General features: G+C 47.5%; 98 protein-coding genes and 1 riboswitch (1 of these 99 cut by a window edge). Of the genes, 48 read left to right on the top strand and 50 right to left on the bottom strand.

Translation table 11 applies throughout. The annotated features are described in order from the left end of the window. Positions 1-136 precede the first annotated feature (136 nt). On the top strand, positions 137-1,051 hold the full coding sequence (locus tag BLR64_RS02665) for a DMT family transporter (protein WP_208607120.1): 915 nt from the start codon (positions 137-139) through the stop codon (positions 1,049-1,051). Between the two features lie 48 nt (positions 1,052-1,099). After that, positions 1,100-1,936, top strand: coding sequence for a class I SAM-dependent methyltransferase (locus BLR64_RS02660; protein WP_090711942.1), 837 nt, complete (start codon positions 1,100-1,102; stop codon positions 1,934-1,936). A gap of 103 nt (positions 1,937-2,039) precedes the next feature. Here BLR64_RS02660 and BLR64_RS02655 read toward each other — a convergent pair whose 3' ends face one another. After that, the gene (locus tag BLR64_RS02655) at positions 2,040-2,936 is read right to left on the bottom strand and encodes a LysR family transcriptional regulator (protein ID WP_090711940.1); all 897 of its coding nucleotides are present in this window, start codon (positions 2,934-2,936) and stop codon (positions 2,040-2,042) included. Positions 2,937-3,183: 247 nt separating this feature from the next. Here BLR64_RS02655 and BLR64_RS02650 point away from each other — a divergent pair, with 247 nt between their 5' ends. From BLR64_RS02650 to BLR64_RS02620, 7 genes are all read left to right on the top strand, one after another. Further along, a complete protein-coding gene (locus BLR64_RS02650; RefSeq protein ID WP_090711938.1) occupies positions 3,184-4,125 on the top strand; it encodes a phosphate ABC transporter substrate-binding protein PstS family protein in 942 nt (313 codons plus the stop codon). Between the two features lie 144 nt (positions 4,126-4,269). Further along, entirely contained in the window at positions 4,270-5,121 is an 852-nt protein-coding gene (gene pstC / locus BLR64_RS02645) for a phosphate ABC transporter permease subunit PstC (protein ID WP_260509840.1), read from the top strand. Beyond that, positions 5,118-6,014, top strand: coding sequence for a phosphate ABC transporter permease PstA (gene pstA, locus BLR64_RS02640; protein WP_090711934.1), 897 nt, complete (start codon positions 5,118-5,120; stop codon positions 6,012-6,014). Before pstC ends, pstA begins: the two co-directional genes overlap by 4 nt. Positions 6,015-6,036: 22 nt before the next feature. Continuing rightward, positions 6,037-6,810 carry a phosphate ABC transporter ATP-binding protein PstB gene (gene pstB / locus BLR64_RS02635; protein WP_090711932.1) on the top strand — a complete coding sequence of 258 codons (774 nt, stop codon included), beginning with the start codon at positions 6,037-6,039 and terminating at the stop codon, positions 6,808-6,810. Positions 6,811-6,936: 126 nt separating this feature from the next. Continuing rightward, positions 6,937-7,656, top strand: coding sequence for an MBL fold metallo-hydrolase (locus tag BLR64_RS02630; RefSeq protein ID WP_090711930.1), 720 nt, complete (start codon positions 6,937-6,939; stop codon positions 7,654-7,656). Continuing rightward, entirely contained in the window at positions 7,657-8,232 is a 576-nt protein-coding gene (locus BLR64_RS02625) for a TetR/AcrR family transcriptional regulator (RefSeq protein WP_090711928.1), read from the top strand. 50 nt (positions 8,233-8,282) lie between these two features. After that, on the top strand, positions 8,283-8,963 hold the full coding sequence (locus tag BLR64_RS02620; RefSeq protein WP_244157591.1) for an AlkZ-related protein: 681 nt from the start codon (positions 8,283-8,285) through the stop codon (positions 8,961-8,963). Positions 8,964-9,050: 87 nt separating this feature from the next. Here BLR64_RS02620 and BLR64_RS30185 read toward each other — a convergent pair whose 3' ends face one another. The 3 genes from BLR64_RS30185 to BLR64_RS02610 all read right to left on the bottom strand — a co-directional run bounded on the left by BLR64_RS30185 (position 9,051) and on the right by BLR64_RS02610 (position 11,902). Further along, complete coding sequence (locus BLR64_RS30185; protein ID WP_167360575.1) at positions 9,051-9,224, bottom strand: hypothetical protein; 174 nt, start codon at positions 9,222-9,224, stop codon at positions 9,051-9,053. Positions 9,225-9,406: 182 nt separating this feature from the next. After that, on the bottom strand, positions 9,407-10,636 hold the full coding sequence (locus BLR64_RS02615; protein ID WP_090711924.1) for an aminopeptidase: 1,230 nt from the start codon (positions 10,634-10,636) through the stop codon (positions 9,407-9,409). A 33-nt stretch (positions 10,637-10,669) separates the two neighbouring features. Beyond that, a complete protein-coding gene (locus BLR64_RS02610) occupies positions 10,670-11,902 on the bottom strand; it encodes an aminopeptidase (RefSeq protein WP_090711922.1) in 1,233 nt (410 codons plus the stop codon). A gap of 167 nt (positions 11,903-12,069) precedes the next feature. Here BLR64_RS02610 and BLR64_RS02605 point away from each other — a divergent pair, with 167 nt between their 5' ends. Next, a complete protein-coding gene (locus tag BLR64_RS02605; RefSeq protein WP_068725205.1) occupies positions 12,070-12,345 on the top strand; it encodes a hypothetical protein in 276 nt (91 codons plus the stop codon). A gap of 58 nt (positions 12,346-12,403) precedes the next feature. Here BLR64_RS02605 and BLR64_RS02600 read toward each other — a convergent pair whose 3' ends face one another. Continuing rightward, a complete protein-coding gene (locus tag BLR64_RS02600) occupies positions 12,404-13,750 on the bottom strand; it encodes a TrkH family potassium uptake protein (RefSeq protein WP_090711920.1) in 1,347 nt (448 codons plus the stop codon). Positions 13,751-13,903: 153 nt separating this feature from the next. Here BLR64_RS02600 and BLR64_RS02595 point away from each other — a divergent pair, with 153 nt between their 5' ends. From BLR64_RS02595 to BLR64_RS02585, 3 genes are read left to right on the top strand one after another with little or no spacing between them, the layout of a single operon-like run. Next, on the top strand, positions 13,904-14,257 hold the full coding sequence (locus BLR64_RS02595) for a VOC family protein (RefSeq protein WP_090712223.1): 354 nt from the start codon (positions 13,904-13,906) through the stop codon (positions 14,255-14,257). 44 nt (positions 14,258-14,301) lie between these two features. After that, positions 14,302-14,745: a GNAT family N-acetyltransferase gene (locus BLR64_RS02590; RefSeq protein WP_090711919.1), complete on the top strand. Its 444-nt coding sequence runs from the start codon at positions 14,302-14,304 to the stop codon at positions 14,743-14,745. Between the two features lie 24 nt (positions 14,746-14,769). After that, entirely contained in the window at positions 14,770-15,276 is a 507-nt protein-coding gene (locus BLR64_RS02585) for a GNAT family N-acetyltransferase (protein WP_090711917.1), read from the top strand. 93 nt (positions 15,277-15,369) lie between these two features. Here BLR64_RS02585 and BLR64_RS02580 read toward each other — a convergent pair whose 3' ends face one another. Beyond that, a complete protein-coding gene (locus BLR64_RS02580; RefSeq protein ID WP_090711915.1) occupies positions 15,370-16,686 on the bottom strand; it encodes a hemolysin family protein in 1,317 nt (438 codons plus the stop codon). 115 nt (positions 16,687-16,801) lie between these two features. On the opposite strand from BLR64_RS02580, the gene BLR64_RS02575 reads away from it, so the two are divergent. The 7 genes from BLR64_RS02575 to BLR64_RS02545 all read left to right on the top strand — a co-directional run bounded on the left by BLR64_RS02575 (position 16,802) and on the right by BLR64_RS02545 (position 25,773). After that, positions 16,802-17,569 carry a DUF1836 domain-containing protein gene (locus BLR64_RS02575; protein ID WP_090711913.1) on the top strand — a complete coding sequence of 256 codons (768 nt, stop codon included), beginning with the start codon at positions 16,802-16,804 and terminating at the stop codon, positions 17,567-17,569. A gap of 81 nt (positions 17,570-17,650) precedes the next feature. Further along, positions 17,651-18,865, top strand: coding sequence for an MFS transporter (locus BLR64_RS02570; RefSeq protein WP_090711912.1), 1,215 nt, complete (start codon positions 17,651-17,653; stop codon positions 18,863-18,865). Positions 18,866-19,029: 164 nt separating this feature from the next. Further along, positions 19,030-20,373, top strand: coding sequence for an ABC transporter substrate-binding protein (locus BLR64_RS02565; RefSeq protein WP_090711909.1), 1,344 nt, complete (start codon positions 19,030-19,032; stop codon positions 20,371-20,373). A 132-nt stretch (positions 20,374-20,505) separates the two neighbouring features. Continuing rightward, positions 20,506-21,399, top strand: a complete 894-nt coding sequence (locus BLR64_RS02560; protein WP_208607124.1) for a carbohydrate ABC transporter permease — start codon at positions 20,506-20,508, stop codon at positions 21,397-21,399. A gap of 3 nt (positions 21,400-21,402) precedes the next feature. Next, on the top strand, positions 21,403-22,251 hold the full coding sequence (locus BLR64_RS02555) for a carbohydrate ABC transporter permease (RefSeq protein WP_090711907.1): 849 nt from the start codon (positions 21,403-21,405) through the stop codon (positions 22,249-22,251). Between the two features lie 100 nt (positions 22,252-22,351). Further along, positions 22,352-24,157 (top strand): sensor histidine kinase, encoded by a 1,806-nt coding sequence (locus BLR64_RS02550; protein ID WP_167360581.1) that lies wholly within the window; start codon positions 22,352-22,354, stop codon positions 24,155-24,157. Beyond that, positions 24,154-25,773, top strand: coding sequence for a response regulator (locus BLR64_RS02545; protein WP_090711903.1), 1,620 nt, complete (start codon positions 24,154-24,156; stop codon positions 25,771-25,773). Before BLR64_RS02550 ends, BLR64_RS02545 begins: the two co-directional genes overlap by 4 nt. Before the next feature lie 94 nt (positions 25,774-25,867). On the opposite strand, the gene BLR64_RS02540 is transcribed toward BLR64_RS02545, so the two are convergent. Continuing rightward, on the bottom strand, positions 25,868-26,302 hold the full coding sequence (locus BLR64_RS02540; RefSeq protein ID WP_244157590.1) for a hypothetical protein: 435 nt from the start codon (positions 26,300-26,302) through the stop codon (positions 25,868-25,870). A 290-nt stretch (positions 26,303-26,592) separates the two neighbouring features. Between BLR64_RS02540 and BLR64_RS02535 the strand changes: the two genes are divergently transcribed. The 8 genes from BLR64_RS02535 (at position 26,593) to BLR64_RS02500 (ending at position 38,901) form a co-directional block, all read left to right on the top strand. Beyond that, entirely contained in the window at positions 26,593-28,383 is a 1,791-nt protein-coding gene (locus tag BLR64_RS02535; RefSeq protein ID WP_090711901.1) for a TerB N-terminal domain-containing protein, read from the top strand. Then, complete coding sequence (locus tag BLR64_RS02530; RefSeq protein ID WP_090711899.1) at positions 28,384-29,703, top strand: ATP-binding protein; 1,320 nt, start codon at positions 28,384-28,386, stop codon at positions 29,701-29,703. Continuing rightward, entirely contained in the window at positions 29,700-31,898 is a 2,199-nt protein-coding gene (locus BLR64_RS02525; RefSeq protein ID WP_090711897.1) for a DEAD/DEAH box helicase, read from the top strand. The genes BLR64_RS02530 and BLR64_RS02525 overlap by 4 nt, the downstream gene beginning before the upstream one ends. A gap of 666 nt (positions 31,899-32,564) precedes the next feature. Continuing rightward, positions 32,565-33,950, top strand: a complete 1,386-nt coding sequence (locus BLR64_RS02520; protein ID WP_208607119.1) for an extracellular solute-binding protein — start codon at positions 32,565-32,567, stop codon at positions 33,948-33,950. A 159-nt stretch (positions 33,951-34,109) separates the two neighbouring features. After that, positions 34,110-35,000, top strand: coding sequence for a carbohydrate ABC transporter permease (locus BLR64_RS02515; RefSeq protein ID WP_090711895.1), 891 nt, complete (start codon positions 34,110-34,112; stop codon positions 34,998-35,000). Between the two features lie 17 nt (positions 35,001-35,017). Further along, positions 35,018-35,842, top strand: coding sequence for a carbohydrate ABC transporter permease (locus tag BLR64_RS02510; protein WP_090711893.1), 825 nt, complete (start codon positions 35,018-35,020; stop codon positions 35,840-35,842). A gap of 87 nt (positions 35,843-35,929) precedes the next feature. Beyond that, on the top strand, positions 35,930-37,696 hold the full coding sequence (locus BLR64_RS02505; protein WP_090711891.1) for a cache domain-containing sensor histidine kinase: 1,767 nt from the start codon (positions 35,930-35,932) through the stop codon (positions 37,694-37,696). Beyond that, entirely contained in the window at positions 37,693-38,901 is a 1,209-nt protein-coding gene (locus BLR64_RS02500) for a response regulator (RefSeq protein WP_090711889.1), read from the top strand. The genes BLR64_RS02505 and BLR64_RS02500 overlap by 4 nt, the downstream gene beginning before the upstream one ends. Before the next feature lie 89 nt (positions 38,902-38,990). On the opposite strand, the gene BLR64_RS02495 is transcribed toward BLR64_RS02500, so the two are convergent. The 5 genes from BLR64_RS02495 to BLR64_RS30180 form a co-directional block, all read right to left on the bottom strand. Beyond that, positions 38,991-39,347 (bottom strand): DUF4190 domain-containing protein, encoded by a 357-nt coding sequence (locus BLR64_RS02495; RefSeq protein ID WP_090711887.1) that lies wholly within the window; start codon positions 39,345-39,347, stop codon positions 38,991-38,993. Positions 39,348-39,449: 102 nt separating this feature from the next. Then, entirely contained in the window at positions 39,450-40,235 is a 786-nt protein-coding gene (locus BLR64_RS02490; RefSeq protein WP_090711885.1) for a GNAT family N-acetyltransferase, read from the bottom strand. A 79-nt stretch (positions 40,236-40,314) separates the two neighbouring features. Continuing rightward, positions 40,315-41,580 carry an MFS transporter gene (locus tag BLR64_RS02485; RefSeq protein ID WP_090711883.1) on the bottom strand — a complete coding sequence of 422 codons (1,266 nt, stop codon included), beginning with the start codon at positions 41,578-41,580 and terminating at the stop codon, positions 40,315-40,317. 88 nt (positions 41,581-41,668) lie between these two features. Continuing rightward, positions 41,669-42,604 carry a LacI family DNA-binding transcriptional regulator gene (locus tag BLR64_RS02480; RefSeq protein WP_167360580.1) on the bottom strand — a complete coding sequence of 312 codons (936 nt, stop codon included), beginning with the start codon at positions 42,602-42,604 and terminating at the stop codon, positions 41,669-41,671. A 158-nt stretch (positions 42,605-42,762) separates the two neighbouring features. Further along, positions 42,763-42,933 carry a hypothetical protein gene (locus tag BLR64_RS30180; protein ID WP_167360579.1) on the bottom strand — a complete coding sequence of 57 codons (171 nt, stop codon included), beginning with the start codon at positions 42,931-42,933 and terminating at the stop codon, positions 42,763-42,765. Positions 42,934-43,088: 155 nt separating this feature from the next. Between BLR64_RS30180 and BLR64_RS02475 the strand changes: the two genes are divergently transcribed. The 3 genes from BLR64_RS02475 (at position 43,089) to BLR64_RS02460 (ending at position 45,809) form a co-directional block, all read left to right on the top strand. Beyond that, positions 43,089-44,303, top strand: a complete 1,215-nt coding sequence (locus tag BLR64_RS02475) for an MFS transporter (RefSeq protein ID WP_090711879.1) — start codon at positions 43,089-43,091, stop codon at positions 44,301-44,303. 179 nt (positions 44,304-44,482) lie between these two features. Then, complete coding sequence (locus tag BLR64_RS02470; protein ID WP_090711877.1) at positions 44,483-45,163, top strand: M14 family metallopeptidase; 681 nt, start codon at positions 44,483-44,485, stop codon at positions 45,161-45,163. A 301-nt stretch (positions 45,164-45,464) separates the two neighbouring features. After that, positions 45,465-45,809: a hypothetical protein gene (locus tag BLR64_RS02460; protein ID WP_090711875.1), complete on the top strand. Its 345-nt coding sequence runs from the start codon at positions 45,465-45,467 to the stop codon at positions 45,807-45,809. A gap of 116 nt (positions 45,810-45,925) precedes the next feature. On the opposite strand, the gene BLR64_RS02455 is transcribed toward BLR64_RS02460, so the two are convergent. Continuing rightward, positions 45,926-47,644: a methyl-accepting chemotaxis protein gene (locus BLR64_RS02455; protein ID WP_090711873.1), complete on the bottom strand. Its 1,719-nt coding sequence runs from the start codon at positions 47,642-47,644 to the stop codon at positions 45,926-45,928. A gap of 290 nt (positions 47,645-47,934) precedes the next feature. Between BLR64_RS02455 and BLR64_RS02450 the strand changes: the two genes are divergently transcribed. From BLR64_RS02450 to BLR64_RS02415, 8 genes are all read left to right on the top strand, one after another. After that, positions 47,935-51,834 (top strand): discoidin domain-containing protein, encoded by a 3,900-nt coding sequence (locus tag BLR64_RS02450; RefSeq protein ID WP_090711872.1) that lies wholly within the window; start codon positions 47,935-47,937, stop codon positions 51,832-51,834. Between the two features lie 484 nt (positions 51,835-52,318). Beyond that, positions 52,319-55,864, top strand: a complete 3,546-nt coding sequence (locus BLR64_RS02445) for an alpha-amylase family glycosyl hydrolase (RefSeq protein ID WP_090711870.1) — start codon at positions 52,319-52,321, stop codon at positions 55,862-55,864. 121 nt (positions 55,865-55,985) lie between these two features. Then, on the top strand, positions 55,986-56,453 hold the full coding sequence (locus BLR64_RS02440) for a DinB family protein (protein WP_090711868.1): 468 nt from the start codon (positions 55,986-55,988) through the stop codon (positions 56,451-56,453). Between the two features lie 177 nt (positions 56,454-56,630). Further along, positions 56,631-57,407 carry a glutamate racemase gene (murI, locus tag BLR64_RS02435; protein ID WP_090711866.1) on the top strand — a complete coding sequence of 259 codons (777 nt, stop codon included), beginning with the start codon at positions 56,631-56,633 and terminating at the stop codon, positions 57,405-57,407. Between the two features lie 258 nt (positions 57,408-57,665). Further along, on the top strand, positions 57,666-58,316 hold the full coding sequence (locus tag BLR64_RS02430; RefSeq protein WP_090711864.1) for a FusB/FusC family EF-G-binding protein: 651 nt from the start codon (positions 57,666-57,668) through the stop codon (positions 58,314-58,316). 135 nt (positions 58,317-58,451) lie between these two features. Then, positions 58,452-59,372, top strand: a complete 921-nt coding sequence (locus BLR64_RS02425) for a 1-phosphofructokinase family hexose kinase (protein ID WP_090711862.1) — start codon at positions 58,452-58,454, stop codon at positions 59,370-59,372. Positions 59,373-59,615: 243 nt separating this feature from the next. Continuing rightward, positions 59,616-60,887, top strand: coding sequence for a BNR-4 repeat-containing protein (locus BLR64_RS02420; RefSeq protein WP_208607118.1), 1,272 nt, complete (start codon positions 59,616-59,618; stop codon positions 60,885-60,887). Positions 60,888-61,253: 366 nt separating this feature from the next. Continuing rightward, positions 61,254-61,703 carry a YdeI/OmpD-associated family protein gene (locus BLR64_RS02415; RefSeq protein WP_090711860.1) on the top strand — a complete coding sequence of 150 codons (450 nt, stop codon included), beginning with the start codon at positions 61,254-61,256 and terminating at the stop codon, positions 61,701-61,703. Positions 61,704-62,197: 494 nt separating this feature from the next. Here BLR64_RS02415 and BLR64_RS02410 read toward each other — a convergent pair whose 3' ends face one another. The 4 genes from BLR64_RS02410 to BLR64_RS02395 are packed head-to-tail and all read right to left on the bottom strand — an operon-like array spanning position 62,198 to position 67,341. Further along, positions 62,198-63,691 carry a TniQ family protein gene (locus BLR64_RS02410; protein WP_090711858.1) on the bottom strand — a complete coding sequence of 498 codons (1,494 nt, stop codon included), beginning with the start codon at positions 63,689-63,691 and terminating at the stop codon, positions 62,198-62,200. Between the two features lie 20 nt (positions 63,692-63,711). Next, on the bottom strand, positions 63,712-64,680 hold the full coding sequence (locus BLR64_RS02405) for an ATP-binding protein (RefSeq protein WP_054940748.1): 969 nt from the start codon (positions 64,678-64,680) through the stop codon (positions 63,712-63,714). Positions 64,681-64,694: 14 nt separating this feature from the next. Further along, on the bottom strand, positions 64,695-66,677 hold the full coding sequence (locus BLR64_RS02400; RefSeq protein WP_090711856.1) for a hypothetical protein: 1,983 nt from the start codon (positions 66,675-66,677) through the stop codon (positions 64,695-64,697). After that, entirely contained in the window at positions 66,655-67,341 is a 687-nt protein-coding gene (locus BLR64_RS02395) for a TnsA endonuclease N-terminal domain-containing protein (protein WP_090711854.1), read from the bottom strand. Before BLR64_RS02395 ends, BLR64_RS02400 begins: the two co-directional genes overlap by 23 nt. 155 nt (positions 67,342-67,496) lie before the next feature. Here BLR64_RS02395 and BLR64_RS02390 point away from each other — a divergent pair, with 155 nt between their 5' ends. After that, the gene (locus tag BLR64_RS02390) at positions 67,497-67,709 is read left to right on the top strand and encodes a helix-turn-helix domain-containing protein (RefSeq protein ID WP_082708048.1); all 213 of its coding nucleotides are present in this window, start codon (positions 67,497-67,499) and stop codon (positions 67,707-67,709) included. A gap of 11 nt (positions 67,710-67,720) precedes the next feature. Here BLR64_RS02390 and BLR64_RS02385 read toward each other — a convergent pair whose 3' ends face one another. Beyond that, positions 67,721-68,041: a Mu transposase C-terminal domain-containing protein gene (locus BLR64_RS02385; RefSeq protein WP_167360578.1), complete on the bottom strand. Its 321-nt coding sequence runs from the start codon at positions 68,039-68,041 to the stop codon at positions 67,721-67,723. 135 nt (positions 68,042-68,176) lie between these two features. Between BLR64_RS02385 and BLR64_RS02380 the strand changes: the two genes are divergently transcribed. Both BLR64_RS02380 and ku read left to right on the top strand, forming a co-directional pair. After that, positions 68,177-68,518, top strand: a complete 342-nt coding sequence (locus tag BLR64_RS02380) for a helix-turn-helix domain-containing protein (RefSeq protein ID WP_090711850.1) — start codon at positions 68,177-68,179, stop codon at positions 68,516-68,518. Between the two features lie 96 nt (positions 68,519-68,614). Beyond that, entirely contained in the window at positions 68,615-69,436 is an 822-nt protein-coding gene (gene ku / locus BLR64_RS02375) for a non-homologous end joining protein Ku (RefSeq protein ID WP_090711848.1), read from the top strand. 38 nt (positions 69,437-69,474) lie between these two features. Here ku and BLR64_RS02370 read toward each other — a convergent pair whose 3' ends face one another. The 3 genes from BLR64_RS02370 to BLR64_RS02360 form a co-directional block, all read right to left on the bottom strand. Next, on the bottom strand, positions 69,475-70,608 hold the full coding sequence (locus BLR64_RS02370) for an SIR2 family protein (RefSeq protein WP_090711846.1): 1,134 nt from the start codon (positions 70,606-70,608) through the stop codon (positions 69,475-69,477). Positions 70,609-70,696: 88 nt separating this feature from the next. Further along, the gene (locus BLR64_RS02365) at positions 70,697-71,443 is read right to left on the bottom strand and encodes a sigma-70 family RNA polymerase sigma factor (protein ID WP_090711844.1); all 747 of its coding nucleotides are present in this window, start codon (positions 71,441-71,443) and stop codon (positions 70,697-70,699) included. Between the two features lie 33 nt (positions 71,444-71,476). Beyond that, complete coding sequence (locus tag BLR64_RS02360) at positions 71,477-72,334, bottom strand: endonuclease/exonuclease/phosphatase family protein (protein WP_090711842.1); 858 nt, start codon at positions 72,332-72,334, stop codon at positions 71,477-71,479. Between the two features lie 544 nt (positions 72,335-72,878). On the opposite strand from BLR64_RS02360, the gene BLR64_RS31190 reads away from it, so the two are divergent. Continuing rightward, positions 72,879-73,319: a CBO0543 family protein gene (locus BLR64_RS31190; RefSeq protein WP_425262165.1), complete on the top strand. Its 441-nt coding sequence runs from the start codon at positions 72,879-72,881 to the stop codon at positions 73,317-73,319. A 14-nt stretch (positions 73,320-73,333) separates the two neighbouring features. On the opposite strand, the gene BLR64_RS31105 is transcribed toward BLR64_RS31190, so the two are convergent. Next, positions 73,334-73,444, bottom strand: a complete 111-nt coding sequence (locus tag BLR64_RS31105; RefSeq protein ID WP_341833370.1) for a hypothetical protein — start codon at positions 73,442-73,444, stop codon at positions 73,334-73,336. Between the two features lie 523 nt (positions 73,445-73,967). Here BLR64_RS31105 and BLR64_RS31185 point away from each other — a divergent pair. Next, entirely contained in the window at positions 73,968-74,618 is a 651-nt protein-coding gene (locus BLR64_RS31185) for an AAA family ATPase (RefSeq protein WP_090711839.1), read from the top strand. Positions 74,619-74,623: 5 nt separating this feature from the next. Continuing rightward, positions 74,624-75,421: an ABC transporter permease subunit gene (locus tag BLR64_RS02340; protein WP_090711837.1), complete on the top strand. Its 798-nt coding sequence runs from the start codon at positions 74,624-74,626 to the stop codon at positions 75,419-75,421. Positions 75,422-75,562: 141 nt separating this feature from the next. Here the strand turns inward: BLR64_RS02340 and BLR64_RS02335 are convergent, their stop codons facing one another. From BLR64_RS02335 to qoxA, 20 genes are all read right to left on the bottom strand, one after another. Next, positions 75,563-76,408: an alpha/beta fold hydrolase gene (locus BLR64_RS02335; protein ID WP_090711835.1), complete on the bottom strand. Its 846-nt coding sequence runs from the start codon at positions 76,406-76,408 to the stop codon at positions 75,563-75,565. A 59-nt stretch (positions 76,409-76,467) separates the two neighbouring features. Beyond that, positions 76,468-76,953: a Na+/H+ antiporter subunit E gene (locus BLR64_RS02330; protein ID WP_090711834.1), complete on the bottom strand. Its 486-nt coding sequence runs from the start codon at positions 76,951-76,953 to the stop codon at positions 76,468-76,470. A 279-nt stretch (positions 76,954-77,232) separates the two neighbouring features. Beyond that, entirely contained in the window at positions 77,233-78,450 is a 1,218-nt protein-coding gene (locus BLR64_RS02325; RefSeq protein WP_090711832.1) for a mannitol-1-phosphate 5-dehydrogenase, read from the bottom strand. 43 nt (positions 78,451-78,493) lie between these two features. After that, complete coding sequence (locus tag BLR64_RS02320) at positions 78,494-79,159, bottom strand: HAD family hydrolase (RefSeq protein ID WP_090711830.1); 666 nt, start codon at positions 79,157-79,159, stop codon at positions 78,494-78,496. Between the two features lie 451 nt (positions 79,160-79,610). After that, positions 79,611-79,750: riboswitch (cyclic di-AMP (ydaO/yuaA leader) on the top strand. 68 nt (positions 79,751-79,818) lie between these two features. Further along, complete coding sequence (locus tag BLR64_RS02315; RefSeq protein ID WP_090711827.1) at positions 79,819-81,399, bottom strand: ClC family H(+)/Cl(-) exchange transporter; 1,581 nt, start codon at positions 81,397-81,399, stop codon at positions 79,819-79,821. 332 nt (positions 81,400-81,731) lie between these two features. Beyond that, positions 81,732-82,811: a GerAB/ArcD/ProY family transporter gene (locus BLR64_RS02310; protein ID WP_139171898.1), complete on the bottom strand. Its 1,080-nt coding sequence runs from the start codon at positions 82,809-82,811 to the stop codon at positions 81,732-81,734. A gap of 247 nt (positions 82,812-83,058) precedes the next feature. Then, positions 83,059-84,255, bottom strand: a complete 1,197-nt coding sequence (locus BLR64_RS02305; protein ID WP_090711824.1) for a Ger(x)C family spore germination protein — start codon at positions 84,253-84,255, stop codon at positions 83,059-83,061. Further along, positions 84,252-85,778 carry a spore germination protein gene (locus BLR64_RS02300; protein WP_244157589.1) on the bottom strand — a complete coding sequence of 509 codons (1,527 nt, stop codon included), beginning with the start codon at positions 85,776-85,778 and terminating at the stop codon, positions 84,252-84,254. Before BLR64_RS02300 ends, BLR64_RS02305 begins: the two co-directional genes overlap by 4 nt. Positions 85,779-86,331: 553 nt before the next feature. Further along, positions 86,332-86,721, bottom strand: a complete 390-nt coding sequence (locus BLR64_RS02295; protein ID WP_244157599.1) for an ArsR/SmtB family transcription factor — start codon at positions 86,719-86,721, stop codon at positions 86,332-86,334. 158 nt (positions 86,722-86,879) lie between these two features. Continuing rightward, positions 86,880-89,174, bottom strand: a complete 2,295-nt coding sequence (locus BLR64_RS02290) for a heavy metal translocating P-type ATPase (protein WP_090711820.1) — start codon at positions 89,172-89,174, stop codon at positions 86,880-86,882. 168 nt (positions 89,175-89,342) lie between these two features. Then, the gene (locus BLR64_RS02285; RefSeq protein ID WP_208607117.1) at positions 89,343-91,331 is read right to left on the bottom strand and encodes a heavy metal translocating P-type ATPase; all 1,989 of its coding nucleotides are present in this window, start codon (positions 91,329-91,331) and stop codon (positions 89,343-89,345) included. A gap of 125 nt (positions 91,332-91,456) precedes the next feature. After that, positions 91,457-92,329: a M56 family metallopeptidase gene (locus tag BLR64_RS02280; RefSeq protein WP_090711817.1), complete on the bottom strand. Its 873-nt coding sequence runs from the start codon at positions 92,327-92,329 to the stop codon at positions 91,457-91,459. Continuing rightward, entirely contained in the window at positions 92,326-92,745 is a 420-nt protein-coding gene (locus BLR64_RS02275) for a BlaI/MecI/CopY family transcriptional regulator (protein ID WP_341833372.1), read from the bottom strand. The genes BLR64_RS02280 and BLR64_RS02275 overlap by 4 nt, the downstream gene beginning before the upstream one ends. Before the next feature lie 89 nt (positions 92,746-92,834). Then, positions 92,835-93,308, bottom strand: a complete 474-nt coding sequence (locus BLR64_RS02270; RefSeq protein ID WP_090711813.1) for a C40 family peptidase — start codon at positions 93,306-93,308, stop codon at positions 92,835-92,837. Positions 93,309-93,428: 120 nt separating this feature from the next. Continuing rightward, the gene (locus BLR64_RS02265) at positions 93,429-94,631 is read right to left on the bottom strand and encodes a murein hydrolase activator EnvC family protein (protein ID WP_090711811.1); all 1,203 of its coding nucleotides are present in this window, start codon (positions 94,629-94,631) and stop codon (positions 93,429-93,431) included. A gap of 109 nt (positions 94,632-94,740) precedes the next feature. Beyond that, on the bottom strand, positions 94,741-95,631 hold the full coding sequence (locus tag BLR64_RS02260) for an alpha/beta hydrolase (RefSeq protein ID WP_090711809.1): 891 nt from the start codon (positions 95,629-95,631) through the stop codon (positions 94,741-94,743). Between the two features lie 183 nt (positions 95,632-95,814). Continuing rightward, positions 95,815-96,099, bottom strand: coding sequence for a cytochrome aa3 quinol oxidase subunit IV (gene qoxD / locus BLR64_RS02255; RefSeq protein ID WP_090711806.1), 285 nt, complete (start codon positions 96,097-96,099; stop codon positions 95,815-95,817). Positions 96,100-96,101: 2 nt separating this feature from the next. Next, positions 96,102-96,698 carry a cytochrome c oxidase subunit 3 gene (locus BLR64_RS02250; protein WP_090711804.1) on the bottom strand — a complete coding sequence of 199 codons (597 nt, stop codon included), beginning with the start codon at positions 96,696-96,698 and terminating at the stop codon, positions 96,102-96,104. Next, the gene (qoxB, locus tag BLR64_RS02245) at positions 96,695-98,638 is read right to left on the bottom strand and encodes a cytochrome aa3 quinol oxidase subunit I (protein ID WP_090711802.1); all 1,944 of its coding nucleotides are present in this window, start codon (positions 98,636-98,638) and stop codon (positions 96,695-96,697) included. Before qoxB ends, BLR64_RS02250 begins: the two co-directional genes overlap by 4 nt. A gap of 36 nt (positions 98,639-98,674) precedes the next feature. Further along, complete coding sequence (gene qoxA / locus BLR64_RS02240; RefSeq protein WP_090711800.1) at positions 98,675-99,595, bottom strand: cytochrome aa3 quinol oxidase subunit II; 921 nt, start codon at positions 99,593-99,595, stop codon at positions 98,675-98,677. Between the two features lie 322 nt (positions 99,596-99,917). Here qoxA and BLR64_RS30175 point away from each other — a divergent pair, with 322 nt between their 5' ends. Then, on the top strand, positions 99,918-100,355 hold the full coding sequence (locus BLR64_RS30175) for a ZIP family metal transporter (RefSeq protein WP_167360574.1): 438 nt from the start codon (positions 99,918-99,920) through the stop codon (positions 100,353-100,355). Here the strand turns inward: BLR64_RS30175 and BLR64_RS31180 are convergent. Next, positions 100,259-100,567: a class I SAM-dependent methyltransferase gene (locus BLR64_RS31180; protein ID WP_425262164.1), complete on the bottom strand. Its 309-nt coding sequence runs from the start codon at positions 100,565-100,567 to the stop codon at positions 100,259-100,261. The genes BLR64_RS30175 and BLR64_RS31180 overlap by 97 nt on opposite strands. Before the next feature lie 391 nt (positions 100,568-100,958). Between BLR64_RS31180 and BLR64_RS02230 the strand changes: the two genes are divergently transcribed. Continuing rightward, the gene (locus tag BLR64_RS02230; RefSeq protein ID WP_090711796.1) at positions 100,959-101,540 is read left to right on the top strand and encodes a copper resistance CopC family protein; all 582 of its coding nucleotides are present in this window, start codon (positions 100,959-100,961) and stop codon (positions 101,538-101,540) included. Further along, on the top strand, positions 101,537-102,628 hold the full coding sequence (locus BLR64_RS02225; RefSeq protein WP_090711793.1) for a copper resistance D family protein: 1,092 nt from the start codon (positions 101,537-101,539) through the stop codon (positions 102,626-102,628). The genes BLR64_RS02230 and BLR64_RS02225 overlap by 4 nt, the downstream gene beginning before the upstream one ends. A 712-nt stretch (positions 102,629-103,340) precedes the next feature. On the opposite strand, the gene BLR64_RS02220 is transcribed toward BLR64_RS02225, so the two are convergent. The 7 genes from BLR64_RS02220 to BLR64_RS02190 form a co-directional block, all read right to left on the bottom strand. Then, positions 103,341-108,923, bottom strand: a complete 5,583-nt coding sequence (locus BLR64_RS02220) for a sugar-binding protein (protein WP_090711791.1) — start codon at positions 108,921-108,923, stop codon at positions 103,341-103,343. A 366-nt stretch (positions 108,924-109,289) separates the two neighbouring features. Further along, positions 109,290-109,916 (bottom strand): polysaccharide deacetylase family protein, encoded by a 627-nt coding sequence (locus BLR64_RS02215; protein ID WP_244157588.1) that lies wholly within the window; start codon positions 109,914-109,916, stop codon positions 109,290-109,292. Between the two features lie 67 nt (positions 109,917-109,983). After that, entirely contained in the window at positions 109,984-110,841 is an 858-nt protein-coding gene (locus tag BLR64_RS02210; RefSeq protein ID WP_090711787.1) for a carbohydrate ABC transporter permease, read from the bottom strand. Positions 110,842-110,852: 11 nt separating this feature from the next. Then, entirely contained in the window at positions 110,853-111,722 is an 870-nt protein-coding gene (locus BLR64_RS02205; protein WP_090711785.1) for a carbohydrate ABC transporter permease, read from the bottom strand. Between the two features lie 71 nt (positions 111,723-111,793). Then, positions 111,794-113,107 carry an extracellular solute-binding protein gene (locus BLR64_RS02200; protein ID WP_090711782.1) on the bottom strand — a complete coding sequence of 438 codons (1,314 nt, stop codon included), beginning with the start codon at positions 113,105-113,107 and terminating at the stop codon, positions 111,794-111,796. Between the two features lie 98 nt (positions 113,108-113,205). Next, complete coding sequence (locus BLR64_RS02195) at positions 113,206-114,792, bottom strand: response regulator (protein ID WP_090711780.1); 1,587 nt, start codon at positions 114,790-114,792, stop codon at positions 113,206-113,208. Continuing rightward, positions 114,780-115,343, bottom strand: the end of a protein-coding gene (locus tag BLR64_RS02190) for a sensor histidine kinase (RefSeq protein WP_244157587.1). It continues 1,284 nt past the right edge of the window; the window shows 564 of its 1,848 coding nt (coding positions 1,285-1,848); its start codon lies beyond the right edge, outside the window; its stop codon occupies positions 114,780-114,782. Before BLR64_RS02190 ends, BLR64_RS02195 begins: the two co-directional genes overlap by 13 nt.

The following is a 115,343-nucleotide window of genomic DNA, read 5'->3' as shown; positions in this document are numbered from 1 at the left end:
CTATTTCTCGCAGAAACGGATACCGTCCCTCAAAGGACGGCAAAGCCGTTTCTTCTTGTTGACTGAAAGGGCAACCAGGATATAAGCTCTAATATGGCTTGAAATTTTGTCTTTAGACCTGAAAGGAAGCTGCCCTTTGAATATCAAAAAACCTCCGGTTCCGGTTCCGCTGCTGATGCTGGTCGGAATTGTGGCCATCTCGTTCTCCGCCATTTTTATCAAATGGTCCTCTGCCCCGGCCTCCGTACAGGGGATGTACCGGCTGCTGTTCACCTCACTGCTGATGCTGCCCTTTGCCCGGCCATACAGCGCAGCGGCCTTCGCGCTTAAAAAGAAAGACTGGCTTCTGCTCGGTTTCTCCGGTTTCATGCTGGCACTGCATTTTCTGCTGTGGATGGGCTCACTCAAGTTCACCTCTGTAGCAAGTTCAACTATGATTATGGCGCTGGAGCCGGTGTTCATCATGATCGGTTCTTATGTACTGTATAAGGAAAAAAGCACAAAATCAGCGATTCTTGGCCTGGGAATTGCCATATTCGGAACGGTATTCATCGGCTGGGGCGATATTGGCCTGTCAGCTGATAATATAAAAGGTGATCTGCTGTCGGTCGGCGGTACGGTTGCTGTCTCGGTACATATGATGGTTGGCCAGCGTCTGGTGTCCCGTATGCCGTCTTATTTGTACAGTCTGATCGTTTTTATTTCGGCGTCCTTTGTTTTTGCCGTTTATAATCTGGCTGCCGGAATACCTTTCTTTGATTATCCGCCGAAGGAGTGGGGCATTTTTGTTCTTCTGGCTATAGTGCCTACCGTATTCGGCCATATCCTGTTTAACTGGCTGCTGCAGTACGTATCGGCTACAACAGTCTCCATGAATATTCTCGGCGAGCCGGTTGGCGCCAGTATTCTGGCCTTTCTGCTGCTTGGGGAGAAGCTTAACGGCCTGCAGTGGGCCGGAGGGATTCTTGTCATGGGGGGGCTGGCAGTCTATTTATATGCCGGGCGTAAAAAAACAACGCCGGCTGCGGAAGCTCTGCAAACGGCATCGTAATGATACACGGACAACCCAATTTATTTGATCAAAGGGGTATTTAATGTAATGAATGACCATAATTCGAATGAAAATCAAGTTCCGCAGACTGTGATTGCGTCCAGTGAAGAGACATGGAACGAGGATACTTATGCTGCCTGGACAAGCAGGTTCGGGAACCCGGCTGAAGCAGCAGCCAAGCTGGCGAAAAATCCACAGGCCAGGCTGTTTCCGCTTCAACCTTATCTGGGTGAGGTTGCCGGTAAAAAAATCATGAATCTGATGGGCTCCAACGGAATGAAAGGTGTAGCGCTGGGACTGCTTGGAGCAGAGGTTAGTATAGCCGACTTCTCAGAGGCAAATGCCAGATATGCAGCCGAACTGGCGGAAGCAGCAGGCGTGGAGCTGAATTATATTGTGTCCGATGTGCTGAAGCTGCCAGAAGAAGTGCTGAACAGCTCATACGACATTGTGTTTGCCGAAATGGGGATTGTCCATTATTTCACCGATCTTGGACCGTTTATGGATACGGTCAACAGGCTGCTTGCTTCTGGAGGCCGGTTTATACTGCGTGATTTTCATCCCGTCACAACCAAGCTTATTTCCTCAAAAGGCTCCACCGCCAAAGTGCGCAAGCATAAGGTGGACGGAGATTATTTCGACACCACACTGGAGGAGAAGAAGGTATCCTACTCCAAATACCTGCCGTCTGCCGGCTATGAGCCCGGAAGTGAGGTCAAGCATAGCGTTGTCTATTGGCGCCGCTGGACATTGGGTGAGCTGGTAACAGCAGCAGCACGCAGCGGACTCGTCATTTGCGAACTGGTCGAAGAGCCTAATCTATCTTCTGACGTATATGACAAAGGCATTCCCAAAACCTTTACCCTGGTGGCCGAAAAAAGATAGCATGAAAAAAAGGAACAAGCAGACAGTGCTTCGAAAGTGCTGCCTGCTTGTTCCTTTTTTGTTGCAATTAAGTTAATGGTATTAATTATAATGGTTAATGCGATTAATTATTCTGTAAATCCTTGCCTGCAGCCGTATCCATAAAAGCTTGCTGCAATGGGGTCGGTGTATGATCCTTACGCCAGGCAAAAGCAAACCGTGCTGCCGGCACAATGCCCGGAAGCGGTGCCCAGCACAGGCTGCCAAGCGCCAGCTCTGAACGGATTCCCGCCAAGGAGAACACGCCTACCGACCCGCCCTCAATAATCATCCTTTTATATGCTTCCGGATTATTCACAACCGCATGATTCCACAGACGAACAGCATTGGATTGTGCCCAGCTGTCAGCAGCTTTGGACAGATAGGAAGCCGGTTCATGCTGAATCCATGGTTCAAGGGCTATGCCCTCCGGGGTAAGCTGGGCTTCCCGGGCGAAGGGATGGTCTGGGGCAAAAATAAGTACAGTGTCATCCCCGTTAATATCCTGCGTCTGAAAGGACTCATCTTCATTCTCCGCCATATGAAGCACCGCCAGCTGGATATCCCGGCTGCGCAGCCGTTCCCTGACTGTACTATCGTTATGTACGCTGAGTGCAGCATCAATACCCGGATGCAGATTTATGAATTGGGACACTAATTTTGGTAAAACATATGTACCGGGTATATAGGAAGCTTCCAGCTCCAAATTGCCTGAATTGAGGGAAGAGAACTGCTTCAGGCTGCGTTCCGCTTCCACGGCCAACGACACGATACGTACGGCATACTGATAAAGCGCCCGGCCTGCCTCTGTCAGGAGAACGCGTCCGCTGCGGTATTGGAAAAGGGAGGTGCCAAGCTCAGACTCCAGGCTTTTCATATGAAAGGAGACGGTCGGCTGCTTCAAGCCGAGTTCGGCGGCCACATCTGTAACCTTTTTATATTTTTCAATCAGGACTACAATTTGCAGTTTCGTTATATTCATGATTTCCTCCGGCTGTATGGTGTTCAAATGTTAGTTTATCTCTCTAATATAGATTATATCTATAACAATATACATTTTCTATTAGTATTTTTATCTTTCGTTTTACAAAACGAAGACTTTTCTCTAACGAACGAGCCCTAGAATAAGAAGAGTAAAGCGGAGAGAAAACATAGAGGAAGCTTCCAAAGTGAGTTTTGTAAGAAGCAGATTCAATGGACACAAACAACCTTTAGGAGGAACAAAATCAATGCAATTCAGAAAATCGTGGATCATGGCTCTGGCACTAACAAGCGTAGTAGCACTTTCGGCATGCGGCAACAGCAACAACGGGGGCAATAACGCAGCTGCGACAAACACACCTACAGAAAACAGCGGCAGCGGTGCAGAATTAAGCGGATCGATCCTGGCCTCAGGTTCCACAGCATTACAACCACTGGTTGAACAAGCGGCTGAAAGCTTCATGGATGCTAACAGCGGCGTTGATATTCAAGTACAAGGCGGCGGCAGCGGTACTGGTCTTACCCAGGTTGCTGAAGGCCAGGTAGATATCGGTAACTCCGACGTATTTGCAGAAGAAAAATTGAAGGATGCCGATGCTGAAAAAGCAGCTGCACTCGTTGACCACCAGGTAGCGGTTGTTGCTATTGCAGCAGTATCTAACCCGGACGCAGGTGTAGACAACCTGACCAAACAGCAGCTGGTTGATATTTTCACCGGTAAAATCACGAACTGGAGCGAAGTTGGCGGTGCTGACCAGGCGATCCAGATCATCAACCGTCCTAGCAGCTCCGGTACACGTGCTACCTTCGAAGCTTTTGCACTGGGAACTAAGACAGAAGACCTTCAAGGTTCCGTACAAGAGGATTCTTCCGGTACTGTTAAGAAAATGATCGGCGAAACTCCGGGAGCGATTGGTTACCTGGCGCTATCCTACCTCGACGACACTGTAAAAACACTGAACTACGACGGTGTTGAGCCATCTGTAGACAACGTTGTGAGCGGAGACTATCCGGTATGGGCTTACCAGCACATGTACACTAACGGTGAACCGAATGAAGTAGTAAAAGCATTCCTCGATTACATGCTGACTGATGAAGTACAGAACGGTGATGTGGTTGAGCTGGGATACATTCCTGCCTCTGCAATGCAGGTTTCCCGCGACGTTGACGGCAACGTAACAAAGAAATAAATAAAGCTTTAACACAGGATAAGATCCATTAGATCAAGTGATTAGAGGCGGAACTCTTCTGCCTCTCTTTTCACTTTAGAAAGAGGGAGCATCTTGCGGGGAAAAACAAATACAAAAAAGATCGAAAAACATCATATTGAGGACATGGTTGGGCGTATATATATGTCCCTTTGCGTACTGCTCCTGATCGTGATCATTGTTTCAATGGTCTATTTCGTAGCGTCCAAGGGTATTGCCAACTTCATCAGCGGTGAGGTGAAATTAACCGATTTCCTGTTCGGCACCAAATGGGCGCCTGAAGCAGACACACCGTCTTACGGAGCTTTGCCATTTATCTCAGGTTCCTTTCTGGTTACTTTACTTGCTGCACTGATCGCCAGTCCTCTCAGCATCTGCGCTGCGCTGTTCATGACTGAAATTGTTCCAGGCTGGGGAAAAAAGCTGCTGCAGCCGGTAATCGAGCTGCTGTCCGGTATTCCGTCAGTTGTATACGGCTTTGTAGGTCTTAGCGTTATCGTTCCATTCCTGCGTGACACATTTCCCGGCCAGGGCATCGGGGTTGCTGCAGGCGCGCTTGTACTTTCGGTTATGATTCTGCCGACGATTACTAGCGTGGCTGCAGACGCGCTTGCTTCTTTGCCGCAAAACTTGAAAGAATCCTCATTTGCGCTCGGTGCCACCCGTTGGCAGACGATCTCGCGTGTCATCCTCCCGACTACAATGCCGGCTATCATGACCGGGGTAGTACTGGGGATGGCCCGTGCGTTCGGTGAAGCTCTTGCTGTTCAGATGGTTATCGGTAACGCGCCTTTCGTACCGCGCTCGCTCTTTGAATCGGCCTCCACGCTGACCAGTGTCATTACACTCAGTATGGGGAACACAACGATGGGCTCGACGATTAATAACGCGCTGTGGAGTATGGCGCTGGTTCTTATGCTGATGACGTTCGTATTCGTCCTCCTCGTAAGAATGCTCGAAAGGAGAAATAAGATTTGAAGCCGAAGACAGCAGACAAAATTGCCACGACCCTTATCGTATTTTTCGCACTATTGATTGTAGCGATCCTGATCGGACTATTGGGATACATCCTTGTACGCGGGCTTAATCATATCAGCTGGGATTTCCTGACCTCGGCTCCGCAGAAGATCCGCGCAGGGGGCGGGGTAGGCCCGCAGTTGTTTAACTCTCTCTACCTGCTGGTACTGACCTTGCTCATTACCATTCCGCTTGGCCTTGGCGCCGGTATTTTCATGGCGGAATATGCCCGTCCCGGCAAGCTTACGAACTTCATCCGTCTGATTGTGGAAGTACTGTCGTCCTTCCCGTCGATCATTGTCGGCCTGTTCGGCCTGTTGCTGATTGTCAACTATTTTGATCTCGGATTCTCCTTGCTGTCCGGTGCCATCGCGCTGACGTTCTTCAATCTGCCGCTGATGGTGCGGATTACCGAGCAGGCTTTCCGTACAGTACCAAAGGCACAGAAAGAAGCCGGATTTGCCCTTGGATTGTCCAAGTGGAAGATTGTAACCTCTGTGTTACTTCCGGTAGCCCTGCCTACCATCATTACCGGAACGATCCTGTCCGCAGGCCGCGTCTTCGGTGAAGCGGCAGCGCTGATGTTCACAGCGGGGATGAGCAGTCCGCGTCTGAACTTCTCGGACTGGAATCCGCTGCACACAAGCTCACCGCTCAATCCGTTCCGTCCGGCTGAAACGCTGGCGGTCCACATCTGGAAAATCAACAGTGAGGGTCTGGCGCCGGATGCTATCCAAATCGCAGCCGGAGCTTCAGCCGTTCTCGTAATCATGGTATTGCTGTTCAACCTGCTGGCCCGTTATTTCGGCAGATTTATTTACCGCAAGCTGACAGCATCCAAAAGAATAAATTAGGGATAAACAGGAGGAGTAAGAGATGGGAACAGCAGCAGCGGTGCGTGAATCATTTCAAACAGAGAACCTTAGTATTTTTTACGGGACTTACGAAGCGGTTAAGGGAATTAGCCTTCCTTTTGCCCAGAAAACAGTTACAGCACTGATTGGCCCGTCGGGCTGCGGTAAATCAACCTTCCTCCGTTCGCTGAACCGGATGAATGACGATATCTCCGGCTCAACGACCAAAGGCAGCATCTGGATTGACGGTGTGGACATTAACGCACAGGGGACGGATGTAATCAAGCTTCGCCAGAAAATCGGTATGGTCTGGCAGAAGCCGAACCCGTTCTATAAGTCCATTTACGAAAACATTGCGTTCGGCCCGAAATATCACGGCGTTAAGGGGAAAGCAGCTCTGGATGAAATTGTGGAGAGCAGCCTGCGCCGTGCCGCCCTGTGGGATGAGGTCAAGGATCGGCTGAAGGATTCCGCACTTGCCCTGTCAGGCGGACAGCAGCAGCGTCTGTGCATTGCCCGTGCGTTGTCTGTTAACCCGCAAATTCTTCTGCTGGATGAGCCGGCTTCCGCGCTTGACCCTGTATCAACAGGTAAGGTTGAGGAGCTGATTAAAGAATTGAAGGAAGACCTGCGGATCGTTATTGTTACTCATAACATGCAGCAGGCAGCCCGCATTTCGGATTACACTGCTTATTTCTACCTTGGTTCGCTCGTTGAATATGACAAGACGGAGAAGGTATTCAGTAATCCGGAGAACCAGATGACCCAGGAGTACATTATGGGCCGTTTCGGCTGATAGTGAATAAGCATGAAAGCATCCTTCGGGATGCTTTTTTTATTTGCAGCATGATTACACTTGAAAAACTAATACTATTAGTTTATATTATAACTAATATCATTAGTTTTATCGGGGGCGATTCGCATGAGAGTTATTCAAACAGGAAATTTACTGCAGCTTACCTGGTTTCCGAAGCTTTTTCCCGTTAATTGTTATATTGTTATTGAGGACAACGAGCTGACCCTTATTGATGCGGCGATGCCATTCAGTTACAAAGGAATTATGAGTGCTGCTGCCGGGCTGCAGAAGCCGATTACACGTATAGTGCTGACTCATGCCCATGGTGATCATGTGGGTGCGCTGGATGAGCTGAAGAAGCAGCTTCCGGCGGCCAAAGTCTACATCTCAGAGCGGGACGCTGATCTGTTAAGAGGGAATCGGACATTAAGGGCGGATGAGCCGCAGATGCCCCTGAAAGGTTCAGTACCCAAGAATATTACGACAGTGCCTGATGTCCTGCTGCAGGAAGGTGACCTCATTGGCTCCCTGCAGGCCTATAGCACACCTGGACATACACCGGGATCAATGTCCTTTTTGGACCAGCGCAGCAAAGCTCTGTTTGCGGGAGATGCGTATCAGACTTTCCGCGCTACAGCTGTAGCGGGAACGATAGTTCCGTCGTTTCCTTTTCCGGCCATGGCTACCTGGCATAAAGAATTGGCACTGGCAAGCGCCATTGAGCTTGCAGAGCTATCCCCGGCTGTGCTCGCGGCAGGTCATGGCAATCTGCTGACAGAACCTGTACAGGCGATGAAGCAGGCGATCCGGCAAGCGCAGCAATCATTGAATAAAGGAGGCCGTTAAATGTCACCCAGAGCCGGTTTAGATAAACAGACCCTGGTGCTTGCAGCTGCAGAACTAGCTGATGAGCTCGGGATGGAGGGGGTGACTCTCGCCCAGCTGGCCGCCAGGCTGGGCGTGCGTTCCCCGTCCCTGTATAATCATGTTAACGGGCTCAAGGAGCTGCGTACACTGCTGGCTGTATTCGGGCTGGAGCAGCTCTATGCTGTAATGTCAGCCTCATTAGTGGGAGTCAGCGGGGAGGCGGCAGTGCATGCTATTAGCAGAGCGTACGTTACGTTTGCGCAGCAGCACCCCGGTCTGTATGATACGACGCTGCAGGCTCCGGAGCAGGGGAATGCAGAGCTTGAAGAAGCCGGTGCGAGGACCTTGCAGTTAATTATCAGTGTACTGTCCGGCTACGAGCTGGGTAGAACTGGCGAACTGCACGCAGTCAGGGGCTTAAGAAGCATTCTGCATGGCTTCGCCGCACTCAGGAACAAGGGCGGCTTCGGGATGCCGCTGGATCTGGAGGACAGCCTGACCCGGCTGATTGATTCTTATATTGCCGGAATCGGCTGCATGCGGACCGGGGATTAAGCTGTACGTGACTGGTGGATGAAATCTAACCTAAGGGAGAGATGGGCAGGATGGAGGAGCAAGGTATTGTAACAACCTATGAAGAAATGGCAAAGGTAGTGGACAGGCTGGGAATATTGCCGTTGGCCCAGCTGATTCCCGGACATCCTTCGGTAAACGGATTAACCAAGGCCGAGAACTGGCATACCGGATCAGAGCTTGATCCCTGGTCATGGCGGGCCAGGTTCCCCGGGGAGGGGTTGGCCGGATATGGCAAGTTTATCCGCAAAAAAGCCGTCCTGGTCTCGCGGGATTGGTTCCCGGCCTTTGTCAGGGCTGTAGGCAGCTCAATGGAGCTTGAAGAACGGTACAAGAATGGCCTAACCAGCAGGGAGGCGGTAGTCCTGCTTCAGATTATCCGCAGCAATGAGGGTATTGAAACTCGTGAATTGCGTTCACTGGCCCAGATGAAGGCAAAGGAGCAGAAGACGGCTTTTGACAATGCGCTTAATGAGCTGCAGGGTACAGCAGATATAATGATCTCCGGTGTCAAGGCGCGGCTGAATGCAGACGGGGAAGTTAACGGCTGGAACAGCACCTCCTTCGAAACGACCAGTCACTGGCTGCAGGAGAATGATCTGCACAGGTTTGAGGGATCACGTGAGGAAGCATCAGGCTGGCTGCATAAGGCAATGGACAACGCATGGGCGACAGAAGCGAAAGCCTGGATCAGCAAAGTATTGTCAATCTAAAAAACGAAGGATGCTCCTGATGGCCGGTTACGGCCGGGGGAACATCCCGGTAAGCGCTTTCTAATTCGGTTATATAAGGAATCAGCTCTACAGCATTGGTGCCAGGTAGGCAATCAGGAAATAAAGGAAGCCGAATAGAAGCATGATGTAGGCTGTGTATTTGATGGCGTTGGAGGCTACGATGCTTGCGTCCGTCGGTGGCTGAACCTTGGTGCGCCCGTTTTCCACGCGCTCCGGTTCCTGGGACATTGACTCTTTCATAGTGTTCCCTCCTAATATGGTTAAATCTAAGAATTGGCAATACAATCCTTATTTGTATTGTGACATATTTGTGAATAAAATTCAACAATATTGTGAATGAATATTGAACTAAAGTTAAAATTTAAGCAAAAAGCCCCCTGACCATTCAAAAATGGCAGGGGGCTTTTTAGATCGTTTAAGTTTTAGGCCCAGTTTCCGGCACGGAAAATCGGTTCGGTCTGGCCGTCATCCGTAATCCCGTCGATATTCATCTCCGGTGAACCCATCATAAAGTCCACATGGGTAAGGCTGTGGTTCATTCCATGCTCGGCAAGCTGTTCTTTGGTCATGTTGATGCCGTCCTGAAGGGTGAAGGCATATGCCGCCCCCAGCGCCAGATGACAGGAAGCATTCTCGTCATACAAGGTTGTGAAATAGAGTATACCGCTCTCGGAGATCGGCGAATGATATGGAACCAGTGCCACTTCACCGAAGTAAGCGGCACCCTCATCCATAGCGAGGAGCGAAGCCAGCGCTTCATAGCCGACTTCTGCGGTAAAGTCAGTCACTTTACCATTCTCCAGGGTCAGAGTGAAGCGGTCGATAATATTTCCGCCGTAGCTAAGCGGCTTGGTGCTGCTGACGGTTCCGTTCGCGCCGGTCTTGAGCGGTGCGGTGAAGACTTCCTCTGTGGGGATGTTGGCAAGGAAAGGAACACCGCGTCCGTTGACCGCACCGGCCTGACACCAGATATGCCCTTCTGGCAGCTCCAGGGTCAGATCCGTGCCGGGAGCTGTGTAATGCAGCTTACGGTATCTGCGCTCATTGAGAATATCGCAGCGCTGCTTCAAGCCGCCCAGATGCTTGCTCCAGGCTTCCACCGGGTTTTCCTGATCCGCACGGACTGCTTTGAAGATGGCGTCCCACAGCAGGTCTACCTGCTCCTCGGGTGCGGCATCCGGGAATACCTTGGCTGCCCAGGAGACTGACGGATAGGCTACGATGCTCCAGCTGATCTGGTTGGACATCAGCATCTCACGGTAAGGGGCCATGGCTATACCTGCTGTGCGCTGATTGTCAGCAATCCGGCTGGCTTCAATGCCGTTCAGCAGATCCGGATTGGTGGACACCACGTTCAGGAAGGCTGCACCATTGCGGCCAAGGTCCTCCAGCTCGTCTGCATGCCATTTTGGCGGCTCGAGAAAGCTCTCGGAAGGCGCGAGCTCATAACGGGTCCGCGTAACAAATTCATCGCTGTAATTGACTTTGACCAGCTTGGCACCAGCTTCATATGCCTTGCGGACGATCAGACGCACCAGCTCCGCAGATACGATATCCGCGTTGATGACCAGGGTTTGTCCGGGTTGGACATTGACCCCGATTTTCACCGCAAGCAGTGCATAATTTTCCAGCTTTTGTTTGAAATCCAGCATAGCTTCAGCTCCCCCTTAAATGTCTCTGTAATATTAGAACGCCCAGTTGCCCTTGAGGAAGACAGGCTCCTGTGATCCGTCCTCATTAATCCCGTATATATCCATCTCACCGGAGCCGATCATGAAGTCAACATGGGTAACACTTGTGTTCAGGCCGTTCTCAACCAGCTCATCCTCGGTCATTTCTTTGCCGCCTTCCAGACAGAAGGCATAGGCTGTGCCAATCGCCAGGTGGTTGGAGGCATTTTCGTCAAACAAGGTGTTGAAGTACAGGATATTAGACTCGGAAATCGGCGACTTATGCGGTACGAGCGCAACCTCACCCAGGTACTTGGCTCCTTCATCAAGGCCGATCAGATATTCCAGGGAATCCTGGCCCTTCTCGGCACTTACACTGACAATCCGCCCGTTCTCAAAGGTAATGGAGAAGCCGTCGATAATGTTACCGCCGTAGCTGAGCGGCTTGGTCGCTCTAACGGTCCCGTTGACACCGGTTTTGAGCGGTGCGGTAAAGACTTCCTCAGTCGGCATATTGGCGACGAACGAATGTCCCTTGGCGTTAATGCTGTCGCCCTGGGCCCACAGATGGCCTTTAGGAAGCTCGATGGTCAGGTCGGTGCCTGGTGCTATGTAATGCAGGCTCTTGTATTTTTTGGCGTTGAGGACATCAGCCTTCTGCTCCAGGGTATCAAGGTGCTCCTGCCAGGCGGCAACAGGATCTTCCCGGTCCAGGCGTACCGTGTGGAAAATGGCCTCCCACAGCTTATCAACGCGCTCCTCAGCGGGTGCATCAGGGAATACCTTATCTGCCCAAGCCTGCGACGGAATCGCCACGATGCTCCAGCTGACTTTGTCCGACATCTGCAGCTCACGGTATTTTTTAAGCGCTGCTCCGCGTGTCTTCTGGAAGTTCGCAATCCGCTCCGGATCAATGCCTTTCAGCGCATCCGGATTCTCGGCGATTACATTCAGGAAGGCTGCTCCGTTCTCGGCGAATTCAGTCATTTCACCGGCAAACCAGGTCGGTGCTTTGGTGAACACCTCAGGCGCGGCATGCTCGAACTGCTGGCGGGTGATGAATTCATCGCTCCAGTTCACTTTTACCAGGCTGGCTCCCAAAGCATAGGCTTTGGCAGTAATCAGACGGACGAATTCCGCTCCGGCAATCGGCGCATTGACAACCAGAGTCTGGCCCGGCTGGACATTGACTCCGACTGTGGCGGCGAGGTCCGCATATTTACTGAGCTTTGCTGCAAAATCAGTCATTGGTTTTCCTCCAGTTTATTCTTTTTTTTAGTGCTGGAAAGCATTGTACTAAATTATTAACCGCCGGATGAAAAAAGTCAATTACTGCGGTAAAGAGAGGAAATATAATGGTTATAAATGCTATACTATGGTGGTGTGATTCATCAGAAGAAAGGCAGGAAAACAGCATGAACGTAGAAATTATCAAAGCCGAGCTGAAACAGGAGGAAGATAAGAGCTTCGTGGGAAGAACGGTATTCACGGTGGAGCAGCATAAGCACCCGTATGAAATTACCTTTTTCAGCAAAAAGGGCAGTGAATGGGATTACAGCCTCAGCTTTGCCGGTGAACCGGGAAGTGAGGAGCAGTTCCTTGAGGTGGACGGGCTGCTGGAGAACGATGATGATTTCTTCAATCAGCTGCTGGACGCCGCTCTGGATACTCAAGAAGATACCGAAGAATAGTACAACACAAAAATGCGACCGCTTAGGGCAGAAGCTGCCTCCCAAGCGTCGCGTTTTTTCATCCTATTGTAATATTGCCTTCCGGATAACGGAACAGCTCTTTGTTCTTCTTCGGTTTGATGGCATAAGCCAGAGTCAGCGGTCCGGTACGGCCGACGAACATCAGAATGATGACCAGGATTTTGCCGGGGGTGGTCAGCTCCGGAGTCAGGCCCATCGTAATGCCAGAGGTACCGAATGCCGATACAGCCTCAAACAGCACAGTCAGAAAATCTGCACTTTCGGTAACGGACAGCAGCATTGTAGCTATAAGGACAAGCATGAGCGACAGCAGGGTCATTGTAATAGCTCTGTATACGTTATCCTTGGAGATCCGGTGCCGGAACATTACGATGTCCTCCTTGCCCCGGATTTTGCTGTAGGCGGTGACGACCAGGATGGCAAAGGTGGTAATTTTGATCCCTCCGCCGGTCGATCCGGGTGCTGCCCCGATAAACATTAGCAAAATCATTAGGAACTGGGTTGATTCACGCAGCAGCGGGATTTCAATCGTTGTTACTCCCCCGGAGCGCGGTGTAATGGCCTGTAAAAAGGAAGCCATAAGCTTGCCGCCGGCGTGCAGCGGTTTAAGGGTTGTATTCAGCTCCAGCCAGAAAAAGACAGCCGCTCCGATCAGAATCAATACCGCCGAGGTGGAGAGGACAACCTTGGAATGCAGGGTCAGGCGCTTGCGTTTGCGAAAATCCACAATATCTGACAATACAATAAACCCGATACCGCCGAGGAAGATCAGCAGCATTGAAGTAATGTTGACGATCGGGTCTTCCGCATACCGGGTAAGCCCGCTGAACGGCCCGTGAACATCACCGAACAGGTCAAAGCCGGCATTGTTGAAGATAGACACACTATGAAAGAGTCCGTAATAAATCGCTTTGCCGGCCGGCATATCCATAATAAATCTTACAGTAAACAGCATGGCTCCGATTAGTTGAATAACGAGTGAGTAGATAAGCACCCGGCGGATCAGCTTCACTATTCCCTGCATGGAATTCTGATTCATCGACTCCTGCAGCAGCAGCCGTTCCTTCAGGGAAATCCGTTTGTTCAGCACCAGCGTAATCAGCGTTGCCATCGTAACAAAGCCGAGGCCGCCGAACTGGAAGAGCACCAGCAGCACAATCTGGCCGAACACGGTCAGCTGGGTGCCGGTATCAATCACGGCAAGCCCGGTTACACAGGTTGCAGAGGTGGCCATGAACAGGGCATCTATAAAGGAAATCCGCCCGCTTGTTGAAGCAGCAGGCAGGCAGAGCAGCAGGGTTCCGACTGCAATCAGCAGTACGAAGCCGAGTGATAATATTTTGGGCGGTGTCAGTCTTAAATGCCCCAGCGATATATTAGCCAAACCATCAATCCTCCGAAGTCTAGTAATGATCCTCCAAGATTATAGCATAAGTTGCTGCCGCTTCACTAAAGGGGGCAGGGAATTGGCAGATTGTATCGAATAAGTAAGGCTGTGAAACCAATTCTGCAGATAATAGAGGAGGCTATGCTTGCTGTGACAAGTCCGATTATGAATCAGATTGGTGCCGTTTTTATCCCGGTAAGTGACATTGAAAGATCGAGAAACTGGTATTGCAGCTTATTGGGAATTCCGGCAGACGAGGAAGTGCTGTTCGGGCATTTGTATGTGATCCCGATGCAGGGGCCTGGTATTGTTCTGGACAGCAAAATTTATACGCCCGAATCTATACTAAAGGTGCCAGCCTTTCATTTAAACACAGAGGACATTGATGCCGCCTATGATTTCGTCAAAGCAAGCGGCGCAGAGCTTCTGACTGATATCGAGAATGACCATTGGTTCAATTTCAAGGATCCTGACGGAAACGTCCTGATGATCTGCCGCTGCTGACAGCCGCTTTCCGCTTACAGATAGCTGAAAAGGAGCCTGATGTAATGATTAGAGAAGCATTGCCGCAGGATGCCAGCGCACTTGAAGCCCTATACCGCCAGCTGCTGCCGGACCATCCTGACATCCGGGTAACTCCGGACAGAGTAAACGCCATCCGCACAAATCCGGACAGCTTTTTGTTTGTCTATGTCAGCAACGGGGAGGTGGCGGGGACAGTGCACCTGCATCTGTGCATGGATGCGCTCAGCGGCGACCGCCCGTTCGCCGTTATTGAACGTGTCGTAACCGCCTCCCATGTGCGCGGACAGGGCTTCGGAGCCGCCCTTATGCACCATGCTGAAGAAACAGCCATGAGCCGGGGAGCCCTGAAAGTAATGCTCTCCAGCAACGCGCGCAGGGAAGATGCCCATCGTTTTTATGAACGGCTGGGCTATGACGGCGAGGGTAGCCGGCTGTTCAAGAAATATCTGGATGAAGGAAACAGATGACATGAATGAACGGAGGACACCTTTATGAAGGTATCATTCAGAAAGCTTGTCCCGGAGGATGCCTGCAGGCTGCTCAGCCTGCAGCATTTCCTGGACGAGGAGACTGCTTTTATGCTGCTGGAGCCGGATGAACGGCAGACAAGTGTACAGCAGGTCAGGGAGATGATAGAAACCAAGGGGAGGTCTGTTCATTCCATTCTGATCGGTGCCGAAGCCGATGGTGAGCTGGCGGGATACATATCGGTGAGCGGCGGGGAGCTAAAGCGGATCAGGCACAGCGCCTATATTGTGATCGGCATCCGCAAAGCCTTCCAGGGTCTGGGGATCGGCAGCGGATTGTTCCGGGAGATGGAGGCTTGGGCACGTACAAGCGGAATTGTCAGACTTGAACTGACCGTGATGGCCCATAATGAACGCGGAATTGCACTGTACAGGAAATGCGGCTTCGAAATTGAGGGGATGAAGAAGAAATCCCTGTACATAGACGGAGAATGGATTGATGAGTATTATATGGGCAAAATTCTGGACTGAAATCTAGTGCAGCGGCGGCCCGACGTCCTGATCTCAATAAACAAGAGGCGCCCCTTGGCAGGGGCGCCTCTTGTTATTTATATATAAACTGAATTATTCCGCTGGTTGTCCATCTGCGTCTTTCTCGCCAATAAACACTTCAACTTTGCGAATCCGGTTCTTGTTCATCTCACGGACGGTAAGTGTAATATGCTCATGCTCCATACTCTTGCCGATCGCAGGTTCTACCATGTGACTGTAAAGCCAGCCGCCGATTGTAGTGACTTCGTCGTCATGCAGATCAATGCCGGCCCGTTGCTTAAGCTCGATCAATGATACCTTGCCGTCGAACAGGTAGCGGGATTCATCAAGCTGTTCCACGTTTTTGCTCTCGTCACCGTCGAACTCGTCACGGATTTCGCCGACAATCTCCTCCAGAATATCCTCAATTGTGATAAGTCCGGAAGTACCGCCGTATTCATCAAGCAGCAGAGCAATATGTACACGCTCTACCTGCATGCGGGTCAGCAGTGTCTTAACCGGGGTTACCTCGGATACAGTCAGCAGCGGCAGAATCAATTTTTTGAAATCAAAATCAGGGTCGTTATCATACTGCAGATAAAGCTGCTTCGTATTGATCATCCCGATAATATTGTCTTTGCTGCCGTCAGCCACCGGGAACCGGGTATACTGCTCTTTACGGATGATATCAAAGTTTTCCTTCAGTGTGTTATCGGTGAACAGACAAATCATATCGGTCCGCGGTACCATAATTTCCTTTGCCAGCATTTCGTCGAAATTAAAGATACGGTTCACATAGCCGTATTCGGCTTTGTTGATCTTGCCGTTCTCATAGCTCTCGGACAAAATAAGGCGAATCTCTTCTTCGGAGTGCGCATCACCGTGCTCACTGGCCGGCTTCATGCCGAACAGGCTGACCAGCAGATTAGCCGAGCCGTTCATCAGCCAAATTAAAGGGTAAAGAATTCTGTAGAACCAAATGATCAGCGGTGAAGTAAATTGACCGATTTTTTCCGGAATGTTAATCGCAGCTGTCTTCGGAGCAAGCTCACCCACGACAACGTGCAGGAATGTGGCGATAATAAAGGCCAGGAAGAAGGCGATGGGCTCACTTACGCTGTGGCTGACATTTGCCATATCAAACAGCGGAATCAGCAGCTGCTCAAAGGCCGGTTCGGCAAGCGCCCCGATCCCGAGTGCTGTAATCGTAATCCCGAGCTGACAGGCGGACAGATAACCGTCAAGGTTGGCAGCCACCCGCTGCACAGCTAATGCATTCTTCTTGCCGTCGAGGACCATCTGGCTTACCTGGCTGCCTCTAAGCCGTACCACTGCAAATTCCGTCGCTACAAAAAAAGCGGTTAATACAATCAAAATAGCCACCAACGTCAAACTAAGTCCTATACCCATAAAATCTTTACCATCCCTCTCGTCGTTAAAATAGGTTATACTCATATTATGAGTTCATATGAACTCATTGTACGAACTTTCGGTTGAAAAATCAAATGGCGGAGGGGTGCCATCAATGCAAGCTTTCACATTAAGCCGTAAGGAAATGTCTGCTCTCCTGCTCTCCCTGACGGATAAAAGTGAACAGAAGCCGCTACATATCCTGCAGGAAGCGTGGGCGAAATTCCATCAGGAGGAAGTGCGGAAGGGGAGGTCTCTCACTGCTTTTTTGTCTACCGATGTCCCGCCGGTTCTGCAAAAAATCATTAAAGGCAACACAATTAACGGACTCTCGCTCGCAGATATTGCCGCCCTTGGCAAACTCATTGAATATTCAACATTATCGGCTACTGCGATGCAGAACTGGGTCAAACGCGATTTCAAGGAATATCTCGGCTCGCCCAGACTGGGCAGGAAATACTCCGTTAATCAGGCTGCGCTTCTATTTATAATAGACGATTTGAAGGCCTCGCTGGATTTCGAAAGCATCCGGCAGCTCTTCCGGATACTGTTTCTGCAGCCCGAGCGTGACGACGACGATCTGGTTGAACCGGCAGAGCTGTATTACGGCTACGCGGAGCTCTTTGAGGACATTAAGCGCAGTCCCGCGCTGCAGGCACAGGGAGCAGCCGAGCGAAGCGCCAGCAATGAATATTCGTGGAAAACAGACAGTACCCTGAGGGGGGCGATGGAGAAAATGATGGACAGGCTGACCCATCTTACCCGGTCCCAGAAGGATGCGGTGCGCAACATGCTGATGATTGCGGCGATTTCAGTGCAGACCTGTTATTTTCAGGCGCTGGCAAGACAATACTGCAATGCCGCATTATTCCTTGATTTTTGACTGCTGCAAATTTAGAATGTACTGGAGTAAACAATGGTAACAGGCTGCATAGCCGATAGACGAGAAGAGGTGCATGGGTAGATGAGTCAAATGACGCTGCTGCGCAACCCGAAGCAGCGCAAGCTGCTGCTGAGCGCAGGCTTAAGCTGGATGTTCGACGCGATGGATGTCGGGATGATTTCCTTTGTCGTTGCGGCGCTGGCTAAAGAGTGGTCGCTGGGCCCGGAAAAGATCGGGCTTTTAACCAGTATAAATTCAGTGGGGATGGCTGTCGGGGCCGCAGCAGCAGGTATTCTGGCCGACCGGTTCGGCCGCAAGTCGGTGCTGCTGTGGACGCTGCTGATCTTCTCGGCGGCGAGCGGATTATCGGCATTTGCCACAGGGTTTGCCATACTGTGTGTTCTGCGCTTTGTAGCCGGCTTCGGTCTTGGCGGAGAGCTGCCGGTCGCTTCGACGCTGGTGTCCGAGAGCATGCCTGCAGCAGAGAGGGGACGGGCTGTCGTCCTGCTGGAGAGCTTCTGGGCGTTAGGCTGGATTGCTTCAGCCTTAATTGCGTTTTTCATTATTCCGGATTATGGCTGGCGTGTCGCTTTTGCCATAGGTGCTGTACCGGCGCTGTACGCCCTGTACTTACGCAAGGCGATTGATGATTCACCGCGGTTCACCGAGATGAAGAAGCAGAAGCCAGTACCGCTGGGCCAGCGGATTGCAGCGGTATGGTCTTCGGAATACCGCCGCTCAACCATCATGCTGTGGATTCTCTGGTTCACCGTTGTATTCTCATATTATGGAATGTTCCTCTGGCTGCCGACCGTAATGGTGCTGAAGGGCTTCAGCCTGGTCAAGAGCTTCGAATATGTGCTGATTATGACGCTAGCCCAGCTTCCGGGCTACTTCACTGCAGCATACTTTATTGAGAAGTTCGGCCGCAAGTTCGTGCTTGTAATCTATCTGCTGCTCACTGCTGTCAGTGCCGCCTGGTTCGGCAATGCGACAACAGAAGGCATGCTGATGGCAGCCGGGATCTGCCTCTCCTTCTTCAATCTGGGTGCCTGGGGCGGCATGTATGCCTACAGTCCTGAGCTCTACCCGACAGCAGTCCGTTCAACCGGTGTGGGGCTGGCAACCTCCTTCGGGCGGATCGGCGGGATTCTGGCGCCGCTGCTGGTTGGAGTGCTTGTAGGGAAGGATGTAAATATCAGCACCATCTTCATGCTGTTCTTCGTAACCATTGTCATCGGGGCACTCGCCGTGCTGGTGCTTGGCAAAGAAACAAAGGGAACGGAATTGACCTAGAACATTTAACGTTTATCTAGCCCGCCGGGTGCTTCCGGCGGGCTATTATTTTTTGCATCTTGCTTACCTATTTAATAAAACCCCTTACTTTTGTAGATGTACCCTGAGCAGGGGCGCAAGTATAATTACTTTTGTAATCGCTTACTTATTAAAGGAGGCAGCAGATGAAAACCAAAAAGACCAAGGGGTTATTGCTGATTGTAAGTTCGGTATTGCTGATGGCTACAGCCGCATGTTCATCGGGCGGAGGAAATACTCCGGAAGGGGCTGCAGCAACGGCCGGGAGTGAACCTTCAGCAGAAACAATTGAGCTGCGTATGACCTGGTGGGGCTCGCAGACCCGCCATGACCTGACAACGAAGATGATTGCACTGTTTGAAGAGAAGTATCCGAATATCACAATTAAACCTGAATATTCCGGCTGGGACGGCTACTTTGACAAGCTGTCTACTCAAGTGGCAGGCTCGAATGCGCCTGATATTATCCAGATGGACTACGCGTTTCTGTCTGACTATGCCAAACGCGGCACGCTGCTTGATCTGACACCTTACAGCAGTGACGGGACGCTGCGGACAGAGGAGCATGACAAGAGCATGATTGATGCCGGCAGCATCGACGGCAAGCTGTATGCTGTCACACTTGGCGTGAATGCCCCCGGTGTAGTCTACAACGCTACCGTGCTGCAGGAGCTGGGTATTGCGGAACCTGAAGAATCATGGACCTGGAAGGATTTTGCGGAGATGTCCAACCAGATTGCCGAGAAAAAGGGCAGCGGCTACTACGGTACACCGGATATTTCAGGCACAACCAATATGTTCGAAATCTATGCCCGCCAATATGGTACAGGCCTGTTTGCTGACAACCAGCTGGGCCCGTCACAGGAAGTGATTACGAACTGGTTCAATTACTGGCAGGAGCTGCGTGATTCCGGCGGTGCAACGACTCCGGAGATTACTGCAGCGATGACCAACGCACTGGAGACACGACCGCTTTCTGTGGGACAGTCGGCGTTCGACTTTGCCTGGTCCAATCAGCTGCTCACTTATCTGAACGTCCAGAAAGACCAGAGTCATAAGCTGAAGATGCAGGTGATTCCGCACGGTGAGAACGAAACGAAGATCGGCGAATATCTGAAGCCCGGCCAGTTCATCTCCGGTAATGCCAAGACGGAACATCCAAAAGAAGTGGCCATGCTGATCGACTTCATGGTCAATGATCCGGAAGCAACAGCCATTCTGGGCTCCGAGCGCGGCGTACCGGTCAATGCCAGCATCCGTGAGCAGCTTAAGCCGACGCTGACAGAATCTGAGCAGCTGGTCTTTGACTTTATCGACCTCGTATCCCAGCATTCCAGCAACATTGATCCTCCATATCCGCAAGGCTTTTCGGAAATCGACAAAAACTTCAAGAGCGCCAGCGAGCAGATTGCTTTCGGCCAAGGCAGCATAGAGCAAGTCACAGAGCAATTTATCACAGGCTCCAATCAGATCCTGGGCAAATCCAAATAAAGCTGAGGGAAGCGGTGTCCGGTACCTTCATGTGCAGAACACCGCCTCTCCCGCAGGGGAGCGAGGGAAACCACATTGAGTACAGAGCTTTTAGCCGTTAAACGGCGGCAGTCCAAAACACAGCGGCGCAGATTGGGCGCACGCTATAATCAGAACGGCGTCGCCCTTCTGTTCCTGGCACCTTGGCTGATCGGGCTGGTGTGTCTGACGCTGGGTCCGATGGCCGCATCGCTTTATTATTCTTTTACCGATTACAGTATCCTTGAAAGCTCCAGATGGATCGGCGCCGATAACTTTGTCACGATGTTTACGGCAGATCCGCTGTTTACCCAATCACTAAAAGTGACCTTCATCTTCGTATTTGTATCGGTGCCGCTCAAGCTGATGTTTGCTCTTGCGGTAGCCCTGCTGCTGAACAAAGGCATTCGCGGACTGGGCATTTACCGTACGGTGTATTATATTCCTACCCTGCTGGGAGGAAGTGTGGCTATCGCGATGCTGTGGCGGAAGATGCTTGGAGGGGACGGTCTGCTTAACCAGCTGCTGGCTATGACCGGCATCCATGCACCGGATTGGGTATCGAACCCGAAATATTCGCTGTATTCGATAGTTCTTTTGTCAGTCTGGCAGTTCGGCTCCTCCATGATCATTTTCCTGTCAGGGCTGAAGCAGGTGCCGCCGGAATATTATGATGCCTCCTCGGTGGACGGTGCGGGTAAAATCGGACAATTTCTTCATATCACACTGCCGGTTCTCTCCCCGGTTATCTTCTTCAATGTCATCATGCAGACCATTACGGCCTTCCAGTCCTTCACTCAGGCGTTCATTATCAGCAACGGCAGCGGCGGCCCGGTGAACTCCACCCTGATGTATTCGCTGTATCTGTACAAAAAGGGCTTTTCCTTCTTCCAGATGGGATATGCCTCGGCGATGGCCTGGATACTGGTGCTGCTGATCGGTATCTTTACTTTACTGGTGTTCGGCAGCAGCAAATACTGGGTCCACTATGAGGATGGGGGGAAATAAGAGATGGATACAAGCAGTGCTTTTAAAGGAACCGTTATAGTCAAACATATCTTTATCTGTCTGATCGCCTTCGTCATGCTGTACCCGGTACTCTGGATGCTGGGCAGCTCGTTTAAGCCGGCTAATCAGATTTTTACCGAAATCTGGTTCTGGCCGAAGGAATGGAATTTCCAGAATTACGTGAGCGGCTGGTCGGGCTTTCAGGGCAGCTCCTTTGCCCGGTTTCTGGTCAACTCAAGTCTGGTGTCCGCCGGTGCGGTGCTCGGCAATGTAATTACCTGCTCCATGGCGGCTTACGCGTTTGCCCGGCTGAATTTCCGCTTCAAGGCGGTATGCTTCGCACTGATGCTGATGACGATCATGCTTCCGCTGCATGTAACACTGATTCCACGCTACATCCTGTTTAACAATCTGGGCTGGGTGAACACGTTCGCTCCGCTGATTGCTCCAAAATGGGTGGCAACAGACGGTTTTTTTATCTTCCTGACGGTCCAGTTTATCCGCGGCTTGCCAAGAGAACTGGATGAGGCGGCGACGATCGACGGCTGCGGGTCGGTGCAGATTTTCTGGCGGATTATCATTCCGCTTGCGCTGCCCGCACTGATTACCACGATGATCTTTACCTTTATGTGGACGTGGGATGATTTCTTCAGCCAGCTGATCTTCCTGAGCGATGTCACCAAGTATACAGTTCCGCTGGGGCTGCGCCTGTTCCTGGACTCCAGCTCCCAGTCCGATTGGGGGCCGATGTTCGCGATGTCGGTATTGTCGCTGGTTCCTTGCTTCATTCTGTTTATCACTTTGCAAAAGTACTTTGTCGAAGGAATTGCCACTTCCGGCCTGAAAGGTTAAACTCTTGGGTAAAGGATCCCGGCCGATAGCAGGAACGGTGTACCGCCTTTTGAAAGCGGTTTAACTGGTTCTGCTTATTTGGCAAAAAAGGATGGGGCACATGAGACAACGGGTATTCGGCAAATGGCTGCTGCGGATCAGGCGGAGCAAGCTGTCCAGGCTGATGGCGGCAAGCATCATCTTTTTTAATCTGGTTTTTCTTGGAATCGTCGTGCTGCTCGCCTACCGGACCTTTTCAGCGGTGACCTTTAATGAGATCAGCAAATCCAGGCTGGCGCTGCTTAATGAGAGCACGAAGCGGGGCTTTGACTTTATGGCCAATGTGTCGGGGACAGCCTACTCCATTGCCGCCAACAAGACTGTCATTGAGCATCTGGAGACGGAGCCGGTTACCAAATATCTGATGATCTCCAGAAAGCGGGAAATTACGGAAATTCTGCAGCATACGGTGGTACTGAATGAAGGGGTAAGCTCAATTGAAATCTATTCCGATCTGTTCAATGACGTGCAGCAAAGCTCGACGGATCTGGTCTTTCCGGTTGATACGATTGCCGGCGAGGGCTGGTTTGATAAGCTGAAGCAGGCGGATGCACTGTGGGTGCCGCTCGGCGGCAGCGGTAATGAGCCATACCTGATCGGCCATATCCAGCATTTGTTCGGCAGCGAGGGCAAAACGATCGGTTATCTCTACATCAGGCTGACTGCAGATGATGTTCTGAAGCAGTTCAAGGATATTCCGGCCGTGCTGGACGGCCAGATACATCTGGTGGATACAAGCGGCAATCTGCTGCTGCTGGTGAACGGCGGGAGCGCAGTCCCCCAGAAAGCCGTTCTTGAGCCGGAGTGGCTCAACCAGCATACCTATGAGGGCAATGACGGCTATGAGCTGCTGAAAAAGGACGGCCGGACGTATCTGGTAATGTTCTCCAGGCCAAGCACAATCTCCTGGCGTCTGGTGCAGGTTATCCCGACGAAGGTGCTGCTGCAGGAGGTCCGCAAGGCGGACAGGCAGATTATTCTGATCGGTCTGCTCAGCCTGCTGCTGTCGGCGCTGCTGGCCTATTTCTTCATCCATAATATGATCCGTCCGGTACGCCGGCTGATTCAGGAGATGCGCAAGCTGGAGCGGGGAGATTTCCGGGCGAGCATGAGCGAGTCGCTGACGGAAGAATACTCACAGATGTCCTATGGGTTCAATCACATGGTTAACCGGCTGCAGGAGCTGATGCAGAGTGAACGGGAAGCCAGCGCGGCCAAGCGGGAGGCTCAGGTCGGGCTGCTGGAGGCCCAGATCAAACCGCATTTCTTGTACAATACGCTTGATATGATCCACTGGAAAGCGATGGACTACAATGCACAGGACATCAGCTTCATGATTACTCAATTAGGCAAAATGCTGCGGATCGGCCTCAGCGGCGGCAAAATGATGATCCGTCTGCGTGACGAGCTGGAGCATGCCCGCTGTTATGTGAGTATCCAGCAGGAGCGCCTGCCATTTTCCATTGAGTATACAGAAGCGATAGCGGACCCTGCTGTAAGAAGCTATTACATCCCCAAGGTGATTTTACAGCCGCTGATTGAAAATGCCATTATTCATGGCTATCACGGCCAGGACTCAGGCCCGCTGATTCTCCGCCTGGAGATCCGGGAGATCAAGCTGCAGGGGAGCCCGCCTTTTTTGCAGATTTGCCTGCTGGATAACGGACAGGGCCTGCCAGAAGGATGGTCAATGGAGCAGGTAAACGGAATCGGGACCCGGAACGTAATGAGCCGGATTCAGCTGTATTGCGGGGAACCATACGGACTATATCTGGCCAACCGGCCGGAGAAAGGGGTTGCGGCGATGATCACACTGCCGGTTATTGAGACGGAGGCACAGCTTGAGCGGCTGCTGCGCGACCTATGATGCGTTCCATTCTGCTGGTGGACGATGATCCTCATATCCTGAAAGCGCTGACCCGGCATGTCGGCTGGGACAACCTTGAGCTGACGATTGCCGGCTCGGCGGTTAACGGTACGGAAGCACTGGAGCTGTTCCGGGAGCTGTCACCGGATCTGGTCATGACGGATGTCTACATGCCGGGTATGAGCGGGCTGGAGCTGACAGAAACGCTGAGGGAGCAAAATCCGGAGCTGCCGATTATTATCCTAAGCGGTTATGAGGAATTCGAGAATGCCCGCCAGGCGATGCGCTGGGGGGTCAGCCATTTTCTGCTGAAGCCGGCTAGAGTCGAGGAAATTGAAGGGGTACTAAGGGAAGTACTGCTGGAGCTTGATGTGCAGGAGCAGAAGCGGCGGCTGGAGGAGCGCTATAAGCTGGAGATCGGCCGTACGCTGCCCTATCTGCGGGAGCGCCTGCTGATGGAGCTGCTGACGACACGCTACAGTGCAGAGGAATTGCCGGAAGAAAGGCTCGGCTATCTGCAGATTGCTATTCCGCAGCAGCTGGCGGCGGCCAGCATCCAGCTTAACCGTCCTCCACGGGCCAAAAAGCTTAAAGAACGGGAATGGCAGCTGCTGAGGTTCGGAGCCGGTAATATCTGCCGGGAGACGATTCACAGCAGGCTTGCAGGGTACCCCTCCATACAGGGGCATGTGCTGGACTATTCGGAAGATATGCTGGTTATACTGCTGCTGGACAGTGAAGCGGAGGAGCTGTCCGCGCTGCTCACAGAGGCGGTTCAGGAGGCCGCGGATAAGATTATGAATTACATCCAGCTTCAGGCTTATGCGGGCATTGGCGCTGTCAAGCAGGCCATGCATGAGCTGATTGATTCCTATCTCGAAAGCCGGGAAGCGCTTTTGTCCGCTGAATATCAGGGAACCGGACTCGTCTACACCTATGAGCAATACGGGGGCAAAAACCAATGGACACTGGAAGACTATTCGCGGCTGCTGCAGCAGTGGAATGAAGCCCTGCTCGGCAAGGACCCGGGAGCCATCTGGGAGATTTGGGAGGTTATTCACACAAGGCTGCAGGAGGATGAGCAGAATGCCATTCAGGATATTCAGACGGTCTGTGTGGGACTTTTCACCGCACTGATGTATTTCTGGAACGCCTGCTGCCCCGTGCGCACTCCGCCTATGACGATGCCGCAGTTCCTGCAGACGGTGTCGGATTTTCCCACCTGGAAAAGTCTGACGGAGTGGATGGGCCAGATTTTTCCGGCATATCTGAAGGCTGCTTTCTCTGAAATGGGTGTTAAAAGGAACCGGCTTGTCGACAGCGTCAGAAGGTATGTGGAGGCCAATTATAATCAGGAGATCAGCTTTATGGGCATTGCCCAGGAGCTGCATGTGCATCCGAAATATTTAAGCCAGCTGTTTAAAAGAATCACCGGCGAGAACTTCGTCAGCTACCTGAACCATTACCGGATCGAGCGGGCGATCGAGTATCTACAATCCGGACAGCATATGGTGTATGAAATAAGCGAAATGGTCGGCTTCAACAATCCCGCTTATTTCAGCCAGGTGTTCAAAATGATTACCGGGCGCAGCCCGTCGGAGTATTTGAATGCCTGAGGAATGCACTGGGGGATTAAAGGTTTAGATCGACCACGGGAATGGAAGCAGCGGCAGCCGGGAGGGGAGCTCCTGACTGCCGCTGTTTCATTGCTCACCTTCTTTTTCTCACAACAATAAAAAGGACAGCGGCGAGCAGCAGCAGACCTGCCGCAGACCATAGAATGGACCAGCTGAATGAAGCTCCGCCGGCGTATTCTCCATTATAGTCCGCTCTAATAAACGTTCCATTCCCCGTTTTGACCGCAATCGCCTCATTGAGGTTAACGCCTTTAATACTGAAATATTGGGTGCCCTTTGGATAGTAGTTCGAAAAATTACCGGAGTAAGTACCTTCTTCATCCGAATATTTAGTAACCTTGCCGATCATCGAATCCACTTCTTCGGCTTCTACCCGTTTGTCCGAAATGACATAAGACTTTCCTTCATTTACAACAAAACTGTACGCCCAATCGGCATGCACAGACCTTACTGCCAATAAAGTGCCTGCAAGACAGAACGCAATCAGCAGAAACAGAGACTTCTTCAAATGACCACTCCTTTCACGCATAACATTAGACGGCTATATTTCAGTATTGTTGCGCTTTTGCAGCTATTGCGGACTAAGCAGTACTATAGTATATTCTTTGTTGGATACACAAACGAACGTTCTCATTGTCCGGCTTTGCGCGTGACAGATGCTAATCATAAGATCTTGAGGCGCAGCGCGCTCAGGGTCTTATTTTATAGGGGGCAGCGAGCCGTTAACCGCTGCATCTGGCAGGCACGCATATGATATAATGTTGAAATGACTATGGGATACGAGTGGGGAGATTACCGATGGCAAGAGACAGGCAGGGCCTGCATTTTTCGGAGCTGGTCTGGGAGAGCACAGAACAGGATATGGCGGTTCCTCCGCGGGAATCCGGACACAACCCGTCTGAAGAGCATAGCTCTGTCCTGAAAAAGACGGCCAAAAGCGGACAGGCTGACGGAACCGCTCCACAGCAGCTGCAGCTGTGGGATCTGGAGCAGGGCAGCCCGCCGGCTTCTACGGGACCGTCTGTGCAGAAGGCGGAACAGCCCAAAGAGTGGAATGTGCCGCCCAAAGAACCCCGGATGAAGTCTGCGCCTCCGCTGCCGCGTACAGCGCATTCCGCTTCGCCCGCCAAGAAGGAGACAGAGAGCGAGTTCGTACAGCGTGCGGCTGAGCTGGAGGATATGACTGGTGATGAAGCAAAGCTTGTCCCGTTTAAAAGCTACTGGCCGACCTACAGCCATATGACCACCGAGCAGAGCCGCTGGTACTTCTACTGGCGGAATGAAGTGAGACAGGGGCGGTATCCGAAGACGGATCTGTCGTACATTTTCTTGCATGTATATGAGCTGATTAACGGTATCGGCTGGCGTGATCCGAATGACGGCTACCGGCAGCTGGGCCTGATCTGGGAAGCTTACCGGGCGCAATATAAACGGCTGGATCAATATCTGGGCAGCTGGATGGCGGACTTTTCATTTGTACACAAGCTTGAGGTTCCCCTGTCGCTGATCGTTGAGCGTACACGCGGATTATCCGGCGATCTGGCGGAGATCGAACTGCTGCGCTGTCTCAGCACCGCCCCGGAGCAGCTGACCTTCGAGGTTCTGACGGTGATGTCTGACTATGACATCAGCAAATCCAAGTTCTATGCCGGTGACGGAAAAGAAGCGGCTGAACGCTACATCCCGCAGGTGGTAGCCTTAATCGATGCGTATGTCGCGAGGAAGCACGGGGCACGGCTGATCGAAAAGTTCCCTCCGGGACCTCCGGTGATGCGGGAGCGTTATCTGTTCCGCAGCGCGGTATATGACATTTCACGTTACGGCTATTCTGTACTTGTACCTGTCGTGAGAATCAGCAAGCTGCTGCCGCTGCGCAGCCTGATTACCCGCCTGTTCCGGCTGACCGAGAACAAGCTGCGGGAGCTTATGGGCTTTCGCGGACGGCTGAAGGATATCCGGATAGACCCGGATATGGACGAGCTGATCACCAAATATCTGCAGCGGGAATTCCGCAAAGCGGAGCAGGAGGCCAAAGGCCCGGCGGTTGTGATCGACAGGGCGAGGCTGGAGCAGCTGCAGAGCGATTCCGAGGTTGTACGCAGCCTGCTGACAGTAGAGGTATATGATGAGCCGTTGACGGAGCAGGAGTATGAACCGGAAATGGATCAGGACAAGCGCCGGAATCAGGATTCGGAGCAGTTACCGGCGGTAAAATTGGAGCCTGAACAGATTTTAAAAGAAGCCGGGAACAGCTCGGAACAGGATTACAGCCAGCCGTTTGAGGACAATACTGCTGCTGAAGCAGAAACTGCCGCTCTACAGAATTCTGCTGGTATTCCTCCGGAATGGGAGGAGCTGAACGCAGAATTGCTGCCATTGCACCGGAAGGTGCTGCTGGCGCTGGCCGCGGATAACGGCCCTGCCCAGGCTGACAGAATTGCCGCAGCTGCCGGAACGATGGCAGAGCTGCTGTATGATGAAATCAATGAGCTTGCGGTGAATATAATCGGTGATCTGCTGATCGACAGCGGGGAGCTGGCTGAGGAATGGAAGCCGATGCTGGATTTATTTAATGAGGTGAATGATTAAATGGGTGAATTAAAAATACCAAAGCGGATGACAACGGCACTGGTCAATTCCCTGACTGCCGGAGTCGTGCCGCGGATCGGGCTGGAGCATATCGCTGTCGGCCGCCGGCCTGAGGTGGAGGCGATCCTCCGGGACATGGAGAACATTGCGGACGGCGGCGCAGCCTTCAAGCTGATAACCGGCAAGTTCGGCAGCGGCAAAAGCTTTTTGCTGCAGATTATCCGCAACTATGCGATGGACCGTGACTTTGTGGTCGCCGATGCCGATCTGTCGCCTGAGCGCAGGCTGGTCGGTACGAAAGGGCAGGGGCTGGCAACCTACCGGGAGCTGATGAGCCACCTGTCAACCCGCACCCGTCCGGACGGGGGAGCACTGGAGATCATGCTGCAGAAATGGATCATGGGGCTTCAGCAGGGTGTAATGCAGGAGAAGGGGCTTACAGCCGATGCCCCGCAGCTTGCGGAAGAGGTAGAGCAGCAAATTTACAGTGTCGCTTCCGGGATGCGCGGGCTGGTGCACGGCTTTGATTTTGCCAAGGTGCTGGCCTCTTACTGGAACGGCCATAAGCTGGCCGAGGATGAGCTGAAGCAGGATGCGCTGCGCTGGCTGCGGGGCGAATTCGCCACCCGGACAGAGGCGCGCAAGGCGCTTGGTGTCGGCGTCATCATTGACGACGATAACTGGTACGATTATATGAAGCTCTGGGCGGAGTTTACAGGTGCGATCGGCTATAAAGGTCTGCTGCTGTTCATTGACGAGGGTGTGAATCTCTACAAAATAACCAACAGCGTCTCCCGGCAGAGCAATTATGAGAAGCTGCTGACCATGTTCAATGATACGATGCAGGGCAAGGCGGAGCGCCTGGGTATTTTTATCGGCGGTACACCGCAGTTTGTCGAGGACGGACGGAGAGGCCTGTTCAGCTATGAAGCCCTTCGTTCACGGCTTGTGGCAGGGCGTTACGGTGCAGCGGGGCTAAGCAACTTTACCGGGCCGATCATTGCGCTGGAGATGCTCTCGCATGAAGAAATTCTGGTGCTGCTGCAAAAGCTGCGGGATATTCACGCCCTGCACTACGGCTATGAAGCCAGGCTGACCCAGGAGCAGCTCGTGCATTTCATGGAAGAGGCTGTGGGCAGGCTGGGGGCGGACGAGCTGCTGACCCCGCGCGAAATCGTGCGTGACTTTATGGATCTGCTGCACACGCTGAGCCAGCATCCTGAGCTGTCCTTTGAGAAGCTTGTCGGTGAGCGGACGATTAAACCGGATGCAACCGATGAAAATGATCTGGACGGCCTGCTGGCGGAGTTTGACCTATGAGCAGCAACCCGTTCTACAGGCTTGCTCCGTTTATTAAAGAGTTCATATACAAGAACCGCTGGGAGACATTGCGAGAGGCCCAGGTGGATGCCTGCCGCGTGCTGTTTGACTCCCCGCATCATCTGCTGATCGCCTCCGGGACTGCTTCGGGGAAGACGGAGGCGGCTTTTTTTCCGGCGCTGACCGAGCTGTATGAGCGGCCGTCCGACTCCGTGGGCATCCTCTATATCGCACCGCTCAAGGCGCTGATCAATGATCAGTTCACACGGTTAAATGATTTGCTGCGCGAAGGCAATATCCCGGTCTGGCACTGGCACGGCGACGTGCCGCAGGCGGACAAGACCAGGCTGATGCAGAAGCCTTCCGGTGTGCTCCAGATTACGCCGGAGTCGCTGGAAGGCCTGCTGATGAACCGGCCGAATGCCATTCCGGCCCTGTTCCATGATCTGCGCTTCATCATCGTCGATGAAGTGCATGCGTTTATGGGCGCGGACCGCGGCATCCAGGTGCTCAGCCAGCTGGCGCGGATCTCGCGGATGGCCGGCTGCCATCCGCGGCGGATCGGGCTCTCCGCTACGCTGAGCGACTATGCCTCCGTGACGGAGTGGCTGGCCGCCGGCACGCGCGAGAGCGTAGAGGTGTCCGCGCCGCAGGGCGGGCGCAAGCTCCGGCTGAGGGTGGAGCACTTCTCGTTCCCGGATGCGCGGGACGAGGTACAGGCCGAACGGCTGGAGCAGGCGCGCCAGGCGTATTACGGGTTCATCTACGACCATACGCATCTGAAGAAGGCGCTGGTCTTCACGAACAGCCGCACAGATGCGGAGGAGACCATCCTCGAGATGCGGCGGGTGGCCGCGAAGCGCGGGGAGCGCGACGTGTTCCATGTGCACCACGGCAGCATATCGGCGATGCTGCGCGAGGAGACGGAGGCCGCGCTCCGCGAGGGCTCCGGCCCGGCCGTTGCCGCAGCGACGCTGACGCTGGAGCTGGGCATTGACCTTGGCGAGCTGGAGCGCGTGCTGCAGCTCGGCGCGCCTTACAGCTGCGCGAGCTTTGTGCAGCGGCTGGGGCGGTCCGGACGGCGCGGCGATGCCGCGTCTGAGATGATTTTCGTCACGCCCGAGGAGGAGGACGAGGAGGCGCAGCTTCCCGCGCGGATGCCGTGGACGCTGCTGCGGGCCATCGCCGTCATCGAGCTGTATGTGCGCGAGAAATGGGTGGAGCCGCTGAATGTGCGGCAGCTGCCGGTAGGGCTGCTCTATCATCAGACGATGAGCATCCTCAAGAGCATGGGCGAAGTCGAGCCGGAGGAGCTGAAGGAGGCGGTATTGACGCTGCCATCCTTCCGCGGGATTGATCCGGCGGATTATGATGCTTTTATGGAATATATGATCGCGATGGGGCATATCGAGAGAATGGATGAGGGCACGGTGCTGATCGGGCTGGCCGGCGAGAAGATCGTGAACAACTTCCGTTTCTACGCGGTGTTCAAGGACGATGAGGAGCATGTCGTGTACAATGGCACCGAGGAGATCGGCTCCATTACCACCGTGCCGCCGCAGGGCTACTGCTTCACGCTGGCAGGCAAGCTCTGGAAGATCGAGGAGGTCGACAACCGCCACAAAGCGGTCTACGTCAAAAGCTCGCGCGGAAAGGTAGACACTCTATGGCTTGGCGCAGGCGGAGATGTGCATACCCGTATCATGACCAAGATCCGCGAGGTGCTGGGTTCAACAGCGATATATCCATATCTTGCACCAAGCGCCGCCGCCAGGCTGGAGCGGGCACGCCGGCTGGCGAAGGAGAGCGGGCTGCTGACCCGCGAGGTGCTGCCGGCCGGCGGCGATTCGATCTTTATCCTGCCATGGGCGGGAAGCCGGCAGTTCCGCACACTCGAGCGCCTGCTGAAGAACAACCTCAAAGGTCCGCTCGGTCTGCGCTCCGTCGTGCCGATGGAGCCTTACTACATGGTCGTCGCCGGCAAGGCGGACGCTGAGACTCTGGAGGCGGCGATTCTGGCGGAGGCAGCGGCAGCTTCCGACCCGCTGTCTTTGCTCAGCAAAGATGAGGCGCCATACCTCGGAAAATACGATGAATTCATCCCGCATGATCTGTTGCGCAAAGCCTTTTCCCTGGACGGGCTGGATGTTCCGGGACTGCAGGTCGTGCTGGATCAATGGCAGCGGGGGCAGTGAGAAGAGGAAGAAACCTCTGCGGGTTCACCGCAAGGCTGCACTTGATGAGCCGGAATGTACGTTGTGATTGCATTTTGTGCAACAGATTGCCTCTTCCTGCGGGACAAAATACAATCTGTTGTATGAAATACAATAGAAACGGTTATCGAACAGATTAACCCGGGATATGCTGTACAAACTACAACTGATTATATGGGCAGCGTTACGTGTTACTGTAGAACGCTGACCCTCAGAAAAGGAGCGGCTGCGGCTGCTCTTTTTGTTGTTCACTTTTGTGATTAGAGGCTGTTGATTATTAAACGCAGTGGAAAATCACCACCTATTTTGTGAGAATCCCACCCGAATTGAATTCTAGTTGGAAAATCGCCACTTAATTTTACCGTTTTCGCACTCAAAGCGGAGTTCCGGCCTCATTAGGTGGCGATTTTCCACTTAATGATCACAAAATCAGATAAACACCAGAATTAAGCGGCGAAAATCAAACTAAATCTAGGACCTAACAATCTGCAGCCTCAAACGCAGATATCAGTGGCAGTAAGTTCCGTTATCCTTTTAAAGCCCTTGTCAATATAGAAAAAACAAACCTTTATTCTGCAGTTCGCACCTTGTTGGAAGCGCTTAATGAGATGATAATTAGCCTATCACGAGTAAGGGGGCATAACATACATGGTCAAAAGAAACATGCAGAAATCACTTGCAATCGGATTCAGTGCATTAATGGCACTTAGCTTGGCCGCTTGCGGCAACTCGGGCAATAATGCTAACGACTCCGCAGCCACCAATGCACCCAAGAGCACAAACAGTACCAACAGCGGCGGAAATGCAGCAGAACCAGCAACGGACAGCGGCAAAAAAGTAACCATTACCTTCCAGAACATTTATCCTGACCCGGCAACGCCTTCGCACAAGATGATCAACGAGCTGACGGAGCAGTATATGAAGGACCATCCGAATGTCACGATTGAGCTGGATACGCTGAATACAGACCAGCAAAAGGTTAAGCTGAAAACACAGGCCGCTTCCAAGGAAGTGCCTGATATTACGATTGTGAACCCGGCTGCGCAGATGAAGCCGTTCGTGGATGCCGGGCTGTTCGCCCCGCTGAACGATGTGCTGGACCAGAACGGCCTGAAGGATACCTATCAGGAAGGTCTGCTGGACTATTACAGCTTCGACGGCAATGTGTACGCACTCCCGGACGGCAATAACATTGAGGTTGTGTACTACAACAAAGAGCTGTTCGAGCAGGCCGGTATTGCAAATACGCCTACCACATTCGAGGAGATGCTGCAGGACGTCAAGATCCTGAAGGAGAAGGGCATCACGCCGCTGGCGATCGGGGAAAAAGACTCCTGGACCGGTTCCTTCCTGTTCATGAATATCCTCCTGCGCACGAACGGCGGCCCCGGCTTCCTTCAGGATGTCCTTAGCGGCAAGAAAACGTTCGAAGATCCGGCGTTCATTGAAGCGGTAGATGCATTCCAGCAGCTGGTGCAGGCCGGGGCCTTCCCGGATGGGGCAACCTCGATTGATGCCAATGCCGGCGGTAATATTTTCAAATCCGGCAAAGCCGCGATGTGGGTCATCGGCTCCTGGGAGACCGGCGCGATCGACGCTTCCTCTGTAGCCGGCAAGGTAGGCGCCTTCCAGTTCCCTACAGTTAACGGCAAAGGCAATCCAAACGAATTCATGCTGGCCCCGGGCAGTGCCTTCGCGATCTCCGCGAACAGCGAGCATCTGGCCGAAACCAAGGACTTCCTGAATTTCTTTGCCTCTAATCTGCCGAAAAAACAGTTCGAGCTGAAGAATGCCGTAGGACTCGGCCAGAAGGTGGACGGTGACCTGAAGGCGGCAGGATACTCTGATCTTGCTGTCAACATTGCCGGATTGTTTAACCAGGTACAAGGCGGGGACCTCGCTTTTGACAATACGATGAATCCGGCCACCGCACAGGTTCACCTGAGCAGCATCCAGAATCTGTTCGTGCAGAAGGTGGATTCCGCAGCAGTGGCCAAAGAGCATCAGCAGGCTTTTGAAGCCAACAAGGAATAAGCATTTACAAGCATTAACGGTTTCGTTTTCAGCGGCTCCGGCCGAACATCATAACACACTCCCCATCTCCGGTGCGGACAGCAGCCAAATGGAGGCTGCTCCGCACCGGATTGTAATGGGCCTAGATAAAAGAATCTGTTTGATAGGGAGGCGGGAAAGATGAAAGTACTTAAGGTGCCAGCGCGTACAATAGCCGTCTTCGTATTGCCGTGTCTGCTCTTATATGTGTGCCTTGTGTTCATACCCATACTTGTTTCTGTATATACAGGTCTGCTGAAATGGGACGGCTTGTCGGCTGCAACGTTTATTGGGCTTGGCAATTTCAAGGATATGTTTGTGAATGACCCTGTGTTCTGGCCTTCGGTAAAAAGAACCTTGCTCTACGCCGTTGCATCCATGGTGGAAATTCCGCTGTGTCTGCTCATGGCGATTCTGCTGAACCGTTATTTGCGCAGAGGCAATACGCTGGTGTCGATCTATTTTACACCGGTTATTCTGTCTGTCGTTATCATTGGACAACTGTGGAAGACTGTCTACAATCCTACCTCCATGGGCGGTATGCTGAACGGTGTACTGGTCTCTCTGGGGCTGGAGAGCTGGACGCATAACTGGCTGACAGAGCCGCAAATCGCGATGTATGCACTGTATTTCGTATCCCTTTGGCAATACTTCGGCTATCATCTGCTGATTCAATATACAGGTGTGCAAAATATTCCCGATGAGCTCTATGAAGCAGCCAAAATCGACGGGGCAGACGGCTTCAAGGCCGACCGTTACATCACCCTTCCGCTGATCGTCCCGATTTTCAAAATATCGATTGTGCTTGCTTTTATCGGCTCGCTGCAGGCCTTTGATCTGGTTATGGTCATGACTGCCGGAGGCCCGGCTCATGCCACTGACGTCATTTCCACGCATATGTACAACAGCTCGTTTGGCTCCTTTAAATACGGCTACGGCAGTGCGATTGCGACCTTCCTCGTGGTGGTGTGTCTGGTTTTCACCGGCGTTATCAATATGATTTTTAACCGAATCGACCGCAAATTCAATTAGACAAGGGGTGCACGGTGATGCAAACATTCAAAAAAGGAATCGTGTATCTGCTGTTCGCTATTCCGGTAGTAACCCAGCTGTATCCGCTGCTGTGGCTGCTGCTGTATTCACTTAAGACAAATGAAGAGATTATGGACGGCAGCTTTTTTTCCTTTCCCAAATCCTTTCAATGGCATAATTACAGCGAGGCATATACCTCGGGTAACTATCTGAAGTACCTGGGCAATAGTGTGTTTGTGACGGGGATCACGATGGTGTGTGTTATTGTGCTGTCGTCCATGGTGGCTTACGCCATCTCCCGGTTCCGTTGGAAGTACGGCGGTGTGGTGATGACTATTTTTCTGATGGGGATGATGATCCCGATGCAGGCCACGCTGCTGCCGCTGATGATTATTTTCAAAAATATCCACGTCCTCAACACGCACTGGTCGCTGATTCTCCCCTACATCGCTTTTTCCACACCGATTGCCGTCTTTATCCTGTCGGGCTTTATGCGCGACATTCCTCATGAGATTGAAGAATCGGCGTTTATCGACGGAGCGAGCGTGTACCGGATTTTTACCAGCATCATTCTCCCGGTGTCAATTCCGCCCGTTATGACGGTGTGCATTCTGACCTTTATCAATATCTGGAATGAGTATATTCTGGCCGCTACGTTCATCTCCTCCGAGAAGCTGAAGACGCTGCCGTTCGGGGTATACACCTTTGTCAGCCAGTATTCGGTCAACTACGGGAATATCGGCGCTTTTCTCGTCATGGGCGCATTGCCGGTGATCCTGATCTACTTCTTTCTCTCGAACAGGATTACGAAAGGAATGGTCGCGGGGGCGGTCAAAGGCTAAAGGGAAAAGCCGTTGCTTTCCTAAAAGGGTTGGAATTATAATAGGGAACGGCAGGACAGATCAGGTGGGGCGAGGGAGGAGAGTCTTATGCGAAACGGCTTTCATTCCATCCATTACCGGTTGTTTCTGCTGTTTCTTTTTTGCATGTCCAGTATTCTGTTAAGCGTCAGTCTGCTGTACTATAACCGGACTACCGAGCAGCTGCATGAAAAAATCAGCGATTTGTCGCAGAAGAATGTCGCCCAGACGGCCGGGCTGTTCACTCTGCTCTATAAGGGATATGACGCGCTGTCGAAGTCACTCAGCAATAACTTTGAAATGATCCGCCTGCTCAATGAAACAACCGATGAACCGGCGGTGGCCTATATTAACGAACAGACGATTACGAATATAATCGGCTCTATTTTTTATTCGCGTGATGATCTCGTAGGCATTCATGTCATTACGGACAAGGGCAAAATCTATAATTACGGCAACTATATGAATGTGGTCGATCCGCATTATAAAACAACAGACTGGTACAAGCAATTGCAGGCTTCCTCCGGTAAAATGGTCTGGCTCGGCGTCTATGAGCATTCGCTGATCGACCAGGTGGAGGACAGTCCTGTATTCGCTTTCGGACGGCAGATTTTTGACCTCAATGAGCATAAGCCGATCGGCATTGTCCTGTATGAGACCAATCCCGAGCCGGTGCTGGATGCCCTTGATAACCTGAAACTCGGTGCACACAGCCAGGTGTATCTGATGTCGCAGGACGGCCGTTTTGTCTCCTCGGCTACTGATCCTACACCGGCAGTAGAGAATCTCCCCGCCCTGCCGGACTATGAGGATGTGATGGTGAAGCAGGAGACGGACAGGCTGATTGTGGCCTCGAAGCTCTCTTTTTCAGGCTGGTGGGTCATGTCGATTACACCGGATAAGGATCTCAATGTGGAGCTGGTTGAGATGAAGCGGTATCTGCTGATCGTTATTTCGATTCTAATCCTGGTATCCACGCTGATTGCGTTCATTGTCTCCAGGACCATTTCTTCCCCGCTGAAGAAGGTTATCCGCGAAATGCGGCAGGTGGAGGTCGGAAATTTCCGCGGAATGGTCAATGTGTCGTCCTATCAGGAGATTAACATTCTTGTTGCAGCCTTTAACCGGATGGTCCGGCGGATCGAAGAGCTGATTGAACGGGTGAAGCTCTCGTCCGTCAGTGAAAAGAACGCCGAGCTCCAAGCGCTGCAGTCCCAGGTGAATCCGCATTTTCTGTACAACACGCTCGATATGATCTACTGGATGCTGGATGAGGAGGGCAATGAACAGCTTGGTGAGCTGGTGCTCTCCCTGTCGTCGATGTTCCGTTACAGCAGCCACTGGGAAGACGGGGCAGAGGTGACACTTGCGGAGGAGCTGGAGCAGACCGGCCATTACCTGGCCATTATCTCGATCCGCCTGGAAGGCCGGCTGCAGATCGTAACGGATATCGGCGAGCGCTGGCTGGACATCAAGGTGCCGAAGATGACAGTGCAGCCGGTTATTGAGAATGCTGTGAAGCATGGTCTGGAGCCGCTGGACCGTCAGGGGATTCTCAAGGTGTATACCTGCGAGGAAGACAATATACTTAAACTGGTGGTAGAAGATAACGGCAACGGCATGACGGAAACGGAGCTTGCGCACCTGCTGAATTCTCTGGATGGAAGAGGTCCCAGAGAATCCGGCAAAAGCGGAATCGGACTGCAAAATCTGCACCGCCGCCTGCAGCATATGTTTGGGGAGAGCTACGGGCTGCAGATTCAGAGCTATCCGGGGACCGGGACCAGAGTTTCGATCCTGCTGCCGCTGACCGGGGAAGGAGACCTGATTACGTGAACATACTCATTGCCGACGATGAACGGGTTATCCGCGAAGGCATCATGCGCACCATCAAGCATCTCTACCCTAAGTATGAGGTATATGTTGCGGAACGGGCCGAGGATGCGGTCAGGCTGATGGAGGAGCAGCATATTCACATTGTCCTGACTGATATTCTGATGCCCGGGATGAGCGGACTGGAATTCATGAAGATCACAAGGCGCAGATTTCCCTATGTGAAATGGGTGGTCATCTCGGCCCACAGCGAATTTGCCTACGCCCAGGAGGCCGTCCGGCTGGGTGCCCGGGATTATCTGCTCAAGCCGATCGGCAAAAGCAAGCTGCAGGAGATTATCGGCAATCTGACCGAAGAGATTCAGCAGGACAGCGATTTATCTAGGCAGGGGGAGCGGCTGCGGGCCAGCCTCCGCTTCCTACGGGAAGGGGTATTTCAGCGTCTGGCATCGGGCCTGGATATCGGCAATCTGGATTTGAGCCCTTTTATCGCGGACTACAGCAGCTATTATCTGGTGATGGTGCAGCTTGAACCTGGTGAAGGCGGGGTCAGGCTGGAGCATTTTATCGTGGAAAATGTGCTGTCGGAGCTGGTGGAGCGGCACGGGCGCGGTTTTGTGGTCAGCTATGACCGGCGTAGCCTGCTGGGTCTGATCACATTGGAAGAACATGCGCGAATCGGACAGTTTCAGGCGGAGGTGCAGGAGCATCTTAGCCATTATCTGAAAATCCCCTTCCAGCTGCTGTATTCCGGATTGAGCCATGACTTCAGCTCCGTACCGCAAGTGGTGAAGCGGATGCGGGAGGCCTCGGCTTCGCAGGCCTTTGAGCTGGAGCCGGTCAAGGGCAGCGGGGAGAAGGCGGTTGAAGTGGCGCTGCACTATATCCGGGAGCATTATGCCGAAGACCTTTCCCTGGAGCGGATGGCTTCGGTCGTTTTTCTCAATCCGGCTTATTTCAGCCAGCTGTTCAAGCAGAAGACCGGACAGGGCTATAAGGAATATGTAACCTCGCTCCGGCTGGAGCAGGCCAAGCTGCTGCTGCTGAATCCGAAGCTGAAGCTGGCCGAAATTGCTGAGCGGGTCGGCTACCAGGACATGAAGCATTTTACCCAAATGTTCCGTAAAAGGACCGGGCTTACGCCGACCGAATACCGCCAGCAGGCGAATATCAACATTCAGCTGTCGAAAGGGACCCCTCCGCAGTAAAAAAGCAGCAGATTCCGGTATCGAAACCGGTGTCTGCTGCTTCTTTTTGATTTGGAATGCGTTTCTCTCTTTATATTCCGTTTCACTGTTTAGATATTATTGGTGTTGAAATAGAAGTTGCTGATGCTGTCCTCTGCTCCGGCTGCAAACAGAATAATTACAACGAACAACAGGATAAGCAGGGCGTAAATAATCGTGCCGACAATCCCGCAGACCAGTCCGGCTATGGCCAGGCCCCGGCCGCCCTCATAACGGTTGCGGATCTCCTTCAGGGATAACGCGGACAGAATAATCGCCACGATTCCGAAGAGAAGGCCGATATAAGGGGTTACGATGGAGAGAATCCCCAGTACCAGAGAGGCAATGGATTTGCCGTTAGTGTGTGCCGGCGGAGGCGGCGGGGGTGAATAATAATCCTGTTGCTGACCATACGGTTGATAATTCATGAATAAACTCCTTCTAAAAAGTAATGGTTGCTTCGTCTTTATTAAAAGCTCATACGTCCATTATATTACATTCGTTTCGGGTATAGCAGACCCCAGTTTCACTTATTTATGCTCCGGGGTGTAATTGATCCAGTGCTCCAGCTTGACTGCCAGTGTAAGCCCGGCTGCTTCAGCAAGCCGGATGGACGCTATATTGGTATCCTGCACCTGATATCTCGGTATGTAACCACGCGCCATGGTGTGATAAAGCGCCGTACTGACTACACGGGCAGCCAACCCCTGTCTCCGCCCGGAATCTGCCGTATGTACTGCCCCGATCTCCCAGATCTGCTCCCCGTTGCGGAAAACGATACAGGTACTGAATGGGGTCGTATCTTTGTAAATAGCTACCGAAAACGCTCCGTCCTCAAAATAGTGTACAAGCTCCTCCGGTGTATAGCCGTTCTTCATCCACAGCGGCAGCAGGCGCTCATCTATCTGTTCGCTAACGACAGCTTCCTTATCCGGTTTGAATATTTGGCCGGGGGTGGTGCTGAAGGAATAGAAGCTGCGGACCTGTGTAAGCGGGAAATAAGGGGTGACAGCTAGCCTCGCTTCCTGCTGGAGCTTGAACACCAGTTTGGCATCAGCGGGTATCCTGTTTATGAGGTCAGGAACCGTCTCGAGACTGCTGTAGTCCATAAGCACAATGTAATCTGCTTCAGGATATGCCTCCCGGTCGTAATAATAGGCTTCTGCCGGCAATAGCAGCAGAATCCCCCAATGCTCTGCTTGTTCCACCAAATAACTGTCCATAACCTGATGATAGGCAGTCATCATTTTTAGCGGTGTCACATTTTTCAGCGGATTTCTCCGCAGGTAACGCATGATATCATCATAGTTGCTCATATCTTTTTCACCTCTTTTTCGTCAAACGCTATTTGTTTATGATTCTCCACATTTTACTATAAAACAGTCCTGACTGGCTCTACTTATATCTGCGGATCTGCTTAAGCATCAGCACTGCCGAGGTACCGAACAGGCTGAGCAATACTCCTGCAGCGCCCATGACTATGGAGACTCCGAAAACATCCGCACCTGCTGAGAACACCGCCAACCCGAGCGGAGGGGCAACACTCATCAGTGAGCCCAGTACGCCGAACATGCGGCCCTGCAGCTCTCCGGGCACCTCCAGCCTGAGGATGATATTGATCAGCAGGGTACTGAAGGAGAAGGTGAAGCCGATCAGCAGAATGACGGGAAGAGCCGTGTTCATCGCTGAGGTGACGGACAGAAGGATATAGAGCGGACCGAGCAGCATCAGGCTTGCAGACACTATGATGCCGCGGTGCTTAAGTCGTTTTCCTGCCAGAATAATCATTCCTGAACCCAGCATATAGCCGAGCGGAATACTGCTCTCGAGCAGTCCGAACTGAAAAGGCGTCGCTTTCCAGATCTGAACGGCCATTACCTGGGTAAGCATCAGGCAGGACAGGAAGAACATGGTGAGCACCGGCAGCAGAATCGTAATGGATCTGGCAAAAGCATGGCCCCAGATGTAGCGGAAGCCTCCGGCCACATCCTGTTTAAAGGAGCGGGCCGAATGATCAGCGGCAGGGAAATTACCTGCAAAAGAGCCCGCGGCTGCAACCAGCAGGCACGCGAGCATAAACGTCATCCCGTCTACGAATACGGCCCAGGCTCCGCCGACGGCTGCGACAAATATACCGCCCAAGGCATAGCCAAGCGTCCGGGAGATATTCTCGGACAGGGTCATCCAGCCCGCCGCCTGCTGTATGTAATCTTTACCGACGACCGGGAGCAGCGAAGCCTGGAAGGCAGGGGCCTGGAACTGGCCGGCTGCGGTCACAATGCCGGTCAGGCAAATGATAAGGATGTAGGACGGGGAAATCAGGGTGAGCGTGAAGGCTATTGCCAGCACGGCTATGCTCTGGACCAGATAGGAGCACATAATCAGTGTTCTGCGGTTCATCCGGTCGGCAAGCGTACCTGTAACACTGCCCAGCAGGGAGCAGAGGAGAAGATTGCTGATTGTCAGGATGCTCATCATTCTTGCGCTGCCTGTTTCCTGCAGCACCCACAGGCTGAGCGCCAGCGCATGAAAGGCATTCCCCAGAACCGATAAGGTACTGGCACTAAAAAGCAAAAGAAAGGTCCGGTTCCTGTACAAAGCCGGGTACTGGCCGGACGCTTCAGGTACCGTTTGGCCGGAGCCGGCAGCAGATGGAATCATGGCATAGCCTCCTATTATAACTTGGCTTAAGAAGCAGTCAAGTTTAGACTGAACGCTCAACTTAAACGTTTAAGTTATTATAAAGAAATTAAGGAGAGATATCAACCAGAAATTGGTTCCCGGCGGCAATTGCCGGATCATCCGGAGCGGATTTCAGGGTCACCATCAGTTCAAACGCAGTCTGTGCCCGGTCATTCTGAAACCGGATGATCTGTGTATCCGGCTGGACAATTTCCGGAAAGCCGCAGGTGCACAGCGCCGTAACCGAGGAAGCGAGCCCGGTGCGTTCGACCGCTTTTGCCAGAAACTCATTAATGACGATGATATGCTTACCGCGGCTCCGCAGCAAAAAGGCTTCAAGTTCCTTCTGCCCCTGATCCTCTCCAGCGGCTATGTAAATGTCCTCCCTGGCAAGACCGGAGCTGTCCATAATCCAGCCTGCAAGCGCTGCGTTGTGGTGGTTCTCCATAATTAAGCATGACGGAGCATCTGCAGCGGATACAGCTGTCTCCAGCGCCTTGGGGTAATTATAATTCACCTGATTAAACATCCGGTCATTGATCAGACTCCCGATCAGAATCAGGGGTACACCATCCACGAAATTAGCAGAAATCCGGTAAAACATCTCATCCATTACATCCAGCACAAAAACGGCATCCAGCTTGCGTTCCCGGATGACATCCATCGCCGGGTTAAGCGGATCGAGGCTGATTACCAGTGTATGGTAACCGGCAGAGGTAAGCTTTGACTCCAGACTGTCGGTAAGGGACAAATAGCTTTGGCGCTTCCAGTAGGGAAGACCCGGGGATTTGTTGATGAGGATGCCGACCATGCCTGTCCGCTGAACAACTAGCGAGCGTGCAGCCAGATTGGGGACGTAATTCAGCTCTTTGGCGATTTGCAGGATGCTCTGGCGGGTGGGATCGGGAATGGTCTGGTTTTTGACATTATTCAATACATAGCTGACCGTGGCCACCGATACATTAGCCAGCCGCGCGATATCCTTCATCGTTGCTTTCTTCATCCTGCATTCTCCTTTATCTGCAACAGCCTTAGAAGAAAAGACTATCACCCGCAGCATGGGGAAGTCAACGTGTGAAGGGGGGTTAATAGAAATAGTGAGCCAGCAAAAAAGCCGCCCAAGTCATGTATCGACATTGAGCAGCCTAAAGAACAAGTAGGCTAGGTTTCGTTTTTGGTCACTCCGTTTAGACTCGGCACATAATCTTCCTGTTTATCCGGGTCTGTCATTTGCGGAATCTCCCTGATAGATGCGTGATTCTGCTGGTTGTGTTTGCTGTCGGCCTTGTTATTGGCGCGGCTGTATTTGGCATCGGCATTGTTTTTTGGCATAAATGTCACCTCCGTTTGCTAAAAGATAGTATGAGTCAGCCGCTGGCATTTTATGCCGGATCATCAAGACCATTGACAGGCGCTGCTATACTATTGTTAGTTAATTCATTTTTGCTGCCTGCTGCAGCACCCTTAGATCGGAGGAAACCTTACTTATGTCCCAAACTGCTTCAACTGGAATTGCCCCTTCCGGTAAGGGAGCTTCCAGGGGATTAATTCTGCTTCTGGCAACTACTTCTGGCCTTGCTGTAGCTAATCTGTATTACAATCAGCCGCTGCTTGCGGAGATCGGCCGCACGTTTGGCGCATCGTCCAATGCGGTAGGCTATGTCTCCATGTTCACGCAGATTGGTTATGCACTGGGCATGCTGCTGTTTGTACCGCTCGGAGACATCCGGGAACGGCGGACGCTGATTTCGCTGCTGCTGATAGCAGTGGCTCTCTCGCTGGTTGGCTTTGCTGTTTCGCCGTCCCTGCTGTGGATGTATATTGCCAGCTTTGCTGTCGGCATTACGACCGTGGTTCCGCAGATTATCGTACCGTTCTCGGCACAGCTTGCCCGGCCGGAAGAACGCGGCAAGGTCATCGGAACGGTCATGAGCGGGCTGCTGTTCGGCATTCTGCTTGCCCGCACCGTCTCCGGCATTGTTGGCGATTTCTTCGGCTGGCGGGCAATGTATTGGATTGCCGCTGCTTTAATGCTCCTGCTGTCGGTGATTCTGTACCGTCTGCTTCCGCTGACCAAACCGGAAACTTCCGCCTCCTATAAGGAGCTGCTTGGTTCTATGGTCCAGCTAGTCCGGAATTACTCCACCCTGCGTGAAGCCTCACTGATCGGTGCCTGCATGTTCGGCTCTTTCAGTGTGTTCTGGACTTCTCTCGCTTTTTATCTGGAGGGGCCGCCATACCATTACAGCAGTGCAATCGCCGGCTTGTTTGGACTGATCGGTGTAGCTGGCGCGGCAGGGGCACCGGTAGTCGGACGCTTGGCAGACAAGGTTGCGCCTAAACGGATCATCGGTTTGCTGATTCTGCTGACCCTGCTGTCCTTCGGGCTGTTCGGCTTATCCGGCCTGACCATCTGGAGCCTGGTTGCCGGAGTCATCGTGCTTGATCTTGGTGTTCAGGGAACGCAGGTCAGCAACCAGGCCCGGATTTACGCGCTGGAACCGGCTGCACGTAGCAGGATTAATACCGTGTTTATGGTCAGCACCTTTGCCGGCGGCGCGCTTGGTTCCACGCTGGGCAGCTATGCCTGGCAGCACTGGGGCTGGAGCGGTGTCTGCTGGATTGGCGGCGGCCTGGTAACTGCAGCACTGGCCATATGGGCTGTGCACCGGATTATATACAGAGGAGCAGGGCTTGCGTAGGTTGATTGACAACTGCGTGATGTTCTGCTTTTTTTGCCCATAGCAGAATGGATCAATGGATAGTGAAATTCTGAAATCCCCTGATCCGGCCCGCAACAGCAAATGTCCAAACCCGTTCCGGCAGGCTGCATACATTATAAGGAGATATCTACGAAATACAGGACAGGAGGCGTAGCCCAGTGTCTGTTAGACAGCATACTCTTGCACCGAATACGGCGTTCGCCACGCCCTATTATGTGATAAACAGCCATAGGAGCGGTCCGGTCTTCATGATTGTATCCGGTATTCACGGCAATGAGCCTGCCAGCATCGCTGCAGCCCAAGCGCTGGCAGGAAAATTTCAGCGCAGTGAGCTGACACTGGGCCGGGGGAAGCTGATCATTGTACCGCTGGTGAACCAGCGGGCATACCGCAGGAAGAGCAGGGGGGTGCCGGATTTGAACCGCACTTTTCCGCATACTGCCAAATACCGCGCCGGACATCCGCTTTCTGACGCCCTTTTTGCACTGGCCAAACGCCACCGTCCGGTCTGGTATCTTGATCTGCATGAGGCGAACGGATTGTCACAGCATAATCCCCGGCGTGTCGGCCAGACCCTGATGGTCAGCCGTGGCACAAGAGCGGCTTCGGCAGCGAGGCGGATTATAAGCATAATGAACCGTTCCGTCAGCGTTCCCTCCTACCGCTTCAATATCAAGCACCGTGAACGTGCCGGCACCTCGCGTATGGCTGTCCAGCAGCTGCTGGGGGCCAAAGCGGTTACGGTGGAAACCTGCTGGAGTCTCGATTTTGCACTGCGCGTGAAATACCAGCAGAGGATTGTCCGCCATTTTCTGAAGGCAGCAGGTATGATGAATTGACATGTAAATGCTGAGTACGCATTGTTTGCGAGCTCAGCTTTTTCTTTAAGGACGGCAAAGCCGTTTCTCTTGGAGAACTGTGTAGTCAAAGCCGTCCATCACGGCAACCAGGAGAAGGTGCTGGAGGATCTCAACAAAGCCCTTGATAACTATATCCGTTAAGCGACAGGCCGGAAGAGCTGATCTTCCGGTTTTTTCTTGCGGATAACCTTCCATGAGGTGGAATGCCCAATGTCATAGAAGGACTGTCCCGGAATATGATATTTTCAAGGCAAATTTCATGCCAAGGAGGCAGACTCTATTGATTACTCCGGATAATCTTGAGACGTATTATGTGAGAATAGGCAGGCTGAAGCAGCGTTATCTGCCGGAACGGTTTGAACAGGAACTGCCGGTGTTCGGCTCCCATACGGAGGCAGCAGACTGGTTCCGCTCGTTATTCAGCGGAGATTTTATTTTTGTCGAGGTTATGGAGGCGGCAGGCGCGCAGCAATATTACCAATATGACATTATACATGACCGGGAAATCTGGGAACGCAGACAGAGAGATCTTAAGGAAAAGGGGACAGCAAGCGGGCCGGGGATGCTTCTGTGCGCCCAGCGTGTGGATATTTACGAGGACGGCTCGGTGCATCTGGCAGTATAAGCCGAATAAGATAAAAGCGGCCGTCCGGACGATTGATCTGTCCGGGCGGCCGCTTTGATTACCGGGGCATTAAGTCAGTGTCAGTACGATACGACGTACGGCTCATGAATCACAGCTCAGATTTTGAACCGGGCGGACAATTCCTGCAGCTCCTCAGCCATTACACTCAGTGATTTGACGGCGCCTTCGACGTCCTTCATGGTTGCCGTCTGCTGCTCGGAGGCAGCTGCAACGTTCTGTGTCTTGTTGAAGGAGGAATCCGCGATCTCTTCGGTTACGATCAGGGAGGCGCTGACCTCCTCGGAGCTGGCCGAGATCTGCTGGGCGGCGGCAGAGACATCCTCCAGCTGCAGGTTCACCTCCTGGATGAAGCTGACAATCTGTTCAAAGGTCTCTTTCGCTTCATGCATGCCGGCAAGACCAAGACGGATCTCGCTGCCCTCCTTGTCCATCATGGAGGCGGCCTCCTCGGTCAGCGTCTGGACTTCCGAGAGGATGGAAGCGATCTGCTCGGAAGACTGGTTGGACTGCTCGGCAAGCTTGCGGACCTCCTGGGCCACGACCGCAAAGCCCCGTCCGTGCTCACCAGCGCGTGCAGCCTCAATCGAAGCATTAAGAGCCAGCAGATTGGTCTGTTGGGCAATCCCTCTGATCAGGTCTACAATAGCGCCGATCTCCTGCGAGTCATTATGCAGCTTGCGGATGACCGCTGCTGATGCCTGGGAGGTGGAGAGTATCGTATCCAGCTGACGGCTGACTGTAGTGATCTTCGCGCCGCCGTGTACCGCCTGCTCGGTTGTGTAGCTGGTTACGCCGGAGATATCAGTCACCGACTCGGCAACCTTCTGGATGCCGGTGGATACCTCATCCATGGCCCGGCTGCATTCCCGGGAGCTGCTGAGCTGGGTAGCGGACCCGTCCGCTACTGCCTGAATCTCTTCGGCAATGTGGCTGCTGGCCTCAGCAGTCTGGATGGAGCTGGCCAGCAGCTCTTCAGAGCTTACCGACAGCATCTGGGAGTGCTCGCCGATCTTGGAGATAATGCCCCGCAGACCGGCAATCATCTCATTAAACCCTGCAGTCAGCACACCGATTTCATCCTTCGAGCTGTAGCTGCCTTTAACGGAGAGATCGCCGTTCTGGGCGTCATGCATCAGCGACTTCAGATTATTCAGCGGCCGGGTTATCATGCGGGAGAGCAGGAGACTTACGGTACCGCACACAAGCAGCGAAGCTGCCAGCAACAGAATCAAGTCCAGCATGCTGCTTGAGGCGTCTTTTTTATTGCTGCTATTCAGCTCGGCGGCCGCATTCTGGTTCAGCTCTTTGATGGATTCAAGTATATTCATAATTTCAGTGCGGACCGGTGTCAGCTCGTTTTCAAAAAGAGTATAAGCTTCAGCCGGCTGGTTGGCTTCGAGTCTGCCGAGCATCAGATCGCGGGCTTCGTTGCTTACCGGAATCAGCTCCTTAAACGAAGCGTACAGCTGCTTCACATCCTCCGGCATCCCGATCGACTCGATTTCTTTCTGGGCGGCAATGTTACCCGTGATGATCGCAGCGATAGAGTCATTGATTTCCTTTTGCCGTGCAGCTGTCTGGTTGGAAGGGATCATCAGCTGCAGCTGCAGCGTATTGATCTGGGCGTTGCCCATGATAATCCCGCTGATCAGCTCGTTGGGAACCATGTATTGATGGTACATCTGCTTGGCGTTTGCATTAATCTTGCTAAGGTAATGGTACCCTGTGAAGCCGACGAGCATCATGAACACAATGGATAGCCCGACTAACCCCGTAATTTTTACCGAAACCTTTTGATTGACCAAAAACCTCATCACGACAACAACTCTCTCTCATCTCTAGATGTAATAAATATTAAAATCCATGTTATTAATATCGTAAAAAACAGCTCCAATCTAAAGAGCAGGAATTACTTTTTGTACCAGCTTCCCGGGCAACGGTATGTATGAGCAGCAAGTTATCTGCATAAAGACAAGGATGGGGTTTTATTGCAAAATAGCGTGGAAATGCCTATCTTTCCCGTAGAATTACCTCTTATTGCCAGCCTGGCCGGGTCTCTATAATGGGGGTGTATACCAACATATTTTAGCTAAGGAGGATTATCATGCGTAACAAGTATGCCATCTGGTCACTTGTAGCGGCGATGCTGGTTTCGACCCTGTATCTGGCTGCCGGTTCCTTCGGAGTCGTAGCTGCCGCCGGTGGACAGAATCTGACCCCGGGTAAAACAGTCACCGCAAGCGGCCAATCCCAGACGTACTCACCTGACAATGTAAAAGACAGCAATCCGGGCACCTACTGGGAAAGTACGAACAGCTCATTTCCGCAATGGATTCAAGTTGATCTCGGGACAAGCACCAGCATTGACCAGGTCGTGCTGAAGCTGCCGCCTGCCTGGGAGACGCGCACCCAGACCTTGTCTGTTCAAGGCAGTCCGGACGGAGCTTCATTCAGCACCCTTGCCGGCAGCGCCGCTTATGTATTCAACCCTGCATCAGGCAACGCAGTGACCGTTGACTTCAGCGCTTCCAGCACCCGCTACGTCCGGATCACTGTGACGGCCAACACCGGCTGGCCGGCCGCACAGTTCTCGGAGGTTGAAATTTATGGCGCGGCCGGTGCAACGCCGACACCTGCACCGACAGCTACACCGGCCGCCGGTACGTATCAGGCTGAATCCGCAGTACTCTCCGGCGGTGCAAAGGTGAATACCGATCACACCGGGTTTTCGGGTACAGGCTTTGTTGACGGCTACTGGACGCAAGGGGCGGCCACTACCTTTACGGTTAACGTGCCGGCTGCCGGTACACGCAATGTCACTCTACGGTATGGTAACGGGAATACCTCGGCACAGACCTTGAGCCTCTATGTGAATGGGGTCAAAATCCGCCAGACCTCGCTGCCGAACCTCTCCGGATGGGATACATGGGGGACAAAAACCGAGGCGCTGAATTTGAATGCCGGGAACAACACGGTCGCCTACAAATATGATGCCGGTGACAGCGCCAACGTGAATCTTGATCAGATCACAGTGGCGGACACCGTTACAGCTACACCTACTCCAGTTGTGACTCCAACCGTTACACCAGCTCCTACGGCGGCGCCCACACCTACGGTTGCACCTACACCTGTGCCAACCCAGTCCATAGCGCCTTCACCAACCGCAACCCCTGCAGCAACCGCTCCGCCGGGCAGCAATATCGCAATCGGCAAAACGATCACAGCCTCCTCTGTAACCCAGAACTTTACAGCAGCAAATGCTAACGACAATAACACCGCAACGTATTGGGAAGGCGGCAGCAGCCCGAGTAATCTGACTCTGGATTTCGGGGCCAATCAAAATATTACCTCTATTGTCCTGAAGCTGAACCCGGCCGCTGAATGGGGAACACGGGCCCAGACCATTCAGGTGCTCGGACATAATCAGACTACGACCACCTTCAGTAACCTGGTCTCTACCCAGAGCTATACCTTTAACCCGGCTACCGGCAACACCGTTACTATTCCTGTAACAGCAACGGTCAAGCGCCTGCAGCTGAATATCACAGCCAACAGCGGTGCACCGGCAGGACAGATAGCTGAATTTCAGGTATTCGGCTCACCGGCTGCCAATCCCGACCTGACCATTACCGGTATGTCCTGGACACCGGCAGCTCCGGATGAAGCTGCTGCAATTACGCTGAATGCCACCGTAAAAAATAACGGCAATTCAGCATCTGCTGCAACCACGGTTAACTTTTACCTCAATAATGAGCTTGCCGGTTCCGCTGCCGTCGGTGCGCTTGCCGCCGGTGCATCCTCTACAGTATCGGTTAACGCCGGAACACGCGCTGCAGCCAGCTACACTTTAAGCGCAAAAGTGGATGAAAGTAACCTGGTCATTGAGCAGAATGAAACGAATAACAGCTACAGTCATAGTTCTGCACTTGCCGTCAATCCCATTTCCAGCTCTGACCTAACCGGAACCGTCTCATGGAGCCCGGGTACACCGGCAGCGGGCAGCAGTGTATCCTTTACGGTCAATCTCCGTAACCAGGGCATCATCGCCTCAGCCGGCGGAACCCATCCGGTAACAGTGGTGCTTAAAAATGCCGCCGGTGCCACTGTACAGAGCTTTAATGGCACTTATAACGGCGTGATCGCCGCAGGGCAGGCCGTTCAAGTGTCCGTTCCGGGAACATGGACAGCCGTGAACGGCAATTATACAGTAACGGCTACAGTAGCGGCAGATGGAAATGAAGCCGCTTCCAAGCAGAATAACAATACCAGCACCTCAAATCTGGTAGTCTACGCCCTGCGCGGAGCAAGCATGCCATACAGCAAATACGACACAGAGGATGCAGTGAGAGGCGGGGCAGCGGTAATCAGAACAGCCCCGACCTTCGACCAGTCTCTTACTGCATCGGAAGCTTCCGGGCAGAAGTACATTGCCCTTCCGTCGAACGGCTCTTATGCCGAATGGACCGTAAGATCCGGGCAGGGCGGAGCAGGGGTAACGATGCGCTTTACGATGCCAGATTCCCCGGACGGCATGGGACTTAACGGTTCACTGGATGTCTATGTCAACGGCAGCAAGGTCAAGACGGTTGCCCTAACCTCTTATTACAGTTGGCAGTATTTCTCCGGTGATATGCCGTCAGACGCACCAGGCGGCGGACGTCCGCTGTTCCGCTTCGATGAAGTACACTGGAAGCTGGATACGGCACTCAAGGCCGGAGACACCATCCGCATCCAGAAAAATAACGGAGATGCCTATGAATACGGCGTGGACTTTCTGGAGATTGAACCGGTTCCTGCAGCCATTGCCCGTCCTGCAAATTCGGTAGCCGTTACAGACCACGGCGCAGTGGCCAATGACGGCCAGGATGATCTGCCCGCCTTCAAAGCAGCCGTTACGGCAGCAGTCGCTGCGGGCAAAACGCTGTATATCCCGGAAGGAACCTTTAACTTAGGCAGCATGTGGGAGATCGGCTCGGTCAGCAGCAAGATCAACAACATCACCATAACCGGCGCCGGCTTCTGGCATACCAATATGCAGTTCACCAATCCGAATGCAGCCGGGGGAGGTATCTCCCTGCGTGTCACCGGAAAGCTTGATTTCAGCAATGTCTACATGAATTCCAACCTGCGTTCACGTTATGGCCAGAATGCCATCTATAAAGGCTTTATGGACAATTTCGGCACCAACTCGGTGATTCATGATGTGTGGGTGGAGCATTTTGAATGTGGAATGTGGGTTGGGGATTATGCGCATACCCCGGCAATCTATGCAACCGGACTGGTTGTTGAGAACAGCCGGATCCGCAACAATCTCGCAGACGGCATCAACTTTTCCCAGGGCACCAGCTATTCTACCGTGCGCAACAGCAGCATCCGCAATAACGGGGATGACGGGCTCGCCGTCTGGACCAGCAACACTAACGGGGCCCCGGCCGGAGTAAATAATACGTTCTCGTACAATACGATTGAAAATAACTGGCGGGCAGCAGCGATTGCTTTCTTCGGAGGAAGCGGACATAAGGCGGATCATAACTACATTATTGATACAGTAGGCGGCTCAGGCATCCGGATGAATACCGTGTTCCCTGGCTACCATTTCCAGAATAATACCGGCATTGTGTTCTCGGATACAACGATCATTAACAGCGGTACCAGCCAGGATCTTTACAACGGGGAAAGGGGGGCCATCGACCTGGAAGCCTCCAATGATGCCGTCAAAAATGTCACCTTTACCAATATTGATATCATCAATACCCAGCGTGATGCGATCCAGTTCGGCTATGGCGGCGGATTCGAAAACATAGTATTTAACAACATTAATATTAATGGTACAGGTCTCGACGGAATTACAACCTCACGCTTCTCGGGACCGCATAAAGGTGCTGCCATTTATACCTATACAGGCAATGGATCGGCAACCTTCAACAATCTCGTCACAAGCAATATTGCTTATCCGAATCTCAACTACATCCAGTCCGGTTTTAATTTGACCATTAACAATTGATAGTGCCTGCCGGCAGGGAGGAGGGGGTCTTCAGACCCTCTCTTTTTTGAGAATAAAATTAAAGTAATTAATTATTAATGGAGTAAATTGAACTAGAATATCAGGCAGAAAGCGTTATTTAAGCGAAAAATCAGGAAACCGGTTTCTGATTGTCTAATCAGTAGTAATAAGGAGTATTAACCAGATAAAGTTCCGGATATTAGCTCGAAAGATCCATTGACCGCGCTCAGCTGTCGATACTATAATCAGAATCAGGAAAAATTCATTGGAGCAGAAGCGGCGGATACCGCTTTATTTCATCTCATTTATGCAAGCGCATACAATGGAGCTTTTCCGCTCAATCCATGGGGGTGATGGATGGTTTATGTTTAGCACAGGCAATGATGGCCAATAGCCGGAAGTTCTTTTATTACCTTTTTTGCAAACGTTTGCGCATTAAAGATGTTGGCTTCAATATCAAACATTCGATCAGGAGGTTGTCTATTTGGTAAGAAATAAAACGAGGCGTTTTCTATCCTGGCTGGTTATTTTTGCGATATGCTTCAGCTTGTTCGGTGCGTCAGGCGGTGCGTCCGCCAGCAATACCAATTATACCGTTACTTACACTAACAGCACGGCAACGGCTGTAACCCTCCACTGGACAACAAATAACTGGTCTAGCGTTACAGACACCGCAATGTTGAGGAACGGAACGACCTTCACGGCCAATTTGGCAGTCGCTGAAGGAGCAACCTTGACGTACTGCTATCACATCACCGCTCCAACCGACAGCTGGGACAATAACGGCGGCAAAAACTGGACCGTAACCATTCCCTCTGCCGGCAGATATGAAGCGGAGAATGCAGCATTAACAGGCGGGGCAAAAGTAAACACCAATCATACCGGCTACTCGGGAGCAGGCTTTGTGGACGGGTACACGGCCAGCGGCGCAGCTACAGCTTTTACAGTGCAGGCTTCAGCTGCAGGCGCATACAACGCAACTCTGCGTTATGCGAACGCGACTGGCAGTGCCAAGACGGTATCTGTCTATGTGAACGGGACCAAAGTCAAGCAAACTACACTTGCAAGTCTAAGCAGTTGGGACACCTGGGGCGAACAGACCGAATCACTCAGCCTGCAGGCGGGCAGCAACACCATCACCTACAAATACGATTCAACTGACAGCGGTAATATCAATATCGATTATTTAACGGTTCTGCCCGGAACAACACCAACACCAACGGCAACTCCGGTGCCGACAGTCCAGCCAACAGCAATTCCATCTGCTACTCCTTCACCTACTCCAGTAGTTACGCCATCACCAACTCCAGTACCAACCGCAACACCAACACCATCACCAACGAATACACCTACAGCAACTCCAACAGCCAGCGTAACCCCATCACCAACAGCAACGGCAGCCGGCATTACGGTCCATGTGAAAAAGCCGTCAGGCTGGAATTCGGCAATGCGTATCCATTACTGGAACCTGGGTCCGTCCACAGTACCGGTCAGCGGAGCCTGGCCAGGCATTCTGATGAAATCCGACGGTAATGACTGGTACAGCTACACCATTCCCGGTGCGGCAAGCACCAGCCTGATTTTTAACGACAGCAACGGCAAACAGACAGGCGATTTAACCCGCAATGTAAAAGAGAGCTGGTACTACACAGACAACGTCTGGTATACCGCTAATCCCGAGGCGCTGAAGACACCGGTCATCACAGTCTCGCCGGCTCCAAAAACCTACGATGCGGCACAAACGGTTGCACTATCTAGCAGCAATACCGGTGATAAAATTTACTATACAACTAACGGCTCTACACCTACGATAGCCTCAGCCTTGTATACGGCTCCAATCCAGGTATCGTCCTCGATGACGATCAAAGCGTTTGGCGTGAACGCGGACGGCGTTGCAGGAAGTGTGTCCTCTTTTGCCTATGTGATTGACCTGAATGCCGATCTGCAGCCACCGGCCATTACGCCGAATCTGCCGGTAGGGCAGTCGGCTACAGCGGTAAATGTCTCTTTTAACATTAAAGACAACAAAGCTGCAGCAGTAACCGCCTATTATACGGATGACGGAACAGAGCCTACTACCAGCTCAAAGCTGTACCTCACAGGTAATGCGCTTGCCGGGCTGACCGGGCCGCAGATTCTGATCTCCAAAACAACGACTCTGAAATTACTGGTGATTGACGCCGCCGGTAACCGGACGACCCAAAGCTTTGTCTACAGCATCGGCAGCAAAGGGGATTTCCGTGAAGACTCCATATACTTTGTGATTACCTCCCGCTTCTATGACGGCGATACCAGCAACAATGCCCATGCCTGGGATGATGCCAAGGCCGGCAACCCGGATTCCGACCCTGCCTGGAGAGGGGATTTCAAGGGACTGATCCAAAAGCTGGATTACATCAAAGCGCTCGGCTTTAGCGCCATCTGGATTACACCTGTTGTTCAGAATGCCAGCGGTTACGATTACCACGGCTATCACGCGATTAATTTTGCCAAAGTCGATCCGAGATACGAGTCCGCAGGCGCCTCCTACCAGGATCTGATCAACGCCGCCCATGCCAAGGGCATCAAGGTCATTCAGGATATCGTCGTCAATCATACCGGCAACTTCGGCGAGGAGAACCTGTTCCCGATGTTCAAAAAGGATGCGACCAAACCGGATACCATCGCGAATCTGCTCAAAATAACCAACAAGCTGCCTGCCAACTACGACTCCATGACCCCGGATCAGCAGTATCAGGCCAGACTGGCCCTGATGAAGACTGCCGAGACCAATGACAATATCTATCACACGGAAAAAAGCCTTTCCTGGGAGTCATATACTGTCCAGACCGGGCAGATCGCCGGGGATTGTGTGGACCTCAACACCGAGAATCCGGTGGTCAACCAGTATCTGATCGACAGCTACAACCAGTATATCGATATGGGCGTTGACGCTTTCCGGGTGGATACGGTGAAGCATGTCAGCCGGTATATTTTTAACAAATACTTTGTTCCGGCGTGGAAGGAAAGAGGCGGCTCGGGCTTCTTCATCTTCGGTGAGGTCGCTACCCGCTACAGAGATGTCTGGAACAGCGGCATTCCGGCGATTTCGACGCCGTTCTATACCTGGAAGTCGGCAAAGTCCTACCCCGGCGATGGTCAAAATGACTACGCTTCCAACAAGCTGTCCGTTGAACAGGAATGGGCGGATAACGCCACAACTGCGGGCCAGCCGACGTCAAATAATGCTTTTCTGATCGGCAACAATTATCATACTCCGGACTACTCCATGAAATCGGGCATGGACGTCATCGACTTCCCGATGCACTGGGCGTTCAAAACAGCGCAGGAAGCGTTCAGTATGCGCAGCGGAGACCAGTTCTACAATGATGCTACCTGGAACGTGACTTACGTGGATTCCCATGACTACGCACCAGACCAGGCGCCGGAAAACCAGCGTTTTGCCGGAACTCAGGATACCTGGGCGGAGAACCTGGCATTGATGTTTACCTTCCGCGGCATCCCGGCCATCTATTACGGCTCGGAAATCGAGTTCCAGAAGGGTAAAGCGATTGACGTTGGCCCGAATGCGCCGCTTAGCACAACAGGACGCGCTTATTTCGGCGATAATATTGAAGGCAGCGTCACCGTACAGGATTTTGGAAGATATACGAACGCTACGGGTACTCTCGCTGAATCACTGAACCATCCGCTGGCCAAGCACATCCGGCAGCTCAATCTGATCAGAAGAGCCGTACCTGCGCTGCAAAAGGGCCAATACTCCACAGAGAACGTCAGTGGTAATCTGGCCTTTAAAAGAAGATATACCGACGCCTCTAAAGGCATCGACAGCTTTGCACTGGTCACCATCTCCGGCAACGCTACCTTCACAGGCATTCCTAATGGCACCTATGTGGATGCTGTGACGGGAGACATCAAAAGTGTAACGAATGGCACCATCACACTGAACTGCTCCGGCAAAGGCAATGCCAGAGTCTACGTGCTGAACGGCAGCGGCGGGATCGGTGAGAGCGGCACCTATTTAAAGTAGAAGCGGTTATCAAATAAAGGAACATATAGCACCCCTTGCCATAGTGCAAGGGGTTTTATATCATTGAACAAAAGTGTATCAATAGAATCTGGAAGAATTACAGAGAACTAGGAGGTTTAACATGGAAAGAAGGAATGAGGTTCTATTTGAGCAGCTGTCTGCGTACCGCAGTGAGCTTATCGGAGCGGTAGCAGACCTTTCGGATGACGAGGGAGAAAAGGTTCCGGCCGGGTTTAACAACAATATCCGCTGGAATCTGGGACATCTGTATACTGATCAGTTTCTATGGCTGCAGGCCCTTACCCGGGAGCAGCAGCCCATTCCGCCAGGCTATATGAAATGGTTCGGGTATGGGACGGGACCGGCCGATTTTTCGGAGCAAACGCCGTCTATAGCTGAGCTTAAGACCCGGCTCACACAGCAACCGCTGGTTATCCGCCAGACGTACGGTGAGCGGATGGAGGAAGAATTTCCTCCAACTGAAATGGGGATGTATACAGTCAGCCAGGTGCTGATCAGAACCATATATCATGAAGGGCTGCATCTTGGTGCCATCCTGGCAATAAAGCGGAATTTGCGGTTACGCTAGAGCTCTTCGGCCAAGCTGCTGCTGTAGCCTGTCCGCAATACATATTTCATTGAACATATTGCGCGCATCCGCATAGAGTATGGGGTCAGCCGTATCCGGCTGTCTTTTTTCATCAATCAAGAAGGTGTTGTGTTAAAATAGATAAGCGCAATTATCAAGCACGAAAAGAGTGAAATTATGCGGATTGGTTTTTTTGACTCCGGAATCGGCGGAATTACGGTGCTGCACCAGGCCTTGAAGCTTCTGCCGAATGAAGATTACCTGTTCTATGCGGATACGAAGAATGTGCCATACGGAGAGAAAACGAAAGAAGAAGTGAAACAATATATTTTTCAGGCTGTGCAGTTTATTGCGGAGCAGCAGGTAAAAGCCGTTGTCATTGCCTGTAATACAGCTACCAGTGTCGCTATCGAGGAGCTGCGTGAACGTTATGATTTTCCGATCCTCGGGATTGAACCGGCGGTGAAGCCGGCTGTGCAGAAATGGGAGATTCACCGCAAAAAGGTGCTCGTCCTGGCCACTAACCTCACCCTGAAGGAAGAAAAGTTCAATAATCTGGTCAAGCGCCTTGACCACCGGGATATCGTCGACAGTCTGGCACTCCCGGGTCTGGTTACGTTCGCCGAGCAGCATGAGTTTAATGATGAACTGGTCAAAAGCTATCTGGAACAGGAGCTATCACGCTTTGATCCGTCCCAGTACGGAACGGTAGTGCTTGGCTGTACCCATTTTCCTTACTTTACTAACGTTATCAAAGAGATTTTCCCGGAAGGGACGGACTTTATCTCAGGCAGTATAGGTACAGCGAACAATCTGAAACGGATCCTGGACTGTGATCATCTGCTGGAGAGCGGAAGCGGTGATATCGCCTTCTATAATTCGGGAATCAGAGTGGAAGATACAGCTACGCTGGAACGTTACAGGCAGCTGCTGCGGATGCTGGATGGGTTGTAATACAGGCAAAATGAATTGAGCAATCTGCCTATTCCTGCTATACTTTTTGCATGTGAATGGGATTGGGGGTTATACTGATGGCACTTATTAATTGCTCATTGGCTAGGCTGTCCTCATGCAGAGCCTAATCAGGGGCGATACTTTGCGTGGGGTGCGATAGAATAAGGAATTCATTCGCCCAAACTGGATTTTATCGTTTCTAATAATAGGCTTTGCACCGGTATGAATGCATCTATCATATCTAAGGGGCGAAAACCTATGAATACACCATTTATTAGAAACCATCAATTGAATGTGATTAAGAAACAAACGGATTTCCTGCAGAATACGCTGCGTACGGTCGCTGACCGGAGAGTGCTGGAGACGGTAAGGTACACAGCAGCTGCAACGGCTGTCAATGCCTTTAGTGAACTGACTGCGGAGCAGCGGCAGATGCTGGAGCAGATCTCTTCTTTCGAGTCGGGTTATGATTTTCAGCGATTCCTGGACAGTCTGGAGCCGCTGATGGTTCCTTATCCGGACATTACGCTGAAGCAAATCCAGAAGCTTTTTCCCAAGACCAAGAAGCTGAGGGTACCGGATCTGAACTCGATTGATTTCAGATACTTGACCTATCTGAGCTGGGTGGACATTGCGGCCAATAAGCTGTTTATTGTCTATCCGCATCAGGGGCAGTTTATCGGGATTGAGGGAAGGCTTATCCCAACGAATAAGAAGGGCTACTGCCTGTTCTGCAACCGGCATCAGGAGCTTGCTTTCCTCTCGGTGTCAACCAAGCCTGTGCATGCTTCACAGGATAACATTGCTTCTGTGGGCCAATATGTCTGCATGGACAATCATGCCTGCAATCACAGCATCACCAGTACGGAGGCATTGGAGAAATTCATCCTGTCTGTACGGAAATCCTGATCATATTAAAAGACGGCTGCCCTTAGCGGGCAACCGTCTTTTTGCATAACGGACTATACGAATGTGCAGCTTAAGGGTAATTATTTCTGGAACGCCTGATATCCTATGAATGATTGACCAAAGGAGCGATAAACAATGATCGTAACATTAACTGTGAATCCAGCTGTTGATGCAAGTACAGGAATTGATAAGGTAGTCCCTGAACATAAAATGAAATGCAGGGAGGCCACTTATAAGCCTGGCGGTGGAGGAGTCAATGTTGCCAGGGCAGTCCACAGGCTTGGCGGTAAGTCGCTGGCAGTATATGCTTCAGGCGGATTGCACGGACAGCTGATCGGCAGCCTGCTGGATCAGGAGGGTGTGGCCTGGCAGGCGGTACCGATTACAGGGCAGACCCGTGAGAATCTGATTGTGCTGGAGGAATCGAGCGGGAAGCAGTTCCGTTTTGATATGCCTGGCCCGTCCTTTAACGAAAGGGACTGGGAAGCATGTCTGCAGGCACTCAAACAGCTTGAAGCAGCGCCGGATATCATTGTAGCCAGCGGAAGTCTTCCGCCCGGGTGCCCGAATGATTTTTACGGCCGGGTGGCGGAGATTGCCAAAGCGCGGCAAGCTCGGATCATTGTCGATACATCGGGAGAAGCGCTCCAGCTGGCTGCTGATGCCGGTGTTTATCTGCTGAAGCCCAATCTGCGGGAGCTTGAAGAGCTTAGCGGAAGGACAATCGGCAACCTCAAGGAGGCTGAAGAGGCTGCATTGAGCCTGATTGATGAAGGGCGTACGGAGGTGGTGGTGGTCTCGCTGGGAAGTGAAGGAGCTCTGCTGGTGACAAAAGAAGGTTCAGAGCACATCCAGTCACCAAAGGTGAAGGTGGCCAGCGTTGTCGGAGCCGGGGACAGCCTTGTAGGCGGGCTTGTGTACAGCTTATCCCAAGGACATCCGCTCAGGGAAGCGGTAAGATATGGAGTCGCTTCCGGTGCGGCGGCGGTGATGAATCCGGAGCGTGAACTCTGCAGGCGGGAGGATACGGAACGTTTATATGCAGAAATGGAATGACACTATAGGAGATGTACATGCAGAAAAGTCCGGATTCCGGGCTTTTCTTTTTTTACCTGCAAAAGCTGCTGCCAATACAGCAATCTTGCAAATGTACAGTAACAATTCAGTGTCCTTCATGCTATCTTGGGCTTGCGGAATCTGAGTAGAACAACCAAAAGGGGGAAAGCGCTCAATACACTGAATCTGTTGCCATTGATGAATTTGTCCTTACAAAACAAATCTACTTGGGAGGCGGATTAATTGAAAAAGCGAAAGCACTATAAGCTCAGCCTCATTTTGCTGGCCCTGCTTACTCTGATGCCTGCGGGAGCGGGAAATGCGGCACCTGTACTGGAAGTGGTTCCTTTTCCGATGGATTCCAGCAATCAGGCCGGGTGGTGGTCACCGCTTGCTACTTACGGGCTAGGTTTTGAGTACGCTTACATGGCTTATAATGCGCCGGGGTCCATTCCAGGTAAACACACAGTTGCTATTGCAAGACGGGATAATGACGGGAATTGGAGCAAACTGCCGCTTATGGATGGCACTACACCTGCAGAGTACATCGACGATTTAGGTCATAATCAGCCTTCCATGGCCAGAGACGGCAGCGGCCGGTTTCATGTGTTCGCGTCCATGCACAGCAATACCTGGCGATATTACCGCTCGGATACAGTAGGCGGCATTCCGCAGAATCATTCAGATGAGCTGCCTCAGGGCATGACGGTAACCTATCCGGTGCTGACAACAGCTCCCAACGGGGATTTGTATTTGCTGGTACGAGCAGATAAAGATCCGGCAGGCAAAAGAGAGGCCGTGCTGTTCCGCTGGAATAACGCTGATTCGGTATGGACTCAGGTCAAAGTCATTGCGGCTCACCTTAACCGGTCTGTCTATCCGGATGATCTTGTTTTTGATGCCAACGGGGATCTGCATATTATATTCGAGTGGGCGTATTTTGCAGCCAGTCCGTTGCGTCATCAGCTGTCGTATTTAAAATATAGTCCCGCTACAAACGAGTTCACCAAAGCAGACGGAACACCGGTTGCAACACCGGTAAGCCTGACAACAGCGGATATTGTACAGCCTATGGCTCCTGGAGAAGCTTATGTTCAGAGCGGCAGCGATCCCGGCGGTCCGGGTGTGCAAAGCGCCAAACTGACGGTTGATTCAGCAGGCAGTCCGGTTATCGCGTACCGGTACCGTGAGGAAGGGAGCACGAGCTTTTCAGTCAAGCAGGCTACCTATGGTCCTGGAGGATGGAACCTGCAGACCGTCTATAACGCAGCTCCAACTACAGCGGCAATTGATGTGACCTGGACGGGAAATACAGCAAGAATCTATTATGTAAAAAGCAGCGGGGCTGACCGTGCCTTCATGGCCGTCAACACAGGCGGTACCTGGACAGAAACCTCGCTTGCGCCGGGCATTCCGATTGAGCGGCTGGCGGTGGACCGCAGTCCTAAGGGCGTAGATATTTTGTATCTGGTGGATGTGACGAATCTGAAGCTTTATTATGGGCGGAATAACTAAGGAAGTGCAACGGATGGAAATGGATGACGCCAGATAACTGAACGGATGAGCAGGGTGAGGCGAGTGAATTAACACTGCTCATATGATGAAGAGGCAGCCGATGCACATAACCACTGGCTGCCTTTAAATTTTATATGAATCAGAACGGGATAGGATGTAGTGGAAAACATATTTATCCATACAAAATGGGAGATTTTGCGGATGATATAAATTAATATAGTCATATTTATCCATGTTAATGAGGGTTTAGTACAAAGCTAAGCTGGATTGGACTCCGAAGTCTAGAATATAGTCGCAATCCCATTAGTTGGATATACTGATGATTGAAGAACCGTAATTAGCTTTTTAAAAGGAGTGCTGCTGATAGTGAATTTTGAATTTGACAGTGAAATTAAGATGCTGGAAGGTAAAATGAAATGGAAAGTGATTTATTTCCCATATTCGGTTCAGGAATTATTCAACACCAGCGGTAAGGTACCCGTACAAATCTCAGTGGATGGTCACGAGTTCGAACATACCTTGCTGCCGTCAAAAAACGGGCATTATTTAGTTTACAATGAATTTATCCGCAGAGAAGTGCGTAAAGAGTTGGGTGACCAGCTTCATGTCATTTTAACCAAATGTGAGGAAAAGCGTGGAGTAACCGTACCAGATAACATATTACAGACCCTGGAGGATCACCAGCTTCTGGACCAGTTCCTGGGTCAGCCTGATTACATCAAGCGGGAACAGCTTAATCACATCGAATTGGCCAAAAAGGATGAGACGAAAAACAACCGGATTCTGGCCCTAATGAAGAAGCTTAAAGGGAAATGAAAAATCTATCAAGGATAAATATGGTAAAAATGTGCAAATTGATATTGATAAGTCAATTCAAGATGAGCGGTTAGTTAAACTGGTAATTTGAATGTAGTTTTGTAAATAAGAATTAAATTTCAGGATAAGTAAAAGTATTCGTAACAGCATAAAACACAAAAAATGAATAACAACAATCAAACAATTAAAGAAAATAAAATCAAAACAAAGAAGAAAGAAATAGAGCACTAAAATTACATAATATTCAGTTAACTGAATATTCGGATTCGGTCACAAAATAGCTTGAATCAGCCTAGTACGGATTGTTTAGTTATTACTTCCTCACAAAACCCGTATTTTGTACATATGTATTTAGGTTAGATTCATGGCTCTCAACCACATCTGTTGTCGGCTGTCGGAGGACAAGAACATAGTCCCTTGTAGGACAAGAACTTGGTCCCATTGCCGATTAATCCCCTATTTTGGCCACAAAAAAACAACTCACTCGAGTTGTTTTAATAATCATGCTTCTTTATATATGAACTAACGTAATTAATCAGTTCATAATTTTTTGGATATTCGATGGATATCCGTGCCGGTACGTAGGATTTCATTTTTGAAATAGCTCTCTTTTTTCTTAAGCTATGATTCGGGCATTGATGTTCAACGATTTTTGTGTCGATTGTATTCTCATAATACATCATAAGGTTTATTCTTTTAGCACTCATAACATTAACCTCTTGATATTTAAATGCAATTTTGAAGTTAGCTTTTGTGTCCATGAGTATCTTATCCCAGTTGGTATTTTTCTTATCATTAACTAAAATATCTTCTGAATATTTTAGACACTCGTAAAAAAATATTAGACTAAATCGATAGGTCCATTGTTCTTGGATCCACTCCAATGTATCCTTATTTATCTTTTCCCCATTATTCTTTAGGACATATTCTTCCAATAATAATTTTATGTCATCAGTTATTGCACTTGTAAGCAGCTCATAACCAAATCGTCCTCCACTTCGGGCCACATCATTTTTTCGAATATCTGAACGATAAAAACGTTCAGTTTTTAAAAGGGTTTTACGCCAGTTGACATAGGCATAAGCGTATGGACAAATATCAGGGAAGTCTTCCCCATCATTTTTTAGTAACTGCCAAAATTGTTTTATGCAATTAGAGTGTTTCCATAATACGTTCTTTCTTATGTGTCGATCAACTGTCTGGAAGGTATCAACATTATTATAGTAAAGCTCTTTATTAAATTGAGTTGAATAATAGAAATCATCAATAGATATTTTATTATTTTCTTTTGTGAAAGATTTTTTAGCTATATAAGGATGAAAAACAGATAGTATATTTAGATTCCCAAATTCAGGTAGAATCAAAATTCTTCCGTCCTCCTGATTGGTGTTTGATAAAGATAACCAATGTAATGTTGCAGAATCCACTATCTTAAATTTTTTGTCCCAATTTTCCCAGAGTGTACTAGAAAAATCAGCGAATTTAAAGCCGCATTTACAGGAAAAAGCGTTTCCGAAAAATCTGTTGGAAAATAAAAACGGTATATTTTTATTACACCGTGCACAGGTATCTTCTAATTTTACATTGTGAAAAGGACAATGTTCCAAGAGTTTAAACTGATGTAACCAACTATGATGTCCGTAAGATATGCATTGGTTACACCAGCGTAAGTGTTTCGAAAACCAGGATGTATTTGGGAATCTATTACTGTGTAGAGGTTTAGTTAGTGATTGTATTGATTGTTGAGTAAACTTAACTAAATTCAGTCCGAAAATCACTTCTAAAATCGACTCGTCAAAACTTCTAAGAGAAAACAGATCAATTTTTCGATCCCCTTTTTTAGGGTTGATTTTATTCCTCTCAATACTATTACCGGAAAGTTTAAAGATATCGTCTCTACTTACGCGATTTGCGAATGACAATTTCTCGAATATAGACCATGGAGTCTCGTATTCATGAACCCATTCATTCCTCCAGATTGCTTGCATTCACAACTCCCCCATTCAAATTAAACAAGGGCCATGTAGATTTCTGACTCTACATATCCCGACATTTCAATTGCTTCCCTCCACTGTGCTTTGTTAATCCAGTAGTGTTGATCTCCATGTACGCCATACTTTTTTAAAGCATTCTCAATTGTGAACGAGAAATATTCCATGGGTATTTCCAACGTTGCAGAAACCCCATGTTCCTTTCGTAAATCTGCGAATAGCTCAAATAACATTTTTGCTTCGTTCTCTAATCGTTCCTTCTTTTTATAACCTTCTGGAAAGAAATATTGACTGAAGCTCCACCCGCTCCCTTCTGGATAACAAGAGACTTCTGGAGAATCGTAACCACCTAGAATCAGCTGCATATCTTCCCAGGTTCTAATTCCATGAAAGTCATGTTCATGTGTCATAAATCGACCAATAATTTGAGATCTTTTTTGCTCCAGAAAAAAAGTTCGTCTTGCAAGGAGTTCTTCTTGTCCAACAGAAATAACAGTCATTGAGATTTTTTTCTGAACAAGCGCATTGTAGATATCCATCAGCCAATTGTAATGAGCCTCTGTGAGCCGGTGTGCTTCGTCAATGATGAGTACTAAACGCCGTAGTTTTGATTTTTCCGCTTTTTCAAGCATAAAGTTTACAATCTGTCTTCGTAATTCCGGTGGATTTCGTTTTGATGTAAAAGGAAACTTAAAGTCACTAAGGAGATCTGAATAGAACTTCTCCTCACTTGGTACACGGTAAGAATTACAATTGGCTAAGAGAATAGGCAAGGGTGCGCCAAAATTTGTAGGTAAATGTTCAATAGCAAAACGTAAAGCCCATGTCTTCCCTATTCTCGGCCTGCCATATACAATCATTCCTGGGAGACGATTATTCACGATTCTCATCATACTGCCCATTAGGCGTAAAACTTCTTTTGTCGGAATGATGTAGTCACCTGTTTCAATTGGATGTGTTCCTATCTGTACATGAGGTATTTCCATAACAATCTCCTTACTTATAGTTTCGTTTTATACAACTTCATTAAATCTTTATATTCAGCATATTCCTTAGTAGCTTGTTCTTTCTGTGTATGCTCTCTTGCTTTTGCAAGAGCAGCATTTCGCTCTTCAGCTTTCTCTAATGCGTCTGTCTGACCTTCAGGTTCATTGACCGTTTTTCTTTTTTGGGCTGATTCTTTTACCTGCGTAAACTTGTTTGCAGCTCCCCTCTTTCCATTTGTCGCATTCGTTCTTAGGTACTCAGTATAAATAAATATCGGGTCATCCCAAGTAGTCAGATAAATTAAACGCCGTCGAACTAAAGAGTTTATTGCTTTACGTGTCTGTAACGAATGAGGAGTAATAGACCACTTTCCGACTGCAGTGAGATAATCAAATTCACTTCCATCTGGAAGAAATGTCCTAATCGTTCGTAAATCATCCACATTCATATGAATGATGAGCTCTGTATTAAGCAGATGCGCTGATTGGCTAAGCTTATCACTTCTGTACTCTACTCCCTGATACTGGATGTATGGTTTCTTACCGGATTTTAATGAACCTCTGATCGTTGCTGATTTTGTTACTTGCATAAATAACACCTCCTTGCGTAATTCTTCTTCTAATTGTCTTGGTAGTAATCCGGCGTTCAAACGTTTTCCAAGAAGTTCAAGGGGCGTTTGATGATATATTCCTCCATGGGGCTTACCGTTGTAATCAGATATAAGGATATCAATGAGTTGTTTAAGATGATCAAAGGTCATTTTGTATTTAAGAGCTTTCTCTTCGGGGTCAGTTCTCCGCGGATCATGGGGATTACTACCCGTTGTATTGGGAAGCCGGTGAAAACCTGTTTCCTCCAAGATTTTAAAAAATCGTTCAATAATCCCTCTTCTCATTGGTAATGCTACAGGTCCTAAATTAATATCACATCCAATCAGATGTTTAAGCCGATCTTGTACTAAATTGGCTAAGTGAGATTTTGCATTATCAAAGCAAATTACATCCCAAACTGCCCAGGCTGTAGAAGATGGATAAACCTCAGAAGGGAATCCACCGGTTTCATTATATTTGAGGCCATCTATAGCGATCGTAACTTTTTCATGTGGAATCACAGCATTTCGAAAGCAATGCATTACGTCAATTGCGCTATATTCTTTGTTTAAGCTAATGGCATATCCTAAAACAGCTCTTGTAGCCACATCAATCAATGTTAATATCCAAAAGCGTTCAAGCACGACTGGAACCAGGTCACCTTCTGGGGTCATAACTTCAATTATAAAAAAGCCGTCAATTCGATGAGCATCAAATTGTACTTTTTGATATGGGTGCAATGTAGAAGGGTGGTTCTGTTCCCCTTCGCCAGTATGTTTAGCCTTTGTAATGGCATCTTTTCCATATCGAGACTTGCCCTTTCCGAAATAAAGGCAGCTTAATTTGCTTAAGTACCTTTGCAGTGCCTTAAATCCCAAATGATCAGTATTAAAGGGATATTGGTTTAAGGGAATACCTAAACTTCTGCATTCATCTATAAATTTTTTATGAATATGATGGGGTTTCATAGCTGGTTCTAAGGTGCGGCGGTGGTTCCCGAGGAACAAATCTTTAATTAATTCTTGGAGAGTTGGGAAAGTTTCCAGTAGAAGCTTAAATTCACCTGTTTTTCTGCTCGGATTTTTCTTCTTACTTGTTAAACTGAGCTGATAGGACTTGACCTTTTTTTGAGGAATTAGTGCTCTGAAACCCCAAACGAGACCATCATCTGAAATAGAAATGCACCGCTGTACGAGTCTTCGCAGATTCTTGGGGTGAACTCCTGTCTGTGCTTGAATATTTTTAAGCGCATTCCCCTTGAAATAGAGCACAACAGCATTTTTGCGCATTATATAAATGTCTCTCTCCTCTTTAGACAAGAGCAGTTCATCCACTATTGCCCATAAATCAGGATTCGTTTGCTCTGGAAGTAGATGTGGGTTTTCAATAATTCTTGTTCGGCTCAACCTTCCACACCTCCATATCCAAATTCCAAATTGCTGAGTCTAAGTCAGCGTTGATTGTCCCCAAATAATAAAGCCAATAACAAGCCAAAAACACATCGTAAAAACCTAAGTTCATCAAATTTTTAACGAGATTTCTGATACTTATCTTGTGGTTACCAATCCTATCGGAGACATTCTGAAGAAAATGCGGTACTTTTTGATTTGTTATGCTCTTTAAAATTTTCAACCGGTTTTCTATTGCATATGGGCCTGTCCTGATGTATTTCTCTGTTCTTACTTCGTGTAGTACGTTATTAAGACGGCACCATTCCCTCTGTGCTTCAATCTGCCGCATGGTAACATCGTACTTCCGGCTAGTTGGTTTCAGGTCTTTCTCATATTTCACTTCAATAAAAATCCGAATACCATCCTTATGAAGCACACACATATCAAATATTGTTTTATGTCGTTTTTCATTTAGAACATAATTGATTTCTAATGGTTGTTCACAATATTCGATCACATCTGGAGTAGTCTCCATTCTCACCCAATGGTCATATTCAAGATCACTATAGAGAATTACATCTCTGTCTACTTTAAGTCCCCTACTGTTCCAGTAATTGCTTCCATACTTCTTACTTCTGGGCATGACAATAGGGATATAGGGTAACTGTCGATTTTTCATTTAATGTTTCATTCCTAAACCTTTTTGATTTTATACATCTGTATTTCCTATTTGTATAACTTTTAATCATAGGCTCGAAAGTTGAAAATAATGTTCTATTTCTCTTGTAATCCGGCAATACTAGGGTTAATAGATTACGAGAGGAGCTGTTATGTATGAATAGTCGTTCGTGTTATAGAGAGATTGGTGATTTAATACGCATTAACAGAGAAAAGCTTGGATTAACTCAAGAAGCTCTATCACTAATGATTCAACTCTCCAGACCAACCATTACAAACATCGAGGCTGGTCGCCAACCAGTAAGAATTCATTACTTGTATCGAATTGCTGATGCCCTCAAAATTTCTATACATGACTTAATGCCCTAAGTAGGTTACCTCTACTCTTTGCTGTCTCCCTTCAGCCTGGTTTTCAATAATTGAACCGCTTCAAAATATAGCTTTTGGATATCTGAATTAATCTTATAATCGCTCAAACTTATTGCGGAAGCATTTATTACTTGATATAGATGTAATATATATATTTCTGAAACATCTATAGGGTCGTAAATAATGGGGACCTTCCACTCCCCCTTTTTTAGTGCTCTTTCAAACCAACCAAGCTGAATCATCTTACCGTTTGTATAGTATAAATCATTAAATTTAATTCCTTTAGCAGTTATATAAGCTACACTAACTTCCAAACGCTCTGTTATTTGCACCTCCATCACCTCATTAATACTATCGCCAAATCCGAAATAAATAATACGTATACATATCAATTTTATCAAATGACTTATATACATACATGTATCGCTTCTTCCCCATTGTTTACACTTACATCAAGAGGTGTAACAATGGAAACTTCCGTAATGAAGAAGATAGGACAGCGTGTCCGTGATATCCGGAAATCAAAAGGTTTGTCACAAGAACAGCTGGGTGAAAAGGCCGGCTTTCATTTTTCCTACATAGGCGGCGTTGAGAGAGCAGAAAAAAATATTACCCTAATCAATTTAATTAAAATTGCTGACGCATTAGAGGTACCTATTATCGATCTGTTCTCCTATACAAGACATCAAAAATCAGTGCTGAATGAAAAAGACATCATGTTAAATCAATTGGTTGATATCCTGATAAGTTTAAAGAAAAGCGATCTTCGCAAAGTCCAACTATTCTTAGATGAGTTTTTTGAAAAATAGCGTTTTAACTATAATCGCAATCCACGCCAAGGGTTACGGTTTATTTGTCTTCAATTATGGGAATGAATTCCTAATAAATGTTAGGAGGGATTTTCTATGCATACCATATGGAAAGGCGCGGTCAGCTTTGGGCTTGTACATGTACCCGTCAAACTCTATGCAGCTACCGAGGAGAAAGAGATTGCTCTTCAATTGCTTCATCGCAATTGCCATGGGTCAATTAAAAATCAGAGGTTTTGCCCCTCTTGTGGGACTTCCGTAGAACAGGAGGCAATTATCAAGGGCTATCCAATTGATACAAATCAGTATGTAACTTTTGAAAAAGAAGAATTGGATAAAATTCAAGATGAATCCAGCAAAAGAATTAACATCATTGATTTTATTAAAGAGGATCAGATTGACCTGATGTTTACTCAGAAAACTTACTTCCTTGGTCCGGATACCCATGGAAGTAATGCGTACTTCTTATTTCTAAAGGCTCTTGAGACTTCTAAACGATTGGCAATAGGCAAACTTACTCTTCGCTCAAATACGAAACTATGTGTAATGAAACCTCTTAATGGGAATTGCATTCAACTGGCCACCATGCATTACGCTAATGAGATTAGACCGATCACTAATGTCCCAAACTTATCAAACAGTACTTCTATTGATGAAAACCAACTGAAGCTGGCCTTACAGATTGTTAAGGGGATGTCAGGTAAATCGGATATAGCCTCTCTCTCCAATCCTGAACAAGAAAGACTACAAGCAGCCATACAGTCTAAGATTGCTGGTCAACAGATCATCTCTAAACCAACACAAGAAGCTGAGGTAGTTATTGACTTACTGGAGGCGCTTCAGAAAAGTGTTAAAATGAGTAAGAGCAAATCAAAGCCAAGGCAAGTTGCTCAGAATAGTGAAGAAAAGTTGGGATAAAAAGAAAGAGAGTACTAGAAGGTACTCTCTTTCTTTTTCTACGTATAATAACGTAGAATGCTGTTTGCTCCTTCAAATGAAATTCGGGGGTCGTTTAATTGAAATCGATTTTCAGAGTCTTCACCGAGTCCTAAAGCGAAATTTACTTGATTGATAAAATTCTCTTTCCCCTCTTCAGACATAGCATAATCCACGATTAATATCTTCAATGGGCTGCAATCATCTTTAGAATATGCAAGGTGCATTCTTTTTGCAATTGCACTATTTATATGTACGTCCCTAAAACTATATCCAATAATAATAAGTTCTTCACAAAGATTTGTTCTGTCATTCATCATTTTTACAAATTGATCGTAATAAAAATTAAATGGAGTTTCTTTAATTTTATCAGTCTTTCGACCTCCTGTTATGATCGAAGGTACTATCATCAGTTCCGAAATTCGATGGTAGATATCATGTTTTTTTATCACATCGTTTTTAACTTTAAATATCTTCATGTTTTTTAAATCTTTAAAAGAAGAAACTGACCCGTGCAGGTGGTAAAGTCTGGTATTACATTCTTGCTTATGTCGCTGCTTTTTAACTTTATCGGGATTAAAATAGTATCGAGACACTTCTTTATTCACAGTGAACCATTGTCCGGCTTGATGATAATATTCTAAAAATTTATGAGGAGCTAAGTCAATAAGAATTGACTCAAGAAGCAAATCATAATTTAATGTAAAAAGTTCGACCTGATTGTGTTCCTTAATAATGGAATCGAGCCATTTTACAAAGTCTTTAAGTTTAGAATCAATTGAATGTTTTTTAACATTCCAGTTTACTATATTCAGAATTATAGCCATATACGTATGAATCGATTCTCGAATAGAATTCTCATGTTTTAATAGTTCTACAATATTTAGGTTGTATGCACTAAGCACCTTTTCCCCTGTAATACCGTTTGTATAAAAAGATTGATGAAAATGGAGTGTATCGTACAATTTTTCAATAATGGCTATGCATTCTTCAAAATCAACAAGATTAAGTTTATCCATCATATGGTGTTCAATGAATCTTCTATGCTCTTCTCCCAAGCGCTCAAAAAACTTTCTTGTTATATTGGGCATTGAAAACTCACTGCTTAAAGCAACAGATAATCCATTTCCAGTCAGAAGGACTATTTTTGACAAATCAAAACCTCCACTCGTGAATGAGTCATTCGATAATTCAGTGATGTAATTCTACTGGATCTCTATTTTTCGGTAAGTAATGAAGTATTTAAATAGGTGGTGATAATGAGATGCTGTTGCTATTTCTGTTTTCTATATTTTCAATAATGGCCTCTGTAATATAAGTCTGTAAAAGAATAATATCCGATACAACTTTTGATTCAAAATTATATATTATTTCATAACTGAACTCATCATTATCATTCATTAAAAAGACTATTGTGAAGATATTTAACTCGTATAGATAAGGATCTTTTATTATTGAATCCAATTGAATTGTTAAATAGTTATCGTTAGATTTAACAATACATAACTGAAAATTTAATTTTGTCGTAACTTTTTTCATTATCTCATTTATAGAAATGATAATTTTATTAATATGATTAAACGACAAGACTTCATTTGTTGTATTGTATATTTTAATCGTGAGATTATTATTACTAATGAATTTTTGGATTTCATGTTGGGTGCTACTTTCACTCAACTCAGAGTCGTACTCTTTTTTCGAACGTAGATATATAAGGATTTCATTTTCAATACATCTTGCCGCATATGTAGCTAATTTAACACCTCTATTAATTTCAAAGGTATCTATCGCTTTAATTAAACCCTGTACTCCAATGGAAATTAAGTCCTCGAAGTCTTGAGTGTCGTTATCAAATTTTTTTACTATATGATTAACTAAACGTAAATTATGTTCAATCAATAATTTACGCGAAACCAAATCTCCCTCTGACATAGCATTTAATAGTTCTTTTTCTTCAACTTCACTTAAAGGTTTTGGGAAATCATTCATATCGCTCTCCCTCCAAACATTACTTAAAGTTATTTAATTTTCTTGGAAAGTTATTGTGTATTTTATAGGTAAGTGATCCGAATAACTTATGCGGTCGGGGATTAAATTTTCGGTTAACAAAAAGTGCTCATTCCATTTGAATAAGATCTGATAGCTATCAGATAACTCAGAAAATAGTTTGCTGCGGATCAAGACCTGGTCAAATACATGCCAAAAGTTAACATCTGAATCTTTGTTTCGGGGGATAAAATGAATTGTTCCAGGAGGAGCATTATTGCTTTCTAATGTAAGATCATTTGCAAAGGCTCTCCATGATGGGTTAAAGTAATATGGTTTCTTAGTTTTATTTGATACCACTGTTTGTTTACAATGAGTTGCTTTAAAAGCTTTTTCACTGATCATCCCTCTGTCAAAAGGATTCATATTAAAGTCTCCTATTACTATTGTTTTATTTATCCCCCACTCAGTTTCAATTCTTTCAATATTCTCATTTTGTTTTGTAGCATCAACATACCTATCGTCAATAGGAGCTGAAATAGGTGAGAGAAGATGAATTCCTACTACCAGCAATTTTACTCCTTGAAGCTCATATATGACGAAGGTCTGATATTGATCTACACGGCAATAAATAACATTGGGTAATCGATCAAATATTGATACTCTAACCGCCCCTTTTAATGGAGTTCGACTTTTAAATCCTAAAGGTATTAAAGTTTTATTTAAGCTCTCTCTAATAGAGGTATTTGCTTCGCTGAAAATCAAAACATCCATAGAATTCTCAGTTAATAAGGCGTTTAATGAATCAGACAAATCTTTTTTTCCAATATTCCAAAAGAATATAGTCATTTCAGTTTTTTCGTTTATTATTTGTTCATTTATATCCGTCAGCACATACACCTTCCTTCGACTAAAATCCTCGGTCTAACTATTTTCTGAATTATCTGTATACAGCAATAGCTTTTCAAGGCTTCTAACTAACACATCTATAACCTGTCGATGAACCATTTCTCTACATTGTTAAAGATCCGGCTCCACAATTTTTATCGCTTATTTGAAGGTGAACTTCATTGGATAAAGATGTTCAGAAAGTTGTGCTCGATCTGCTTCAAAAAGAAAATTGCGGAAGCAGAAGCAATTTTTCGATAGCGGTAGATTGAAGTTAATTAGGCTATCTGTTCCGTCTAACGATATAATTCTACCATATATGGTGGGTTTGAAAAGATATTAACATTAAATGAAAACCGCAATTAGATCTCATAATATTCGTCAAAACAGTATTTTACGTAATTAAAAAACCGGTTATTGATGTAATTGCTCAACCCTCAAGTCGGCAATGAAAACATATTTTCACGATCTTACAATTGATAGGTTAAAAGTGAAAGCGGTGGGAATAATAATGGTAAATAGTTAAATATATTGTTAGGGGGAATTAAAGATTGAACGATTTCTCTTCTATTTATTAATTGCGTTTATCATTCCTTGGGGTATATGCATCTATATATTAAGAAAAAATGTCCAGCTCCTTATTGTGTATACCCCAATTGTCACAAGTGTTGCAATGTTAATGAATATCGTTGGTTTTCATTTCGATTTCTGGAGCATACACCCGTATAACATCGCTGCCCTTCCGTTTGATTTTGGCATCTACCCTGTTCTTGTATGCTTTATGATTAGCGGGATTAATAAGAATAAACATTCTACTTTAGCAGTGGTAGCTTTGTACAGCGTCTTAACAACACTAATGGAATATGGCGCATTTTCAACTGGAATTGTATCATATGGAAATCACTGGAACATAGGCTGGACATTAATCTCATATCTTGTGGCCTATACAGTTATAGTGCTTTATAGATCGTTAATTAGTAAATATTTGTAAAAAGGCTCATTGCCTTAGGAATTAAGGACTGCCACATAGGAACACCAGAACGGTAAGACGCTCCCTAACAAACAAAGTATCCCGAAGGTTGCGCTTTTGGTAGCAGCATGCGAACGCAGATACACATCGGGCCGGATTTAAGCGAACGCACTAAGAGCACAGAAAATGGCACCAAAGACTACCAGAATGGAACTAATCAATTCGCCCGTCATTGCGATCACCCCCCTCTTCCATCATGGCTCCGCGTTCGATATATCTGGCAACAGCGGTTGTTACAATAAGCGTCAATATACCGACCGATTACCAGAATGACCTCCGATAAATATTGTGAGTCCAACTGTATACTAAATACCTCATTGCCTGTAGTATCTTCTGATAGAAGATAACATTCTCCCTTCTTGAGCAAATATGCAGTAAACCTAACTCATGGGTTTGCTCAAGTAGTTCGGGATACCGCTGTACTGCAACGATAGTGAGGTCAATCTTACCAATCAGCTCCATTAGTTCATTAACGAAAATCCCCTTGGTAATCTCCTGCTATAGAGTCTGGCTGGATTGTCCCAGGATGATTTGTGTAATCCGAATATCCCGTGATGTTTCTGCAATGACCTCAGCTGTCTTTTTCCCATTGCCTTTGCGGATTAAAAATTGACCTCCGGCTTCTTTTGTTTGTGTCTCCCACCCCGAAAGGTACTGCTGCTTCTCCCTGTTATATTCGTTATCTCCGGACGTAAAGATCATGTACGCCGTAATCAATTAATAGACAGATTCGAACTGGAGCCTGGCGGAAAAATCCGAAAAATGTCCAAGGGGATGAAGCAAAAAGTAGGACTAATTGCTGCTTTTGTACATGATCCTGAAGTTATTATTTTAGATGAACCGACAAGCGGACTGGACCCGCTTATGCAGAAGCGTTTTGTAGAATTGATTATCGAGGAGCGTAGCCGGGGGAAAACAATCCTGATGTCCTCCCATCAATTTGATGAAATCAATCAGATCTGTGAACGGGCAGCTATCATACGGGAAGGAAAACTTGTTGCTGTTGAGAACATTCATTCGATGAAAGCAGCGCTTCCACAAAGCTTTGTTGTTACCCTGGAAAATAATGAAGGTATGACAATTCTGCAAAACAGTACTCTGAACTACATTCAAAGAGCCCCCCTCATTGCTGAAATCTTTATAAAAGATGATTATGATTCTATGCTAAACACACTGGCTAATTGTAAAGTGGCTCATATGGTATCAACTCCCCGAACGCTTGACCAAATTTTTATGGATTTTTATGGAAAGGAGCACTAATTATCATGTCTTGGGCTTTATTTAAAGCGAACCTACGAGTAAACCGTTTCTTGTGGCTTCTAATTGTCGCCGTTTATTCTTTTTATTCCGTTGTTTTGGTGAGTATGTTCAATCTCGATAGCGTAGATGAATTAAAGGCTATGCTTGATCTACTGCCCGCTGAGTTAATGAATGCTATAGGAATGAATTTCGGGTCCACCTTGCTCACATTTCTGTCAGGGACGTTATACAGCATCCTCCTGTATCTATTCCCAATGATCTTATCAGTTGTTATCAACCACCGGCTCATAGCCGTACATGTAGATAAAGGCAGTATGGCCTACTTGCTTTCAACTTCCAATTCGCGGATACGAATTGCCATGACACAGGCTGTATACAGTCTGATCTCTATAACAGCAATCTTCTGCTGGATCACTGTCCTGACTCTTATCGCCACTTCTGCCATGTTTCCCGGATTAATGGACACCAAGCAATTTATCTTATTAAATCTTTACGCACTCCTGATGTATTACACAATTAATGGGATATGTTTTTTGGCTTCCTGCCTGGCGAATGAAGCCAGATACAGCATCGGACTGGGAGCTGGACTCCCAATCATGTTTGTTTTATTTCAAATGCTTGGTGATTCCGGAGAAAGGCTGGAATGGCTCAGTTATTTCTCCTTATTCACCTTGTTCGAGCCAGAACGATTATTTGCCGGCGATAGCTTTGCTTATATAGGGATGGCTGTATTTGCGGGATTGGCTGTCGTGCTGTATATTTTGGGGATTCTTTATTTCAATAAAAAAGATTTGCCGATATGACACCTTTTCAGAAGTAGATGTTACCAGGCTGTAGAGACTTTCTCGGCAGCCTGATAATCTTCAGGATAGAAAGATAAACAGAAAAGACCACAGGAAAATCTTCTGTGATCCAACTGTCCATACCCTGTTGATTTATGACATTTACGAGTCGGATTTTGACATCAGCGTCTCCATTCTATCTGGATCCGCCATCTGAAAGCATTGCTGGTCTAATAAATAATCAAGCAGCAGCCGGTTAAAACGTTCAGGCTGGCACAGATGGCTTGGATATATAGCATCCTCCAAAATGGAAAATTGAGCTAAGGGATATTGAGAAGCTGTTTTTCTTACCTGTTCCAGAACCCAATCATTCCGGTTGCCTGACACACAAAGTACGGGGATTTGTAATTGCAGCGCAAAGCCGTAGACATCTGTATTGCGGAGTGCCAGGCGCTGCTTGATTAGTTCTGTGGTACGTTGCTGGATAAGTTCTTTTTTTAGAATATGATAAGCTACGAGCCAGTTATTATAAGTGATTCTTAAAGAGCGGATAAACATTTCTGCGGGAAGATAATGGGACGCCCAGGCACAGATTTCAAGGAATCCTTTTACTTTACCACCTAAAGCTGTTGTACCGCTACTAAAATAACTGTCCACAAGAATCAAATTTATTACCCGCTCGGGGTAAGAAGAGGCGTATTTTTGGGCAAGCACGGTACCGCTGGAGGATGCTACAATCACAGCCCGGTCAATAGATAACGCATCTAATAACACTTTTAAATCTTCACATTGAGTATCTACAATTCGGCTAATTTCGACATCCATTTTTCCAGATTTACCGTTGCCTCTCAAGTCAAACACGATAACCTTTGCACGCTTGCTGAAATACTCGGCTTGTGGCTCGAACAAAAGATGCGAGGTTGAATAATCATGTATAAATACAATAGGAAGACCACTTCCGGTCATCTCGTAATATATTGTGGTTCCATTGACTTGGATAAGCGGCATTGAAAAAACTCCTTTACATGCTGATTGCCTGAATGAGTCCTTTCCCCTCACCTGTTAGATTATTTGCGCGTCACTGCTACGATTGCCTGTTCAAAGTTTCCTCTAATTTGCTCAACGAGTTTATCAGCATCTTTGATATCAATAGCGTGAATGTACAAAGTCTTACCGTCTCCTGAAATATCAAGGGTCAATGTCCCTGGTGTCAGACAGATTAGGCTAGATAAGAGCGAGACCTCCCAGGGGGTGGTTAATGAAGTTTCGTAAGCGAAAATGCCGGGACGAATAGTTAATTTGGGTCGGAGAATGTGACTAATTACAACAAAATTTGAGATAATTAACTCACGTAAAAAAATGAGTAACAGCTTCACTATTGCCCAAAAGCGGATAAGATAAAACTGCTTTTTCTGTGGCTTAGCTCTTCGGAACATTAATAAAAATACTAGACCTAAAAGATACCCTATTATAAAGTTTGCACTGGAACTGCTGTTGTTTATCGCCATCCAAAGAAAAGCGACCAACAGATTTAATAAGAATTGTAAAGCCACATTATCCACTCCTTAGTTTGTAAAAACACAGAAAGAGCCCGCTGTTGGCAGGCTCCTCCGGTTTGATACTTATTTTGTTGAATTAATAGGCATATAAACCAAATTCTCTATTTAATCGAGTTGGAATCCCATTAAGCAGAAGTATACCATGGGAGTCATTAAGATAACGTTAAGTATTCATCCTAGACATTAAGATTGTATTAAGATTTTATTGGATGAATGTTGTAAAAGATGGCGAAAGACCTCGAACCTAATTAATTTCGTTGTTATCCGAATAAATTAAAAGTGTGATTCACGAATGCGGAGAAACATAGACTGATATCCGCTACTCGACATATGAGGATACTGCAGACAAAGCTTATTATATCCCCTGACGATCTGGTAATGAAGCGGATGCTCTAATGGAATTCCCAGCTTTGTTTTAATTACGTCACTAACGCCTTGCTTACGGATAGCTTCCTGAAGAACAACGGCTTCCTGATCCTTGGTATCATCGAAGAAAAGCGCATTAGAAATGGCAAGAACCAGATATGTCGTCTCCAAGCCCAATTCATTAGCAAGCATAGCGGGTTTAACCAGTCTTTCTGATGGGGAAAGCTTGCGAAGCGGGGAACGGGCTACACGATTAACGGTGTCAGTAAAGTTAGGATTCGAAAAGCGGTCCATCATTTTCTGAATATACTTTTCATGAACTTCGGGTTCAAATCCATACAGATGAATTAACAAACTTCCAGTCTCACGCAGAACCCCTTGAACCCGGGATCTGATACCCGGATCTGACATGGCCTCCTGAATACTGTGATAACCTTCCATGTATCCAAAGTAAGCTGCACTGCAATGACCGGTGTTTACGGTAAAAAGCTTGCGCTCGAGGTAGGGATCCAGTGAATCCACATAATGTGCGCCTTTAATTTCGTTATAATCACCTATCATATCACTGTGGGGAATGACCCATTCACTGAATGGCTCTACTAGAATTTCAAGCGGATCCTTATTTTTTTGAACGGGAACGATACGGTCAACCATCACATTTGGAAAAGCGACAAAACGATCTGCAAGCTCCTTACAGGATTGCTTCAAATGCCGGTAAACAGCCTCCTTCAATTTCTGGCTGCTTTTTATTCCGTTCTCACAGGCAAACACATGAAGCGGCTTGGATTCCTCACCGTTGCTCAATCTCAGCTCAATTCCCCGCGCTAGTGTACTGGCGATATCTTTTAAAGCCGTTATCCCCACTGCTGTAGTCACGACTTCGGCCTTAGCGATCTCCTTTGCTACCTCTGCAGTGTCCCCCAGATTGACTGCAGTCACGTTATCGACAATATAACGATCCCGATTCTCATTGGCTAACGTTAAAGAATACTGCCCTCGCCCTTGCAGCTGGGTTATTTTGTTCGTGTTTCTCCCGACAAAACAAACTCTGTACCCTGAGTTAGACAGCACGGGGCCGATAAACCCTCTGCCAATATTGCCTGCCCCAAAATGAACGGCTCTCAATATGTTGTCCCCCTTGGAATGAATTTGAATTTTATAGGTTAATTTAATTGCGGAAGTAGCTCCGGGAAGTTGCCTGATCAAAATCCAGCTGGCTTAGACATTCTATTTTGGAAGATGTGTCATCAAACTCCAGGAATGAGGTAATAGCATTAGGAATAATTACACAGTTCATTCCAGCTGCTGCCGCTGCCTTCGCTCCATTTGGTGAATCTTCAATGGCAACTGCCTCTTCAGGAGCAATATTCAGATACGATAAGGTTTGGTTATAGAGCTCAGGGTCAGGCTTCACGTTTTTGACATGATCAGAAGTCCGTATGCATTCAAAATAATCGCTAATCCCAAGTTGATCCAGGTATCTGCCGACCCATTCCATGGATGAGCTTGAAGCCAAACCCATGCGCAGTCCGGCATCCTTTGCAGAATCAAGATAATGCTGAATCCCCGGACGCATCTCTTCGAGCTCCATCAGCTTGCTATGTCTCAGCTGAACGTCCGTTCTAAATTTATCCCGGTCTATATCCAGCTTCAGATCCGTTATGAGATATTCATACGGGTTAAAGCTGTTCAAACTCGTGCCAATACAGGTTGAATACTTCTCAAGCGTTAATTCCACTCCATGTTCTTCATAGGCCTCACTAAAAGCAGTGAACCAGGCAGTCTCTGTGTCGATAATAGTTCCGTCGAAGTCAAAAATAATACCCTTGATCAAATCAATCATCTCCTCAGACTTAATTTGGTTTTCTTGGTCAGAATAGCTCACGCAAGAAAGAATAATGCGCAATGAAAAATTTGTTTTCTTTGCGTTTGTCTAGAAAAACCATAACAAACGCTTTTAGATTACGTCAAGCACGTCAGCTAACATACCACTCAATGATTGCGGTTACATTGATGAAGTGACAAGCCTATAACTAGTGCTGTTTTTTGGCTGTATTTTTCGGCTGCCCACCTTGGAAATATAACCATAATCCCTTGATGCGACAGGTTTTCATGCTGGTATTTACAATATTTACTTGTGTATTTAGCTCTCTGCTCCTTCCTCTCTTTTTTACGAGCAAAAAAAAATTCAACTCCTCCAGATATCAGGGTTGAACGTTTCGTTTACAACATGCAATTATAGATCTTCAGTAAAGCCTTTTGACTTCTGAAAGCTTCGTGGGTATAATGCAATTACGCTTAATTTCCGGTTCTTTCAGCCGGAAAGCGGGGGAACCAGTTTATTGGGGCGAATCATTCCATAGGAGTGTAGGGTACCATCTTACCCGAGTCCGTCAGCTAACCTCGTCAGCAGTGGATGGGTCTGCCTTATGTACTTTTATCAACCAGAGACCCTTGCTAAGGGTCTCTTTTTGTGTTCTTTTGACCCGCCTGCTATTGAAACTGGCTGATACTTGCAGCATGCCCCAAAGATTCATTGACAGCAGGAACGTTGTGGTCCCCCGTTAGAATAGTCAGATAATCTCCTGCTCTTAATATTAATTCGCCGTAAGGAATCATATCCTGTGAACCGCGTTTGACCGAAACAATCAGACATTGAGTTGGCCATGAGAACTCTTTGATAGAGAGGCCATCAAGGAGAGAGCCGTGATGAATGGGAACTTCCAGAATAATCTTCGCAGCAGATTCCGAAGATTCAGGTGAGCGTGTTACTCTGCCCTGGTGCAGAAAACGTTCAAGAAGCACCTCGTAAACAGGATAAGAGCGGAATAACTCTGCTGTCATGTATGCCGCCAGACAAACCACGCCGGTGGAGAGTAGATTGGTAAATGAGCCTGTCATTTCAGTAATTAGAATAATTCCTGTAATCGGGGCCTTTAAGCTGGCAGTGAGCAATCCGGCCATGGCCAAGATCAGAAAACTGCTTTCAGTAAGTACAGGCGCCCCTATAAAACCATTCATCAGTTTGCTATAAATTACACCAATTAATGCGCCAATTACCAACATCGGAAGGAATATACCGCCTGGAGCAGACGAGCCATAACTAAACATAGTGAATAAGAATTTGACTGCCAGAATAATGAGCAGAAACTTTATTTGAAATGCACCGGCTACCAGATCATTGACCAGATTGTTCCCGCCTCCAAGAACCGAAGGCAGACATAACCCAAGAATGCCAGCCATCACAAAAGGAATGACCGGTCTGAAGTGAGTGGGCAGCCACGTTATTTTCCGGTACAAATCCTGAAAGGCATATATGCCTTTATTAAAGCCAATTCCTGCTGCACCAACGATAACCCCTAAGAGGATCAAATGGAAATACTGATTAAGCGGAATCACGCTAATACTGGAAAAGTGGAACACCGGATTCAGTCCAAAAAACTCTTTCGATACAAAGTCCGCCATAAGTGAGGAAGCCAGCGCGGCAATCATAACCAGAGGGGAAAAATTCATATGCACTTCCTCTAATGCAAATATCACGCCCGCAATAGGTGCATTAAATGCCGCGGCCAGTCCTGCACTTGCCCCGCAGGTAATCAGCATATGCTCTTCTGTTTTTGTTTTACGCATTAACCTGCTGAAGCCTTGGGCCACCAATGCGCCAATCTGAATAGAAGGGCCTTCTCTTCCGAGGGATAATCCCGCGCAGATACTAACGGAGCCTCCAATGAATTTGGCACACACCGCTTTCCACCAGTTCACCTCTAACTTATTCTGGAGCACAGCTTTAACTTGAGGAATCCCACTGCCAGAAATCGCAGGCTGTTTTTTTACAAGCATACCCGTCGCCCATCCGGATACAATCAGTACAATGAACCACAAGGGTACGATCCATAAATGATTAAGCTGATAACGATAAAAAATAAGCACCTGTTCCAGTACATACTCCAGGACAAACCGGAAAAACACGACGACTACACCGGACAACACGCCTACAGCTATTCCGCCGACCAGCAGCCGGAACTTAAAATCAAACCAGATGTTCAGCGATTTCCGGGTATCATTTTCATTCAATTGCAGGACCTTCTTTGCTAATTTTTTGACACGTTTACTATCTTACAGCTTTCATAAAAACTTTTCCATAACATTATCTCCGGTCAAATCCTTGAATAATATAGGTGTCAGAGGAGGAAGTAAAGGAGACGGGATAGAAATACTATCGATTCTTCCCGTTCTAACAACATAAGTATAAGATATTAATGAACACAAGATCGCGAGGCGGATTATGTCGAGAGTGTCCAAGCAATTTCAGTTAAAGAATGGATCGACAATAGAATATACTCTTGTGGGCTTAGAGAAGCCGATAGTTCATTTTCATGGAGGACACTCTAATTAACTTAGGAAATCTATTTGGTTATAAGTTTTTGTTTGGTTTTACCAATAATAAGCCAGGAAAGTGGTAATAAAATATTAAAGAAAATAACGCCCGTCGGCCAGACAGCTGTTATTTCTGCTGTAACCGATGGATTATCCCAGACCAGCATGGCCAATGGAATGCAGAGCAGCGCCAAAGGTACAAGAAAGGAAAAATGCTCCTTTAGCTCAAATAAATCTGCCAGGCCATGAGCGCAAATATAGAAGCTGAAAATCATCCTATAAAACATGACAATAAACCAAATTACCGTAACAGCCGTCTCAATCCGTTCGTAAAAGCCTCCGACAGTCACTGTTTTTGCCGCAAATTGACTTGCGTATGGAATATTGGGCGGGAGATTTTCTCCGAGCACAACGGTGACCATTATTGTCAGGAAAAGCAGGCCAAAGCCAGTCAAAATACTGCTCTGCCATAATGCCTTCCGGTAGGACTGTTTGGACTTCATATATGGCGCTAAAAATAAACTCAAGGCGATTTCACTGTTAGGATAACCAACAAACATCATCGTACCGTGCAGTACCGGTCCAGCCCCGTTGTCCAAAAACGGGAGAAGCCGGTTCCACTCTGCACCGTGTAATAGAGATAACAGCAGAATTACCAGTAATAAGCCAGCGATTGGAAAGGTAAGCTCAGTGGACTTAGCCACAGCAGTAATGCCTTTATGTAAACAGTACACCATAGCAAACAATATAATAATGTAAATTGCAGCGGGCGGCGTTTCAATATAGAGATCGGTGCTTGTGAAATCTCCAAGACTCCGCAGAGTCAGTACAAAGATTTGGAAGGGAACAAAAAACAGGCAGATTGCCAGCATCCCCTTTCCTATCCAACGGCCAAAAATTCCGTTCAAATACTGGCCCACACTGTTTCCGTTCATCTGCCTAAAAATCCTTGTAAAAACAGGAATGAGAAGAAATTGAATCCCTGTCCCCAGGATAATGGATAACCAGGCATCCCTTCCACTTACTCCTATAAGTACAGAAGGAAGTCCCAACAATGCACTTCCCCAATAACTAAGCGTCAGCAGCATACATAACTCTCGTGATGTCACTGTTACCCTCCTTTCCTGTTTTTTGTTTATCCCAAGCCCAAAGCTTTATTGACCATCTGAAGCAGCGTGATGTACGGTCTCAATAGCACCGGTCCGATCCATTGCTGTTCATATATAATATTCAGTATTAATGCACTAGCATACAAGCCGTGGGTTAGTACTGAATGTCGAATGTTTTTTTTGTGCAAGTGAAGTTTTATGCCCTGCCAGATCCACAACATCACAGTCACTAATATGATTAACCGGTTCACTCCACGAGTCCTTTCTGAATCGGATTCACAATTCTTCCCCTGCCCTTGATCTCATATTTCACCGTAACCTCCACATCCATTTCGCTAAAATAATGGTCCCACTCCTGTCTCCATTTCTTCCATTGCTTCGGGTATTTCTGATGAAACTTCTGGCCGAAACCGAAAATGTCGGAAGCATACCGGTGCTGTACTTCTTTGATACCGTGATCAATAAGCTCTTTGGTTTTCTGTCCTGAAAGCTCTTTTACCTGCTCAAGCACCTTCCGGTCATTAAGATTCAGCTTACACTCTACTTCAGCGATATTGGCTTCAACAGAAATTTCCACTGATGCTGCAGGCTTTTCATTTCTGATCAGGGGTATAATTTTCGTCTCGCTATGCACTAGCTCCATTACGAATTGCCCCTCTTTATCCGGGCATTCCACTTTGCCCACAGTAGACTTCACCTTTCCGGTTACATAGTTGTAGGCTTTGCTGTCGCTATCGTTAAGCCATCCTACAAGAACCTGGTCTTTCATAACCCCAATACCGGAATATTCAAATTTCGCCGGACTATCCAAGACAGCGATATTATCCTTTCCTTTTCCTTTTTCCACATCGCCCACGAGCTTAAGACCTGTAATTACGGCTTGTTGTCCCTCTGTGTTAAACCATTTCATTAAATCAAGCAATGTTACCGCTGCGGTTGGCGCCCATACCTTTTCTGATTCGTTAAGAGAATCGAACATATCACGTGCAGGCATTTGTTCAAGCGGCGTGAGTATAGACAGTGCATCTTGTGCACTTCCATTACGAACAATGACTACATCGAAATTAGGTCTTACTTCATGATCCCGGAATACAAAGTCTAATGCATTCAGGACACCATCCCTGGCAATTGCTTCATCAATCAGCAGAATACTCAAATGGGAAAGATAGATTTTACGCGGCAGCTTTGTAGTCATTTTTCGCAAAGCTTCCATTACTGTCTTTTCTTCTGTGGACATAATTAGAGCAGGCGGGCTTCCGGCTCCGCTGCTTGAGCCAGCTTGACGTGGAGCTACAACTTGAGCTGTAATCCGATAACCCTTTTCTGTCTTATCAATACCAAGGCCAATCGTGACGGCCAGCTCATTCAATTCCTTTCGGCTCCAACAGCCGGTTATACTTAAAGCCATAATAAAAGCTATACATAAAATCCCGATTTTTCTCATGTCGGCTGCTTTCCCCTCTTGCCCTTCAATTTAGAACGGAGCCAATAGGGGGCACGTATTAATCCATCCATTTGTTCTCCGCTCATGTAAGGAGCATAAGGCCGCATATAAGGCTGCCCCAAGGACTGAAGACTGCACAAGTGGACAGCCAGAACAACAAACCCAATCGTCAGTCCATAAATACCAAAAGATGCAGCGATTCCCATGAAGAGAAACCGTGTAAGCCGGAAAGCAATCGACATATTGTAAGCTGGAATAACAAAGCTGGATATCCCGGTGATTGCAACTACAATGACCATGGCTGCTGAAACAAATCCTGCGTCAACAGCTGCCTGTCCAACTACTATGGTTCCAACAATGGAGACCGCTTGTCCAATATTTCTTGGCATCCGGATACCGGCTTCCCGAATGATTTCAAAGGTAATCTCCATTAATATTGCTTCTACAAAAGCCGGAAACGGTACCCCTTCACGCTGAAACATTAAACTTAGCAGCAGCTGGGTTGGGAGTAGGTCTTGATGATAGGTAGTTATGGCAATATAAATGGCAGGGGCAATTAAACAGATTACGCTTGCTATTAACCGGAGAATCCGGATAAAGCTCGAAAATACATAAGGCTGATAGCTGTCTTCTGCAGATTGAATGAAATCCAGGAACATGGCGGGCGCAATCATTGCAAAAGGAGATCCGTCCACAAGCAGGGCGACTCTTCCTTCAGCTAATGCGGCAGTTACACTATCCGGTCTCTCTGTATTCAAAACAGTAGGAAAAATGGTTCCTTTATTGCTTTGCAAATATTCTTCAATATATTCCCCTTCTAGCACCGTTTTTAAAGATACGTGGTCAATCAGCTGCCATATCTGATCAAGTACCTGCTTTTTAACCATTCCATCAATGTATATGACGGATATATCGGTCTGTGTCATGCGTCCTGCTGTATGTGTATCGATACGCAGGCGTTCATCCTTCATTTTCCGTCGGATCATCGTAATATTGGTGCGCAAGTCTTCCGTGAAGCCTTCCTGCGGCCCCCTTATTACAGTCTGTGTTTTGGTTTCTTCTATTCCGCGCTTCTCATAGCCCTGAATGGATACAGTTAACCCCTGCTCATACCCGTCAATCAGAATCAACAGACAGCCTGTTAAAATGGTACGGACTGCATGCTGAAAATCCTCGACCAGACTGATCTGACCAGCAGAGATCACCCTCCCTGTAAAGAGGGGAATTAAATCTTCATCATAAGGGATCGATTGCAAATTCTGTATTCCTGGTATGATTCTTTCCTGCAATATCTGATTATCCACCATTCCATCCAAATAAATTAGCATCACCTGACAGGTTATATCGTTATGCCCTTCATGTGTCTTTTTGACCTGCAAATAACGGATGGTTAAGTCGGAGCTATCCCCCAGAGTCTTTTTGAGAATTTCAGCATTGGCAGATGAATCTGGGCCAAGCGGTTTCATCTCTTCGTTCCATTCCCGGTTCGATCCTCTACTGCTTTTTCTATCATAAAATCTCATGAGAGCCCTCCTTTTTATCCGTGTATTTAACGTTTTTTTCCTGAATAGTTTTACCTGAAATTACTTTTTCATTCTTCGGTTCTAGGTTATGCGTAAGATATTCAAGGACAAAAAAACTGATCAATTTGTTCTCGACCAGATTATCCTGAATAACTTAGTTAATAGATATTCATCAAAACGGCGATAGTACCATGTTCTTGTCCAATATCGGCAAAGGGATCAAGTTCTTGTTCTCTTAAATACATATTATTCCTCTATTTCGGCCGCAAAAAAAACAACTCAATCGAGTTGTTTTATTAATTATGTTTCTTTATATATGAAACAACGTAATTAATCAGTTCATAATTTTTTGGATATTTGATGGTTATTCGTGCCGGTACGTAGGATTTCATTTTTGAAATAGCTCTATTTGTTCTTATGCTATGATTCGGGCACGGATGTTCAACGATTTTTGTGTACTTTAGCGTTCTATATTGATTCCAATGTGGAGGAATCAGGCTTTTTTTATCTAAGTCATTTAAATCAATCTCTGGATAGCAGCTGAGGAAATGCATTACTCCGGGTCCAGGTGATGATTATCATGTGCCGCATGTAAAAGAGTTTGGGTAAAGATCTGTTCAATGTGAGCATCATCCAGTGCATAAAACACGGTCTTCCCCACCTTACGCCGTTTCACAATTCTTGAATTACGCAAAAATCGTAGCTGATGTGAAACAGCAGATTGGTTCATATCCATTAATCTGGAGAGATCGTTCACGCATAGTTCCTTTTGCATCAGCAGGCTTATTAATTTGACCCTTGTGACATCACTGAACGCTTTGAACCAGTCAGCCACCTGCTCGGCAATATGTTCCTGAATCATTTCCTTCCCTATCTTCTCTAATTCATCAGGAGAGCATGCACAGTCATTATCAACATTATAATAGTCGTTACTTTTATCCAGGGAACTCACCTTCCATTACATAGGACTAAAAAGTCCCTTGATTCAGGATGCCGTTCAGATATCATCGTTTTTCCAGTGTATATCAATTTAGGATTCAAATCAAAACAAGCCCGATTTCCATAAAAGAAACCGGGCTTGTTAACTAAGGACAAAACATTCTATACATTTAAATCAGGTTTTAATTTTAATACACGCATCGCATTAAGTACGGCGATTAGACTCACACCTACATCGGCGATGACCGCCTCCCACATGGTTGCAATGCCGAAGGCCCCGAGCAGCAGGAACAGTCCCTTGACGAGTAAGGCGAACAGTATGTTCTGCCAGACAATGCCACGTGTTTTTTTAGCAATTTGTATGGCCGAAGACAGCTTAGAAGGTTCATCCGTCATAATCACAATGTCCGCTGCTTCAATTGCTGCATCAGAACCAAGTCCACCCATAGCTACACCGATATCAGCTCTGGCCAGAACCGGGGTATCATTAATTCCATCACCTACAAAGATAATTTTTTCTTTTGGTGATTTGGCGGCATCCAGCTTTTCGAGTTCCTCGACTTTGTGCTGCGGCAGAAGCTCTGCGTGTACCTCGTCAACACCGAGTCTGCGGCCAATCTCTTCACCCACTGCCTTATTATCTCCGGTTAGCATAACAACCCGCTTCACACCAAGCTTTTTGAGTAAACGAATTGCGTTTGCCGAGTCCTCTTTCACTTCGTCTGCAATCACAATGTAGCCGGCATAACGCTTGTTGATCGCAAGGTGAACGATCGTTCCAATTTCTTTCGGCTCAGTGAAGGGAATTCCCTCTGATTGCATCAGCTTTGCATTACCCGCAAGTACAGAGCTGTTCTCAAAGGTAACCTGAATACCATGTCCGGATATCTCGTTATAATCTGAAATACGGTGTTCATCCAGCTCAAGACCGTAAGCCTCTCTGATGGACTGAGCAATAGGATGAGTAGAATGTATTTCAGCGTAAGCAGCATACAGCAGGATGTCCTCCTGAGTCCATTCACCGGCAGTAACAATGGCGTTAACCTTGAAGGAGCCTTTTGTAAGAGTTCCTGTTTTGTCAAAAACCACATACTTTACATCATTAAGCCCTTCCAGGTAGTTGCTTCCCTTTACCAGTACTCCGTTCTTTGAAGCAGCCCCGATCCCGCCAAAGAATCCTAGTGGGATGGAAACAACCAAGGCGCAAGGACAGGAGATAACCAGGAAGACAAGAGCGCGGTATACCCAGTCAGAGAAGGTTTCACCACTGAATAACAATGGTGGCAGAACAGCAAGGAGCAACGCAATAATGACTACAACTGGTGTATAATAACGGGCAAATTTAGTGATGAATTTCTCGGTATCCGCCTTCTTGCTGCTGGCATTCTCAACCAGGTCCAAGATCTTGGCCACTGTGGAATCACCAAAAGTTTTGGCTACCTCTATGGTTAGTACACCGTTTTTATTGATAAACCCGCTAAGTACATCTTCACCGGCAGCCACTTCACGCGGTACAGATTCTCCTGTAAGCGCCGAAGTATCCATTGCAGAGGTACCTTCCACTACAATTCCATCCAGAGGTACACGTTCTCCCGGGCGGACAATTATCCGGTCGCCTATATTGACTTCTTCAGGACTGACCCGTTTAATCTCATCACCGACCTTAAGATTGGCATAGTCCGGACGAAGATCCAGCAAGGAACTGATTGATTTACGAGAGCGGTTAACTGCAATGCTCTGGAATAGCTCACCTACCTGATAGAACAGCATTACGGCTACACCTTCGGGGTATTCTCCAATTACAAACGCGCCGATGGTTGCAATCGACATAAGAAAGTATTCGTCGAATACCTGTCCCCGGATAATATTCTTGACAGCCCGGAGTACAATATCGCCCCCGACAATAAGATATGAGGCAATAAAAAGTAGGAGCTCAACGTTAGTGTTAAGAGACAGCAGCATCGCTGCGGCTCCGATGGCCAAACCGGCAATCAGGCGTAGAACCATTGTCCGTACACCTTGTTCACCGTGGTCATGGCTGTGTCCATAGCCGTCATCATCTGCATGATCATGTTTGTGATCATGATCGACATCCCCTTTAGCAAGTGCATGGGAGTGAGGGGAGTGGCCGCTTCCATGATCGTGATGAAGATCCGCTTTACCGCCATTTTGCCCTGCATGCTGTTGTGAGGATGATTTCTGTGCAGATGGCTTAATTTGGCCAATAAACTGAATATCCGGCTCAAGGGCTTTCACTTTCTTCCGGGCAGAAGCCATAATTTCCGATTCGCGCGACGGGTCAAATTCCATTGTCATTGACTGGTTTACGTAATTTACAGAGCATGATGAAATACCGTCAAGCTTGCTGACACCATCCTCAATTTTCAGTGCACAGTTGGCACAGTCCAGTCCCTTAAGCGTAACTTTCCGTTTAATTAAGGCTGAGCTTGATTCCATTGCTTATCACCTCGTTTATTTATATATGATCAATTGTTCATATGTTTGTTTATATTATATTCTGCTCTCCTCCTCTTCGTCAAGAGAGAAGTCTATAGTTTCGGTATATAATAAAAAAACCTCCCGTGCGGGAAGCACCGGAGGTGGATAAAGTTTGATGGTACAGGTCTACTCTGATTTGAAGGCCAGTAAACGCAGAGCATTAAAAACGACGAGTAAAGTCGAGCCCTCATGAATTAATACAGCTGATCCTATCCCGGCAATTCCAAAAATGGTCGCAGGGATTAGCACAGCTGTTACACCAAGACTTACCCACAAATTCTGTTTGATGATTCCTTTACTCTTCCGGCTTAGTCCGATTGCAAAGGGGAGTCCGCGTAATTGGTCGGACATCAGGGCAATATCCGCGGTTTCTAAGGCAACATCAGACCCAGCCGCCCCCATCGCAATTCCTACCGTACTCTTGGCCATGGCAGGTGCATCATTCACACCGTCACCAACCATTGCCACTTTACGTTCCTTCTGCTCAAGCTTTTGAATGGCAGCGACCTTATCTTCCGGCAGCAAGCCGCCCCAGGCATCCGTCAATCCGATTGTCCGTCCGACCGCATCCGCCACTTGCTGATTGTCACCGGTAATCATGATAATTTGCTTCATTCCAATTTCTTTAAGCCGGGAAATAACTTCTGCAGCCTCGTTCTTGGGAGTATCCATTAATCCGATCAAGCCCAAAAAGTCGTTCCCTTTTCTGATAATCATTGCTGTATTCCCGGATTGTTCAAGATTGCTCAAACTATTGACCAGATCATCAGGAAGCGGAATGGAAAGTTCTGTCTCGAAGAGGCTCTTATTCCCGATGAACACCTCTTCTCCCTTCCATATTGCCTTCACCCCCCGGCCTGTTACAGACTCTAACCTGCCAGCTTCTTCGATATCCACCGTACCTAACCGCTCCTGAACACCTTTAACGACAGCGACTGCCAGCGGATGATCACTGAGCTTTTCGACAGCTGCAGCAGTCAGGAGAAGCTCATTAAGGTTTTTATCTCCGTAGGGGATGACTTCCGTGAGTTTAGGCTTCCCTTCGGTTAGTGTCCCCGTTTTATCAAAAGCAAGTGCAGTGAGCTCACCAAGCTCTTCAAGCGGCCCGCCGCCTTTAATGAGTACCCCGCCTTTGGCAGCTCTGGCAATGCCACTAAGAACGGCACTCGGTGTGGAGATGGCAAGCGCACAGGGGCTTGCCGCGACAAGTACTGCCATCGCCCGGTAGAAGCTGTCAGAGAAGGCTTCATCCAGCACAAGAAAGGCGAACAGCAGAATTACCACTAGAATCAGGACACAAGGCACAAAAATCTTTTCAAATTTATCAGTGAATTGCTGTGTGGGCGATTTCTGAGATTCCGATTCATTAACGAGCTTGATCAGTCTGGACAACGTTGAATCGCTGGCTTCCTTAATCACTTTCACTTCAAGAGCGCTGGTACCATTAATGGTGCCGGAGTAAACCTTATTTTCGGGAGGTATCTTTGAGAAATCCCTGTAATCTACGCCAGAGTCGGCAATTGGACGTTTGTCTACCGGAACACTTTCACCTGTAATCGGTGCTTGGTTCACACTGCTGCTACCCTTCAGCACTAGCCCATCAGCCGAAATGGTGCTGTTAGGCTTTACAATGATAGTATCTCCAATCTGTAAATCTTCAATGGGCACCTCGGTTTGTTTATCATTTCTTCTGACGATCGCCGTTTTAGGGGCAATATCTGCCAATGCTTCAATGGATTTGCGTGCTTTGTTAATGGCATAATGCTCCAGGGCATGGCCAAGACTGAACAGGAATAACAGCAATGCTCCTTCTGCCCATTCGCCCAGAATTCCGGCGCCGATTGCCGCCAACAGCATTAAAAAATCGATTTCAAAGTGTTTTTTGCTTAAAGATTCCCAGGCTTCTTTTGCTGTGAAAAAACCGCCAAAAAAATATGCTGCCAAATAAAGAGCTAGGCTTATCCCTTCAGATTCAATGATCAAACGGCTTAAAATAAAGCCTCCGGCAAGGAAAATACCGGATAGAATAGAGAAAAGCAGTTCAGCATTCGCGCCAAATATCGAAGGGTGTGAGTGATCATGATTATTGGATGCGGATTGTGTTGGTTGTCCCATTTTTACTCCTCCTTTGAATCTCATTAACCACTTTTTAAGATGTCCAAGAATTTCAGCAACATACCTATCAAAAAAAGCTGTATGCAAAGTGACGTTTCTGTTTCACTTTTGCATACAGCCGTATTTTAAATACAATAATTAATAAAGATGATGAAGATGATCTGCAGTACAGCAATCGATAAAATCATCTTCGACCAATTGAATAAAGGTACATTGAGTTCATGTTTAGAATCGATTAACTGGATTAGCCGATAATTAACGGCTTCATTGGCAAAATGCACACTGAATACCGGGACGTCCAAGCGCTGTTGTCGGGTAATACTAAGGAGTACCTCAGCAAGCGGCACCTCGCTTCCCATCTGTCTGGCAGCGTAGCGGTCGGCCAGCAGCTCCATCCAGATTTGATAATGGTGTACGATTTCCTTAATAACAGGAAGAAACGCTAGGGCTTGTCCGGTCATGTGCATTATAAAAAGCTGTAGCGGATGAAATGATTTATAATGATAGTATTCATGATACAGAATAGCCGTAAGTTCATTATCCTGAAAACGTTCAATCATGGAAGTTGAAACGACAATGACAGGTCTGAAAAACCCCACCGTCATTGCAATCCAGGCAGACTCCTCTATAATAAGCACCCGGATGTTTTTGTCCCTAAAAGACTTGATGACAGGATTAGTTATACACTGAATCTTTTTTGCGGATACATACCTTTTCCATTTATAATGCATCCTGAACTGGTGAATGATATGCTTGCCGGTAACCGTCAGACAGAATACAACCAAACCGCTTAAAATGATTTCCCAAATAATATGGTTAGCCAGGGTATCTACGACTAACATATTTAAGAATCTTGATAGATCCGATTTGAACGGAATATCCTGAACCTGATGAACTACGTTATACCCTAAAGCTACAACAACCGCGATTGTCGTAACCCAGAGAAAGAGCAAAGCCAGCTTGGTTTGTTGCGGTAACCGGAGACGATGGCTGCTCATGGCTTCTTCTTCAACTCATCCAGCTTTTTGGACAGCCTTTCGATTAGCTCCGGATCAGCTTTGTCGAGATTATCAACAAGATGGCTAACCATTAGAGAACCGAAGTCTTCAACTAAACCATCGGTTACCATTTTAGTCTGTTCAATGATGAATTGCTCCTTGTCTTGAGTAGGAGAAAAAAAAGTAATCTTCCCCCGGCCCTTGCCGCTTGATTCCTTGTGTAAATGTCCCTTATCTGACAACCGGACCATGACGGTCATTACAGCATTTAGTGATATCGGGCTTTCGTTATCAATCAATTCATGCACCTGTTTAATCGTGAGCCGGCCTTTAGACCAAAGCGTCTCCATGATCTTTGTTTCAAGTGTGCCAAAAAAACGGTGCAGACCTTCTTCGTTTAAATTTATCTTCTTCACCTTCAAAGATACAACCTCCATTCTACTTCATTCTATTGTAGTAAAAAGCCTCTAGAAGATCTAGAGACTTTATCTTGGGCATATAAAAATTAATCACTGATCATTTTCTGATAACTGTTTTCTGAGATGGTTCTTCTTGCCGTAACGTATCTTTGTTTGTAGTATCCTTCAGAAAGCTTACTGATCGACACTCCATTACTGCTGGAGGAATGGGCAAATTTACCGTTTCCTACATAAATCCCGGCATGCGATATTCCGTTGCCGCTAGTGTCGAAAAAGACCAAATCACCGGGTCTTAGCTCTGATTTTTCTACATAAACACCTGTTGATGCTTGAGCTTTTGAGGTTCTTGGGAGATCCAGATTAAATTTATCAAATATGTATAAGATAAATCCAGAACAATCAAATCCCTCGGAGGCTTTAGTTCCTCCCCACTTATACGGAACACCCATGACTTCACTGACTTCATTTTCAAGCTTCGTTAAATCATCAGCATATACATTTGCGGATCCTGAAGATAATAAAAGAGCGGCACCTAGTACAAAAACAATGGCTTTCTTCAAACGTTCAAGCTCCTTTCCATGCCAATAAAATCAGCAAAGCAAATTATTAATATTTTGTAACTACTACGAATTGTAGTTTATTATCGAATATTTTGTCAAGGGCTTAACTCATTCGTGGAATTATAAATATGGCATAGGATTAACCGCCTTGCCATTTACCCGGATCTCAAAATGCAGATGTGGACCTGTGGAATTGCCGGTACTGCCCACCTCAGCAATTTTTTGCCCTCTTTTCACAGCTTGCCCTTTTTGCACCTTAATTCCGTTATTTCTGATATGAGGATATAAGGTCCACATATTATTTCCATGGTCGACAATGACTGTATTACCGTACCCTCCCCACCAGTCAGCAACAATGACTATGCCATCTTCGGCAGCCTTTATGGTGGTCCCCTCAGCAGCCGCCATATCAACACCGTTGTGCTGCTTGACTTGCTTGGTAATGGGATGTACCCGGCTGCCAAATGTTGAGGTGATACGTGCGCCAGCAACTGGTACAGCCATTGTTCCCCCGTTACTACTGACTGTATTGGCACCGGGCCTGCTGTTGGAATAGATTTGCGCGGCCCGCAATTTATTCTTTTCCTTCTCTAACGCAGCTTTTTTTGTTGCAATTTCCAACAGCTGTGCTTCCTGTTCCTCGGAAATTTCTTCGCTTTCAATGATATCCGCATTATATAAGGATATTAACTTTAGCTTCTCCTGTTCCTTTTGCTCCAGCACCTTTTTTTGAGCTTCAGCATCAGCATAAAGAGCTCTCACATCCGCATAATTCTCGTTTAATTGTTGCTGCTGCTGTTCCAGTGTTGCCTGATCCTGGCGCTGTTCATCCAGCAGCATACGGTCCTGTTCAAGAATGGATTGCATTACATTTACGCGTTCGATAAAATTCCCAAAGCTAGAAGAGGATAGCAGCACCTCCCAATAAGAAAATGGCCCATTCATATATGTGAGCTGCAGGCGGTTTGTAATCCAGCCTTGACGATTCTCAATCCGCTCTTCCGTAAGCTTCAAACGCTCGGTTATCTCCTCCAGTGAAACTTCTGTTTCTTCAATTTCTGCTGAAATTTGAGTAAGCTCAGTCCCAATGTTATTAATGTCACTTAAAACCTGCTGTAAGTAATTCTGATTTTTATTCAGATAATGCTGAGCTTGACTCTTATCCTGTTCTGCTTTGCGCTGCTGCTGCTTTGTACTATTTTCCAGTTGCTGCAGTTGGTTGAGTTCCTGATCAATTTGACCGGCTGTTTTAGCATTTGCTCCTGCAGGAATTACAAGAGTAACCCAGAAAGCCAAATGAATTGCAACGAATCGTTTTTTCATAATGAATCTCCATTTCCGAATTGTATATATAAACTACAAATTGTAGTTTAATATTTGTGCAGAGTAAATGTCAAATTCCAGATTTTGAATCTGATTCAATGACCCTGGCTTATTTAAAAAGCTTCAATTTATCTACAATGGGCTCAAGCACTTGAGGCAGGCGTTCATTAAAGATAAGATGCACATCTTCATCGAACATCAACAGTTCCTTATAGGGTGCCCTTATCATGTTGAACACTAAACGGGTATAAGACTCTGGAAAAAGCGGATCACCTTTTGCAGCCAGAACAATGACCGGACATTTTATGCTTCCATCCTGAATTGAACTAAGGTCAGCATTAAACAGACTGGACAGGAAGTAAAGCGGATAGCTCATCAATCCATATGGATCATTGTAAAATTGCTGAAGGATTCTTTTATCTCCCGAAACCTTGTTCAAATCCAGGTATACACTCACAGGGATTGGAAGCCCCGGAACTATCCTAGCCATAAGATTAATACATTTGACGGCTAAGGTATATTTCTTACGAAAGAATGCCGGGAACCTGGTTACCTCAATAGAATCAGGCACTTGCGGGATAAGGATATTGTGCGGGAAAACAGCCCGGATACGATCGTCTTGTCCTGCTAATGCAATGGCAATGATTCCTCCTTGACTGGAGCCCATAACCATAACCTTACTGTTAAAATGAGCTATGGCATAGGTTATAGCATCTTTTCCATTTTGAATAATATCTTCAAACGAGAAGAGCTTTTTAATTCGCGGGCTTTTTCCGTGGCTGACAGGATGAACACCGATGACATTAAATCCGTTTCCGGCAAGCAAGCGGAGATATGCCTCGTAAAACAATGGATGGGTGGCTGTTCCGGGGATGAAAATGATACAGTTGTCCTCTTTCCTGCTTTTCCAAAGGGACAATATAATCGGTACGTTGTTTGAAAGGATACTCACTTCTTCGTACTCCACGGAATGATGAGCAACAACTTTCAAATGTCTCATAAGTAAACCGCTCCTTCCCATATCATGCAAAAAGTATATATGAACAATTGATCATATAATTATTAATGATAATGCGTTAGCCTTTAAACCGTCAATAGATTGCATCATCCACGTAAAAAAACCATAAGAAATCATTTGTCCAAATGACTTCTTACGGCCTGCCTAATCATTACTTATCAGGTATTAGTAATACCCCCATACTAGTGCTAGGAGTGATCCAAATACGGTGACCAAGGCAACAAATGCACCATAATAGATGCCGGTATAGATGATTTTTTTGTCTTCTCCCTCACCTGCATGCATAAATACCGTTAATTGAATGATGGCTTGCAAAAATGCTGTAATAAGCAATACCGATGAGCCTGCTTCAAAGGAGAGATCAAAGAAATACACTGTCAGAGCTGCTGCAGTTAGCGTCAGCGAGCATATCAAGCCCATAACCTGCTTCAGTGGAAAGAGCGCTCTCATCTTCACATCATTCCTTTCAAAAAGACAAAACTGAATATAAATATCCATATCACATCGAGAAAATGCCAATACAGTGAAAAAATAAATGCTTTATTGGTTGTTTCAGGTGTAAGTCCATTTTTTATGATTTGATACATGATTAGCAATCCCCAGAACAATCCGAAGATAATATGTGCGCCATGCGTCCCCAGAAGCGTAAAGAGAATCGCTGTGAAGCCGCTGGTCTGGAGCGTAGCCCCTTCATGGATATATACAATGAAATCATATATTTCTACAGCCAAAAAGCTTAATCCAAGTAAAAGGGTACTGCCGAAGAAGATGAGCATTGCCCGTTTTCTCCCTAGACGCATTGCATGAATACCAAGGCCAATTGTAAAGCTGCTGATTAACAATAATACCGTTTCAATGATGACCGGCATAATCTCGAATATCTCGGCAGCGGTTGGTCCGGAGCCAGTCCGGTTGACAAGTGTAAAATAAGAGGCAAATAAAGTCCCGAATAAGGCAATTTCTGCTCCAAGAAAGATCCAAAATCCTAAAATATTCAGACGGTTTTGTTCGGTGCTGTATTCCAATGGTAACGTCTGATCTATTTTCATTGTACGCTTCCTCCTTGTTCATCGATTTCAATATCCGAAACGGGAATATAATGACCATGATCCTTCTCGAGTGACCTGTATGCAAGACATCCGAATATGAAAAGCGTTGAAAGGATGACAACCGGCCAGATTCCGAATACAAAAGCAAATCCCCAAACAAAGAAGCCGGCACCAATGATAATGGGCAGTCCGCTATTATTAGGCATATGAATGCTCTGGACTGGATCTCTGAAAAGCTGGTAACCCTTCTTCTTGTAATCCCAAAATGCTTCAGATGAATCTACATGCGGGATTACGGCGAAGTTGTATTCCGGCACTGGCGTTGGTGTAGCCCATTCCAGGGAACGTGCATCCCACGGATCTCCCGGGATATTTCTTGGAGAGTAACGTGTACTGTAATAAATGTTATACACAATCAGAATAAAGCCGACGAGTAATCCTAAGGCTCCGACAAACGAAATCATGTTCCATATACCAAAACCTGTTGATTCGGAATAAGTATACATACGGCGGGCCTGGCCGTTAAGACCGGAAATAAACATCGGGAAGAACGTGACGCATACACCGATGGCAATGAACCAGAACGCCCATTTTCCTATCCGCTCATTCAGCATAAAGCCAAACATTTTGGGCCACCAGTAGGTGAGCCCGGCAATCATAGCAAATACAACGCCAGGTATGATGACCAGGTGAAAATGAGCAACGAGAAACATTGTATTATGGTACTGATAGTCTGCACTTGCCATTGCCAGCATAACGCCGGTAACACCGCCGATAGTAAAGATTGGGATGAATCCTAATGTATACAGCATAGGTACAGTAAATTCAATTTTTCCTTTCCTCAGGGTAAACAGCCAGTTGAAAATTTTGATTCCGGTAGGGACGGCAATAACCATCGTGGTAACCGAGAATATACTGTTGACCAGAGCGCCTTGGCCCATGGTGAAAAAGTGATGTACCCACACCAGAAAGGATAACAGTGAGATCGCAACCATAGAGATAACCATAGACTTATAGCCGTACAAATTTCTGCGGGCAAAGGTTGAAATGATCTCACTGTAAATTCCAAAAGCAGGGAGGATCAGAATATAGACTTCAGGATGCCCCCAAACCCAGAACAGGTTTGCCCATAACATATCCATACCGCCATTTTCGGTTGTAAAGAAATTTGTTCCAAATAACCGGTCCATCGTTCCCATGGCAAGTGCCACAGTAAGTACAGGAAAAGCAAAAACAATAATGAAGTTAGTCACCAGAGCAGACCAGACAAACATCGGCATCTTCATCAAGGTCATGCCTGGTGCCCGCATTTTAAGGATGGTGGTGATAAAATTAATCCCAGTTAGTAATGTTCCGAGTCCGGAAATCTGCAGGGCAAGCATGTAGTAGTTCGTCCCTACCGATTGGCTAAAATCCGTGCCGGCAAGCGGGAAATAGGAAGACCATCCGGAATCCGGTGAACCGCCGATCACAAACGATATATTGAATAGCATGGCTCCGAAAAAATATAACCAGTAGCTCAGTGCGTTTAGACGCGGAAAGGCTACATCCCGGGCGCCGATTTGTAACGGAATAGCAAAATTCATCAAGGCCATGATGAAGGCCATAGCCATAAAGATAATCATCACTACACCATGTGTTGTAAAAATTTCATTATACTCTTTAGCGCCAAGTAACGTATTATCCGGCACAGCGGTTTGGGCACGCATCATAATGGCATCTGCCCCGCCGCGGAAAAGCATGATCAATGCCGAGATTAAATACATTATGCCAATTCGCTTATGATCAACAGTTGTCAACCATTCACTCCATACATACTGCCATTTTTTAAAGTAGGTTAATCCTGCTATAATGGCAATGACCGTAAGAGCGATAGCAATCATTGATGCATAAATTGTTATACTTGGATTGGGTACGGCGAAACGGTCAAAAAAATTCATGCCTATCTGCTCCTCTCAAAAATATTATTTTCGTTGCTATTGGCTCATATTTGAGTGGTCCATATCCTCCATGTCTCCCATATTCATTTCGTTCATGTCAGTGTCCATTTTTTCAGTACTCTTCTCTCCCATCTGATGATTTTCAGGAGGTGGAGAAAAAGTTAAGTGTGTACCCTTAAATGTGGATTGTCCAAGGTGGCCAGGCTGCAAGAGTTCACCAAACTTTTCCTTGGTTAGTACGTCAGCAGTTGTTTTCACTTCTTCGACCCAGTCCGTATACTCTTGAGGAGAAACAGCATTCACACTGAAAGTCTGTTCAGCAAAACCTTCGCCAGTAAAGTTAGCATTACGTCCGCTATATTCTCCGGGAACATCTGCGGCTAAATTCAGTGTGTTGACCATATCTGCCATAGCATATTTCTGGCCTCCAAGCTGAGGGATCCAGAAGCTCGAGATTGGCCCATAAGAATATAATTTAAATTGAACTGGACGATCGGTAGGAATGTACAGATAATTAACGGTTTCTATATCTTCATTCGGATAACTGAAGTGCCATTTCCAGTTGGATGACGAGGCATAAATGACCAACGGCTCCTTACTATAGCCTTCAGGTACATCTTCTACCTTAAATGTAGATATGATTGTAACTACAGACAGAAATGCTACTATGACAACAGGTATTGCAGTCCAGATCAGTTCGAGCTTGAGGCTTCCCTCAATATGCGGTGGTTCATAGTCCTCCTCCTGTTTAGAAGCACGATATTTAATAATTAAATATGCAAACATAGCAATTACTACAAGAACAACAACAGCCATTGTACCAATAGATATCCAGATTACATTAGCAGTAGTGCGCGCTTGGGGACCTTTCGGATCCAGGACTTTAAGTGGCTGACAACCGGCCAATATAGTTGTACAAGCAAAAATAAGAACCATCATTATCCTGCGTAGGTTCATTTATACCCACCCTTCTTTCAGGTTGTAGAATTTCCATCTGCCAGTGATCACTGCTGACTTCATTATTGTACAGAATAAATACTACGAATTGTAGTGTTTATTTCATGTTCCTCCCTCAACTTTCACACAACAGACACTCAAAAGTCACACAAAAGACACCTGAATTTATCTATTGCAGATTGGAGTGTGACAATAATTACTGTTCTGATGAATTATATGAACATGAGAACAATGATGAGATACACATTGGCTAACTGAATTAACATATGAACATACATTCAATAATAAACTTGAATCAGGGACTCTAAAAGGGGTGTTGATCATGGGGATGCTATTCATTGTTTTTTCCGTTTTTGGAATTAGTTTTTTAAGCGTTGGGCTTGGAGGAATTTTTGCCTTTCTCTTTAAGAAAAAAAACGAGGCTGCTGTTCCGATGCTGGTGCTTTCTGTATCAGGTATTTTGTTATATCAAATCATTCTCCGTCTCATTCCTGAGAGCATCAAAAGCGGAGGAATCCTACTAACCTTCCTCGGAGTTGGAGTTGGTGTTATTGCCTTTCTATTGATCGAGCTACTCGCCGACCGAATCATCATTATAACTAACACCGCAGTGCAAAACACTGGGATGCGCTCAAGTATGATGATTGCCCTAGCTGTTGCTCTTCATAATCTACCAGCAGGTATTGCACTGGGCAGTGTATCAAGTAATAATTCAATTCTTTTAACAGACTGTGCATCCATTTGGATGAATTTTATGTGAGCTGAGGGATATAGCTTCTTTGCTTGATCGAGCATATCCGAGGATAAATCTATTCCTGTGATATTTCCCCCTCTATTTATCATAAAGGGCAAATCCGCTCCAGTTCCGACTCCAACAAAAAGAATATTTTGTCCCGTTTCTACATGTAGATCACTGAATATCTTCTTTCGGGCTTTCAAAAAGGCACCAGAATTAAAAAAGAAGTCGTACATTGGAGCCCACAATTTGTATACGACTCGATTCCATGAGTTGTTCATTTAAATTCGCTTCCCCTCGGAGCATTTAGTGTTCATTTTAAAGTAAAACTTGATATTCGGCCATAGCTCATTCCAATAAATGAAGAACCGACTCCAAAAGAGCCGGTTCATTCTATGTGTATCTATCAATTCATTCGCCGTCCCCAAAATAGAACAGGAATAAGCAGCAACGAGAGAACACTTCCGGCAAAGGAAAGGAGCCATAACTGGAATAAGCTACGACAATACCGGATACAGCTCCTCCTGAGGCACCGGCAAGAGCTATCAGAACTTCTACGAGTGAACACTTCCCTATAATATTAGTATATGTTAATGTGTTACGGAATACATAATTGAAGGGGATGAAATGATGAAAAAAGCAGTTGTTCTCATCTTACTTTTACTCTTCCTTGTACCCGCAACAGCACTAGCCCATACTGAATTAAAAAGTTCATTTCCAAAGCAAGATGAAGTCATTGAACAACCATTGAAAGAAATTATGCTGACCTTTAATACAGACCTTGAAAAACTGAGTACCCTATCGCTATTTGATGAAAATGAAAAGAAAGTTAATGTTGATACCATTGAAGTTAAAGCGAACGTATTAAGTGCAGCATTGTCAACAACGCTTGCTAACGGAAATTACAAAATAGACTGGAAAATAGTAGGAGCAGACGGTCATGTGATTAATCAAAGCTTTAGCTTTCAGATGGCTGTACCCATTCTACCTGAAACTGAAACCTTAACAGGTAAGTCTTTTACAGAAGAGATTATAGTAAAGGAAGCTCCGGCTCAAGAACCATCACCGTCCATTCCGCAAGATGATCAAATAGCGTTGAATATCAGCAATATTGGCTCAAGCTCAAGCAGTCTGTTTATTTGGATAGGCGTGTGTTCATTAATTGTTATCGCTATACTTGCTAACCGGATCTGGAGGAAGCGGACATGATGTATCTTTCGGAATTCATTTTATATTGCTGCTTTGCAATTGTTGTAGGAAACCAGATCCTTGTGTTTATTCCTGAAGGTCATCGGCCAAGTATAGATGTGCCTTACTGGATTTTGAATTCCACGATTATTGGAATAGCCGTTTTATCCTTTTCCTCTCTATTAACTATCGTGAATAGCTTTGCAGAGGATTTTGACAACGACTACTGGATGATTTTTCGATCCGTACTATTTGAATTCAATATCGGGCATGCCTGGTTAATTACACTTGGTTTGACCGCGTTATTACTATTTATTCAATCTTTTAAAAGAGCAGTTAATACGCCAAGTTTGGAATTTGTAACCGCTGCTCTAACCTTAGCATTAATCCTCGCATTTGCCTGGGCCAGTCATTGTACAGCAAGCTATCAACTAAAAGGCTTTGTACCACACGCAATTCATTTCTTATCAGTCTGTATATGGATAGGTACCCTGTTCATCGTGTCCTGGTTTTCTACAAATCATAACAACTGGTCCTCATTTTTAAAATGGTTTAGCCCTCTTGCCCTAGTTTGTCTTGTGTTCACGATCAGTGCCGGCTTCTTCTTAATGAATTTGCTTGTGCCTGATTATGTGAATTCCTGGATAGTATCCTATGGACAGGCATTGCTGTTCAAACATCTATTAATCATACCCTTACTGACTTTTGCTTTTATGAACGGGGTCCTGGTGAAAAGGAAATTAAAACAGGATTCTGACTTTAATCCTATCCCAATGGTAAGAACTGAAAGTATAATAGCATTACTTGTATTTGGAGCTATGGCCGTTATGGGCCAACAATCTCCAACCGAAAATCTGGCAGCTGTAATTCAATTCGATAAACCCTCTAAACTGTTCTTACGTTTTTATGATGGTACGATAACCCGGGATTCCACTATCCAATGGATTTCTAACGGGAACAGTATCTTTTTGGGTATGGTCTCGTTGTTACTCCTTCTTTCAGCGGTACTATTGTTTCATAAAAAATCTAACACCAGCGGATTAGCTGTTCTGTTTGGAATTTCATTTGTAGGAAGTGCTTACACCGCAATTATGATGGGGGTTCGGTAAATTTTTTTCTTATAGCTTCCCGATTATATTCTTGGTAATATCGGCAATAGTACCATGTTCTTGTCCAATATCGGCAAAGGGATCAAGTTCTTGTCCAGAGCGAAAGACAAGAACTTGATCCCTTAAAACAGAAAATCCGCGCTGGGCGCGGGCTCTTATGGGACTATGTTCTTGTCTACCGACATCGGCGGATTTTTTTGATCTCTCTAACACTTCTTTCTTATGTAACGATCTACAGTATGGAAAATATTGATGTTATGTAGATTTCCTTCAGGGATATTCTCTGCTGCAATTTTAGGAGAAATTTCAGTTAATATATTGAGGCCACATTGATCTGGTGAAAATAAATAGCGGCTCTCCTTACTTCTACCCTTTGACAACCATTTGATTACGGATACTTCATTGATCCTTAATTGATTATACCAATTGTTTCCATAATTGATCTGAAAAATCAACTAAATTATCATCACACTTAGATGCAAAAGCTTCCTCCATTCGTTCATTTGATAAAAGAAACGGAAATCCGGCTTTTTGGAACAGCTCCGTATTCATATAAAGACTCGTAAAGACTCGCAATATGGCTATAAACCGGCAGCGTGTAGATCTTCCCTTTAGCAGCATCAGACTGGAGATTTTCTTTGTAAAATAGAACGAGACCCTTCCGGCTGGATATTGCCCAGCCGGAAGGGTCCGCATTTTTCGGTTTACGCTTTTACTTAGCCAGATATTCGATGAACTTTATAAAGATAGTAGCTACTTCAGCGCGGGTGGCGGTGGCTTGGGGGTCAAAGAAGTTGTCCGGCTTGCCTGATACAATTCCGATGCCCCGCTGTGCCTGAACGGCCTTCAACGCCCATGAGCTGATCTCACTCTCGTCCGCGAAGGACTTAGATTGGCTTTCAGGTATCACATAGCCCTTGTACTTCATATAGTTGTACAGCATCACCAGCATCTGCTCGCGCGTTATCGGTGAATTGGGATCAAACAGGTCTGCGTTTATACCGTGGACTATGCCGCTTTCGGCCGCCCACTCGACAGCCGCCGAGTACCACTGACCGTCTGTCACGTCGCTAAAGCGGGAACTCGTGTAGCCGGAGCGGTTTACGTTCTCAAGATTGGCCAGTGCCTGCACGTACATCGCACGCGTCATTGAGGTGCCCGGTGAGAACGTCGTGGACGTCGTGCCGTTGAACAGAACGTATGTGTAGGCGGAGTTTACGTAGCTGTAGAACCAGTCGTCCATGTTGACATCCCTGAAAGGATTGCCCGACATCACTAGGAAGCCCAGCGGGGTGTCATCATCGAACACAAACTCCGTACCCCCTTGGATGTTCAGCGACAAGCCGTTGTCTAATCCGACATTCGCTCCGCTGTGTAGTGTCACTTTGGCGCTCTTGCCCGCCGGAATGGTCACCTTACCGTTTGAGTCTATAGTCGTGCCTTCGGGTACCTCAATCTTCGTCCCGCCCTTGGTCGCAATCTCGCCACCGCCGGGCAGCGTGGTGTTGCCGTTCTTGTCCGTAACCGCGGGCTTATCCTTCGGTGTGTTCACTGTGTAGGTCGGCTTCGATGATCCGATGTCTGTCCCGGTGCCCGTACTGCCGGTATTGCCGGTGTTGCCACCAGGAAGGTTGGGCACATTGGAAGTCGCCGGTATCGCCGTCGCACTCGTCTCCGCACTGTCGCCCTTCGCAGTCACCGCAACGATCTTGAAGGTGTAGCTTTGGCCATTTTTCAGGTCCTTGAAAGTATATTGGGTCGCCTTCGCATCTAGTGTGACCGGTGTCACGTTACCATACCATACCTTGTAACCCAATATCGCGCTGCCACCATCGTCTGCCGGAACAGTCCAACTCAATGTGACCTGTCCGTCGCCCGCCGTCGCCTTGAAACTGCCCGGAGCACCGGGTACGTCCGTTTTTCTCTGCTCAAACATCCAATCAAAGACGTCAGTGTAGTCATTTTTCCATGTCGGCAAGTTAGAGGATTGCGCCGTAGGTTTAAGGCTCCACTCCTTGCCGGAACCTACATTGGACAAAGTATCCGTGTAGCCTGAAATATTGTTCCACAGAACTGAAGCTTCCATCTCATGGCCGGAAGGAATCCAATTGGTTCCATTAATAGGTGCTTGCGCCTTTGTCCATTGGTCATAAGGCCAAACGAATATCTCATTTCTGTCGATAAACGTGTGCCTAGCGTTTTCCAATAGGGGCATTATATTCGCTATAAATGTTTCCGCCCCTGTTTTTATAGATGGAGAATCAGTTGTGTTAACGAATGACCAGTATGGAAAGTTTTTAAGAGTTTCGGCTTGTTTCGCGTTGATTGAAGGTGGATAAGACATAGGCGCCGCGGCCGCGAGCAGATCAGGATATGTCGTCAAGAAAGTATTGGTATAAGCGGATCCCATAGAGAAGCCTGCCATGTAAATACGGTTGGGGTCCACAAGTCCCTTGCTTACCAGATCATCGATATAAGCCTTTAAGGTAGCGGCTGTTGCCTGAACGTTGTTTTGAGCTCGCAAAGCGATTATATGACTGGCGTATTTGGAGTTCGTCTCCATTTTCTTCATAAGCGCGATTGCTCCGTTGGCGGACCTGATGGGCGCGAAGGTATCCCCGTCCTGTGTACCGCCGCGGGTAGAACCGTGAGCGTAGATGTAAAGGGGAAGCCCTTTTACCGGGACACCGTTGCCGTCCTTATGAATATAGAGTCCATACTGCATCGCATCCGCGTTGTCAATTTTGGGACCAACTTCAAATTTATCAATGATTTCATTGACGATACCTGACTGTGCGAAAGACGACTTAACAATGGCAGCCTTGCCGTCAAGCTTGATATCGCCACTATATACAATGTTGTAATGCTGGACGGTGGAATTGGATGCCTCCAAAGTGGACTGTCCGCCGGTTAATGTCCAGAATTCCAATTCTACTACGATGTAGCGACCTTTGGTAAGTCCAGCTTGATAATCAGGGGAGTTCTTGTTCACACCCTTATATCCTCTGGGTCTAGGTTCGTCATTGACGTATACTCTATTGACAGTACGAGTGCCTTGATATGCCGGAGTACCGTTCAGCAGAGTATTCCTCGCCGATACTGTAAACAGGTTTGAACTGAGGTCGGCACCCACAGCTTCATTTCCGGCGCCCAGATCGATGATAACGGCTGTGGTAAATTCTCCGGTGGCAAAGTTATCGTTGTATACGATAAAATTAAGTAACGTTGCGGCCGGATCGGGTTTGAATGTAACATGGATTACCTTGTCATCGGTGTTCACTTTTTCCAAGGTATAGGTATTGTTTGTAATCTCTACAGACGCACCATTTACAGTTACGGTATCCACGACATAACCGCTGACAGGAGTGAATGTAAAGGTCTGGCTTCCGCCGTCAGCTACCCGAATCAAGCCGGATGGCGAGATTGTGCCGTTTAATCCTGCTGTGGCGGTAACGGGGTGCCTGGACACCATGGAGCCCCCAGACAGCAGCAAGCTATTCTTGAAACTGTCAGAACTGCCATAACCCGCGTCGGGTTGGCCTAAACCGGATACAACCTCATAACGATCATTCCCCGCACCAGTTGAGTTATTGATGTACACATCAAACGTAATCGGAGAATTATTCGTGAATTCAATGGTTCTTCTAGGAATCTTCACTTCGGCGATATACCCGGTGTCCGTTCGTATAACCGAACCTTCGCGGCCCACAGCGGCTTGACCTGAGAAAATACCGCTTGCGCCAATACGCCACTGGTTTGAGCCTCTGCTTCCGTCACCGATATAAAATTCCACGCTGTCGGTCATGTGCTCAGTGCCAGGCGTGTGGCCGACGCACACATTCGGGTCGGTAACCACAACGCGTGCATAAAGGAAGTCTTCGTCCCAAAGCACTTTGGCTTTGCCGGTGGCCTTGGGGCCTATCTTCTGGTCGGGTGCGCTGCTGTTGTTTATGTCAAACTCCACAGCTTGTTCCCACAGCTTGTCGTTTGTACCCAATACAGGTGAACCGTATCTGGCAACAGGCCGATTGTTTGCTTTGGTCTGCGCGAACATCCAATCAAAGACGTCAGTGTAGTCATTGTTCCAAGCGGGCAAGTTAGCGGACTGCGCTGTTGGCGCTATGCTCCAGGTCCCCATTGTTATCTCGTTGTAAAGAACCGCAGCTTCGACCTCGTGCGCTATATAATCAGCCAGGACAGGTGTATTGGCCGGATTCGGCCTCTGAGTCGGCTGATCAAATTGATTGTAGGGCCACGTAAGAGCCTCATTGCTCTCAAAGCGCGAAGCCCTTGCGTTGACCATTTTCGGCATATTTGTGTTTATGAAGGTAGTGAGGTTAGTCTGGTATACTCCAACGTTATTAGCATTTATAAACATCCAATAGGCCAGTTCGGTGTGAGCGTCGTTGGTGCTCGCGTTCGGTGAGCCGCTTACCGGAGACATAGGTGCGGCGGACGCGAAGAAGCCGGGATAAGCATTAACTAAGCTGTTCGTATACTGACCGCCCCATGAGAAGCCCGCCGCGTAAATACGGTTAGGATCTACTGCGCCGCTGGCAACCAGGTCGTCTATAACCTTCTTAACATTGGCTGTGGATGGAGTACTCGTGCCATTATAGGCTATATTCAGTATATGGCTGGCGTATTTCCCGGGATCTTGTTCCATTTTCTTCATCAGAGCGACAGCGCCGTTGGCAGATTTCATGGCCGCTTTTTGGTCAGTCGCAGCGCTTGTACCGCCGCGTCCCATGCCGTGGGTATAGACATACAGCGGCAATCCTCGTGACACGTCACCGTTTTCATCCTTGTGTAGATAGACCGCGCGATTGACCGAATTGCCTGTAGGTGTTGTAAACTGGTCAAGGATCGGATTCACAACTTTTTCCTGTTCAAAAACCACGTAGTTAAGCGGATCCCCTTCAGTCAGTACGAGTTCGCCGTTTTGGACGACGCTGTAAACCTGTTTTGTTGAGTTCATGCTGCCATCCAGCGTTATATTGCCGCCGCTCTCTGAATAAAACTCAAACTCAACTACGATGTAACGGCCGCGTTCCAGTCCATCCTGATAATCCGGTGAACGGCTTACCGTCCCCAGGTAGCCGCGTACCTTCGGTTCGTCATTGGCGTATACCCTTGTGATCTTGCGCGTCCCTTCAAAGGTTACCGAGTCGCCGTTCAGGGTCGTGTTCCTGGCCGAGACGGTAAATAAGTCCGGATTAAGCTTGGAGCCTTCCGCCGCCTTCCCCTCGCCTAAGTCGATGATGACAGCCGTCGTGTACTCCCCACGGGCAAAGTTGTCATTCCACACGATAAAGGGGAGCAAATTCGCGGTCGAATCATTTTTGAATGTCACTTGAATGGTATGGTTAGCAACAACATTTGAAAAGGTATAAGTGCCATCATCGGATAGAGTTGCGTCCTCTCCGTCTACCTTTACGGTATCTACAATTTTGCCGTAATCGGGGGTAACCGTTAAGGTTTTGTCTGAGCCGCTTGCTATTCTCAGAACATCGCCGGGTACGTTAGGCGTTATTCGTCCGCCTGATCCCGCCGTGGCGGTGATTGAAAATCTGTCGTCCGCTTCATTGGCGGTAATGAGATTCAGGCCGTTTGTAAAAGAAGCAGCGCTGTTATAAGCCGCGTCCGGAGTTCCGAAACACGAAACGACTTCATAGCGGTCACCGCCCTTTTCCGTCGAGTTATTGATATAAACTTCAAAGGTAAACAGGCCTGCCTGCAAGTTCAAGGTTCTTTTAGGTATTCTCATCTCCACGATATATCCAGTGTCCGTGATCTCAGTCCACGCAGCTCTGCCCGGAGCGCTCTGCCCTGAAAACACGCCCGTCGCGCTGATGCGCCATTGATTTGCGCCTTGGGTTCCAGCGCCGAGGTAAAACTCCAGGCTGTCGTACTGGTAATCATTGCCCGGTCCCTGATATAGATTGCTGTCCTCCACAACTACACGGGCATACAGGTAGTCTTGGTCCCAAAGGATCCTGGCTGTGCCTGTGGCATGGGGTCTGGGGTCGCCGGGCACAGTGCTTTTGTTGATGAGATGCTCCATTGTCAGGGCCCACAGCGGGTCGTCTGACCCGAGTTCGGGAGTTCCAAAAATGGCGGTCGGCGTTTCATTTGCCTGCAGGCTTGTAAGCGTTGTAGAACTGCTGTCGCCATTAAGTGCTTCTGTATACTCGGTGTTGTCAGTGGCGGCGGCAAAGCTGGTAGGCATTAGTGACGCCACCATTAGCAAGCAACAGAGAAACGCGAGCATTCTGCCAAATCGTTTTGACATCATTGAAAATCCTCCTTTTATTCGATCCGGTGCGCCCACGGCTTACCCACATCGTAATCGGACACATTGTCAATTTGATATACCCGACCACAAACCGGGACCTTTCGTAAACACCAAGGCTCCAACCGCTTACATCATCGCAGCGGGTCGTAACAGCGCTTTCATAATCTGCCTCCTCCGTAAATTTGTTGTTAATTCACCTCCAATTTTAGGGAAAAGGCTGCCTTTACTCCATTCAAAATTCGTGCATCCGCTTTCAAAATTCGAACATCCAGCCTTTACTTTCTGATTCATACAATGGATATAAAAAAGCAGCCGCTCCGGAAATCTGAGCAACTGCTATACATTGGAATATTCTCCTCACCCAAATTATACACTATCTTCTGCAGCTGCATCCGATGATTTCAACAGCTCGCTTACAGTGACAAAGCGGTAGCCTTCGGCGTCTAATTGTCCGGTCAGAATCCGGACGGCTTCAATCGTTTGCTCCCGCTCCCCATAACCATCATGGAACAAAAGGATGCTTCCGTTCTCAATAGTTGGCCGTGTATGCTCCAGAATAAAATTGACTCCAGGCTGCTCCCAGTCCTTGGCTTCACCGTTTACGCAACCTATGGATGGACATCCGAACTCCGCGGCAAGGGCCAGAATATCAGGGTTCACTGCAAAATACGGCGGTCTAAAATTTGCGGCAGCTTCTCCAGTCACCCTGCGGATCCTCTCATTCGCAAGCTTCAGTTCCATTCGGGCTTCCTCAAGCGTAGGCTTCGTCAAATCCGGATGAGTATAGGTATGATTGGCGATTTCATGTCCAGCCGCATGAACTTCGGCCGCAATATCTTCGTAAAGATCCATTTGCTGTCCGACCATAAAGAAAGTCGCATAGCCGTTAACTCGTTGAAATATTTCCATTAACTGTCTGGTATACAGCGGATCCGGCCCATCATCAAAGGTAAAGGCAACGACTTTTTGCAGGGTTGGTACTTTATTTATCAACCTTAATTCCACCACACTACCCCTCTTCCCGTTATGGTATAGGCTGTTATTGAAATGTAACGATGGACTAACCCTTGATCGCACCGGCAATCATACTTTGCTGAACCTGCTTGTTAAGCAGCAAATAAATCAGAATCGTCGGGATCGTTGTTATCATTAGCCCCGCTCCAATAATTCCCCACTGTGTAATATAGGTTCCGACCATCGACATCATGCCCACCGTAAGCGTCTGATATGACTCTTTATTGATAAAGGTCACGGCGAACATTAGCTCATTCCAGCAGGAAAGAAACGTAAAGATCGCGACTGTAGACACGGCAGGACGAACAAGCGGCAAGATGATGGAGAAAAAGGTCCGGTAAATCCCGCAGCCGTCTATAACTGCCGCTTCCTCCAGTTCCCGGGGAACTCCTTTAAAAAAGCTTCCGAGAATAAACACCGCCATCGGGATCCCGAATGCGACATAAGGAATAATCAAAGCCCAATAGGTGTTGAGTAATCCTGCATTCTTCAGAACCATAAACAATGGCAGCAAAGCTGCATGAATGGGTACCATCATCCCCAAAAGGATTATAGTCATGGTTAAGTTGCTGAGCTTCCAGTTCATTCTCGTGATGGCGTAACCTGTCATGGCAGACAGAATCAGCACGAGGAGGATAGACACGGCGGTTACCAGTACGCTGTTGAAAAAATAAGTTAAAATGTGACCCTCGGACAAGGCCTTAGTATAGTTGCTCCACAGAAAATGTTTGGGAAATCCCGCTACATCTCCACTGAATATCTCGCTATTATCTTTAAGTGAGAAAAAGGCGAGCCAGATGAGCGGATAAATTTGCGTAACCGCAACCAGGATTAACAACACTTGCAACAGTATTTTTCCAATAGATTTAGGCTTCTTCAGCGGCACTGCTTCAGCGGCACTCAATCTTCTCACCCCTATTCTGTCTTGAAAAATTTATTGATGATTAATGTGAAGAGCAGACACTCAGCAATAATGAACACGGAAATTGCACTGCCGTATCCATAGCGGAAAGCATCAAAGATAGATGTGTACATTAATGTGCTCGGCACTTCCGTAGTGAAGAAAGGGCCGCCGCCTGTCAGTACATAAATCAGATCGAATACTTTAAATGCACCGATGACCGAGAAGACCAGGCATACTTTAAGGATCGGTCTCATCAATGGTATGGTGATCAGAAAGGCAGTCCGCACACGGGAAGCCCCGTCAATCTTGGCCACTTCAAAAATATCCGCGGATATCGACCTTGCTCCGGCATACATCAGCAGCATATGATAGCCGATATATTGCCAAAGCGTCGGAATAAACGAAGCGATAAGCGCTGTTTTCTTCTGGCCAAGCCAATCCTGTACCAGGCTGGAAAGACCTACACTCTCCAGGAGCGAGTTTAGAAGGCCGTAATCCGCATTATATATTTTGGACCAGAGTTGAGCGATAACTACTGTTGATATCAGAACGGGAATAAAATACACCGTACGGTAAAACCCTTCCCCTTTTACATTGGATGCCAGGATAAGGGCCAGGACTAGAGAGATGGGTAATTGAATAAAGATAGATGCGGCGGCGAACAGGAGCGAATTCCGGATGGAATGTAGCGCCCGTGAATCCGTGAACATCTCAGCATAGTTATGAAATCCGACATATACACCCTTTCCAATCCCATTCCAGTCGAGTAAGCTGTAGTAACTGGAGACGAAAATCGGAACTAAGACAATGGCACTAAAGATAAGAAATGTAGGAAGAACAAATATAGCAATTGCCGTCTTATTGGAAAATACAGAGTTCATCGTCCTTCTCCTCTCAAAGATGTGGTCAGGGATGAGTCCCTGACCACATCTTGTTTGCATTTATTTCATCATTAGAGGTTTAGTTCCGTCGGCTTAAGCTGTGCCATCTGTTTGCAGAATTCCTCCGGAGTGATGTCTCCTGCCAATAGCAGTGCAATTAAGTTTTTGTGAGACTCTGCGGAATCGGCGGGCAGAATATTATCCCACCAGGCAATAAATGATGTTGCCGTTTTCATAATCTCTGCGCTGGACAGATCCAGCGAGGAAAGGCTTGAGGTATCCAGCCCGTCAATGTTCCAGCTTGGAAGTCCCGCACCGGCCAGATAGCCCTGTGTGCCAAGCTGTTCGCTTAGATACATCAGGAATTCAACGGTTTCTTTAGGATGCTTGGTGTTATTGCTGATATAGAAACCGTCTACCGCGCCACCAAATATTTCAGTGCCTTTACCTTTTCCGTCTTCAAAGACCGGGAAAGGAATGACCTTAACTTTCCCTTTTACCGCCGAAGATGGATCTTCGATACCGGCATTTACCCAGTTTGCCTGAACCATCATAGCTCCGCTCCCTGCATTAAATGCGCCGAGCATTTCATCATAGCTCATGCTGAACATACTGCTGTTAAAAGCGCCGGCTTTGGCCAGATCCTGCATTTTCGCTGCCGCAGCTACAAAGTCCGGTGAATTCCATTTTGAAGGATCCTTGAAGGCCTCCATCACTTGATCATTTCCTGCTTGGCGCATCGCAATGATATCGTACCAATACATGCCAGGCCAGCGGTCTTTTTCTCCGATGAGAGCCGGAGTGATTCCGGCTGCCTTTAATTTATCAATCGCATCAAGCAGTTCGGAATAGGTCGTCGGCAGCTTGGCTCCCGCTTTATCGAACAATTCAGTATTTACATAAAGATTCGCAATATGGGTGTAGACCGGAAGTGTGTAAATTTTACCGTCGTTCTCGATGGCTTCCGCCATACCCGGGCCCATTCTGGATTTAACGTCATCGGACAAATAACTAGAGATCTCAAGGACATTACCGGATTTAATATAAGGCTCCATGAAGCTGCCTCCGCCCATGCCGTAAAAGATATCCGGCGATTCACCCGCGGCAATAGAGGTCTTAATCTTTGTCTTGTATTGCTCGCCTGTTGTACCTGTCCGGTCAATCTGAATATCGGGATGCTCGGAATTCCATTTTTCAATGATTTGCGGTAATAATTTGGCCGATGGATCCGTATTGCCAACAGATTGATCCCAAAGCGTCAATTTTATGGATCCGCTTTCATTTGATTTCGACTCATTTGAGGAATTAGATGAACAAGCAGCGATGCTACCTGCCATTCCTACAGCCAAAGCAATGCCCATCGTTCTTTTTAACAGCGTTTTCATTATCTGACCTCCCTATGAATATTCATTGTTTCTATATCAAATTCTAGGGAAATCCCCCGTGCAGCTCCATTCAAAAAACGGGCATTTCCTTTTAAAATTCAAACATCATTTCTGCTGCTTCTGTACTCGTTCATCGACCGGCCCAGATTTTTTTTGAATAATATACTGAAATAATGCGGATCGGTAATTCCTACCTGTTCCCCGATCTCATAGCCTTTCAAGTCCGTTCGCTTCAGAAGAGTCTCCGCCTTTTTCATGCGTATATTCGTTAGGTACTCAACAAAGGTCTGCCCGGTCTCCTTCTTCATCAGCCGTCCCAAGTGACCCGGACTTACGAAAAATGCGGCAGCTGTACTTGCAAGTCCCATTTCGGGATTGCTTATGTTATTTTTCAGATATTCTTTCACTTGGCTGATCAGATTGCCTTCCTTGGTTTGCTTTTTCGAATAGATAGCCATTGCAACATTAAGCACGTAGCTCTTGAGCGCTCCCGTTAATTCGGGAAGATGATCGGCCGTGAGGATGGAGATGAGGGTTTCATTAAAATGAGGTTCGTCCTCGATCTGTTGTTCAATAGCCGCGCGCTGACATTCCCTGAATACATCCATTGCCGCCAAACGGAACTGCGACACACTGGAGAACGACATGCTAAAGATCTCTCTTAATACCTCAACCACCTGCTCAGCGGACCCGACACTGAGACAGAACTGAAGCTGATGAAGGAGAGTCGCGTTGGACTGGTACTGCTGATTTCCATTCTCTATGATATCTTCGAAGCAAATCACCTGGTTTTTTCCGATGAAGGCCTGATAATACAGTGCGCGGCAGGCTTCCTGATATCCCAAATTTGCCTCCTCAATGTTTTCATGTTTTTGCCCGATACCGACACTTACCGTACAGCCTCCCGATTCAGTCAGATTCGTGATTAACACTTCGTAAGCTGCAGCCAGATTGGCATCCGGGTTCTGGTGTACCAGGATAATCTGATTCCGGGTATCTGTAAAAATAATCACAAGGGGATTCTCTCTAAAGAACGCTTCTATCTTCTTTGCGCATTCCATTCTTAGGAGAATCAGCTGCTCCTCGGTCTGCTTCGTTGAAGCTGGAGAAATTTCAATAGCGGCAATTTGAAGCGCTTCTGCACCAACACCTAAAGGCACTCCGAAATACGCTGCTTTTTCATGAATTTCTTCCCTTAAAAGCGTACCGTTTAACCAATGATATAGAAATTTCTCCTTGAGATAAGGGAAATTCTGCTTAAGCTCTTCTTTCAGCTTCTCCAGCTCCTGTCCCCGTGTCCGTTCTTCATTTATTATCTGTCTTAGCTTATCGGTAACATGAAGTAACTCCGAGGCGTGGATCGGCTTTAATATAAAATCCGTTATTCCCAGCTTGATGCTTTTGCGGGCATATTCAAATTCGTCGTGACCGGTTACGACCACGATTTTAATATCGGGGTACCTTTTTAACACCCGTTCACTAAATTCAATACCATCAATAGAAGGCATATAGATGTCCGTAAATATGATATCCGGTTTATGCTCGTCCACAAATTGAAGTGCTTCAACGGCATTAGAGGCTTCACCGATGATGGTCATTCCCTGCTTTCCCCAGTCAATACGCATTTTCATTAAATTCCGTATCAGATACTCATCATCAACAAGTAACACCTTTAACTCACCCATGCCGGATCCACCCCATTCGGTATATTTATTAAGATAGCAGTTCCCTTTCCCGGTTCGCTTTCGATATGAATACAGTCTTTATCACCATAAAAAATGCGTAAACGTTCCATCGTTCCCCAGAGGCCGAAGCTCTGATTTTGACCTTTTCTCTCCGTGTATAGAATCTGTGCGATCTCTTCTTGCGACATTCCAATCCCGTCATCAGCAATCGTTATATTTACTTTATCGTTCGTGCAACTCACGCTGATTCCTATCGTTCCCCGTGATCCCTTCGGCCGTATTCCGTGATAAAGGGAATTTTCGACTAGCGGCTGCAGCACAAGCTTAGGAATTGGATATTGGCAGCAGGTCTCGTCCACTTCGAAATGAACTTCAAAGACATCCGGATAACGCGTCTTCTGGATTTTTAAATAATTGCGGACAATTTCAACCTCTTCACCAACTGTAATAATCTCTCTTCCTTTGCTGACGCTCAGGCGATAGTAACTTCCCAAAGCTTCAATCAGCTCACAAACCTGTTCATTTAAACCGGACATTGCCAGTGAGGTAAT

This window comes from Paenibacillus typhae (assembly GCF_900099765.1).
Lineage (GTDB): Bacteria > Bacillota > Bacilli > Paenibacillales > Paenibacillaceae > Paenibacillus_AQ > Paenibacillus_AQ typhae.
This window is presented reverse-complemented; position numbering and strand designations above follow the sequence as displayed.

Bases quoted from the DNA above. Each gene is read 5' to 3' on its own strand.
- BLR64_RS02195 (WP_090711780.1), bottom strand. From the start codon at position 114,792: ATGGGTGAGTTAAAGGTGTTACTTGTTGATGATGAGTATCTGATACGG.
- BLR64_RS02455 (WP_090711873.1), bottom strand. From the start codon at position 47,644: ATGAGGTTTTTGGTCAATCAAAAGGTTTCGGTAAAAATTACGGGGTTA.
- BLR64_RS02265 (WP_090711811.1), bottom strand. From the start codon at position 94,631: ATGAAAAAACGATTCGTTGCAATTCATTTGGCTTTCTGGGTTACTCTT.
- BLR64_RS02440 (WP_090711868.1), top strand. From the start codon at position 55,986: ATGGAAAGAAGGAATGAGGTTCTATTTGAGCAGCTGTCTGCGTACCGC.
- BLR64_RS02335 (WP_090711835.1), bottom strand. From the start codon at position 76,408: ATGCCGCTTATCCAAGTCAATGGAACCACAATATATTACGAGATGACC.
- BLR64_RS02250 (WP_090711804.1), bottom strand. From the start codon at position 96,698: ATGAAAATAGATCAGACGTTACCATTGGAATACAGCACCGAACAAAAC.
- BLR64_RS31180 (WP_425262164.1), bottom strand. From the start codon at position 100,567: ATGTACGACTTCTTTTTTAATTCTGGTGCCTTTTTGAAAGCCCGAAAG.
- BLR64_RS02305 (WP_090711824.1), bottom strand. From the start codon at position 84,255: ATGAGAAAAATCGGGATTTTATGTATAGCTTTTATTATGGCTTTAAGT.
- BLR64_RS02205 (WP_090711785.1), bottom strand. From the start codon at position 111,722: ATGAACTCTGTATTTTCCAATAAGACGGCAATTGCTATATTTGTTCTT.
- BLR64_RS02555 (WP_090711907.1), top strand. From the start codon at position 21,403: ATGGATACAAGCAGTGCTTTTAAAGGAACCGTTATAGTCAAACATATC.
- BLR64_RS02365 (WP_090711844.1), bottom strand. From the start codon at position 71,443: ATGAATGATTTCCCAAAACCTTTAAGTGAAGTTGAAGAAAAAGAACTA.
- BLR64_RS02575 (WP_090711913.1), top strand. From the start codon at position 16,802: ATGCAAGCTTTCACATTAAGCCGTAAGGAAATGTCTGCTCTCCTGCTC.
- qoxB (WP_090711802.1), bottom strand. From the start codon at position 98,638: ATGAATTTTTTTGACCGTTTCGCCGTACCCAATCCAAGTATAACAATT.
- ku (WP_090711848.1), top strand. From the start codon at position 68,615: ATGCATACCATATGGAAAGGCGCGGTCAGCTTTGGGCTTGTACATGTA.
- BLR64_RS02660 (WP_090711942.1), top strand. From the start codon at position 1,100: ATGAATGACCATAATTCGAATGAAAATCAAGTTCCGCAGACTGTGATT.
- BLR64_RS02565 (WP_090711909.1), top strand. From the start codon at position 19,030: ATGAAAACCAAAAAGACCAAGGGGTTATTGCTGATTGTAAGTTCGGTA.
- BLR64_RS02610 (WP_090711922.1), bottom strand. From the start codon at position 11,902: ATGACTGATTTTGCAGCAAAGCTCAGTAAATATGCGGACCTCGCCGCC.
- BLR64_RS02260 (WP_090711809.1), bottom strand. From the start codon at position 95,631: ATGAGACATTTGAAAGTTGTTGCTCATCATTCCGTGGAGTACGAAGAA.
- BLR64_RS02655 (WP_090711940.1), bottom strand. From the start codon at position 2,936: ATGAATATAACGAAACTGCAAATTGTAGTCCTGATTGAAAAATATAAA.
- BLR64_RS02650 (WP_090711938.1), top strand. From the start codon at position 3,184: ATGCAATTCAGAAAATCGTGGATCATGGCTCTGGCACTAACAAGCGTA.
- BLR64_RS02585 (WP_090711917.1), top strand. From the start codon at position 14,770: ATGAAGGTATCATTCAGAAAGCTTGTCCCGGAGGATGCCTGCAGGCTG.
- BLR64_RS02450 (WP_090711872.1), top strand. From the start codon at position 47,935: ATGCGTAACAAGTATGCCATCTGGTCACTTGTAGCGGCGATGCTGGTT.
- BLR64_RS02630 (WP_090711930.1), top strand. From the start codon at position 6,937: ATGAGAGTTATTCAAACAGGAAATTTACTGCAGCTTACCTGGTTTCCG.
- BLR64_RS30185 (WP_167360575.1), bottom strand. From the start codon at position 9,224: ATGAAAGAGTCAATGTCCCAGGAACCGGAGCGCGTGGAAAACGGGCGC.
- BLR64_RS02545 (WP_090711903.1), top strand. From the start codon at position 24,154: ATGATGCGTTCCATTCTGCTGGTGGACGATGATCCTCATATCCTGAAA.
- BLR64_RS02230 (WP_090711796.1), top strand. From the start codon at position 100,959: ATGATGAAAAAAGCAGTTGTTCTCATCTTACTTTTACTCTTCCTTGTA.
- BLR64_RS02485 (WP_090711883.1), bottom strand. From the start codon at position 41,580: ATGATTCCATCTGCTGCCGGCTCCGGCCAAACGGTACCTGAAGCGTCC.
- qoxA (WP_090711800.1), bottom strand. From the start codon at position 99,595: ATGAACCTACGCAGGATAATGATGGTTCTTATTTTTGCTTGTACAACT.
- BLR64_RS02405 (WP_054940748.1), bottom strand. From the start codon at position 64,680: ATGGAAATACCTCATGTACAGATAGGAACACATCCAATTGAAACAGGT.
- BLR64_RS02390 (WP_082708048.1), top strand. From the start codon at position 67,497: ATGAATAGTCGTTCGTGTTATAGAGAGATTGGTGATTTAATACGCATT.
- BLR64_RS02590 (WP_090711919.1), top strand. From the start codon at position 14,302: ATGATTAGAGAAGCATTGCCGCAGGATGCCAGCGCACTTGAAGCCCTA.
- BLR64_RS02300 (WP_244157589.1), bottom strand. From the start codon at position 85,778: ATGAGATTTTATGATAGAAAAAGCAGTAGAGGATCGAACCGGGAATGG.
- BLR64_RS02480 (WP_167360580.1), bottom strand. From the start codon at position 42,604: ATGAAGAAAGCAACGATGAAGGATATCGCGCGGCTGGCTAATGTATCG.
- BLR64_RS02570 (WP_090711912.1), top strand. From the start codon at position 17,651: ATGAGTCAAATGACGCTGCTGCGCAACCCGAAGCAGCGCAAGCTGCTG.
- BLR64_RS02225 (WP_090711793.1), top strand. From the start codon at position 101,537: ATGATGTATCTTTCGGAATTCATTTTATATTGCTGCTTTGCAATTGTT.
- pstB (WP_090711932.1), top strand. From the start codon at position 6,037: ATGGGAACAGCAGCAGCGGTGCGTGAATCATTTCAAACAGAGAACCTT.
- BLR64_RS02200 (WP_090711782.1), bottom strand. From the start codon at position 113,107: ATGAAAACGCTGTTAAAAAGAACGATGGGCATTGCTTTGGCTGTAGGA.
- BLR64_RS02340 (WP_090711837.1), top strand. From the start codon at position 74,624: ATGTCTTGGGCTTTATTTAAAGCGAACCTACGAGTAAACCGTTTCTTG.
- BLR64_RS02605 (WP_068725205.1), top strand. From the start codon at position 12,070: ATGAACGTAGAAATTATCAAAGCCGAGCTGAAACAGGAGGAAGATAAG.
- BLR64_RS02520 (WP_208607119.1), top strand. From the start codon at position 32,565: ATGGTCAAAAGAAACATGCAGAAATCACTTGCAATCGGATTCAGTGCA.
- BLR64_RS02290 (WP_090711820.1), bottom strand. From the start codon at position 89,174: ATGGAATCAAGCTCAGCCTTAATTAAACGGAAAGTTACGCTTAAGGGA.
- BLR64_RS02515 (WP_090711895.1), top strand. From the start codon at position 34,110: ATGAAAGTACTTAAGGTGCCAGCGCGTACAATAGCCGTCTTCGTATTG.
- BLR64_RS02525 (WP_090711897.1), top strand. From the start codon at position 29,700: ATGAGCAGCAACCCGTTCTACAGGCTTGCTCCGTTTATTAAAGAGTTC.
- BLR64_RS02380 (WP_090711850.1), top strand. From the start codon at position 68,177: ATGGAAACTTCCGTAATGAAGAAGATAGGACAGCGTGTCCGTGATATC.
- BLR64_RS02580 (WP_090711915.1), bottom strand. From the start codon at position 16,686: ATGGGTATAGGACTTAGTTTGACGTTGGTGGCTATTTTGATTGTATTA.
- BLR64_RS02425 (WP_090711862.1), top strand. From the start codon at position 58,452: ATGATCGTAACATTAACTGTGAATCCAGCTGTTGATGCAAGTACAGGA.
- BLR64_RS02280 (WP_090711817.1), bottom strand. From the start codon at position 92,329: ATGAGCAGCCATCGTCTCCGGTTACCGCAACAAACCAAGCTGGCTTTG.
- BLR64_RS02410 (WP_090711858.1), bottom strand. From the start codon at position 63,691: ATGCAAGCAATCTGGAGGAATGAATGGGTTCATGAATACGAGACTCCA.
- BLR64_RS02615 (WP_090711924.1), bottom strand. From the start codon at position 10,636: ATGCTGGATTTCAAACAAAAGCTGGAAAATTATGCACTGCTTGCGGTG.
- BLR64_RS02395 (WP_090711854.1), bottom strand. From the start codon at position 67,341: ATGAAAAATCGACAGTTACCCTATATCCCTATTGTCATGCCCAGAAGT.
- BLR64_RS02490 (WP_090711885.1), bottom strand. From the start codon at position 40,235: ATGAGCAACTATGATGATATCATGCGTTACCTGCGGAGAAATCCGCTG.
- BLR64_RS02510 (WP_090711893.1), top strand. From the start codon at position 35,018: ATGCAAACATTCAAAAAAGGAATCGTGTATCTGCTGTTCGCTATTCCG.
- BLR64_RS02505 (WP_090711891.1), top strand. From the start codon at position 35,930: ATGCGAAACGGCTTTCATTCCATCCATTACCGGTTGTTTCTGCTGTTT.
- BLR64_RS02550 (WP_167360581.1), top strand. From the start codon at position 22,352: ATGAGACAACGGGTATTCGGCAAATGGCTGCTGCGGATCAGGCGGAGC.
- murI (WP_090711866.1), top strand. From the start codon at position 56,631: ATGCGGATTGGTTTTTTTGACTCCGGAATCGGCGGAATTACGGTGCTG.
- BLR64_RS02285 (WP_208607117.1), bottom strand. From the start codon at position 91,331: ATGGGACAACCAACACAATCCGCATCCAATAATCATGATCACTCACAC.
- BLR64_RS02220 (WP_090711791.1), bottom strand. From the start codon at position 108,923: ATGATGTCAAAACGATTTGGCAGAATGCTCGCGTTTCTCTGTTGCTTG.
- BLR64_RS02535 (WP_090711901.1), top strand. From the start codon at position 26,593: ATGGCAAGAGACAGGCAGGGCCTGCATTTTTCGGAGCTGGTCTGGGAG.
- BLR64_RS02430 (WP_090711864.1), top strand. From the start codon at position 57,666: ATGAATACACCATTTATTAGAAACCATCAATTGAATGTGATTAAGAAA.
- BLR64_RS30180 (WP_167360579.1), bottom strand. From the start codon at position 42,933: ATGCCAAAAAACAATGCCGATGCCAAATACAGCCGCGCCAATAACAAG.
- BLR64_RS02475 (WP_090711879.1), top strand. From the start codon at position 43,089: ATGTCCCAAACTGCTTCAACTGGAATTGCCCCTTCCGGTAAGGGAGCT.
- BLR64_RS02530 (WP_090711899.1), top strand. From the start codon at position 28,384: ATGGGTGAATTAAAAATACCAAAGCGGATGACAACGGCACTGGTCAAT.
- pstC (WP_260509840.1), top strand. From the start codon at position 4,270: ATGGTTGGGCGTATATATATGTCCCTTTGCGTACTGCTCCTGATCGTG.
- qoxD (WP_090711806.1), bottom strand. From the start codon at position 96,099: ATGAGAGCGCTCTTTCCACTGAAGCAGGTTATGGGCTTGATATGCTCG.
- BLR64_RS02625 (WP_090711928.1), top strand. From the start codon at position 7,657: ATGTCACCCAGAGCCGGTTTAGATAAACAGACCCTGGTGCTTGCAGCT.
- BLR64_RS02495 (WP_090711887.1), bottom strand. From the start codon at position 39,347: ATGAATTATCAACCGTATGGTCAGCAACAGGATTATTATTCACCCCCG.
- BLR64_RS02620 (WP_244157591.1), top strand. From the start codon at position 8,283: ATGGAGGAGCAAGGTATTGTAACAACCTATGAAGAAATGGCAAAGGTA.
- BLR64_RS30175 (WP_167360574.1), top strand. From the start codon at position 99,918: ATGGGGATGCTATTCATTGTTTTTTCCGTTTTTGGAATTAGTTTTTTA.